This is a genomic window from Pseudomonas protegens (genome assembly GCF_013407925.2).
In the GTDB taxonomy this organism is placed as follows: domain Bacteria; phylum Pseudomonadota; class Gammaproteobacteria; order Pseudomonadales; family Pseudomonadaceae; genus Aquipseudomonas; species Aquipseudomonas fluorescens_AP.
This window is the reverse complement of record NZ_CP060201.1, coordinates 900,490-1,010,964: the sequence shown is the minus strand read 5'-3', so window position 1 is coordinate 1,010,964 and position 110,475 is coordinate 900,490. Positions and strand designations below refer to the sequence as shown.

At 61.7% G+C, this 110,475-nt stretch carries 114 protein-coding genes, 5 tRNA genes and 6 pseudogenes (2 of these 125 cut by a window edge); 80 read left to right on the top strand and 45 right to left on the bottom strand.

Translation table 11 applies throughout. The features are described 5' to 3' along the window. The 12 genes from truA to GGI48_RS04665 all read left to right on the top strand — a co-directional run. On the top strand, positions 1-663 hold the 3' portion of the coding sequence (truA, locus tag GGI48_RS04720; RefSeq protein WP_016967995.1) for a tRNA pseudouridine(38-40) synthase TruA. It extends 162 nt beyond the left edge of the window; only the last 663 of its 825 coding nucleotides appear in the window; its start codon lies beyond the left edge, outside the window; the stop codon is at positions 661-663. 63 nt (positions 664-726) lie between these two features. Further along, the gene (locus GGI48_RS04715) at positions 727-1,359 is read left to right on the top strand and encodes a phosphoribosylanthranilate isomerase (protein ID WP_179597252.1); all 633 of its coding nucleotides are present in this window, start codon (positions 727-729) and stop codon (positions 1,357-1,359) included. A 259-nt stretch (positions 1,360-1,618) separates the two neighbouring features. Next, the gene (accD, locus tag GGI48_RS04710; RefSeq protein WP_016967999.1) at positions 1,619-2,539 is read left to right on the top strand and encodes an acetyl-CoA carboxylase, carboxyltransferase subunit beta; all 921 of its coding nucleotides are present in this window, start codon (positions 1,619-1,621) and stop codon (positions 2,537-2,539) included. Next, on the top strand, positions 2,536-3,843 hold the full coding sequence (gene folC, locus GGI48_RS04705; RefSeq protein WP_047303119.1) for a bifunctional tetrahydrofolate synthase/dihydrofolate synthase: 1,308 nt from the start codon (positions 2,536-2,538) through the stop codon (positions 3,841-3,843). Before accD ends, folC begins: the two co-directional genes overlap by 4 nt. Next, positions 3,827-4,477, top strand: a complete 651-nt coding sequence (locus tag GGI48_RS04700; protein WP_179597250.1) for an SPOR domain-containing protein — start codon at positions 3,827-3,829, stop codon at positions 4,475-4,477. Before folC ends, GGI48_RS04700 begins: the two co-directional genes overlap by 17 nt. 98 nt (positions 4,478-4,575) lie before the next feature. Further along, entirely contained in the window at positions 4,576-5,133 is a 558-nt protein-coding gene (locus GGI48_RS04695) for a CvpA family protein (protein WP_016968003.1), read from the top strand. 41 nt (positions 5,134-5,174) lie between these two features. Next, a complete protein-coding gene (purF, locus tag GGI48_RS04690) occupies positions 5,175-6,680 on the top strand; it encodes an amidophosphoribosyltransferase (protein ID WP_016968004.1) in 1,506 nt (501 codons plus the stop codon). 36 nt (positions 6,681-6,716) lie between these two features. After that, a complete protein-coding gene (locus tag GGI48_RS04685) occupies positions 6,717-7,928 on the top strand; it encodes an O-succinylhomoserine sulfhydrylase (RefSeq protein WP_016968005.1) in 1,212 nt (403 codons plus the stop codon). Beyond that, on the top strand, positions 7,925-8,698 hold the full coding sequence (locus tag GGI48_RS04680) for an SDR family oxidoreductase (RefSeq protein ID WP_016968006.1): 774 nt from the start codon (positions 7,925-7,927) through the stop codon (positions 8,696-8,698). The genes GGI48_RS04685 and GGI48_RS04680 overlap by 4 nt, the downstream gene beginning before the upstream one ends. Before the next feature lie 166 nt (positions 8,699-8,864). Continuing rightward, positions 8,865-8,940 (top strand) — tRNA-Val (locus GGI48_RS04675). A gap of 58 nt (positions 8,941-8,998) precedes the next feature. Continuing rightward, positions 8,999-9,075 (top strand) — tRNA-Asp (locus tag GGI48_RS04670). A 101-nt stretch (positions 9,076-9,176) separates the two neighbouring features. Beyond that, positions 9,177-9,253 (top strand) — tRNA-Asp (locus GGI48_RS04665). Between the two features lie 196 nt (positions 9,254-9,449). On the opposite strand, the gene GGI48_RS04660 is transcribed toward GGI48_RS04665, so the two are convergent. Continuing rightward, entirely contained in the window at positions 9,450-10,733 is a 1,284-nt protein-coding gene (locus GGI48_RS04660; protein ID WP_016968008.1) for an NAD(P)/FAD-dependent oxidoreductase, read from the bottom strand. A 187-nt stretch (positions 10,734-10,920) separates the two neighbouring features. On the opposite strand from GGI48_RS04660, the gene GGI48_RS04655 reads away from it, so the two are divergent. After that, positions 10,921-10,997 (top strand) — tRNA-Val (locus GGI48_RS04655). A 597-nt stretch (positions 10,998-11,594) separates the two neighbouring features. On the opposite strand, the gene prfH is transcribed toward GGI48_RS04655, so the two are convergent. Together prfH and GGI48_RS04645 are read right to left on the bottom strand one after the other, a co-directional pair. Continuing rightward, on the bottom strand, positions 11,595-12,212 hold the full coding sequence (gene prfH / locus GGI48_RS04650; RefSeq protein WP_179597248.1) for a peptide chain release factor H: 618 nt from the start codon (positions 12,210-12,212) through the stop codon (positions 11,595-11,597). Beyond that, a complete protein-coding gene (locus GGI48_RS04645) occupies positions 12,212-13,345 on the bottom strand; it encodes an RNA ligase RtcB family protein (protein WP_179597246.1) in 1,134 nt (377 codons plus the stop codon). Before GGI48_RS04645 ends, prfH begins: the two co-directional genes overlap by 1 nt. Before the next feature lie 399 nt (positions 13,346-13,744). On the opposite strand from GGI48_RS04645, the gene GGI48_RS04640 reads away from it, so the two are divergent. From GGI48_RS04640 to GGI48_RS04625, 4 genes are all read left to right on the top strand, one after another. After that, the gene (locus tag GGI48_RS04640; protein WP_179597245.1) at positions 13,745-14,095 is read left to right on the top strand and encodes a hypothetical protein; all 351 of its coding nucleotides are present in this window, start codon (positions 13,745-13,747) and stop codon (positions 14,093-14,095) included. Between the two features lie 325 nt (positions 14,096-14,420). Further along, a complete protein-coding gene (locus GGI48_RS04635; protein ID WP_047303128.1) occupies positions 14,421-15,050 on the top strand; it encodes a lytic polysaccharide monooxygenase auxiliary activity family 9 protein in 630 nt (209 codons plus the stop codon). A 45-nt stretch (positions 15,051-15,095) separates the two neighbouring features. Further along, a complete protein-coding gene (locus tag GGI48_RS04630) occupies positions 15,096-16,562 on the top strand; it encodes a glycosyl hydrolase family 18 protein (protein ID WP_179597243.1) in 1,467 nt (488 codons plus the stop codon). 261 nt (positions 16,563-16,823) lie between these two features. Then, entirely contained in the window at positions 16,824-17,264 is a 441-nt protein-coding gene (locus GGI48_RS04625; RefSeq protein ID WP_179597241.1) for a VOC family protein, read from the top strand. 239 nt (positions 17,265-17,503) lie between these two features. On the opposite strand, the gene csrA is transcribed toward GGI48_RS04625, so the two are convergent. Next, positions 17,504-17,698 carry a carbon storage regulator CsrA gene (gene csrA, locus GGI48_RS04620; protein ID WP_007920550.1) on the bottom strand — a complete coding sequence of 65 codons (195 nt, stop codon included), beginning with the start codon at positions 17,696-17,698 and terminating at the stop codon, positions 17,504-17,506. A 264-nt stretch (positions 17,699-17,962) separates the two neighbouring features. Between csrA and GGI48_RS04615 the strand changes: the two genes are divergently transcribed. Next, a complete protein-coding gene (locus GGI48_RS04615; protein WP_016963689.1) occupies positions 17,963-18,319 on the top strand; it encodes a hypothetical protein in 357 nt (118 codons plus the stop codon). Between the two features lie 51 nt (positions 18,320-18,370). Here GGI48_RS04615 and GGI48_RS04610 read toward each other — a convergent pair whose 3' ends face one another. From GGI48_RS04610 to GGI48_RS04600, 3 genes are all read right to left on the bottom strand, one after another. After that, positions 18,371-19,060: an endonuclease gene (locus GGI48_RS04610; RefSeq protein ID WP_016963688.1), complete on the bottom strand. Its 690-nt coding sequence runs from the start codon at positions 19,058-19,060 to the stop codon at positions 18,371-18,373. A gap of 4 nt (positions 19,061-19,064) precedes the next feature. Beyond that, positions 19,065-19,334, bottom strand: coding sequence for a DUF1654 domain-containing protein (locus GGI48_RS04605; RefSeq protein ID WP_020372522.1), 270 nt, complete (start codon positions 19,332-19,334; stop codon positions 19,065-19,067). Between the two features lie 193 nt (positions 19,335-19,527). After that, positions 19,528-20,616, bottom strand: coding sequence for an asparaginase (locus GGI48_RS04600; protein WP_047303134.1), 1,089 nt, complete (start codon positions 20,614-20,616; stop codon positions 19,528-19,530). A 338-nt stretch (positions 20,617-20,954) separates the two neighbouring features. On the opposite strand from GGI48_RS04600, the gene GGI48_RS04595 reads away from it, so the two are divergent. The 8 genes from GGI48_RS04595 to GGI48_RS04560 all read left to right on the top strand — a co-directional run bounded on the left by GGI48_RS04595 (position 20,955) and on the right by GGI48_RS04560 (position 28,650). After that, complete coding sequence (locus GGI48_RS04595; RefSeq protein WP_047303136.1) at positions 20,955-21,407, top strand: hypothetical protein; 453 nt, start codon at positions 20,955-20,957, stop codon at positions 21,405-21,407. Positions 21,408-21,679: 272 nt separating this feature from the next. After that, complete coding sequence (locus tag GGI48_RS04590) at positions 21,680-22,636, top strand: sugar ABC transporter substrate-binding protein (protein ID WP_047303138.1); 957 nt, start codon at positions 21,680-21,682, stop codon at positions 22,634-22,636. 57 nt (positions 22,637-22,693) lie between these two features. Beyond that, entirely contained in the window at positions 22,694-24,247 is a 1,554-nt protein-coding gene (locus GGI48_RS04585) for a sugar ABC transporter ATP-binding protein (protein ID WP_016963683.1), read from the top strand. Next, positions 24,244-25,221 carry an ABC transporter permease gene (locus GGI48_RS04580; protein WP_016963682.1) on the top strand — a complete coding sequence of 326 codons (978 nt, stop codon included), beginning with the start codon at positions 24,244-24,246 and terminating at the stop codon, positions 25,219-25,221. The genes GGI48_RS04585 and GGI48_RS04580 overlap by 4 nt, the downstream gene beginning before the upstream one ends. Positions 25,222-25,224: 3 nt before the next feature. Next, complete coding sequence (locus tag GGI48_RS04575) at positions 25,225-26,247, top strand: LacI family DNA-binding transcriptional regulator (protein WP_179597239.1); 1,023 nt, start codon at positions 25,225-25,227, stop codon at positions 26,245-26,247. A 24-nt stretch (positions 26,248-26,271) separates the two neighbouring features. After that, a complete protein-coding gene (rbsK, locus tag GGI48_RS04570) occupies positions 26,272-27,189 on the top strand; it encodes a ribokinase (protein ID WP_179597237.1) in 918 nt (305 codons plus the stop codon). After that, on the top strand, positions 27,186-27,590 hold the full coding sequence (gene rbsD, locus GGI48_RS04565) for a D-ribose pyranase (RefSeq protein ID WP_179597235.1): 405 nt from the start codon (positions 27,186-27,188) through the stop codon (positions 27,588-27,590). Before rbsK ends, rbsD begins: the two co-directional genes overlap by 4 nt. A 31-nt stretch (positions 27,591-27,621) precedes the next feature. Further along, positions 27,622-28,650: a nucleoside hydrolase gene (locus GGI48_RS04560; RefSeq protein ID WP_047303143.1), complete on the top strand. Its 1,029-nt coding sequence runs from the start codon at positions 27,622-27,624 to the stop codon at positions 28,648-28,650. 34 nt (positions 28,651-28,684) lie between these two features. Here the strand turns inward: GGI48_RS04560 and GGI48_RS04555 are convergent, their stop codons facing one another. Then, entirely contained in the window at positions 28,685-28,897 is a 213-nt protein-coding gene (locus tag GGI48_RS04555; RefSeq protein ID WP_016963678.1) for a hypothetical protein, read from the bottom strand. A gap of 164 nt (positions 28,898-29,061) precedes the next feature. On the opposite strand from GGI48_RS04555, the gene GGI48_RS04550 reads away from it, so the two are divergent. Both GGI48_RS04550 and GGI48_RS04545 read left to right on the top strand, forming a co-directional pair. Then, positions 29,062-29,367 carry a hypothetical protein gene (locus GGI48_RS04550; protein WP_042940719.1) on the top strand — a complete coding sequence of 102 codons (306 nt, stop codon included), beginning with the start codon at positions 29,062-29,064 and terminating at the stop codon, positions 29,365-29,367. A gap of 162 nt (positions 29,368-29,529) precedes the next feature. Further along, positions 29,530-29,841, top strand: coding sequence for an I78 family peptidase inhibitor (locus GGI48_RS04545; RefSeq protein WP_047303145.1), 312 nt, complete (start codon positions 29,530-29,532; stop codon positions 29,839-29,841). Positions 29,842-29,907: 66 nt separating this feature from the next. On the opposite strand, the gene GGI48_RS04540 is transcribed toward GGI48_RS04545, so the two are convergent. Then, positions 29,908-30,120, bottom strand: a complete 213-nt coding sequence (locus tag GGI48_RS04540; RefSeq protein WP_003179963.1) for a cold-shock protein — start codon at positions 30,118-30,120, stop codon at positions 29,908-29,910. Positions 30,121-30,412: 292 nt separating this feature from the next. Then, positions 30,413-30,712, bottom strand: a complete 300-nt coding sequence (locus GGI48_RS04535; protein ID WP_047303147.1) for a hypothetical protein — start codon at positions 30,710-30,712, stop codon at positions 30,413-30,415. A 385-nt stretch (positions 30,713-31,097) separates the two neighbouring features. On the opposite strand from GGI48_RS04535, the gene thrS reads away from it, so the two are divergent. The 9 genes from thrS (at position 31,098) to GGI48_RS04490 (ending at position 38,562) form a co-directional block, all read left to right on the top strand. Continuing rightward, positions 31,098-33,020, top strand: a complete 1,923-nt coding sequence (gene thrS, locus GGI48_RS04530; protein ID WP_016963674.1) for a threonine--tRNA ligase — start codon at positions 31,098-31,100, stop codon at positions 33,018-33,020. After that, the gene (infC, locus tag GGI48_RS04525; protein WP_169893379.1) at positions 33,020-33,571 is read left to right on the top strand and encodes a translation initiation factor IF-3; all 552 of its coding nucleotides are present in this window, start codon (positions 33,020-33,022) and stop codon (positions 33,569-33,571) included. Before thrS ends, infC begins: the two co-directional genes overlap by 1 nt. A gap of 60 nt (positions 33,572-33,631) precedes the next feature. Further along, positions 33,632-33,826: a 50S ribosomal protein L35 gene (gene rpmI, locus GGI48_RS04520; protein ID WP_002553160.1), complete on the top strand. Its 195-nt coding sequence runs from the start codon at positions 33,632-33,634 to the stop codon at positions 33,824-33,826. A 30-nt stretch (positions 33,827-33,856) separates the two neighbouring features. Further along, on the top strand, positions 33,857-34,213 hold the full coding sequence (gene rplT, locus GGI48_RS04515) for a 50S ribosomal protein L20 (protein ID WP_016963673.1): 357 nt from the start codon (positions 33,857-33,859) through the stop codon (positions 34,211-34,213). A gap of 110 nt (positions 34,214-34,323) precedes the next feature. Continuing rightward, positions 34,324-35,340 (top strand): phenylalanine--tRNA ligase subunit alpha, encoded by a 1,017-nt coding sequence (gene pheS, locus GGI48_RS04510; protein ID WP_011060419.1) that lies wholly within the window; start codon positions 34,324-34,326, stop codon positions 35,338-35,340. Positions 35,341-35,375: 35 nt separating this feature from the next. Continuing rightward, on the top strand, positions 35,376-37,754 hold the full coding sequence (pheT, locus tag GGI48_RS04505) for a phenylalanine--tRNA ligase subunit beta (RefSeq protein WP_179597233.1): 2,379 nt from the start codon (positions 35,376-35,378) through the stop codon (positions 37,752-37,754). Between the two features lie 3 nt (positions 37,755-37,757). Continuing rightward, the gene (gene ihfA, locus GGI48_RS04500) at positions 37,758-38,060 is read left to right on the top strand and encodes an integration host factor subunit alpha (RefSeq protein WP_002553164.1); all 303 of its coding nucleotides are present in this window, start codon (positions 37,758-37,760) and stop codon (positions 38,058-38,060) included. Beyond that, positions 38,041-38,397 (top strand): MerR family transcriptional regulator, encoded by a 357-nt coding sequence (locus GGI48_RS04495; RefSeq protein WP_007920509.1) that lies wholly within the window; start codon positions 38,041-38,043, stop codon positions 38,395-38,397. Before ihfA ends, GGI48_RS04495 begins: the two co-directional genes overlap by 20 nt. A gap of 88 nt (positions 38,398-38,485) precedes the next feature. Then, positions 38,486-38,562, top strand: a tRNA-Pro gene (locus GGI48_RS04490). 111 nt (positions 38,563-38,673) lie between these two features. Here GGI48_RS04490 and GGI48_RS04485 read toward each other — a convergent pair. Continuing rightward, positions 38,674-39,285 (bottom strand): annotated as a pseudogene (locus tag GGI48_RS04485) (tyrosine-type recombinase/integrase); the annotation flags it as partial. A 23-nt stretch (positions 39,286-39,308) separates the two neighbouring features. On the opposite strand from GGI48_RS04485, the gene GGI48_RS04480 reads away from it, so the two are divergent. From GGI48_RS04480 to GGI48_RS04455, 6 genes and pseudogenes are all read left to right on the top strand, one after another. Beyond that, positions 39,309-39,554, top strand: coding sequence for a hypothetical protein (locus GGI48_RS04480; protein ID WP_260620624.1), 246 nt, complete (start codon positions 39,309-39,311; stop codon positions 39,552-39,554). 607 nt (positions 39,555-40,161) lie between these two features. Next, positions 40,162-40,803, top strand: coding sequence for a hypothetical protein (locus tag GGI48_RS04475; protein ID WP_179597231.1), 642 nt, complete (start codon positions 40,162-40,164; stop codon positions 40,801-40,803). 131 nt (positions 40,804-40,934) lie between these two features. Then, positions 40,935-41,294: a hypothetical protein gene (locus tag GGI48_RS04470; RefSeq protein ID WP_179597229.1), complete on the top strand. Its 360-nt coding sequence runs from the start codon at positions 40,935-40,937 to the stop codon at positions 41,292-41,294. Positions 41,295-41,707: 413 nt separating this feature from the next. Next, positions 41,708-42,083, top strand: a pseudogene (locus GGI48_RS31395) (DUF2280 domain-containing protein); the annotation flags it as partial. A gap of 275 nt (positions 42,084-42,358) precedes the next feature. Then, complete coding sequence (locus GGI48_RS04460) at positions 42,359-42,892, top strand: hypothetical protein (RefSeq protein ID WP_179597227.1); 534 nt, start codon at positions 42,359-42,361, stop codon at positions 42,890-42,892. Between the two features lie 158 nt (positions 42,893-43,050). After that, positions 43,051-43,713, top strand: coding sequence for a DUF2625 family protein (locus GGI48_RS04455; RefSeq protein WP_179597225.1), 663 nt, complete (start codon positions 43,051-43,053; stop codon positions 43,711-43,713). A gap of 113 nt (positions 43,714-43,826) precedes the next feature. Here GGI48_RS04455 and GGI48_RS04450 read toward each other — a convergent pair whose 3' ends face one another. Beyond that, positions 43,827-44,744 (bottom strand): LysR family transcriptional regulator, encoded by a 918-nt coding sequence (locus tag GGI48_RS04450; RefSeq protein ID WP_047305119.1) that lies wholly within the window; start codon positions 44,742-44,744, stop codon positions 43,827-43,829. 95 nt (positions 44,745-44,839) lie between these two features. On the opposite strand from GGI48_RS04450, the gene GGI48_RS04445 reads away from it, so the two are divergent. The 10 genes from GGI48_RS04445 to GGI48_RS04400 all read left to right on the top strand — a co-directional run bounded on the left by GGI48_RS04445 (position 44,840) and on the right by GGI48_RS04400 (position 58,638). Continuing rightward, a complete protein-coding gene (locus GGI48_RS04445) occupies positions 44,840-46,030 on the top strand; it encodes an MFS transporter (protein WP_179597223.1) in 1,191 nt (396 codons plus the stop codon). 33 nt (positions 46,031-46,063) lie between these two features. Then, positions 46,064-46,888, top strand: a complete 825-nt coding sequence (locus tag GGI48_RS04440) for a hypothetical protein (RefSeq protein ID WP_042942058.1) — start codon at positions 46,064-46,066, stop codon at positions 46,886-46,888. Between the two features lie 101 nt (positions 46,889-46,989). Then, positions 46,990-48,225: an MFS transporter gene (locus tag GGI48_RS04435; protein WP_179597221.1), complete on the top strand. Its 1,236-nt coding sequence runs from the start codon at positions 46,990-46,992 to the stop codon at positions 48,223-48,225. Between the two features lie 259 nt (positions 48,226-48,484). Further along, on the top strand, positions 48,485-49,714 hold the full coding sequence (locus GGI48_RS04430; protein ID WP_179597219.1) for a pyridoxal phosphate-dependent aminotransferase: 1,230 nt from the start codon (positions 48,485-48,487) through the stop codon (positions 49,712-49,714). A gap of 120 nt (positions 49,715-49,834) precedes the next feature. Continuing rightward, positions 49,835-50,665 (top strand): hypothetical protein, encoded by an 831-nt coding sequence (locus GGI48_RS04425; RefSeq protein WP_179597217.1) that lies wholly within the window; start codon positions 49,835-49,837, stop codon positions 50,663-50,665. Between the two features lie 87 nt (positions 50,666-50,752). Continuing rightward, positions 50,753-52,138: a class II fumarate hydratase gene (gene fumC, locus GGI48_RS04420; RefSeq protein WP_103740600.1), complete on the top strand. Its 1,386-nt coding sequence runs from the start codon at positions 50,753-50,755 to the stop codon at positions 52,136-52,138. 57 nt (positions 52,139-52,195) lie between these two features. Continuing rightward, entirely contained in the window at positions 52,196-53,086 is an 891-nt protein-coding gene (gene aepX / locus GGI48_RS04415) for a phosphoenolpyruvate mutase (protein WP_016963777.1), read from the top strand. A 484-nt stretch (positions 53,087-53,570) separates the two neighbouring features. Continuing rightward, positions 53,571-54,182, top strand: coding sequence for a TetR/AcrR family transcriptional regulator (locus GGI48_RS04410; protein WP_047305113.1), 612 nt, complete (start codon positions 53,571-53,573; stop codon positions 54,180-54,182). A gap of 125 nt (positions 54,183-54,307) precedes the next feature. Then, positions 54,308-55,534, top strand: coding sequence for an efflux RND transporter periplasmic adaptor subunit (locus GGI48_RS04405; protein ID WP_179597215.1), 1,227 nt, complete (start codon positions 54,308-54,310; stop codon positions 55,532-55,534). Continuing rightward, positions 55,531-58,638 (top strand): efflux RND transporter permease subunit, encoded by a 3,108-nt coding sequence (locus GGI48_RS04400; RefSeq protein WP_179597213.1) that lies wholly within the window; start codon positions 55,531-55,533, stop codon positions 58,636-58,638. The genes GGI48_RS04405 and GGI48_RS04400 overlap by 4 nt, the downstream gene beginning before the upstream one ends. A gap of 63 nt (positions 58,639-58,701) precedes the next feature. Here the strand turns inward: GGI48_RS04400 and GGI48_RS04395 are convergent, their stop codons facing one another. The 9 genes from GGI48_RS04395 to GGI48_RS04355 all read right to left on the bottom strand — a co-directional run bounded on the left by GGI48_RS04395 (position 58,702) and on the right by GGI48_RS04355 (position 66,830). Continuing rightward, entirely contained in the window at positions 58,702-58,869 is a 168-nt protein-coding gene (locus GGI48_RS04395) for a hypothetical protein (protein ID WP_179597212.1), read from the bottom strand. 44 nt (positions 58,870-58,913) lie between these two features. Then, the gene (locus GGI48_RS04390) at positions 58,914-59,714 is read right to left on the bottom strand and encodes a helix-turn-helix transcriptional regulator (protein ID WP_047305111.1); all 801 of its coding nucleotides are present in this window, start codon (positions 59,712-59,714) and stop codon (positions 58,914-58,916) included. Between the two features lie 540 nt (positions 59,715-60,254). After that, positions 60,255-61,043, bottom strand: a complete 789-nt coding sequence (locus GGI48_RS04385; protein ID WP_047305110.1) for a helix-turn-helix transcriptional regulator — start codon at positions 61,041-61,043, stop codon at positions 60,255-60,257. A 224-nt stretch (positions 61,044-61,267) separates the two neighbouring features. After that, positions 61,268-61,681 (bottom strand): VOC family protein, encoded by a 414-nt coding sequence (locus tag GGI48_RS04380; protein WP_179597210.1) that lies wholly within the window; start codon positions 61,679-61,681, stop codon positions 61,268-61,270. Positions 61,682-61,848: 167 nt separating this feature from the next. After that, positions 61,849-63,315 carry a GDL motif peptide-associated radical SAM/SPASM maturase gene (locus tag GGI48_RS04375; protein WP_179597208.1) on the bottom strand — a complete coding sequence of 489 codons (1,467 nt, stop codon included), beginning with the start codon at positions 63,313-63,315 and terminating at the stop codon, positions 61,849-61,851. 135 nt (positions 63,316-63,450) lie between these two features. After that, complete coding sequence (locus tag GGI48_RS04370; protein ID WP_016967604.1) at positions 63,451-64,056, bottom strand: DUF1842 domain-containing protein; 606 nt, start codon at positions 64,054-64,056, stop codon at positions 63,451-63,453. A gap of 52 nt (positions 64,057-64,108) precedes the next feature. After that, positions 64,109-64,744, bottom strand: a complete 636-nt coding sequence (locus tag GGI48_RS04365) for a DUF1842 domain-containing protein (protein ID WP_179597206.1) — start codon at positions 64,742-64,744, stop codon at positions 64,109-64,111. Between the two features lie 36 nt (positions 64,745-64,780). Continuing rightward, positions 64,781-64,969, bottom strand: a complete 189-nt coding sequence (locus tag GGI48_RS04360; RefSeq protein WP_047305105.1) for a DUF1843 domain-containing protein — start codon at positions 64,967-64,969, stop codon at positions 64,781-64,783. A gap of 1,240 nt (positions 64,970-66,209) precedes the next feature. Further along, positions 66,210-66,830, bottom strand: coding sequence for an HAD family hydrolase (locus GGI48_RS04355; protein WP_179597204.1), 621 nt, complete (start codon positions 66,828-66,830; stop codon positions 66,210-66,212). A gap of 226 nt (positions 66,831-67,056) precedes the next feature. Between GGI48_RS04355 and GGI48_RS04350 the strand changes: the two genes are divergently transcribed. Continuing rightward, positions 67,057-67,242 carry a hypothetical protein gene (locus GGI48_RS04350; RefSeq protein WP_016967251.1) on the top strand — a complete coding sequence of 62 codons (186 nt, stop codon included), beginning with the start codon at positions 67,057-67,059 and terminating at the stop codon, positions 67,240-67,242. A 62-nt stretch (positions 67,243-67,304) separates the two neighbouring features. On the opposite strand, the gene GGI48_RS04345 is transcribed toward GGI48_RS04350, so the two are convergent. From GGI48_RS04345 to GGI48_RS04320, 6 genes are all read right to left on the bottom strand, one after another. Beyond that, positions 67,305-67,919 carry a hypothetical protein gene (locus GGI48_RS04345; RefSeq protein WP_179597202.1) on the bottom strand — a complete coding sequence of 205 codons (615 nt, stop codon included), beginning with the start codon at positions 67,917-67,919 and terminating at the stop codon, positions 67,305-67,307. 45 nt (positions 67,920-67,964) lie between these two features. Next, on the bottom strand, positions 67,965-68,570 hold the full coding sequence (locus GGI48_RS04340) for a hypothetical protein (RefSeq protein WP_179597200.1): 606 nt from the start codon (positions 68,568-68,570) through the stop codon (positions 67,965-67,967). A gap of 62 nt (positions 68,571-68,632) precedes the next feature. Further along, positions 68,633-69,109, bottom strand: coding sequence for a hypothetical protein (locus GGI48_RS04335; RefSeq protein ID WP_179597198.1), 477 nt, complete (start codon positions 69,107-69,109; stop codon positions 68,633-68,635). 60 nt (positions 69,110-69,169) lie between these two features. Beyond that, the gene (locus GGI48_RS04330) at positions 69,170-69,583 is read right to left on the bottom strand and encodes an LIC_13387 family protein (protein ID WP_179597196.1); all 414 of its coding nucleotides are present in this window, start codon (positions 69,581-69,583) and stop codon (positions 69,170-69,172) included. 140 nt (positions 69,584-69,723) lie between these two features. Further along, the gene (locus GGI48_RS04325) at positions 69,724-71,496 is read right to left on the bottom strand and encodes an acyl-CoA dehydrogenase C-terminal domain-containing protein (protein WP_179597194.1); all 1,773 of its coding nucleotides are present in this window, start codon (positions 71,494-71,496) and stop codon (positions 69,724-69,726) included. A 196-nt stretch (positions 71,497-71,692) separates the two neighbouring features. Continuing rightward, the gene (locus GGI48_RS04320; RefSeq protein ID WP_179597192.1) at positions 71,693-73,315 is read right to left on the bottom strand and encodes an acyl-CoA synthetase; all 1,623 of its coding nucleotides are present in this window, start codon (positions 73,313-73,315) and stop codon (positions 71,693-71,695) included. A 180-nt stretch (positions 73,316-73,495) separates the two neighbouring features. Here GGI48_RS04320 and GGI48_RS04315 point away from each other — a divergent pair, with 180 nt between their 5' ends. Together GGI48_RS04315 and GGI48_RS04310 are read left to right on the top strand one after the other, a co-directional pair. Further along, positions 73,496-75,385: a PAS domain S-box protein gene (locus GGI48_RS04315; protein ID WP_179597190.1), complete on the top strand. Its 1,890-nt coding sequence runs from the start codon at positions 73,496-73,498 to the stop codon at positions 75,383-75,385. Continuing rightward, positions 75,382-76,017: a response regulator transcription factor gene (locus GGI48_RS04310; protein WP_179597188.1), complete on the top strand. Its 636-nt coding sequence runs from the start codon at positions 75,382-75,384 to the stop codon at positions 76,015-76,017. The genes GGI48_RS04315 and GGI48_RS04310 overlap by 4 nt, the downstream gene beginning before the upstream one ends. Positions 76,018-76,020: 3 nt before the next feature. On the opposite strand, the gene GGI48_RS04305 is transcribed toward GGI48_RS04310, so the two are convergent. Together GGI48_RS04305 and GGI48_RS04300 are read right to left on the bottom strand one after the other, a co-directional pair. Further along, positions 76,021-76,617 (bottom strand): TetR/AcrR family transcriptional regulator, encoded by a 597-nt coding sequence (locus GGI48_RS04305; RefSeq protein WP_179597186.1) that lies wholly within the window; start codon positions 76,615-76,617, stop codon positions 76,021-76,023. Next, positions 76,610-77,461, bottom strand: coding sequence for a 3-hydroxybutyryl-CoA dehydrogenase (locus GGI48_RS04300; protein WP_047303216.1), 852 nt, complete (start codon positions 77,459-77,461; stop codon positions 76,610-76,612). Before GGI48_RS04300 ends, GGI48_RS04305 begins: the two co-directional genes overlap by 8 nt. A 171-nt stretch (positions 77,462-77,632) precedes the next feature. On the opposite strand from GGI48_RS04300, the gene GGI48_RS04295 reads away from it, so the two are divergent. Next, a complete protein-coding gene (locus GGI48_RS04295) occupies positions 77,633-78,646 on the top strand; it encodes an AraC family transcriptional regulator (protein ID WP_179597184.1) in 1,014 nt (337 codons plus the stop codon). Positions 78,647-78,944: 298 nt separating this feature from the next. On the opposite strand, the gene GGI48_RS04290 is transcribed toward GGI48_RS04295, so the two are convergent. Then, positions 78,945-80,816 (bottom strand): sigma-54-dependent Fis family transcriptional regulator, encoded by a 1,872-nt coding sequence (locus GGI48_RS04290; RefSeq protein WP_179597182.1) that lies wholly within the window; start codon positions 80,814-80,816, stop codon positions 78,945-78,947. A 341-nt stretch (positions 80,817-81,157) separates the two neighbouring features. Between GGI48_RS04290 and GGI48_RS04285 the strand changes: the two are divergent. The 8 genes and pseudogenes from GGI48_RS04285 (at position 81,158) to GGI48_RS04250 (ending at position 88,578) form a co-directional block, all read left to right on the top strand. Next, positions 81,158-82,233: pseudogene (locus GGI48_RS04285) on the top strand (ATP-NAD kinase family protein). 2 nt (positions 82,234-82,235) lie between these two features. Further along, a complete protein-coding gene (locus GGI48_RS04280; protein WP_179597178.1) occupies positions 82,236-83,213 on the top strand; it encodes a thiamine pyrophosphate-dependent dehydrogenase E1 component subunit alpha in 978 nt (325 codons plus the stop codon). A 30-nt stretch (positions 83,214-83,243) separates the two neighbouring features. Continuing rightward, positions 83,244-84,257 carry an alpha-ketoacid dehydrogenase subunit beta gene (locus tag GGI48_RS04275; protein ID WP_016962931.1) on the top strand — a complete coding sequence of 338 codons (1,014 nt, stop codon included), beginning with the start codon at positions 83,244-83,246 and terminating at the stop codon, positions 84,255-84,257. Further along, complete coding sequence (locus tag GGI48_RS04270) at positions 84,257-85,369, top strand: acetoin dehydrogenase dihydrolipoyllysine-residue acetyltransferase subunit (protein ID WP_179597176.1); 1,113 nt, start codon at positions 84,257-84,259, stop codon at positions 85,367-85,369. The genes GGI48_RS04275 and GGI48_RS04270 overlap by 1 nt, the downstream gene beginning before the upstream one ends. A gap of 88 nt (positions 85,370-85,457) precedes the next feature. Next, the gene (locus GGI48_RS04265; protein WP_260620669.1) at positions 85,458-86,531 is read left to right on the top strand and encodes a 2,3-butanediol dehydrogenase; all 1,074 of its coding nucleotides are present in this window, start codon (positions 85,458-85,460) and stop codon (positions 86,529-86,531) included. 143 nt (positions 86,532-86,674) lie between these two features. Next, entirely contained in the window at positions 86,675-87,400 is a 726-nt protein-coding gene (locus GGI48_RS04260) for a hypothetical protein (RefSeq protein ID WP_179601924.1), read from the top strand. A gap of 633 nt (positions 87,401-88,033) precedes the next feature. Continuing rightward, complete coding sequence (locus GGI48_RS04255; protein WP_260620623.1) at positions 88,034-88,180, top strand: hypothetical protein; 147 nt, start codon at positions 88,034-88,036, stop codon at positions 88,178-88,180. A 29-nt stretch (positions 88,181-88,209) separates the two neighbouring features. After that, on the top strand, positions 88,210-88,578 hold the full coding sequence (locus GGI48_RS04250) for a hypothetical protein (RefSeq protein WP_179596121.1): 369 nt from the start codon (positions 88,210-88,212) through the stop codon (positions 88,576-88,578). A gap of 22 nt (positions 88,579-88,600) precedes the next feature. On the opposite strand, the gene GGI48_RS04245 is transcribed toward GGI48_RS04250, so the two are convergent. From GGI48_RS04245 to GGI48_RS04230, 4 genes are all read right to left on the bottom strand, one after another. Beyond that, positions 88,601-88,957, bottom strand: coding sequence for a DUF6572 domain-containing protein (locus tag GGI48_RS04245; RefSeq protein ID WP_179597172.1), 357 nt, complete (start codon positions 88,955-88,957; stop codon positions 88,601-88,603). A 38-nt stretch (positions 88,958-88,995) separates the two neighbouring features. Then, on the bottom strand, positions 88,996-89,499 hold the full coding sequence (locus tag GGI48_RS04240) for an SPOR domain-containing protein (RefSeq protein WP_179597170.1): 504 nt from the start codon (positions 89,497-89,499) through the stop codon (positions 88,996-88,998). A 112-nt stretch (positions 89,500-89,611) separates the two neighbouring features. After that, positions 89,612-89,791, bottom strand: a complete 180-nt coding sequence (locus GGI48_RS04235) for a hypothetical protein (protein WP_179597168.1) — start codon at positions 89,789-89,791, stop codon at positions 89,612-89,614. A gap of 48 nt (positions 89,792-89,839) precedes the next feature. Further along, positions 89,840-90,196, bottom strand: a complete 357-nt coding sequence (locus GGI48_RS04230) for a DUF6572 domain-containing protein (protein ID WP_179597166.1) — start codon at positions 90,194-90,196, stop codon at positions 89,840-89,842. Positions 90,197-90,707: 511 nt separating this feature from the next. Between GGI48_RS04230 and GGI48_RS31390 the strand changes: the two are divergent. Then, positions 90,708-91,430: pseudogene (locus GGI48_RS31390) on the top strand (MCP four helix bundle domain-containing protein); the annotation flags it as partial. A gap of 39 nt (positions 91,431-91,469) precedes the next feature. Further along, entirely contained in the window at positions 91,470-92,333 is an 864-nt protein-coding gene (locus tag GGI48_RS31385) for a methyl-accepting chemotaxis protein (protein ID WP_409565394.1), read from the top strand. 901 nt (positions 92,334-93,234) lie between these two features. Here GGI48_RS31385 and GGI48_RS04220 read toward each other — a convergent pair. Both GGI48_RS04220 and GGI48_RS04215 read right to left on the bottom strand, forming a co-directional pair. After that, complete coding sequence (locus GGI48_RS04220; protein WP_179597162.1) at positions 93,235-93,693, bottom strand: hypothetical protein; 459 nt, start codon at positions 93,691-93,693, stop codon at positions 93,235-93,237. 32 nt (positions 93,694-93,725) lie between these two features. Continuing rightward, a complete protein-coding gene (locus tag GGI48_RS04215; RefSeq protein WP_102880282.1) occupies positions 93,726-94,094 on the bottom strand; it encodes an antibiotic biosynthesis monooxygenase family protein in 369 nt (122 codons plus the stop codon). Between the two features lie 132 nt (positions 94,095-94,226). On the opposite strand from GGI48_RS04215, the gene GGI48_RS04210 reads away from it, so the two are divergent. From GGI48_RS04210 to GGI48_RS04200, 3 genes and pseudogenes are all read left to right on the top strand, one after another. Further along, entirely contained in the window at positions 94,227-94,655 is a 429-nt protein-coding gene (locus GGI48_RS04210; RefSeq protein ID WP_218872811.1) for a MarR family winged helix-turn-helix transcriptional regulator, read from the top strand. A gap of 192 nt (positions 94,656-94,847) precedes the next feature. After that, the gene (locus GGI48_RS04205; protein WP_179597158.1) at positions 94,848-95,279 is read left to right on the top strand and encodes a hypothetical protein; all 432 of its coding nucleotides are present in this window, start codon (positions 94,848-94,850) and stop codon (positions 95,277-95,279) included. 53 nt (positions 95,280-95,332) lie between these two features. Further along, positions 95,333-95,455: pseudogene (locus GGI48_RS04200) on the top strand (PAAR domain-containing protein); the annotation flags it as partial. Between the two features lie 573 nt (positions 95,456-96,028). On the opposite strand, the gene GGI48_RS04195 reads toward GGI48_RS04200, so the two are convergent. From GGI48_RS04195 to GGI48_RS04185, 3 genes are read right to left on the bottom strand one after another with little or no spacing between them, the layout of a single operon-like run. Then, the gene (locus tag GGI48_RS04195; RefSeq protein WP_179597156.1) at positions 96,029-96,460 is read right to left on the bottom strand and encodes a carboxymuconolactone decarboxylase family protein; all 432 of its coding nucleotides are present in this window, start codon (positions 96,458-96,460) and stop codon (positions 96,029-96,031) included. 27 nt (positions 96,461-96,487) lie between these two features. Further along, positions 96,488-97,108 (bottom strand): FMN-dependent NADH-azoreductase, encoded by a 621-nt coding sequence (locus GGI48_RS04190; protein ID WP_179597154.1) that lies wholly within the window; start codon positions 97,106-97,108, stop codon positions 96,488-96,490. Further along, on the bottom strand, positions 97,105-97,551 hold the full coding sequence (locus tag GGI48_RS04185; RefSeq protein WP_179597152.1) for a GNAT family N-acetyltransferase: 447 nt from the start codon (positions 97,549-97,551) through the stop codon (positions 97,105-97,107). The genes GGI48_RS04190 and GGI48_RS04185 overlap by 4 nt, the downstream gene beginning before the upstream one ends. 87 nt (positions 97,552-97,638) lie before the next feature. On the opposite strand from GGI48_RS04185, the gene GGI48_RS04180 reads away from it, so the two are divergent. Further along, complete coding sequence (locus tag GGI48_RS04180) at positions 97,639-99,042, top strand: PLP-dependent aminotransferase family protein (RefSeq protein WP_179597150.1); 1,404 nt, start codon at positions 97,639-97,641, stop codon at positions 99,040-99,042. Positions 99,043-99,199: 157 nt separating this feature from the next. Here the strand turns inward: GGI48_RS04180 and GGI48_RS04175 are convergent, their stop codons facing one another. The 6 genes from GGI48_RS04175 to GGI48_RS31100 all read right to left on the bottom strand — a co-directional run bounded on the left by GGI48_RS04175 (position 99,200) and on the right by GGI48_RS31100 (position 101,801). After that, positions 99,200-99,601, bottom strand: coding sequence for a type II toxin-antitoxin system HicB family antitoxin (locus GGI48_RS04175; RefSeq protein WP_179597148.1), 402 nt, complete (start codon positions 99,599-99,601; stop codon positions 99,200-99,202). A gap of 35 nt (positions 99,602-99,636) precedes the next feature. Continuing rightward, positions 99,637-99,819 carry a type II toxin-antitoxin system HicA family toxin gene (locus GGI48_RS04170; protein WP_041120604.1) on the bottom strand — a complete coding sequence of 61 codons (183 nt, stop codon included), beginning with the start codon at positions 99,817-99,819 and terminating at the stop codon, positions 99,637-99,639. 592 nt (positions 99,820-100,411) lie between these two features. Next, the gene (locus GGI48_RS04165) at positions 100,412-100,606 is read right to left on the bottom strand and encodes a hypothetical protein (protein ID WP_409565393.1); all 195 of its coding nucleotides are present in this window, start codon (positions 100,604-100,606) and stop codon (positions 100,412-100,414) included. A gap of 97 nt (positions 100,607-100,703) precedes the next feature. Then, positions 100,704-101,222, bottom strand: a complete 519-nt coding sequence (locus tag GGI48_RS04160; RefSeq protein ID WP_179597146.1) for a hypothetical protein — start codon at positions 101,220-101,222, stop codon at positions 100,704-100,706. 153 nt (positions 101,223-101,375) lie between these two features. Next, complete coding sequence (locus GGI48_RS31105; RefSeq protein ID WP_260620621.1) at positions 101,376-101,525, bottom strand: hypothetical protein; 150 nt, start codon at positions 101,523-101,525, stop codon at positions 101,376-101,378. Positions 101,526-101,606: 81 nt separating this feature from the next. Further along, entirely contained in the window at positions 101,607-101,801 is a 195-nt protein-coding gene (locus GGI48_RS31100; RefSeq protein WP_260620620.1) for a hypothetical protein, read from the bottom strand. Between the two features lie 209 nt (positions 101,802-102,010). On the opposite strand from GGI48_RS31100, the pseudogene GGI48_RS31380 reads away from it, so the two are divergent. The 9 genes and pseudogenes from GGI48_RS31380 to GGI48_RS04115 form a co-directional block, all read left to right on the top strand. Then, positions 102,011-102,188: pseudogene (locus GGI48_RS31380) on the top strand (IS3 family transposase); the annotation flags it as partial. 297 nt (positions 102,189-102,485) lie between these two features. Continuing rightward, on the top strand, positions 102,486-103,004 hold the full coding sequence (locus tag GGI48_RS04150) for a sugar O-acetyltransferase (RefSeq protein WP_080966932.1): 519 nt from the start codon (positions 102,486-102,488) through the stop codon (positions 103,002-103,004). A 20-nt stretch (positions 103,005-103,024) separates the two neighbouring features. Further along, positions 103,025-104,263, top strand: coding sequence for an aminotransferase class III-fold pyridoxal phosphate-dependent enzyme (locus tag GGI48_RS04145; protein ID WP_179597144.1), 1,239 nt, complete (start codon positions 103,025-103,027; stop codon positions 104,261-104,263). Then, entirely contained in the window at positions 104,241-106,028 is a 1,788-nt protein-coding gene (locus GGI48_RS04140) for a 1-deoxy-D-xylulose-5-phosphate synthase N-terminal domain-containing protein (RefSeq protein ID WP_218872812.1), read from the top strand. The genes GGI48_RS04145 and GGI48_RS04140 overlap by 23 nt, the downstream gene beginning before the upstream one ends. Positions 106,029-106,124: 96 nt before the next feature. Beyond that, positions 106,125-106,970, top strand: coding sequence for an SDR family NAD(P)-dependent oxidoreductase (locus GGI48_RS04135; RefSeq protein ID WP_123392730.1), 846 nt, complete (start codon positions 106,125-106,127; stop codon positions 106,968-106,970). Further along, positions 106,963-107,586: a DUF1349 domain-containing protein gene (locus tag GGI48_RS04130; RefSeq protein WP_179597142.1), complete on the top strand. Its 624-nt coding sequence runs from the start codon at positions 106,963-106,965 to the stop codon at positions 107,584-107,586. Before GGI48_RS04135 ends, GGI48_RS04130 begins: the two co-directional genes overlap by 8 nt. Before the next feature lie 6 nt (positions 107,587-107,592). After that, positions 107,593-108,378, top strand: coding sequence for an HAD-IIB family hydrolase (locus GGI48_RS04125; protein WP_179597141.1), 786 nt, complete (start codon positions 107,593-107,595; stop codon positions 108,376-108,378). 18 nt (positions 108,379-108,396) lie between these two features. Then, a complete protein-coding gene (locus tag GGI48_RS04120) occupies positions 108,397-109,422 on the top strand; it encodes a methyltransferase (RefSeq protein ID WP_179597140.1) in 1,026 nt (341 codons plus the stop codon). 109 nt (positions 109,423-109,531) lie between these two features. Further along, positions 109,532-110,475 carry the 5' portion of an MFS transporter gene (locus GGI48_RS04115; protein ID WP_260620619.1) on the top strand. Its footprint extends 247 nt past the window's final position, so only the first 944 of its 1,191 coding nucleotides appear in the window; it begins with the start codon at positions 109,532-109,534; its stop codon lies beyond the right edge, outside the window.

Genomic DNA, 110,475 nt, shown 5'->3' with positions numbered 1-110,475 from the left:
GGGCGCACTGATGCCGGTGTGCATGCCTGTGGTCAGGTGGTGCATTTCGACACCCAGGCCGTGCGTTCGATGAAGGCGTGGGTCATGGGGGCCAATATCAACCTGCCCCATGACATCAGCGTCAGTTGGGCCCAGGAAATGCCCGCGCATTTCCATGCGCGGTTCAAGGCCATCGCCCGGCGCTATCGCTATGTGATCTACAACGACCAGATCCGTCCGGCCCATCTCAATGAAGAAGTCACCTGGAATCACCGGCCCCTGGACACCGAGCGCATGGCCCAGGCCGCGCAGTTCCTGCTGGGTACCCATGATTTCAGCGCCTTTCGGGCCGGGCAGTGCCAGGCCAAGTCGCCGATCAAGGAGATTCATCACCTGCGGGTGACCCGGCACGGCAAGATGATCGTCCTGGATATTCGTGCCAGTGCCTTCCTGCATCACATGGTGCGCAACATTGCCGGGGTCTTGATGACCATTGGCGCCGGCGAGCGCCCGGTGGAGTGGGCGCGGGAAGTGCTGGAGAGTCGGGTTCGTCGCGCGGGCGGGGTCACTGCTCATCCTTTTGGCCTGTACCTGGTTCAGGTCGAGTACAAGGACGAGTTTGCGCTGCCGGAGCGCTATATCGGGCCACATTTCCTCACCGGTTGGCCTGAACTTGACGGCTGACGCCCGGAAAAGCATTTGCTACCATCCGGAACTTTCCGAATTTGCCCCCGAGGTTCACACGACATGTCAGCTGTTCGCAGCAAGATTTGCGGGATTACCCGCATAGAAGACGCGTTGGCGGCCGTGGCGGCGGGGGCCGACGCTATCGGTCTGGTGTTCTATGCCAAAAGTCCGCGGGCCGTGTCTGTGCAGCAGGCGCGGGCGATCATTGCCGCCTTGCCGCCGTTCGTGACCACGGTCGGGCTGTTCGTCAATGCCAGTCGCTGCGAGCTGGGGGAGATCCTCGATGCGGTGCCGCTGGATCTGCTGCAGTTTCACGGCGATGAGTCGGCGGCTGATTGCGATGGCTATCACCGTCCCTATATCAAGGCGCTGCGAGTCAAGGCTGGAGATGATATTGCCGCGGCCTGCCGGGCATACCCGCACGCCAGTGGGATTTTGCTGGACACCTATGTCGAGGGCGTGCCGGGGGGAACTGGCGAGGCTTTTGACTGGTCCCTGGTTCCGCGGGAAGTGAGCAAGCCGATCATCCTGGCTGGCGGCCTCAATGCAGAGAATGTTGCCCAGGCCATTGCCCAGGTTCGTCCTTATGCGGTGGATGTCAGTGGCGGAGTCGAGCAGGGCAAGGGCATCAAGGATCCGGCCAAGATTCAGGCATTTATGCAGGCCGTGCGTCGCAGCAGTGGGTCGATGTGACGGCTGGCAGTCTGCCGCCGTCCATAACACCACTGTACAAAACAGGCAGGCGTCGCCTTAAGGCGGTGCCGGAATCGAGTGGCAACCGCTCTATCGCGGGTTGTCGGGATGGCTGAGGAACGTTTCGTTGCAGGCAGGTCGAGCCCGGTGCTGACCGCGGTAGCGAAGTGAACATCGCCGCACACATGAATTTAGCTCAAGGGCATACGCGGGGTTGCGAACCAGAGCGTTCGGGCCGCCGGTACTGGAGAAAGAAAGCATGAGCAACTGGTTAGTAGACAAACTGATCCCTTCGATCATGCGTTCCGAGGTGAAGAAAAGCTCGGTGCCTGAAGGTCTGTGGCACAAGTGCCCGTCCTGCGAGGCGGTGCTTTATCGTCCGGAGCTGGAAAAGACCCTGGATGTTTGCCCCAAGTGCAACCACCACATGCGTATCGGTGCACGTGCGCGCATCGACATCTTCCTGGACGCCGAGGGTCGTGCCGAACTGGGCGCCGATCTGGAGCCGGTGGACCGCCTGAAGTTCCGCGACGGCAAGAAGTACAAGGATCGTCTGACTGCGGCACAGAAGCAGACCGGCGAGAAGGACGCGCTGATTTCCATGAGCGGTACCCTGCTGGGCATGCCGGTGGTGGTCTCGGCCTTTGAGTTCTCCTTCATGGGCGGTTCCATGGGCGCGATCGTCGGCGAGCGTTTCGTGCGTGCGGCCAACTACGCCCTGGAAAACCGTTGCCCGATGATCTGCTTCTCCGCCTCCGGTGGTGCGCGGATGCAGGAAGCGCTGATTTCCCTGATGCAGATGGCCAAGACTTCCGCGGTGCTGGCGCGCCTGCGTGAAGAGGGCATTCCCTTCGTCTCCGTGCTGACCGATCCGGTCTACGGTGGTGTTTCCGCCAGCCTGGCGATGCTGGGTGACGTGATCGTCGCCGAGCCTAAGGCCCTGGTAGGTTTCGCCGGTCCGCGAGTGATCGAACAGACCGTGCGTGAAAAACTGCCGGAAGGCTTTCAGCGCAGTGAGTTCCTGCTGGAGCACGGGGCGATCGACATGATCATCGCCCGTCAGGAACTGCGTCCGCGTCTGGGTAACCTGCTGGCGCAACTGATGGGTCTGCCGACGCCGGAATTCGTCGCGGCTCCCGTGGAGCCGATGGTGGTGCCACCGGCTCCAGCCAACCTATGATCCAGCGCACCCTGGGCGAATGGCTCGCCTACCTTGAGCAGTTGCATCCCTCGGCCATCGATATGGGCTTGGCGCGCTCGCAGCAGGTAGCGTCGCGGATGGGGCTGGGCAAGCCGGCGCCTCGGGTGATCACGGTGACCGGAACCAACGGCAAGGGCTCGACCTGTGCCTTTGTCGCCTCCCTGCTGCGAGCCCAGGGCTTGCAGGTGGGGGTCTACAGCTCGCCGCACCTGCTGCGTTACAACGAGCGGGTGCAGGTCAATGGTCTCGAAGCTACTGACGAGCAGTTGTGCGAAGCCTTTGCTGCAGTAGAGGCGGGGCGCGGTGAAGTTTCCCTGACCTATTTCGAGATGGGCACCCTGGCGGCCTTCTGGCTGTTCCAGCAGGCGGCGCTGGATGCTGTGGTGCTGGAGGTCGGTCTGGGTGGTCGTCTGGATACGGTCAACCTGGTGGATGCCGACCTGGCGCTGGTCACCAGCATCGGAGTCGATCATATCGAGTACCTCGGCGATTCCCGTGAATCCGTGGCCTTCGAAAAGGCCGGGATTTTCCGTCCGGGCGCTCCGGCGCTGTGTGGCGACCTGAATCCGCCGCAGCCGCTGCTGGATAAGGCGCGGGAGCTGGGTTGTCCGTTTTTCCTTCGGGGGCGGGATTTCGATCTGGCGCTGACCGAAGAGCATTGGCAGTGGCGTGGTCTGGATGCCCAGGGCAATCAGGTCGAGCTGCGGGATCTGCCGTTGCTTGATCTGCCCATGGAGAACGCGGCGCTGGCCTTGCAGGCTTATCTGCTTACCGGGTTGCCCTGGCAGCCTGATCAGATGGGCGCAGCATTGCAGCAGACCCGAGTCACCGGGCGCCTGGATCGTCGGCAGGTGGAATGGCAGGGCAAGCGCCTGAACCTGCTCCTGGATGTGGGGCACAACCCCCATGCCGCGCAGTATCTGGCCGAGCGCCTGGCACGTCGACCGCTGAGCGGTCGGCGCCTGGCGGTATTTGGCCTGCTGGCGGACAAGGATCTGCCGGGGGTGGTGGGGTGTCTGCAGTCTTCGGTCCAGAGCTGGGCCGTGGCGCCGCTGGATTCGCCCAGGGCGCGCCCGGTGCAGGATCTGCAGGCCGCACTGGAGAACCTTGGCGCTTCGGTAGCGTCCTACGCCAGTATTGCTGCGGCATTGGAAGCGCAATGCGAGCAAGCGACCGCGGATGATGAAATTCTGCTGTTCGGATCTTTTTATTGTGTCGCCGAGGCGCTCGAGTGGCTCGCCCGGCGCTCCACGGAGGAAGCTGCACATGGCAATGCTGGATAACGTCTACAAGCAGCGAATGGTTGGAGCACTGGTGCTGGTGGCCTTGGCGGTGATCTTTCTGCCGATGCTGTTCTCGCGCGAGGATGAGCAGCGCCACGTAACGGTTGAAGCACCACCTGTGCCGCAAGCCTCGGCCATGCCGCAGGTTCAGGTTGAGCCTGTGGTGGTGCCCGAGCCCAAGGTGTTGCCTCAGGAACCGGTGCCTGTCGAGCAGCCAGTGGTGCAGCAGGTTGCGCCTTCGATGCCGATTGCCCCGAGTGTGCCGGTGGTTGCCCCGGCGCCTGCGGCGAGCAAGCCGGCGCCAAAACCCGCGCCCGTGCCGGCTCCAGCCCCGGCCCAGCCGATTGCCGCTGCCAAGCCTGACACCAGTCAGAGCCGAATCGATGCCAATGGCCTGTCGATCAGTTGGTCGGTGCAGCTGGCCAGTCTGTCGAGCCGTGAAGGTGCGGAAAACCTGCAGAAAACCCTGCGCAGTCAAGGCTATAACGCTTATATCCGTTCCGCTGATGGCAAGAACCGGGTCTTCGTCGGGCCGCTGATCGAGCGTGCCGAGGCCGACCGTCTGCGTGACCTGCTGGGGCGTCAGCACAACCTCAAGGGGTTTGTGGTGCGCTTTCAGCCAGAGCGTGGTTGAAGCTATCTGGCTGATTTCAAAAGCACAGTGAATCGCAGCTTACCGACAGCCAAGCGCTCTGTTAAAATGCGCCGCCTTATCCGTCTGTAGGCTGCACTGTGCCATTTACCTGGGTTGACTGGGCGATCGTTGCAATAATCGCCATCTCCGCTTTGATCAGCTTGAGCCGCGGTTTCGTCAAAGAAGCCTTGTCGTTGCTTACCTGGATCATCGCAGGAGTCGTCGCCTGGATGTTTGGTGGCTCACTGTCCGAGTACCTCGGCGGTTATATCGAAACTCCCTCGGCTCGCGTGATCGCGGGCTGCGCAATCATGTTTGTCGCCACCTTGCTGGTGGGGGCAATGGTCAACTATCTCATCGGCGAATTGATTCGCGTCACCGGCCTCTCCGGGACCGATCGATTCCTCGGCATGGCCTTCGGCGCGGCGCGTGGCGCGCTGCTGGTGGTCGTGGCGGTCGGGCTCTTGAGCCTGGGGCCGGTACAGCAGGATTCCTGGTGGCAGCAGTCGCGGCTGGTGCCACAATTTCTATTGGTTGCAGACTGGTCCAAGAACCTCATCCTGGGGTGGAGCAGTCAGTGGCTGGCCAGCGGTATCAGCGTACCCGCTGAAATACCGTTCAAGGAGCACCTCTTACCGGCCAAAACGCCTCAGTAAGATGGGTTCAGTTCAGTTTCATTAAGTAGGGGTTGCGTCGCATGTGTGGCATCGTCGGTATCGTCGGTAAGTCGAACGTCAATCAGGCGCTGTATGACGCGCTAACCGTCCTCCAGCACCGCGGCCAGGACGCTGCCGGTATCGTGACCAGCCATGATGGCCGGTTATTCCTGCGCAAGGACAATGGCCTGGTGCGTGATGTGTTCCAGCAACGGCACATGCAGCGCCTGGTGGGGCACATGGGTATCGGTCATGTGCGTTATCCAACCGCAGGCAGCTCGACTTCTGCCGAGGCTCAGCCGTTCTACGTCAACTCGCCGTATGGCATCACCCTGGCGCACAACGGCAACCTGACCAATGTTGAACAGTTGGCCAAGGAGATCTACGAGTCCGACCTGCGCCACGTCAACACCAACTCCGACTCCGAAGTGCTGCTCAACGTGTTCGCTCACGAGCTGGCCCAGCGCGGCAAGCTGCAGCCGACCGAGGAAGACGTGTTTGCCGCAGTGACTGATGTGCACAACCGCTGTGTCGGTGGTTATGCGGTGGTGGCCATGATCACCGGTTACGGTATCGTCGGTTTCCGCGACCCTCACGGCATCCGTCCGATCGTTTTCGGCCAGCGTCATACCGACGAAGGCGTGGAATACATGATCGCCTCGGAAAGCGTTTCCCTGGATGTATTGGGCTTTACCCTGATTCGCGACCTGGCTCCGGGCGAGGCGGTCTACATCACTGAAGAGGGCAAGCTTTACACCCGTCAGTGCGCGACCAACCCGCAGCTCACTCCGTGCATCTTCGAACACGTCTACCTGGCTCGCCCGGATTCGATCATCGACGGCGTTTCGGTGTACAAGGCGCGCCTGCGCATGGGCGAGAAGCTGGCCGAGAAGATCCTGCGCGAGCGTCCGGAGCACGATATCGACGTGGTGATTCCGATTCCGGATACCAGCCGTACCGCGGCGCTGGAGCTGGCCAACCACTTGGGGGTCAAGTTCCGCGAAGGTTTCGTCAAGAACCGCTACATCGGCCGTACCTTCATCATGCCGGGCCAGGCAGCGCGGAAAAAATCCGTGCGCCAGAAGCTCAATGCCATCGAGCTGGAATTCCGCGGCAAGAACGTGATGCTGGTGGACGACTCCATCGTTCGCGGCACCACCTGCAAGCAGATCATCCAGATGGCCCGTGAAGCCGGTGCGAAGAACGTCTACTTCTGCTCCGCGGCGCCGGCGGTTCGTTACCCGAACGTCTATGGCATCGACATGCCAAGTGCCCACGAGTTGATTGCTCACAATCGTTCGACCCAGGACGTGGCTGACCTGATCGGTGCCGACTGGCTGATCTATCAGGACCTGCCGGACCTGATCGAGGCGGTCGGTGGCGGCAAGATCAAGATCGAGAGCTTCGACTGCGCGGTGTTCGACGGCAAGTACGTCACCGGCGACGTCGACGAGGCCTATCTGAACAAGATCGAGAACGCTCGCAACGATGCCTCCAAGGCCAAGACCCAGGCGGTCAGCGCCATCATCGATCTGTACAACAACTGATCCAGAGCATTTAAGAAGACATTAGGAGTAGGCGGCATGAGTCAGGATTGGGATGCCGGTCGGCTGGACAGCGACCTTGAAGGCGTAGCGTTCGATACCCTGGCGGTGCGCGCCGGTCAGCACCGCTCGCCGGAAGGCGAGCACGGTGATCCGATGTTCTTCACCTCCAGCTATGTGTTCCGTACAGCGGCTGACGCGGCTGCACGCTTCGCTGGCGAAGTGCCAGGCAACGTCTATTCGCGTTACACCAACCCCACGGTGCGCTCGTTCGAAGAGCGTATCGCGGCGCTGGAGGGCGCTGAGCAGGCGGTCGCCACGGCCACCGGCATGGCGGCGATTCTCTCGGTGGTCATGAGTCTGTGCAGTGCTGGCGATCACGTGCTGGTGTCGCGCAGCGTGTTTGGCTCGACCATTAGCCTGTTCGAGAAGTACTTCAAGCGTTTTGGCGTTGAAGTCGATTACGTGCCCCTGGCGGATCTGTCTGGCTGGGATGCGGCGATCAAGAGCAACACCAAGCTGCTGTTCGTCGAATCTCCCTCCAATCCGCTGGCCGAACTGGTGGATATCGCCGCCTTGGCTGAGCTGGCGCATGCCAAGGGCGCGATGCTGGTGGTCGACAACTGCTTCTGCACCCCGGCTTTGCAGCAACCCTTGAAGCTGGGCGCGGACGTGGTGGTGCATTCGGCCACCAAGTTCATCGACGGCCAGGGTCGTTGCATGGGCGGCGTGGTAGCCGGACGCAGCGAACAGATGAAAGAAGTGGTGGGCTTTCTGCGCACTGCCGGGCCGACCCTGAGTCCGTTCAACGCCTGGATCTTCCTCAAGGGGCTGGAAACCCTGAGCCTGCGGATGCGTGCTCACTGTGCCAATGCCCTGGCTCTGGCGCAGTGGCTTGAGCAGCAGGACGGTGTCGAGAAGGTGCACTACGCCGGTCTTGCCAGCCACCCGCAACACGAGCTGGCCAAGCGTCAGCAGCGTGGTTTCGGCGCGGTGGTGAGCTTCGAGGTCAAGGGCGGCAAAGAGGGCGCCTGGCGCTTTATCGATGCCACTCGCCTGATTTCGATCACGGCCAACCTGGGTGATAGCAAAACCACCATTACCCATCCGAGCACCACGTCCCACGGGCGCCTGGCGCCACAGGAGCGTGAAGCGGCCGGCATTCGCGACAGTCTGATCCGCATTGCGGTGGGCCTTGAGGATGTGGCTGACCTGCAGGCCGACCTGGCTCGTGGGTTGGCAGCCTTGTGATCGAGTTGTCCACGCCTCAGGGTGGCAACGGACGTGTCGCGCTGGTCACGGGTGCGGCACGGGGCATTGGCCTGGGTATCGCTGCCTGGCTGATCAGCGAAGGCTGGCAGGTGGTGCTGACCGACGTGGATCGGGAGCGTGGCTCCAAGGTGTCCAGGGTGTTGGGCGAGAATGCCTGGTTCATCACCATGGACGTGGCGGACGAGGAGCAGGTGGCGCAGGGCGTGGCCGAGGTGCTGGGGCAGTTCGGGCGCCTGGACGCGCTGGTGTGCAACGCGGCGGTGGCTGATCCGCACAACATCACTCTGGAAAGCCTGGATCTGGCTTACTGGAATCGGGTGCTGGCGGTGAATCTCGGTGGGCCCATGCTGCTGGCCAAGCATTGCGCGCCTTATCTGCGCGCCCATGGCGGTTCCATCGTCAATCTGGCGTCAACCCGGGCTCGGCAATCGGAACCTGACAGCGAAGCCTATGCGGCGAGCAAGGGCGGTCTGTTGGCCCTGACCCATGCCCTGGCCATCAGTCTCGGGCCGGAGATCCGGGTCAATGCCGTGAGTCCTGGCTGGATCGATGCGCGTGATCCGGCGGTGCGGCGTGCCGAGCCTTTATCCGATGCCGATCATGCCCAGCATCCTGCGGGCCGGGTGGGGACGGTTGAGGATGTGGCGTCGATGGTGGCCTGGCTGCTGTCGCGCAATTCGGGTTTTGTCACTGGCCAGGAGTTCGTGGTGGACGGTGGCATGACCAAGAAAATGATTTATCAGGCGTAAGGCCGCACCTGGCTTTAAGCGGCCAGTGAGCAGTATGGCTGTGCGCCAGTGGCTTTTTTCGTGCGGCTGGCCATTGGGCCATTCCGCGGCTTTTGAAAAAAACTTCAAGCCTGCTATTGACTTAGCTTCGTTACCTGCGTAAATTTCGCGGCCTCAGCGAAGCAAAGGGTGATTAGCTCAGCCGGGAGAGCATCTGCCTTACAAGCAGAGGGTCGGCGGTTCGATCCCGTCATCACCCACCATTCCTGAGTGTCTTTCGCAAGAAAGACGGAAGCTTCCAAAGAAGCCTCCAACCGACGCGCAGCGGTAGTTCAGTCGGTTAGAATACCGGCCTGTCACGCCGGGGGTCGCGGGTTCGAGTCCCGTCCGCTGCGCCATATTTTCCAGATCAGGCTTGCCTGGTTTGCGATCGAAAAGCATCGAAGCTCTTCTTTCAGACGATTTAAACGATTCACATGGACGCAAGTCCAAGCGATACGCAGCGGTAGTTCAGTCGGTTAGAATACCGGCCTGTCACGCCGGGGGTCGCGGGTTCGAGTCCCGTCCGCTGCGCCATATCAGCCTCAAGGACCACTGAACGCCTTGAAGCAACGAAGCAAGCTACTGGCTTGATTCGCATCGATAGCAAAAGCCCTGGTCGAAAGACCGGGGTTTTTTGTTTTCGGAATTTGCCTTTTTGCAGTAGCTGTTGCTTGAGCATAAAAAACCGCCTATTCGGCGGTTTTTTTGTACCTGCGAAAAACTCGGACTATCAGAAGCCAAGCTTGTCACGAAGGCTGTAGTACCAGGCGCCCAGGGCGGTGAATGGCGTGCGCAGCAACTGGCCGCCAGGGAAGGGGTAGTGGGGCAGGTCGGCGAAGGCGTCAAAGCGCTCTGCCTGGCCGCGCAAGGCCTCGGCCAGGACTTTGCCGGCCAGATGGGTGTAGGTCACGCCGTGGCCGCTGCAGCCCTGGGAGTAGTAGATGTTGTCCCCCAGGCGGCCCACCTGTGGCAGGCGCGACAGGGTCAGTAGGAAGTTGCCGGTCCAGGCGTAGTCGATCTTGACGTTTTTCAGTTGCGGGAATGCCTTGAGCATCTTCGGTCGGATGATCGCCTCGATGTTGGCCGGGTCGCGAGCGCCGTAGACCACGCCGCCGCCGAAAATCAGGCGCTTGTCGCCGCTGAGGCGGTAGTAGTCCAGCAGGTAGTTGCAGTCTTCGACACAGTAGTCCTGAGGGAGCAGGCTGGCTGCCAGCTCGTCGCCCAGGGGTTCGGTAGTGATCACCTGAGTGCCGCAAGGCATGGACTTGGCGGCCAGTTCCGGGATCAGATTGCCCAGGTAGGCGTTGCCGGCGACGATGACGAACTTGGCGCGGACTTTACCTTGTGGGGTATGTATAACGGGATTGGCTCCGCGCTCGATGCGTACTGCCGGGGATTGTTCGTAGATAGTGCCGCCCAGGGATTCCACGGCCGCCGCTTCGCCCAGTGCCAGGTTCAGCGGGTGGATGTGGCCGCCGCTCATGTCGAGCATGCCGCCCTTGTATTGATCACAGGCCACGACTTCGCGAATCCGTCGCTCGTCCAGCAGTTCCAGCTGGGTGTGGCCGTAGCGCTCCCACAGGCGTTTCTGCGACTCAAGGTGGCCCATCTGCTTGCTGGTCAGCGCCGCGAAGACGCCGCCGTCTTTCAGGTCGCACTGGATCTGGTACTTGGCTACCCGCTCGCGAATGATCCGGCCGCCCTCGAAGGCCATTTGTCCCAGCAGCTGTGCTTGCTTGGGGCCGACGCTGCGCTCGATCACGTCGATGTCACGGCTATAGCTGTTGACGATCTGTCCGCCATTGCGTCCGGATGCGCCAAAGCCGACCTTGGCAGCTTCCAGTACCGTTACGCGAAAGCCGTTTTCCAATAGAAACAGGGCGCTGGACAGGCCGGTATAACCCGCACCGATCACGCAGATATCGGTTTCCACTTCGCCTTGCAGCAGCGGGCGTTCCGGGGCTGCATTGGCGGATGCGGCGTAATAGGACTGTGGGTAGGGAATGTGCGCCATCCTGCGACCTCATGTGTTTAATATATTTTACGAGTGCGCCGATGCTACCTGAGTTGGAAAAGCGCTACCAGATACAAGGAAAAACTTCTTCCAGGCGCCGAAATTAAAAAATTCGCATATTCATAGGCTTAGCTGCAAAAAAGGTGTTGACACCCCTTTGGAATTCCGTAGAATGCCGCCTCACAGCAGGCACGTAGCTCAGTTGGTTAGAGCACCACCTTGACATGGTGGGGGTCGTTGGTTCGAGTCCAATCGCGCCTACCAAACAAAATCCGCTCTGCTGGGCGGTCTGAAAGGGGTTCACCGAGAGGTGAACCCCTTTTTTGTTTTGCGCGTTTTCATGTCGTTGCAAAACCCGTTCAGGGCCTCGGTGCACTCTTTGTCATCCTCTATGTCGCTGCTGATCACGAAGGCTGCTTGAGTGTGCAGCTTGGGTTGTGGAAGAAGCGTCTGGGCGTTCGGCAGAACACCTGCCAATCCTCAAGTGGCGGCTCGGCATTGTCGCTGGCTGCTCGTCGCAGCAGTTCCGCCTGTGCATTCCGAGAGGCCTTTCCATGCTGCGCCCGTCTTGGCGTTTGTGGATTGTCCTGTGGGTTGATCCGCTCGTTTCTATGCCGTTGATTATCGACCACTTTCTGCGCCGCTCTCGCAGCGATGGAGCTTGGGTTGCCGATACTCCCGTTGACCCTTGCCTTCAAAGATTCTGCTGCTTGTCGTTCGCGCTGTTGTGAGCGCCCGTCCTTGGGCGCGTCGGTTGCTGGGCAGGTTGAAGATCTTTTACGTGCGCTCTGGTCTTTTCAAGGCTGTGCTCCTCGCTTCCTGGGCGGGGAGTCGTGAAGTACGACTCCCGGAGAAGGATGATCAGTTCTGCGCGATGAACCCCTCGCCGTTGAAGCTGCGCACCGGGTTGCCGCGCTCCACGCTGTGGTGGCCGTCGCGGCGTTGCAGGCGCAGCGCCTCTGCGGATTGCTGTTGCCGATCTGCCAGGCGTTGCTGGATCAGCAGGCGCGCAACGCGCTTGTTGTCGTGCTGGCTGCGCTCTGACTGCACTTTCACGCTGATGCCACTGGCCAGGTGCGTGGCGCGCACCGCGGAATCCGTGGTGTTCACGTGTTGCCCGCCCGGGCCTGATGCGCGCATGGCTTCGAAGCGGATCGCGCCGTCCATGCTGTCCTCTGGAGCCTTGAACAGTTGACCGGCGAAATACCAGTTCTTGCGTTTGTATCCGGGGCGATAGGGGCTCTTGCAGGTCCAGAGCAGGGTGCCGGTCCAGCGTTCGGCCAGTGCCGCAGCCTGTTCGCCATCAAGGCTGACCAATACCGATCTGTGGGTACCCCGGCCCTGGCCGGCTACCTGCTCGACGAGGCTGGCACGCACGCTGTGTGCCTCGGCTTCGCGATACAGGAGTTGCAGGGCCTTGGTCACCGCCAGTTCGCACTCGGCGGGTCCCTGGGCGGAAGACAGTTGTAACAGCAGCATCAGCAGCACCCCCGGCGTTTGTAGGTCAGTACCGGCTTGAGCCGCGCGATGATCTGCACCAGGCCGGCATCCCTCAGGCTGCCGACCACGCTGTCGATGCTCTTGTAGGCTTCGGGCGCTTCCTCGTACATCAATCCGCGGTCTTCGCAGATCACCCGGCTGCCCAGTTGAGTGCGCTTGAGCTGGTCGAAGCTGAAGCGCGCAGCCAGCCTGCCTTTGCAATCGCTGCGCAGCCATTTGCGCCCGGCGCCGTGGGCCAGGGAGTAGAGGCTGGCAGTTGCCGGTATGGGGTGTACCAGATAGCTGTAGTCGCCCCGGGAGCCCGGGATGACCACCGGACCCTGGTCCGACGGTGTAGCGCCCTTGCGATGCAGCCAGCCCGTAATACCGTCGATATTCGCTGGTGATACCAGGTTGTGGTTGATGTCCAGAATCGAGCGTCCCTTGGCCCGCAGGTTGTGCAGCAGGCGTTCGGCGATCAATCGTCGGTTGGCCTCGGCGAAACGCAGGGCCGCGTCGTGCTCTTGCAAGTACTGAGCGCCGGCGGCGCTGGCCATGGCCAGGCCGTTGTGACCGTGCTGGTCCACATGACGCCGCAGGATGGCTTCTCCCAGGCCCCGGGAGCCGCTGTGCACCAGCAGCAACAAGGCTTTGGGATTCAGCTCCAGGGCCTGCACGGCGCTGGCGTCGTACACCTGGTCGAGCTGTTGCAGCTCGGCAAAGTGATTGCCGCCACCGATGGTGCCCAGTGAGTGTTCATGGCCGTTGACGGGCAGTCCCAGCTGCGCTCGCTCTTCATCCCACTGTTCATCCAGAGGGAGATCGATGTTGCCGATTTTTTTCTCCAGCTTGTCGAGGTTGAGGCGGCTGCTGGAAAGATCGGTTTGCCACAGCGTCATGCCGCAGCCGATGTCGTTGCCCACCAGGGCCGGGTAGGCCATTTCAGTGGAAAAGAATGCTGCTCCCACCGGGTAGCCTCGGCCTGGGTGCAGGTCCGGCATGCCGACCACCTGGCGCATGCCGGGCAGTTGGGCGGTGGTTTGCAGTTGCTGGAGCGCTTTATCTTCGATCCAGGTGGTGTCTGAGGCGATCAGCGAGACGCCGTTCGACAAATGACGGATGCAAGTGTCCATGTCCAATTCCTGATTGGAAAAAAATAGTCAGGTAGTGGCAGGACGAAGCGGGATTAAGCGAAGGCGCTAACGGGTAGCGGATACAGCGTTTAAACCAGGCACGTCCTGCAAGGGGTGATCAGCTGTTGCATGGTGGATCTCCTTGGCAAAAGTGTGGGAAGGGGCGCGAAGGTTAAACCTTCAACTGAGCCATGACAATGGGGAGTCCTGAATAAACAACGCCTGTCCTTGTAGCCAAGGCCCGTAAAACCATGGCCTTGGGGCGCAAGGTGGGCGCTACGGGCCCTGGCTGAGGGTTGGTCAGGGCGGCGTTGCTTGGCAGGAGGTTTTTTCTTCCGGTGGACGCCTTTTTTCTGCCGCCTGAGCGATACTCTCGCGTTTTATGGACGAGGTGGCAGCATGCGGGTGTTGATGGCGGTGATGGTTGCGGTTTTGTTGGCCGGTTGTGCGGGTTCCACCATGGACGACGCTCGGGCCAGAACGCCCAACAAGACCCTGAGTTCGGCCAAGGCAGATCAGCTGGTGGCGCAGTGCGTACAGTTCGCCTGGCAGGATGAAGCGGTTTTCGGTGTTGACGCTGCGGCATATCTGCAGCCAGGCAAGGGCGGTGGCTATACGGTGTATACCCGCTCCGCCGAATCCTTCGTGGACATCAAGGTCGAGGCTTCCGGGACCACCATTCACTACTACGCGGTCGAGGACAGCGCCGTTTCCAAGCGCCGCCTGGCGGCGTTGGCTACCTGTCTATAAGCAACGGATGGCTTCAGGCTTTTTTCAGGACAAACCCGGCTATGGCCGGGTTTTTTTCTGCCGGGCGTTTTTTCGGTGTTAGTTGGGCTGCTGGGCTTTTTCATAAAGTGAAAGAGCAAATTTTGCTGTAGCAAAGCGTGTAATACATTGACTCTTCAAGTTGTCAGTTCAAATCGGGAAGTCCAGGGTTTAATGGGGCTGGCGCCAACTTTTGCAAATTGTCCCGGGTGGTTAGTTTGTGGGCGTATGAAAAAATCGATAAAAGTGCGCTAAGTTAAAGGTGCTCAACGAGGAGCGAACTTAATTAGTCAATGGAGTGAATGATATGAATAAGCCACAAGCTCAACTTAAACATGGTCGCATTGTGTCGCCTTCCAGCCGCGGTTCGGTTGCGGTGGAACTGGGTCTGCTGGGGACCTGGCAGGTGAATGAGATGGAAGGCGGGAAAAACTTCCCGTCCCTGGTCGCCGGTCCCTTCCCGAAACCCTACGACAGCGATGTGGCAAGCGTCGTACCACCCGCAGACGGTCATATTCTCAGCGGCGGCAAGGTTGATGAGCGCGACTGCATCAACTTCACCAACGAGGAGATGTCGAAGAAACTCAACCGTGCTTTCAACTGGCCGCAGCTCAGTGTCGATCCGGGTCAGGTGTTTCGCGTGCAGTGGGAATACACCGCGCCTCACGTCACCCGTGGTTACAGCTGGTTCATCACCAAAGATGGCTGGGACCCGAAGCAGCGTATCAGCCGCGCTCAACTCGAGCCCCAGGCTTTTTATCAGGACTTTTATACTGAAGTTCCTTTCGACAAGTTTGGATCGGTGCTCAAAGCCAAGACCCACCATGAAGTAGTACTGCCGAAAAACAAGAAAGGCCATCATGTTGTGGTACTGGTGTGGATCGTTGCCAATACGGGCAACGGGTTCTATCAGGCGTTCGATCTGGACTTCAAGTAAGTTACAGGCTTACAGCATTGTTTATCCGTTCTGAAGGATTAGAGCATGAATAAAATCGACTTTACCTCGATCAAGAGTCAGCCCGCGGATGCCGCATCTCTGATGCCGAGCATTGCCGGCAAGAAGATCCTCATGGGCTTCTGGCACAACTGGGCCGCCGGCCCTGCCGATGGTTATCAACGGGGGCAGTTCGCCAATCTCAATCTGCTGGATGTGCCCAAGGAATATAACGTGGTGGCGGTGGCCTTCATGAAGGGGCACGGCATTCCGACGTTCAAGCCTTATAACCTGTCGGATGAAGAGTTCCGGCGTCAGGTCGGCGTGCTCAACAGCCAGGGGCGGGCGGTGTTGATCTCCCTGGGCGGCGCCGATGCGCATATCGAATTGCACAAGGGCAACGAGCAGCCATTGGCCAGCGAGATCATTCGCCTGGTCGAGACTTATGGTTTCGATGGCCTGGATATCGATCTGGAGCAGAGCGCCATCGACTTTGCCGACAACAAGAGCGTGTTGCCGGCCGCGCTGAAGCTGGTGAAGGATCATTACGCCGGCCAGGGCAAGCACTTCATCATCAGCATGGCGCCCGAGTTTCCGTACCTGAGCCGCGATGGCAAGTACGTGGCGTACCTGCAGGCCCTGGAGGGCTACTACGACTTTATCGCGCCGCAGTATTACAACCAGGGCGGTGATGGGCTCTGGGTGCCGGAGGCCAATGGCGGGCACGGGGCGTGGATTGCCCAGAACAACGACGCCATGAAGGAGGACTTTCTGTTCTACCTGACCGACAGCCTGGCCTCGGGTACGCGTGGCTACACTCGGATTGCCGCGGACAAGCTGGTGATCGGTTTGCCGAGCAACGTCGATGCGGCAGCCACCGGTTATGTCATCGAACCTGCGGCGTTGAACAACGCGTTCAAACGCCTGCAGGAGAGTGGCCACGCCATCAAGGGCTTGATGACCTGGTCGGTGAATTGGGATGCCGGGGTCAATCGGCACGGCGTGCATTACGACTGGGAGTTCCGCAACCGTTATGCGCCGTTGATCCATGGCGACGGCGGCGAGCCGCAGAGGCCTGGGGCGCCGGGCAATCTGCTGGTGCAGGGGACCACTCGCAACAGTGTCAGTTTGAGTTGGGGCACATCCGGCGGCCTGCGCCCGGTGGAGTTCTACACCCTGTACCGCGATGGCAATGCGGTGGGCAAGACAGCGACTGCGGCCTATGAGGACAAGGGCCTGAATGCGGATACCCAGTACGCCTACTTTGTCACGGCCACTGACACTCAGGGCCGGGAATCCTTGCCCAGTCGCAGCCTCAGTGTCAGGACCGCAGGAGGGGCGGTCGATCCGAGCTTTCCCGAGTGGCGCACCAGTCAGCGCTACATGAGGGAGGAGGGCGTGACTTATGAAGGCAATCGCTATCTCTGCCTTCAGGAGCACACCTCCAACCCGGGTTGGACGCCTTCCGTGGCGTTCACGCTGTGGAGCAAGGTGCTGCTGGAGCGTCATGCCTGAGGTCTAGAGGTCAGTGCCCGAGGGCATGAACGGGCGGCCCGCGCGGATGTTGTCGATCCGAATGCGGGCCGCTTTTTGCGTTTTTCCGCCTCAATGTGGATTGCTTTGTTTGTTGGTAACGCGCCTGCGCGGACGCTGATGCGGGTCAGCGCCGCCCGCGTGAGCCCTGGTTCAGTTGTAATCGTTGGTAAGCGATGCTGCTTTCGGGCTTGGCTTAGTAGTAGGCTCGCGGCTCGATTGCATGAGCAAGGAAAGCCCTCGATGTTTCAAATGAATAATCTGGTTCCGGAACTGCTGGTCACCCATCTGCAGCGCAGCCTGTCTTTTTATCGCGATACCCTGGGTTTCAAGGTGGAGTATCAGCGTCCCGAGCACTTCTTTGCCTTTCTTTCATTCAACGGCGGGCAATTGATGCTGGAACAGGATGATCAGCAGGAGTCGGAGTGGCGGGTAGGTCCCTTGCAGGCCCCCTTTGGCCGCGGCATGAACCTGTCCATCGAGTGCCCGGATATTCGCCAGCTGGCGGCGGCGCTGAAGCAGGCCGGTATCGCCTTGCGCAGGGACATCCAGGAGTGCTGGTATCGCCATGATGAGTCGCTGCATGGCGAGTTGAACCTGCTGGTGCAGGATCCTGATGGCTACCTGCTGCGGTTTACCCAGGACTTGGGGTTCAAGCCGGTGGAACCGTCAGCAGACGCCTGACCGCCGTGCCCGGGCGCGACGCCGGCATTGCTGCGGCGCCGCATGCCGGGAGGCAGCGGTAGGATGGGTTGCCAGAAAGGGGCGTTAGTCAGTGGTTGGTGAAAGTCCGGTGCGCGGGAATCTGCTGTGGCCGCTATCCGCTGAGGACAGGCGGGGATTCTGTGGGAGAAGCTCGGGATGAACAAGGCACGCGCCGCACCAGCCTTGGGTTGCAGGCGAGGAGCGGGTGCTCATTGAGTTCAAGGGGTTTCGCGCTTGTCCGGGGCAGTGAGTCCGGCCTGGATGCGTTGATAGATTTCTTCACGGTGTACCGCGACATCTTTGGGCGCGTTGATTCCGATGCGGACCTGTTGGCCGCTGACGCCGAGGATGGTGATCGTAATGTCGTCACCGATGTTTATGCTTTCACCGACTTTGCGGGTGAGTATCAGCATGATCTTCTCCTTGATAGCTTTGTAGGGCACCAGATTCAAACAGTGCAGAGGTCGGTCTTAGGTATAGATTAGTGCGAAGTTCCACTGAGTGGGTGCCTCTTTCTGACGCGCAGACGATCTATTAATTCCCAAGGCGCAACTATACATAGGCAATAAATATCATTCTTCCTGTTTCGGCCTGATTTTGTGACGAGGTCTCTCGTGGCTGGAGTGCTAAAATCGCCGCCTCAGACTTTCTAGGGGTGGGTTGTGCGCACAGTAGCGATGATGATGGCGGTGTTGGCATTGGCCGGATGCGGCGAAGGCAAGCGGGTCGAAGCGAACAAGACTGCGGCGGCGGCCACGCAGGTCCAGGCGGTTCAGGCCTCCAGCGCGCCACAGTGGGATGTGCTGGTGGGCAGTGAGTTGCCTCAGGCGGTCAGCGATCTGACCGGCTGGCTGATCGAGCACGGGATCATTTCCAATGTGGTGACCGTGGAGGGCAAGCGCCTGGTGGTGGTCGGTCCGTTTGCGTCCCAGGCCGAAGCCGAGGCCAAGAAGAATGAAGTGATCGAAAAGCTGGTCAAGGCCAAGAAGCGCGATATCGACGTCACGGTCATCGAGCATCAGGCCGCGCAATAAACCTGTTGGCACAGGATCCAGGATCGCCCGCGTTCAGCGGGCGATCTGCTTTCAGCCACAGGCCTTGAGGTTGACCGCGCCGACGAATTCATTGCCGCGCCCCATCACGCAGGCCACGCTCTGATTGCGTTGGCGTTCCCAGTCTTGCACCGGGTAGGTCTTGTTCCAGGCTTCAAACAGTTGGCGATCCTGCTTCGACAGGCGCAGGCCGTACTGCTTGCTCATGTAGAAGTAGGTGCGGGCGATCATGCCGCGAATCGACGGTCGTGGCATGACCTTCTTGGCCTTGAAGTCGACCTGGGTCAGGCATGAACCGTACTGGCCCGATTGCTCCGGCAGCCAGCCGAAACTGAAGTTGCTGCGGTCGCCATTCACTTCGCCAATGCTCGGTACCAGGTTGTGCAGGTCGGCTTCGGCGCGCTGATAGACCGCATCGGTGCGGGTGCAGTTCTTGCGTCCGCCTTGCTGCCAGCACTGACGCTGATGGCCGATCTGCCAGGCCGGCACTATGTGTTCCCACTCGATGCGTTCGGCGCGCTTGGCGTTCTTGCGCGGCACATAGCCGCAGGCCGCCAGGTTCACCCGATTGCCGGTGTACTTGCAGCCACAATAGAACTCGGTGGATTGGGGGGCATAGAGCTTCCAGGCGACCTTCTTGGCTTCGCTGAAGGTGCGGGGCGCGTCGGCTTGGGCGGTACAGGCGAGAAACAGCAACAGCAGGGCAAAACAACGAACACTCATTGACTCAGTCTTCCTTCGGCACAACCCAGAAAATCTGCACGCCGCCATCGTCGCGATAGGCGAGGGTGACGTTGTCGTTTTCGGCGATTTCTTCCAGCAGGCGCTCCCACTCGTCCTGAGGTTCGTCGGCGAGGCGGAAGATCAGCGCGGCCTTGGCTTTCTGTGCGGTGGGGGAGTTGATGATTTTCTGGATGCGTACACCCAGGCGTTCGTAGGAGCTGAGGGGTGTTTGAGCGTTGGCCACGGAACATTCCTTAATAAGCTGTACGTGCATACAGTATTTAACTGTAAGACATTTCGCAACTGCTTAAAATTCAAGAAGTTCCTCTGACAACGTTTTATGCATTTGTCTCACGAGGTGAGCAGATATTTTTGCTGGGGGGAGGGGAGGTGGTATCGGCGCCACTCGCCCGGGCGGGCGAGTGGTTGCAAGCCCGCTCGACCGAGGCCGGTCGAGCGGGGTTCTGTCAGTATTCCCAGAACATGCGTTGCAGTTCCTTGCTGTCCTGAGTCTTGGTCAGGGCGACCATGGCCAGGATGCGGGCTTTCTGCGGGTTCAGGTCATGAGCCACGACCCAGTCGTACTTGTCGTCAGGCTGTTCGGCGTTGCGCAGAACGAAACCACCGGCATTGACGTGGGAAGAACGAATGATCTGCACGCCGTTCTTGCGCAGTTCCTGCAGGGCCGGAACCACACGGGAAGACACCGAACCGTTACCAGTGCCGGCGTGGATGATGGCTTTGGCGCCGCCCTGGGCCAGGGCTTTGTAGGCGGTGTCGCTGACGTTGCCGTAGCCGTAGGCGATTTCTACGTCAGGCAGGCTCTTGATGTTCTTGATGTCGAATTCCGAATCCATGGTGTGGCGCTTGGCCGGCAGGCGGAACCAGTAGGATTTGCCTTCCACCACCATGCCCAGCGGGCCCCATGGGCTCTTGAAGGCTTCGGTCTTGATGTTGATCATTTTGCTGACATCGCGACCGGACTGGATTTCGTCGTTCATGGTCACCAGTACGCCTTTGCCGCGGGCGTTCTTGCTGCCGGCGACGGCGACGGCGTTGTACAGGTTGAGCATGCCGTCGGCCGACATGGCGGTGCCTGGACGCATGGAGCCGACCACTACGATTGGCTTGTCAGTCTTTTCCACCAGGTTGAGGAAGTAGGCGGTTTCTTCCAGGGTGTCGGTGCCGTGGGTGATGACGATGCCATCAACGTCCTTGCTGTCGGCCAGTTCGGCAACGCGGCGACCCAGTTGAAGCAGGTTTTCGTTGGTGATGCTTTCCGAGGCGATCTGCATGACCTGTTCGCCACGCACGTTGGCCAGCTGGTTCAGCTCCGGAATGCCGGCGATCAGTTGTTCGATGCCGACCTTGGCCGCCTGATAGGTGGCGCTGTTGGCCGCGCTGGCGCCGGCACCGGCGATAGTGCCGCCGGTGGCGAGGACCACGACGTTGGCGAGTTTCTGCTGGGTTTCAGCTTCTTTGGCCTGCAGGGCGGCAGGCAGAAGCAGGAGGAGGGCCAAAGCGCCCGGGGCGAAGGATTTGAAGGCAGATTTCATTATTTTTTCTCTAGTAGTGAGACGGTGCTGATGCAGGTTCATCTAGAAACACCTCGGCGGCAGATCTGTTTGCGCCGGGGCAGCGAGGGTTGAGCAGGATCTGTACCAGCGCTACCTTGATCGGATAAGTATTTTAAGTTACTGATTTATATCAATTTTATTTCTGTTCATGAGCGTGGTGAGTCAGGTGGCGTCCGGGTTTCCGAACATTTGCGCAGTGCTGTGTTCGGCAATCCGAAAGTGCTCGCCGCCAGTCCTGAAGCGACTTCTTGCGCATTTATTAAAGAATGTTCTGCGGCGGTCGATGATCCTTCTAGGATTTTTCACCAGGAGTTCCCATGTCACTTTCAGTCGGATTTCCAGGGGCAGGAGCCATTCTGATCAATGGCAAGTCGCCCGCAACCATCGATGCATTGAGCAACGCCACCGCCGAGCAGGCGTCTAGCGCGCTGGGCACCGACGAGTCGGGCACTTTGCGGGTCGGTTCCAGCAAGCAGGCCGAACAGTCTGAAAGCGAAGGCTCAAGCGAAGACAACCACAGCATCGTGGTCAAGATGCTGCTCAAGCGCATGCAGGAGCTGCAGCAGCAACTTCGCGAGCAGCAACAGCAACTGGCTGCAGCCCAGGCCGCCAACTACCCAACCCCCGAGGCCAAGCAGACGGCAGTCATGGCCATTCAAGGGCAGGTCGCCGCTACCAACGGTGCCCTGGCAGAGGTCTCGGGCAAACTGGTACAGGAGTTGGCCAAGGAGTCCTCCTCCTCCGGTGGCCTGGTGAACACCACCGCCTGAATCGTCAGCCTGCCCGGGAGCATTTTCCGGGCAGGTTTTTCTCCACGTGGCCGGTTGCGGATGGCTGCCCACGCTCTCTGATCGCACTTTGAACAGCGTTGACAAACTCTGGCGAGGTTCGCATAGTTCGTTTTACGCAAACGTTTGCGCGAGTCTCGGGGAACGATGATCGTCTATCTTTCCGAGGCACGGCCCCGGCCAGTGTCACTGGAAACCTGGCGGCCCCGCCGTGCGAACGCTGCTCACAATAATCATAAGATCGGAGTGAACCCATGAAGCTGCCCTTTGCTGGACGTCTACTCGCTGTCGCCGTTCTGGCCGCTGCATCCGCTGCCCTTCCTCTCTCTTCGGCTCTGGCCGACACCCCGCAGAAACCCAAGGTCGCCCTGGTCATGAAATCCCTGGCCAACGAGTTCTTCCTGACCATGGAGGACGGGGCCAAGGCCTATCAGAAAGAGCACTCCGGCGATTTCGATCTGGTGTCCAACGGCATCAAGGACGAAACCGATACCGCCAACCAGATCCGCATCGTCGAGCAGATGATCGTCTCCAAGGTCAATGCCCTGGTGATTGCCCCTGCCGACTCCAAGGCCATGGTGCCGGTGATCAAGAAAGCGGTGGATGCCGGGATCACGGTGATCAACATCGATAACCAGCTCGATCCCGCTGTGTTGAAGAGCAAGAACATCAGCGTGCCTTTCGTCGGGCCCGACAACCGCAAGGGCGCACGCCTGGTGGGCGAGTACCTGGCCAAGCAGCTCAAGGCCGGGGATGAAGTCGGGATCATCGAAGGGGTTTCCACCACCACCAACGCGCAACAGCGCACAGCCGGCTTCAAGGACGCAATGGATGCCGCGCAGATCAAGGTGGTGTCGCTGCAATCGGGCGACTGGGAGATCGACGCCGGTAACCGCGTTGCCTCGGCCATGCTCAGCGAGTACCCGAATCTCAAGGCATTGCTGGCCGGCAACGACAGCATGGCGGTAGGGGCGGTGTCCGCTGTCCGTGCCGCCGGCAAGGCGGGCAAGGTCCAGGTAGTGGGCTACGACAACATCAACGCCATCAAGCCGATGCTCAAGGATGGCCGGGTCCTGGCCACTGCCGATCAGTTCGCCGCCAAGCAGGCGGTGTTCGGTATCGAAACGGCGCTGAAGATACTCAAGGGCGAGAAGGTCGACAGCGGTGCCAATGGCGTGATCGAAACTCCGGTTGAGCTGGTCACCAAGTAGTCGTTGCGACGGCACAACGGCGCTCACCCGCCAGGGTGAGCGCATGGAGAGTTTCCTATGTCTGTTTCCGCTGCGAACGCTGTCCTTTCGGTCAGCGGTATTGGCAAAACCTATGCACAACCGGTATTGACCGGCATCGACCTGACGCTGCTGCGCGGGGAGGTGCTGGCCCTGACCGGAGAAAACGGCGCCGGCAAGAGCACCCTGTCGAAGATCATCGGCGGTCTGGTCAGTCCCACCACCGGGCACATGCAGTTCAACGGGCAGGACTATCGCCCCGCTAGCCGCACCCAGGCCGAGGACCTGGGGATCCGCATGGTCATGCAGGAGCTCAACCTGCTGCCGACCCTGTCGGTGGCCGAAAACCTGTTTCTCGACAACCTGCCCAGCAATGGTGGCTGGATCAGCCGCAAGCAGCTGCGCAAGGCGGCGATCGAGGCCATGGCCCAGGTCGGCCTGGACGCCATCGATCCCGACACCCTGGTGGGTGAGTTGGGCATCGGTCACCAGCAAATGGTGGAGATTGCGCGCAACCTGATCGGCGATTGCCATGTGCTGATTCTTGATGAGCCCACGGCCATGCTCACCGCTCGCGAAGTGGAGATGCTGTTCGAGCAGATCACCCGCCTGCAGGCTCGGGGCGTATCCATCATCTACATCTCCCATCGCCTGGAAGAGCTGGCCCGGGTCGCCCAGCGCATTGCCGTATTGCGTGACGGTTGCCTGGTTTGTGTCGAACCCATGGCCAACTACAACAGTGAGCAGCTGGTGAACCTGATGGTGGGGCGCGAGCTGGGCGAGCATATCGATCTGGGCGAACGCAAGATCGGCGCTCCGGCGCTGACCGTGAGCAACCTTTGCCGTTCGGACAAGGTCCGTGATGTGTCGTTTGCGGTGCGCAGTGGCGAGATCTTCGGGATTTCCGGGCTGATCGGGGCAGGGCGTACCGAGCTGCTGCGGCTGATCTTCGGCGCCGACCTCGCCGACAGCGGCAGCATTGCCCTGGGTACGCCGGCGCGGCCAGTGAGCATTCGCTCGCCGGTGGATGCGGTGGCCAACGGCATTGCCCTGATTACCGAGGATCGCAAGGGCGAGGGCCTGCTGCTGACCCAGTCGATCAGCGCCAACATCGCCCTGGGCAACATGCCGGCGATTTCCCGCCGCGGCCTGGTCAATGGCCAGGGCGAGGAGCAACTGGCTCGGCGGCAGATCGACGCCATGCGCATCCGCAGTTCCAGCCCGGCGCAACGGGTCAGTGAATTGTCCGGTGGCAACCAGCAGAAGGTGGTGATCGGCCGCTGGCTGGAGCGCGACTGTTCGGTGCTGCTGTTCGATGAGCCGACTCGCGGCATCGATGTCGGGGCCAAGTTCGATATCTACGCGCTGCTGGGCCAGTTGACTCGCCAGGGCAAGGCGCTGGTGGTGGTGTCCAGCGACTTGCGCGAGTTGATGCTGATCTGCGACCGCATCGGCGTGCTGTCTGCCGGGCGCCTGATCGACACCTTCGAACGTGACAGCTGGACCCAGGACGAATTGCTTGCCGCCGCTTTTGCCGGCTATCAGAAACCAGATGCGCTGCTCGATGAAGCGGCGCCCAGGAACGCACCATGAATACTGCACCTGCAAGCGGCAAGCGAGGCGGCCATTACTACGGCCTCGGCACTTACCTGGGGCTGGCGGGGGCCTTGTTGGGGATGATCGTTCTGTTCTCCCTGCTCAGCAGCCACTTCCTTTCCTATGACACGTTCAGCACCCTGGCCAACCAGATACCCGACCTGATGGTGCTGGCGGTGGGCATGACCTTTGTGCTGATCATCGGCGGCATCGATTTGTCCGTCGGCTCGGTGCTGGCCCTGGCCGCCTCGACGGTCAGTGTGGCGATCCTCGGCTGGGGCTGGAGCGTGCTGCCTGCGGCGTTGCTGGGCATGGCGTGTGCGGCGCTGGCGGGAACCGTCACCGGCTCGATCACCGTGGCCTGGCGCATTCCGTCGTTCATCGTTTCCCTGGGTGTGCTGGAAATGGCCCGGGGCGTGGCTTACCAGATGACCGGCTCGCGCACCGCCTACATCGGTGACGCCTTTGCCTGGCTGTCGAATCCGATAGCCTTCGGCATTTCGCCGTCGTTTATCATTGCCCTGCTGATTATCTTTCTGGCCCAGGCGGTGCTGACGCGCACCGTGTTCGGCCGCTACCTGATCGGCATCGGTACCAACGAAGAGGCAGTGCGGCTGGCGGGCATCAACCCCAAGCCCTACAAGATCCTGGTGTTCAGCCTGATGGGATTGTTGGCGGGCATCGCGGCACTGTTTCAGATTTCTCGCCTGGAAGCGGCGGATCCGAATGCGGGCTCCGGTCTGGAGTTGCAGGTCATCGCCGCGGTGGTGATTGGCGGCACCAGCCTGATGGGCGGACGCGGCTCGGTGATCAGCACCTTCTTCGGCGTCTTGATTATCTCCGTGCTGGCTGCGGGCCTGGCGCAAATCGGCGCATCCGAACCGACCAAGCGCATCATCACCGGTGCGGTCATCGTGATTGCCGTGGTGCTGGACACCTATCGCAGCCAGCGCGCCAATCGGCGGGTTTGATTCATGGCAACAATCAAGGATGTGGCGGCGCTGGCGGGGATTTCCTACACCACGGTGTCCCATGTACTGAACAAGACGCGCCCGGTCAGTGAAGAGGTGCGGGTCAAGGTCGAGGCGGCGATCAAGCACCTGGACTACGTGCCCAGTGCGGTGGCCCGCTCCCTCAAGGCCAAGACCACGGCGACCATCGGCCTGTTGGTGCCCAACAGCCTCAACCCGTACTTCGCCGAGCTGGCGCGCGGGATCGAGGACTACTGCGAGCGCAACGGTTACTGCGTGATTCTCTGCAACTCCGACGACAACCCGGAGAAGCAGCGCAACTACTTGCGGGTGTTGCTGGAAAAACGCATCGACGGCTTGATCGTGACCTCCGCTGGAGGCGACAGCGGCCTGGCCCAGGGCCTGGCCGGGGTGCGCACGCCGATGGTGATCGTCGACCGCGGGCTGGATGGAGTGGATGCCGATCTGGTGCGCATCGACCACCAATACGGTGCCTACCTGGCGACCCGGCACCTGCTGGAGCTGGGGCATCGTGACATAGCCTGCATTGGGGGGTCGGCCCAGACCAGCGTGGCGCAGTTGCGTCTGGCGGGCTTTCATCAGGCGTTGCGCGAAGCGGGGGTTGCGGTGCCGGCTTCGCGCCTTCTGGAAAGTGATTTCAGCAGCACCGGGGGGTATCTGGCGGCGGCGCAGTTGCTCGATGGCCCGAACCGGCCCAGCGCGATCTTCGCCGGCAACGACATGATGGGCATCGGCGTGCTGCGGGCGGCCGCGGAGCGCAATATCCGCGTGCCCGGCCAGCTCTCGGTGATTGGCTTCGACGACATTCTCATGAGTCGTTATGTGTACCCGGCGCTGACCACGGTCGGCCAGTCGATCCTGCAGTTGGGCGAGACCGCGGCAGAGTTGCTGCTGCGCCGGATCGCCTCGCGCGAGTTGCCGGTCGACCAGCGCATCGTGACGCCGAATATTGTCTTGCGGGAATCGACGGCGCCGCTGGGCGGCGCCTTTGCCGAATACCGCTGAACCCAAATGATTGAGTATCGATGTATGCCAGCAAAAGTAGTGGTAGTGGGAAGCCTCAATATGGACCTGGTTACCCGGGCCGAGCGCCTGCCCCGTGGGGGCGAGACGCTGATTGGCAAGTCCTTCGCCACGGTGTCCGGTGGCAAGGGAGCCAATCAGGCGGTGGCTGCAGCCCGGCTCGGGGCGCAGGTGTCGATGGTTGGCTGTGTCGGCGATGACGCCTATGGCGAGCAATTGCGTGGCGCCTTGCTCGCCGAGCAGATCGATTGCCAGGCCGTCAGCGTGGTCGAGGGCTCCAGCGGCGTGGCCCTGATCGTGGTGGATGACAGCAGCCAGAACGCCATTGTCATTGTCGCTGGCGGCAATGGTCTGCTCAGTCCCGAGAAGGTCGCAGGATTCGATCAGGTGCTGCAGGAGGCCGAGGTGATCATCTGTCAGTTGGAAGTGCCCATGGCGACGGTGGGCTACACCCTCAAGCGCGGGCGCGAGCTGGGCAAGACAGTGATTCTCAATCCGGCGCCGGCCAGCGCGCCGCTTCCGGGCCAGTGGTATGGCTCGATCGATTACCTGATTCCCAATGAAAGCGAGGCTTCGGCGCTCAGTGGCGTGACCGTGGACTCCCTGGAGAGCGCCGAGGCGGCGGCCGGTCGCTTGATCGCCGCCGGCGCCGGCAAGGTCATCATTACCTTGGGAGCGCAAGGCTTGCTGTTTGCCGATGGCCGCAGCTGCGAGTATTTCCCGGCACCCAAGGTCAAGGCCGTCGACACCACGGCGGCGGGGGACACCTTTGTCGGTGGTTTTGCCGCGGCGCTGGCTGCCGGCAAGAGCGAGGTCGAAGCGATTCGCTTTGGTCAGGCCGCCGCGGCGCTGTCGGTGACCCGGGCTGGCGCACAATCTTCCATTCCCACGCTGTCCGACGTTCAGGCGTTTGTTCCCTCATGAAAAAGACCCCCTTGCTCAACATTGCCCTGTCACGCTTGATCGCCTCCCTGGGGCACGGCGACATCGTGGTCATCGGTGATGCCGGTTTGCCGGTGCCTGCGGGCGTCGAGTTGATCGACCTGGCCCTGACCCACGGCGTTCCCGATTTTCTCGGCACGCTGAAGGTGCTGCTCAGTGAGATGCAGGTGGAGAGCCATGTGCTGGCCGAGGAGATTCTGCTCAAGCGGCCGCCGCCTCTGTCGGGGCTCGATGAGCTGAACCTCAGTGGCCAACTGGGAGCGCGCAAACTGCTCAGTCACGAGGATTTCAAGGTGCTCTGTCGACAGGCCCGGGCGGTGGTCCGCACCGGAGAGTGCCAGCCCTATTGCAACATCGCCCTGGTTGCCGGGGTGACCTTCTAGGCCTTTTCATACCCTGCACAAGGAGTGCGCCATGCACCGCTATGCTCAGCTATTCAATCACTGGTTCCGGAGTCTGCTGCTTTTGTCTCTGCTCACTGCTACCGGCGCTCAGGCGGCGGAAAAAATCGATCTGATCATCGATACCGATCCGGGGGCCGACGATGTGGTGGCCCTGCTGTTCGCCCTGGCTTCGCCCGAAGAGCTGCACATTCGTGCCTTGACCACGGTGGCGGGCAACGTGCGCCTGGACAAGACCTCGCGCAATGCCCGACTGGCTCGAGAGTGGGCGGGGCGTGAGGAGGTGCCGGTCTATGCAGGGGCGCCCAAGCCACTGCTGCGCACGCCGATCTACGCCGAGAACATCCACGGCAAGGAGGGTATCTCCGGGGTGACCGTGCATGAGCCCAAGGCGCCTCTGGCCCAGGGCAATGCGGTCAACTACCTGATCGATACCCTGCGCGCAGCCAAGCCCCACAGCATCACCATCGCCATGCTCGGTCCGCAGACCAACCTGGCGCTGGCGCTGGTCCAGGCTCCGGATATCACCCAGGGCATCAAGGAAGTGGTGGTCATGGGCGGTGCGCATTTCAATGGCGGCAACATCACGCCGGTGGCCGAGTTCAACCTGTTCGCCGACCCCCAGGCCGCGGAAGTGGTGCTCAAGAGCGGCGTCAAGTTGACCTACTTGCCCTTGGATGTGACTCACAAGGTGCTGACCAGTGATGCTCGGCTGCAGAAGATCGCGGCCTTGAACAACCATGCCAGCAAAGTGGTGGGGGATATCCTCAACGAGTACGTCAAGGGTGACATGGAGCACTACGGGATTCCTGGTGGTCCGGTGCATGACGCGACGGTGATCGCTTATCTGCTTAAGCCCGAGCTGTTCACCGGGCGCCAGGCCAACATGGTCATCGACAGTCGTGAAGGGCCGACTTTTGGTCAGACCATTGTCGATTGGTACGACGGCCTGAAGCAGGAAAAGAACGTGTTCTGGGTTGAGAATGGCGATGCTCAGGGCTTCTTCGATTTGCTCACCGAGCGTCTGGCCCGACTCAAGTAAGCCGTGCCCCCGCAGGCTTCCTGTCTGCGGGGTTCTATTCTCGCTCCGGGTCCTGGGCGCCCAGGTGGTCGGTCGGGTACTTCTCCAATACCTGCTCGATGAAGGCCCGGGCGGACTGGGTTCCCAGTTCCTTGACCAGCAGATCGATGCCAATGATTGCCAACTCTTCCGGGCTTCCTGGGCTGTAGGAGCACTGCCCCTGGGGCCATTTGGCTTTGATGTCGGCGTCAATACTCACGGTAGCCATGAAGGTCTCACGAATTCGGATAAGGCGGGCCTCAGGCCAGGGCCTGGGCAGGTGTTTGCTACGGCGCAGAGTTAACCATGTTGCCGGGCATTTGGCACTGCGACTTAGGCATCAGGCAGGTGCTGTGCGACACTGGCGCTTTTCCTGCGCTCAAGGAAGCCACTGTGCAAATCGATTTGAACCAGCCTGATGCCCTGACCCTGGAGGCGGTGCGTCAGCTTCTGGCTTCGGCCAGTGACAGCGTGCATACCCAGTTGCGTGTCACCAAGGGCGGAATGGCTTACATCTCTTCGGGGGTAGTGGGCGGTGCCGAGATCGAGGGCCTGTTGTTTCGCTTGGAAACCTGGGCGGCGGGGTCCGGTTACGTCGGCAACGTGGCGGCCAGCGATGAGGTGTGGGTGATGCAGATCTTCAATGCACTCAAGCAGAACTGGCCGAAGCCGGCGTTTGACTATATCGACATCTATTGAATGCCGTTCATATTCAGTGACGATTGTCCTGTGAAAGTGGGGCGATGGCTGAGGCAGACTTGTCCGCCAGCCGTGGGGCAGGGCAAAAGGCCATGTGTTTTTGAAACCAAACGCAAAATCGACTGTCGCACGATCTCTGCTTAATTTTGAAAAGGAGGCTTCATGCCTTGGAAGCTCGCTTCATTCGGAACCTTGTTGGCCGCCGTCGTCCTCAGTGGCTGCAGCACCGCCGGGTCGACAAAGGAACCTGTGGCCTCTGAGTCCGGGCACACGCGTTGTGAAGCATCGGCTGCCGAATTCGCCATCGGTAAGAAAGCTTCTCCAGAGCTGCTGGAGCAGGCTCGCAGTCGTTCTGGGGCGCAATATGCGCGCTTCCTCAAGCCTAACGACATGATCACCCTGGAATACCGCTCCGACCGCTTGAACCTCAACACGGATGCCGGCCTGGTGGTGACTCGGGTCAATTGCGGCTGAGTAGGTTTTCACCCGCCCACAAAAAACCCCGTCACATGTACGGGGTTTTTTTAGCTCGCTGAGAAATTACTCAGGACGAACTTGTGCAGCTTGCATACCCTTTTGGCCTTTCTCAGCCACGAAGGAAACGGTTTGGCCTTCTTTCAGGCTCTTGAAACCGTCGCTTTCAATAGCTTTGAAGTGTACGAACAGGTCGTCACCGCCACCTTGAGGAGTGATGAAGCCGAAGCCTTTTTCATCGTTGAACCATTTTACGGTGCCGGTTTGGCGATTAGACATGGTGTATCTCCAAGAAACATATATTTTCAGTAGTACTGTGCTGCTCAGGCCAACTGGGCACACCGAGCTATCATAGTCGAAATGTTCGACTTGGGAGCCCCCCGTAGGAGTTCTTTGCCTGGTGTGCCGCTGTATTTTGCTCTCCGAGTTGGCTGCAGGCCGCGGTTTAAGCGGCTTTTGCGGAAAACAAATGGTGATAAAAAACCCCGTAAAAGCTTTGTAAATTGTGAAAAAAGCCGCGTTTCAAACTCGTTTAATAGACTGGACACGGCCTGTTCCCGGCGCGGGCTAGTTATTTGACCACTCGGCAAGCAGCGATGGCATCCAGTGCTCGGGTTCTGAGTTCTGCGCTGGGTTGCTTGGTTTTGCTCATCAGTTCCTTGATTTCCTCGGTGGTGAATTTTTCATTCAGCTTGTCTGCCCCGCAGGCGCAGTGCTTCTCTGCACTTTTGGCATCGATGTTTTGGCTGGCTGCGGCGGTGCAGTCCTTCATGTAGTCGGCGCGAGTTCCGGCAGGCCAGGCAGCCTGTGCGCTCAACGGCAGAAGCAGGGCAAGCGGGGCGGCGAGGGCGAGCAGTTGGGTGAGGCGCATGGGACGGGTTCTCCTGAGGTCGATGACTAGGACGACGATTCTCGATGTATTCGAGGCTCGACGTACATCGCAAGTTCACTTTCTTCCAACAAAAGGCAGGAAAGTGGATGGCGTGAAATATGCTGCGCGATGCTGGGAATTATCTGTGCTAGCATGCCCGGCTTGGGTGTTTTCAAGCTTTGGGTATCTCACTTCCCTCGCAGTCTATGCCTCATTAATTTTTGATGTGAACCCCAGTCACTCTGGTTCGGTTTCCTGGTTGGCCGCAAGGCTCTTGCCACTGTGAGGCAGGCGTTTGTTATAGAACGGCTGGACTGAATCGCGTACTGGCTCATCCCAACCCACGTGACCTTTGGTAGGGGTCACCACTAGGAGAGGAGGCGCCATGCCCACTATTACTCTTCCCGACGGCAGTCAACGTTCATTCGATCATCCGGTTTCCGTAGCCGAGGTCGCCGCATCCATTGGTGCCGGCCTGGCCAAGGCCACCTTGGCCGGCAAGGTCAACGGCAAGCTCGTCGATGCCTGTGATGTGATCGACGGCGATGCAACCCTGCAAATCATCACGCCAAAGGACGAAGAGGGGCTGGAGATCATTCGCCACTCTTGCGCTCACTTGGTGGGGCATGCCGTCAAGCAGCTGTATCCGAGTGCCAAGATGGTCATCGGCCCGGTCATCGATGAAGGCTTCTATTACGACATCGCTTACGAACGGCCTTTCACTCCTGAGGACATGGCTGCCATCGAGCAGCGCATGCAGCAGTTGATCGAGAAAGACTACGACGTGATCAAGAAGGTTACGCCGCGAGCTGAAGTCATCGAAGTGTTCAAGTCCCGCGGCGAAGACTACAAATTGCGCCTGGTGGAGGACATGCCAAATGAACAGGCAATGGGCCTCTACTATCACGAAGAATATGTCGACATGTGCCGCGGTCCGCACGTGCCGAATACGCGATTCCTGAAGTCCTTCAAGCTGACCAAGCTTTCGGGCGCCTACTGGCGTGGTGATGCCAAGAACGAGCAGTTGCAGCGGGTCTACGGTACTGCCTGGGCGGATAAGAAGCAGCTCGCCGCCTATATCCAGCGTATCGAAGAGGCCGAGAAGCGCGATCATCGCAAGATCGGCAAGCGTCTGGGCCTGTTCCATACCCAGGAAGAAGCGCCGGGCATGGTATTCTGGCACCCCAATGGCTGGACCCTGTACCAAGTGCTTGAGCAGTACATGCGCAAGGTGCAGCGCGAAAACGGTTACCTGGAAATCAAGACGCCACAAGTGGTCGATCGCAGTCTTTGGGAGAAGTCCGGGCACTGGGCCAACTATTCCGAGAACATGTTCACCACCGAGTCGGAAAGCCGCGACTACGCGATCAAGCCAATGAACTGCCCGTGCCACGTACAGGTGTTCAACCAGGGGCTCAAGAGCTACCGCGAACTGCCGATGCGCCTGGCCGAATTCGGAGCTTGCCACCGTAACGAGCCGTCAGGTGCGTTGCACGGCATCATGCGCGTGCGGGGCTTCACTCAGGACGATGCACACATATTCTGTACCGAAGATCAGATGCAGGCCGAGTCTGCTGCTTTCATCAAGCTGACCATGGATGTCTATGCCGACTTCGGCTTTAAAGACATCGAGATGAAGCTTTCCACTCGCCCTGAAAAGCGCGTGGGTTCCGATGATTTGTGGGATCGCGCGGAAAATGCTTTGGCTGCCGCTTTGGACAGTGCCGGGTTGCCGTACGATCTGCAGCCGGGTGAGGGGGCGTTCTACGGTCCGAAGATCGAATTTTCGTTGAAGGATTGCCTGGGGCGTGTCTGGCAGTGCGGCACCTTGCAGCTTGACTTCAACCTGCCTATTCGTTTGGGCGCTGAATACGTTTCCGAAGACAATAGCCGCAAGCATCCGGTGATGTTGCACCGGGCTATCCTCGGTTCCTTTGAGCGGTTTGTCGGGATTCTGATCGAGCATTACGAGGGTGCATTCCCCGCGTGGTTGGCTCCGACTCAGGCCGTGGTGATGAATATCACTGATAAACAGGCAGATTTTGCCCTCGAAGTGGAAAAAACACTCAATCAAAGCGGATTTCGTGCCAAGTCCGACTTGAGAAATGAAAAGATCGGCTTTAAAATCCGCGAGCATACTTTGCTCAAGGTTCCCTATCTCTTGGTTATTGGAGATCGGGAGGTCGAGATGCAGACTGTCGCTGTGCGTACCCGTGAAGGTGAAGACCTGGGCTCGATGCCTGTGGACCAATTCTCGGCGTTCCTCGCACAAGCGGTTTCCCGGCGTGGTCGCCAAGATTCGGAGTAATTATTATTAAGCGTGATATGAGACAAGATAAACGAGCTGCACCGAAAGCCCCGATCAACGAGAATATCTCGGCACGCGAGGTTCGGTTAATTGGCGCTGACGGCGAGCAGATTGGCATCGTCTCGATTGATGAAGCGCTTCGTATAGCTGAAGAAGCCAAGCTGGATCTGGTGGAAATTTCCGCCGACGCAGTCCCGCCTGTTTGCCGGGTGATGGATTACGGCAAATCGATCTTCGAGAAGAAGAAGCAGATTGCCGCTGCGAAGAAGAACCAGAAGCAGATTCAGGTTAAAGAAATCAAGTTTCGTCCAGGGACGGAGGAAGGGGATTACCAGGTAAAACTGCGCAACCTGGTACGTTTCCTGAGTGACGGGGACAGGGCCAAGGTATCCTTGCGATTCCGCGGCCGTGAGATGGCCCACCAGGAGCTGGGGATGGAACTCCTCAAGCGGGTTGAAGCTGACCTGCAAGAGTACGGTTCGGTCGAACAGCATCCTAAGATGGAAGGACGCCAGCTGATCATGGTCATCGCCCCGAAAAAGAAGAAGTAATCAACAGGGCACGGCAGGCCTTCTGATTATGTTTATCAACTGAATGCGGAGTATCCGAACATGCCAAAGATGAAAACCAAAAGTGGTGCTGCTAAGCGGTTTCTGAAAACTGCTAACGGTATCAAGCACAAGCACGCTTTCAAGAGCCACATCCTGACCAAAATGTCGACCAAGCGTAAGCGTCAACTGCGCGGTAGCAGCTTGCTGCATCCGTCTGACGTGGCAAAAGTCGAGCGCATGCTGCGCCTTCGTTAATTTTTGGATCAAGAATAGAGGAAGTAACTCATGGCTCGTGTAAAGCGTGGCGTCATTGCCCGTAAACGTCACAAAAAAATTCTGAAACTTGCTAAAGGCTACTACGGCGCACGCTCGCGCGTATTCCGTGTTGCCAAGCAAGCGGTAATCAAGGCAGGCCAATACGCCTACCGTGACCGTCGTCAGAAAAAACGTCAGTTCCGCGCTCTGTGGATCGCTCGTATCAACGCTGGTGCTCGTACCAACGGTCTGTCTTACAGCCGTTTGATCGCTGGCCTGAAAAAGGCGTCCATCGAGATCGACCGTAAGGTTCTGGCTGATCTGGCAGTGAACGAAAAAGCGGCGTTTGCTGCGATTGTCGAGAAAGCTAAAGCCACCTTGGCTTAAGTACCCCCGACAGTCATCCGGGCTCACCTATCGTGGGCTCTGGTGTTAAACGTCATAAATAGGGGAAGAGCCTTCAAGCTCTTCCCCTATTTTGTATCTGGAGTCTGTACATGGAAAACCTGGATGCGCTGGTTTCTCAAGCACTTGAGGCCGTGCAACACGCTGAAGACATCAATGCCCTGGAACAGATCCGGGTTCACTTCCTTGGCAAGAAGGGCGAGCTGACTCAGGTGATGAAGACCCTGGGCAATCTCCCGGCCGAAGAGCGCCCGCAAGTCGGTGCGCTGATCAACGTGGCCAAGGAGCGTGTGACAGAGGTTCTCAATGCGCGCAAAGCCGCTTTCGAGGAGGCGGAACTCAGCGCCAAGCTCGCAGCCGAATGCATTGACGTAACCCTGCCGGGCCGTGGCCAGACCTCCGGTGGTCTGCACCCGATTACGCGGACCCTGGAACGTATCGAGCAGTTCTTCACCCATATCGGCTATGGCATTGCCGAAGGCCCTGAGGTCGAAGACGACTATCACAACTTTGAGGCGCTCAACATCCCCGGTCATCACCCGGCCCGGTCGATGCATGACACCTTCTATTTCAATGCAAACATGTTGTTGCGCACCCATACCTCGCCGGTACAGGTCCGCACCATGGAATCGCAGCAGCCGCCGATTCGCATCGTCTGCCCGGGCCGTGTGTATCGTAGCGACTCCGATATCACCCACTCACCAATGTTCCACCAGGTCGAAGGCCTGCTGGTCGACCGCGATATCAACTTCGCCGACCTGAAAGGCACCATTGAAGAGTTCTTGCGGGTGTTCTTTGAAAAAGAACTGGCCGTGCGTTTCCGTCCCTCTTACTTCCCGTTCACCGAGCCTTCCGCCGAAGTTGATATGGAATGTGTGATGTGCAGCGGTAAAGGTTGCCGGGTCTGCAAGCAGACTGGCTGGCTGGAGGTGATGGGTTGCGGCATGGTTCACCCGAACGTGCTGCGTATGTCCGGGATCGACCCGGAAGAGTTCCAGGGCTTTGCCTTCGGCATGGGCGCTGAGCGCCTGGCCATGCTGCGTTACGGTGTCAATGACTTGCGCCTGTTCTTCGACAACGACTTGCGGTTCCTTGCGCAATTTCGCTAGTCGCGCGTCCGTAACGAATCTATTAGGAGAGCAGGATGAAATTCAGTGAACAATGGTTGCGTGGCTGGGTTAGCCCGCAAGTAAGTCGCGACGAGTTGGTTGCTCGTCTGTCGATGGCCGGTCTTGAGGTTGATAGCGTAACGCCAGCCGCCGGTGATTTCAGTGGGGTAGTGGTGGGCGAGGTGTTGAGCACCGAGCAGCACCCTGATGCCGACAAGCTGCGTGTGTGCCAGGTCAGCAATGGCGCGGAAACCTTCCAGGTGGTCTGTGGCGCACCCAACGTGCGTCCGGGTCTGAAGGTCCCATTTGCGATGATTGGCGCCGAGCTGCCGGGCGACTTCAAGATCAAGAAAGCCAAGCTGCGTGGCGTTGAATCCAACGGAATGTTGTGTTCGCAGGCAGAACTGCAGATCGGCGAAGGCAATGACGGCCTGATGGAGTTGCCGGCTGATGCTCCGGTGGGGGACGACATTCGTGCCTACCTGAATCTTGACGATGCCAGTATCGAGGTCGATCTGACGCCAAACCGTGGTGATTGCCTGTCCCTGGCCGGCTTGGCCCGTGAGGTCGGCGCGCTTTACGCGGCGAAAGTCCAGCGTCCGGAAGTTAAGGCAGTGGCTGCCACCCATGACGAAGTTCGTCCTGTGGAAGTCCTGGCTCCAGTCGCCTGTCCACGCTACCTGGGCCGGGTCATTCGTAACGTCGATCTTTCCAAGCCGACCCCGCTGTGGATGGTCGAGCGTCTGCGTCGCGCCGATGTGCGCAGCATCGATGCAGCGGTGGATATCACCAACTATGTGATGCTCGAGCTGGGTCAGCCGCTGCATGCCTTTGATCTCGCGGAGATTAACGGTGGCATTCGTGTGCGCATGGCGGAAGAGGGCGAGAAGCTGGTTCTTCTCGACGGTCAGGAAGTGACACTGCGTAGCGACACCTTGGTGATCGCTGACCATACCCGTGCCCTGGCAATTGCCGGTGTGATGGGTGGCGAGCACAGTGGCGTCACCGCCAACACGCGTGATGTATTCCTGGAAAGCGCGTTCTTCGATCAGATCGCGGTTGCCGGTAAGGCCCGTTCCTATGGCCTGCACACTGATGCGTCCCATCGCTATGAGCGCGGTGTGGATTGGCAGCTGGCTCGCGAAGCTATGGAGCGTGCGACCGGTTTGTTGCTGGAGATCACCGGCGGTGACGCTGGCCCGATCATTGAAACAGTCAGTGAGCAGCACTTGCCGTCTGTAGCGCCTGTCACGTTGCGCGCTGAACGCATTGCCCAGATGTTGGGCATGGAAATGGACGGCTCTGAAGTCGAGCGTCTGCTCACCGGACTGGGTCTGGCAGTGACTGCCGATGGAGCAGGGCAATGGCGTGTTGAAGTGCCGAGCCATCGTTTCGATATCAGTCTTGAAGTCGATTTGATCGAAGAGTTGGCGCGTCTCTATGGTTACAACCGTCTGCCGGTTCGCTATCCGCAGGCTCGCCTGGCGCCTCAGGCGAAGGCCGAAGCGCAAGGTGATCTGCCCGCATTGCGGCGTCTGTTGGTTGCTCGTGGCTATCAGGAAGCAATCACTTACAGTTTCATCGATCCAAAACTCTTTGAGCTGTTCAGTCCAGGTGCCGAACCGCTACTGCTGGCCAACCCTATTTCAGCCGACATGGCAGCCATGCGTTCTTCCTTGTGGCCGGGGCTGGTCAAGGCGCTTCAGTACAACCTGAACCGTCAACAGGATCGTGTCCGCTTGTTTGAAAGTGGCTTGCGTTTCGTCGGCCAGTTGGAAGGGTTGAAGCAGCAGCCAATGCTGGCGGGCGTCGTTTGTGGCAGTCGCTTGCCTGAAGGGTGGGCGCAAGGTCGCGATGTCGTGGACTTCTTTGACGTCAAGGCGGATGTTGAGGCCGTGTTGGGGATTGCTGGGGCTCTGGATACATTCACTTTCGTTCCGGGCAAGCATCCTGCGCTGCATCCTGGTCAGACTGCGCGTATCGAGCGCGATGGTCGCGAGATCGGCTATTTGGGAGCGATTCACCCTGAGTTGGCAAAGACCCTAGGGCTGGACCGTCCGGTTTATGTGTTCGAACTGGTTCTGAGCGAAGTGGCTCAGGGGCGTTTGCCGAAGTTCCATGAGTTGTCACGCTTCCCAGAGGTGCGTCGAGATCTGGCGTTGCTGGCAGATCGTGATGTTGCGGCAAGCGCTGTTCTGGACGTAATCCGTGAAAATGCAGGTGAGTGGCTGACAGACCTCAGGCTATTTGACGTGTACCAGGGTAAAGGCATTGATCCGCATAGAAAAAGCCTTGCCGTCGGCTTGACCTGGCAGCATCCATCGCGCACTCTTAATGACGATGAGGTGAACTCCACGACGCAAAATATCCTCACCTCGCTCGAACAAAGGTTGAACGCCACGTTAAGGAAGTGACGTATGGGGGCTCTGACGAAAGCTGAAATGGCCGAACGTCTCTACGAAGAGCTAGGCCTGAATAAACGCGAGGCCAAGGAATTGGTCGAGCTGTTCTTTGAAGAAATCAGGCATGCTCTCGAAGATAACGAACAGGTCAAATTGTCCGGTTTCGGTAACTTCGACCTTCGGGATAAACGCCAGCGTCCTGGCCGCAACCCTAAAACGGGTGAAGAAATCCCGATCACGGCTCGCCGTGTGGTCACCTTTCGTCCAGGGCAGAAGTTGAAGGCCCGAGTTGAGGCATATGCTGGAACCAAGTCATAACGACGAGCTCCCGGTGATTCCGGGTAAACGCTACTTCACTATTGGTGAAGTCAGTGAGCTCTGTGCGGTCAAGCCGCATGTGCTGCGTTATTGGGAGCAGGAGTTTCCTCAGCTCAACCCTGTCAAGCGCCGCGGAAATCGCCGGTATTATCAGCGCCAGGATGTGCTGATGATCCGGCAGATCCGCGCGCTGCTCTATGATCAGGGGTTCACCATCGGTGGCGCACGTCTGCGCCTTTCCGGTGATGAGGCCAAAGACGACACCACCCAGTACAAGCAACTGATCCGTCAGATGATTTCTGAGCTGGAAGATGTGCTTGTGGTGCTCAAGAAGTAATTCTCTGTTTTAAATACTTCCACTTTTCAAAAGCTTGCGGTATATTCCTCAACGTTTCCTGAGAAGTGAAACAGGTTTCACGCCTAGTCGGGGCGTAGCGCAGTCCGGTAGCGCACTAGCATGGGGTGCTAGGGGTCGAGTGTTCGAATCACTCCGTCCCGACCATATTTTCTGATGAAAATCAGACACTTAAGCCGATCTTTTGATCGGCTTTTTTGTGCCTGCGCAAAACTAACCGGTAATTTCGCTGATATTTAGGTCTGGAATTGCTTCTGACTAGACAATTTCGGCATGGTCTTTCTGGTAGTTTTTGGTCATGGTCTCGCTGGCGTGGCCGGCGATCTTCTGACCATCCTTTCCGGCTTTCTGATAGAGGTGTAGTGACAGCGCCCGCACTTCGTGGAAGCCCGGCATTTCCTCCTCTTTCCATCCCTTGTGACAATCCGCCGCTTCCCGGGCTTCTTTGAAGGCTCGCGTCAGATATCGTTCTTCGACCTGTGTCCAGTGGTCTTTCGTCTGCGCCTGTTTCTGCTTCTTGCGGTCTGGCCGGCGATGGATTAGGTAAGGCGAGACGATGTCATCCCGGCACCGGCTGATAACGGCCTGTAGCTCTTCGGTCACCTTGAACCGAATCCATGCCGCATCGCTGGCCTTGGCCGTCTTCTGTTGCACCACATACAAATAACCTTCCCGAACACCATCGAATCGCATGTTCAAGATGTCCGTCCGGCGTTGCGCGGTGATCAGCGCGAGGTCGATCGCGTTCTGCAGCCAGAACGGCGACTTCTCCCGGATGGCTTTCAGGCCTTCGACGGTGTGCCGCTTGCGTTGCTTCTTCTCGATTCGGTTGATGGTGCTGGCTGCTGGGTTGTCCGGGCACAGGCCTTTACCTGTACCACCCAGCGATGAACATGCGCGACCTGCTGAGCGCAGTGCTGCTGATTACCGCCGAGGTCGCGTTGCCAGACCTGACATCGGTCAAGCGTGTGAAGGCTCAATACTTGGTAACCCTGGCCCTTCAGTTCTACAAGGGGGAGGCTCACGGTGCTGCGGAGTGGGGGCCGGCCCGAGTCGCCGCGGAGATGAAAGAGTTCTTCGGGGTCACGATCGATCCGAAGAGCTGGACGCGTGATTGGCTGGGATTGTGGGAGTCCTGACAGAACTGATCAAGGAAGTGGATATTCAGGCTCAGAAACCTGTATGGCAGATGATCTGCGCGGGAACTGACAAAAAGGCAGCATAATAATATTGATATGACAGGCTTTTACGCGTACTTTTCTCGCGGTGCACAAGTAACGCGAAACGCACACAAAATCCTGAACCCGGCCACTGCGCCGGTTTTTTATTGCTTCGATTTCACCTGTAGCCAGGACAGTCCTCGGGAATGCCTGGACGTCGATAGCCGGATAGTACGACGTACCGAATCAACACCAGCAGCCCACGCATTCTGCTCCATCAATGCTACAGGGCGGCGCGAGACTGGAGTTGCGAGATCGATGCGCTGAGGTGTCGACGCCGGGAATTTTATCGAAAGAATGAGATTTATAGGGATGAAACGTATCTCGCAAAATACTGGTTGAATAGACAGTATTTTGCTGAGATAGTCATTCCACTCCTCGAGCACATAGGATGCGAGTATCAGCTTGATGAAGGTGCTGATCTGCATGTGACCGAGTGAAGGCTTTGAGCCTCGAGCTATCGCCCTTGAGCGACATGAAAGCGGAATCATCCGCGACAAATCATTCGACTCAATAGGCAATCCAAATGAAAAAGACTATCAGTGTTTCCCTGCTCGGTTTGTTGGCGCTTTTTGGTGCCAGCATGAGTGCCTTTGCTGACACAGCAATGTCTTGGAACTTGGCAAGGGATGTAATTCTGGCAAAGGAGAGTACCCCACAAGGTTCTCCTTGGTCGTTTATGCAGAACTCGTCTGGTGTGAACAAGGCCGAAAACTACGTCCCACTGCCGTACTTCAAAGCCGACTCATGTAACAACCTCCCGGCTACATGCTGGATGGATCAAGTATCTGGGGCACACGTGTCGGTTCACCTGAAACCTTACACCTACACGGCAAACGGCAGCTTTACCATTGCAGCTGGTGACGTGGCATTTCACCCGGGCCAGAACAGCCAGACCGTCATCCGTTGGACCAGTCCTGTGGTGGGCGAGGTCAACATTCTCGGGCGAGTAAGCAGTATTCACAGTAGTTGCGGTGATGGCGTTGCCTGGTCTTTGAATCAGGGGGACACGGTTCTTCAGTCTGGTAGCTTGGGCAGAGGTAACGGTGCTGTCTTTTCGGCCAGCAAAGTACCTGTCACCAAAGGTTCTGCTCTCTACGTGGTCCTCGACAAGAAGGCCAACTACGTCTGCGACACCAGCACCATCGACATGCTCATTACCAAGTAAAAGATGGTGCTCAGCTGTATCGGGCCTTAGTGGCCTGCTTGTTGAAAGCCAAGAGCTTCGAACACATCGCCTCTGAGCGACATGAAAGCGGAATCCTCCGTGAACAATCATTCGACTCAAAGGTGTTAAAAATGAGCGCAGTAAAAATTGGTAAACACTTCGGCAATTTGTTCCCGAAGGGGGTTGTACAGATCGTCTCGCCAGCCGAGAACGTGAACGGTCTGACCATTCAGACAGCTTCCATCGATCCAACCAGTGGGTACGTCAATCTGTATGCCTCGGAGACAGCGCCTACCATTACCGGTGATGCTAGTACTCGCTGCATTTTCAATGGCAATGGTCCGGCTGTCGCGAACAGCCATTCCCAGGTCCTCCTCCCGGCTCCACTGTTCGTACCTGCTGGTATGGGGCTATGGGTGACCGCTGGTTCCTGGCTCCCAGGTACTACCGCGACTGGATCTCTGGCCATTACCTGGGACCTGGTTGCATAAAGGCTATCTGTAGCCACTGACCCGGCCATGTGCCGGGTCTTCTATCTAGTGATTTTAATCTTTGGGCTTCGCCCAAACCGGAAAAAGCCTTTTTGATTAAGCCCACGGAGTCGAGCGCACGGAGTTTCTGTACCGCCTGCTCGACAGGCTTGATACGTGGTTGACCGCGGGATTGGTTGGCGCGTTCGCCGCGAGTTGGTGGCACCGTGACGACTTGGTGGACCGAAAGGCCTGGGCCGTCTTCATCTTCTCGGGTGCTGTCTGCGCCCATGACCTGACTGGACTGGTAAGCGCTTATCCGCCTGGCTCTAGCACCAGAGGTATGGGAACGGCTTCAGGCCGAGATCCTTACCGACACTGGCAGCATCCACAACGAAGACCACGCCCACCTACTGGATGCAGGCATCCGTGTCATGTGGGCATCGAGGACCGCATAGTCCTGGGGCAGGCCGAGCAGGTAGCGTTTCGGGTCGGTGGATGGCAAAAGGCCCGGATGGGGCAACAGATGTGTGATTGGTTCGGTGATGTGCCGGCCTTCATCATCCCCCGCCAGCAGATTGAATCGCATGACCCGACGAAGATGTCCGGGAAAGGGCTCTCGGCTAAGTGGAAGCAGCTGTTCGAGGAGACCCGCAAGCGCTTTCGAGAGGACACGGCGCCAACCGCGCACTTCGCCTCCGCGGCCCGGCCAGGATGGCCGAAAAGGCCGAGAGCATGCGCAACCTGGCCCTGACTGCCCAGCTTTATGAGCAGGCCACCAAGGAGTGCGGGGATATGTACGTCAACCGGGCCCGCAAGGAAGAGCCGGACGACGAGCCGCTGATCCCGACCCGCATCCAGGTCGATGTGGTGGATGTGAGGAAGCAGCTGATGCCTGCTTTGAAGATGCGCTACGATCTGCGCCCCATTGGCAAGAGATCAAAAGGAATGATCGGCCGTTTATGCGCAAAGTTCAGAATCCAGTACGTGCCCTGTGAAACGCGTACTGACGTTTGCTGCTGGGTGGAACAGCCAGCCCCGCAGTCCCTGGATTTCCGTGGTCTGTAAATGATGGAGAGTGATCAGTGTTAACGACGTTGTGGGTCTTGCGCCATTGGGAAAATTGGGAGTCCTTAGCCATTCTCCTTGTTCCGTTCCAGCTCTATGTCTTGTGCTTCATGTCGATCTCAATGTTGATCCTGCGTTTTCGTGGGCGTATTCCATTGTTTGTCGCCTACGCCTCGATGCTTGTGATTGCGGGTTGGCCTTCTGCAAACGTTCTATGGGCAACGTTGCCTTATGCGCATGACTACGAGGACTATCGGGAGAATCTGCGACAGGTGAGGGAACAAGAGCGCCAGCAGCAAACACTCGCGTTTAACGATGTCGACAAGCAACTCGTCCGCTGGGTGGGCGGGATGGCTGTGTTTGAGGCCATCAAGATCATGATGGCGACGGTGCCTAACTGGATTGAAGCCCAGGAGCAGCGCAAGAGCGCCAGGCAGTTGCAGGAGCAAGCGCCTGTGCAATCACCAAAATCTCCAGAGGCTGTCGGCTTAGAACCCGCGGCGGCTGCTGCAAAAGCGCCTGAAAAAGTTTCAGGCACTTTGCGGCAGTGATGAAAGGCATTCTAGAAAGGCCCCCCATGGCTGCCGGCTCAAGACAACTGGCAGCGCGGTACAGGACGCCGGTGACGCGCTGAGCCCCCATCGATATGACCCGCTCCGCACTGACGACCAGGTGGATATAATCCGTTCCTTTTTCCAGGGAACGGTCGATGAGAAGCTTGCAAGATCTGATAAACAGCGGCGATTCGGCGTTGCCTTTGATCATGAGCCTGCTGGAAGAAACCCGTCGCAACTATCAGCTACTGCCCCCATCCAGCGACAACGCCAGGTTGCTGTCCGCGCTGCAAGTCACGACTCACTCAACCTTGGGAGCGATGGCTTACGAAACCGGTGGGTTGCTCATCGACCACGGCTGGTTGCGGGTGCTGGGGTCGGGGCATCGGCACTTGTCGCGCAATCTTGTCGATTGGAATGACGGCCGCGTCCAGGGGGCCTTGCTGGTGGCTGATGACGCCGCAGGAGGGTTCTTTGCCATCAACGGTGGCGGTCTGGGCTCTGATGTGGGGGCGATGTACTACTGGGCGCCCGATACGCTGCTGTGGGAGCCGTTGGACATCGGCTACAGCGACTTTCTCGCCTGGGCCTTGAGCGACCAGCTGGCCGTTTTCTACCAGGACCTTCGCTGGGATGACTGGCACCTTGATGTCCAGGCACTGAGTGCCGATCAGTGTTTTTCCTTCTACCCGTTTCTCTGGACCCAGGAGGGCTCGGTCCAGCACAGCCACCGCGCGATGATCGAGGTCGGAGAACTCTGGGCCATGCACCTGGACCTGGCTCGCACACTCGACGGTGAAGCCTCGCTGCCCGGCTGACTCGCCCGCAGCAGCCAGTAGCGGCCCGCTGGCCTGTGGCGTATTGGCCGGCGCCCAGCACCAGTCATTCGGCCGAGAGGCTGAAGAGGCGCCCGGGGCTCGGCGCGTCCGGACTAGCGTGCGGCCGTCTCCGGCTGCGCCTGCAGCAGTTCATCGAGCACCCCCATAAAGGCTTCCACCAGTTGGCTGCGCCCCTGCCTGCGGGTCAGTACCAGCAGTTGCGCGGTGGCGCCGGGGTCCGTCAGCGGGCGGTAGGTCACGCCCTTTTTCGCCAGGGTCTGGGTGCAGCGCGGCACCAGGGCAATGCCCTGGCCGGCCGCCACCAGGGCGATGATCGAGGTGATCTGCCGACCACTGGGGCCGGGGCGCAGGGGCAGGCTGTTGCGCCGGTAGAGTTGTTCGATCGCTTCGTTGAGCCCCGAGCCGTAGTCGGCGGGAAACAGAATCAACGGATGCTCGCTGAGCTCGGCCAGGGTCACCTGATCCTGGGCGGCCAGGGGGCTGTCGCTGGAGATGGCCGCCACCAGGGGTTCGTCTCCCAGGGACAGGGCCTGGATTTCGCTCTGTTCGCAGGGCGGCCGCATCCGGCCCATGCCGATATCGATCCGCCCGTCGACAATCTGCGACCACTGGCTGACCGACGCGCCTTCGACTAGGGTCAGTTGCACGTCCGGGAAACGCTGGGCGAAGGCCTGGATCGCCTGGCTGAACAGGTCCGACAGGGCGATGGAGCTGGCGTAGCCCAGGGCCAGCTGTCCGGCGCAACCCTTGGCCAGCTTGCCGGCCATGACCTGGGTCAGGTCCACCTGCTCCAGCACCGCCCGGGCATAAGGCAGGAAGTGCCGGCCCTGGGCGGTAAGGCTGACGGTGCGGCTGGTGCGATCGAACAGGCGAAACCCGAGCTCGGCTTCCAGTGCCGAAATCTGCCGCGTCAGCGGGGGCTGCGCAAGGTGCAGGCGCAAGGCGGCGCGGCCAAAGTGCAGCTCTTCGGCGACGGTCAAAAAGTAACGCAATCTGCGTAGATCGAGCATCCGGTTCCCTGGGTATTGATCGGTCGTAAATCGGTATTGGTCTTGGATCGGCGGCGTATTTTATAAAGGCCTTTCGTCAGAAAACGAGAGGTTTCATGAACGCGCGCCAGCATTGTGCTCGCATTGCCCTGTTTTTGTGTGGCTGTGCGGCTTTTCTCAACCTGTATGCAACCCAGGGCATTCTCCAGGAGTTCTCCCAGAGTTTTGCCGTGAGCATCAGGGACGCTGGCTGGAGCATCACCGTGACCACCCTGGCGGTGGCCATCACCGCGCCCTTCGTCAGTCGTTTCACCGGTCGCTTCCAGCAGCGCTCGGTGATTGTCCTGGCGTCCCTGTTGCTGGCGCTGCCGGCGTTGCTCGCGGCCTGTGCCGGCAGCTTTGCCCAGTTGCTGGTCTGGCGCTTCATCGAAGGCATGCTGATTCCGGTGGTGTTCGCCACCAGCGTGGCCTACATCGGTGATCGCTGGAGTGGCGGCACCGTCACCGAAGTCACCAGCCTGTATGTGGCCGGCACCGTGCTGGGCGGGTTCGCCGGACGTTTTGTCACCGGCTTCATGACCGAATACGTCGGCTGGCGCGAGGCCTTCGCCCTGTTGGCGGGCCTGAGCCTGCTGATCGGCTTGGCCATTCACTTGCTGCTGCCGGCCAATCCGCCGCCGGTGGCCAGAAGCCGGCCGAGCCGCCTGGGCGCCCTGCGCGAACTGTGCAGCCGGCCGCTGCTGGCGGCTTACGGCGTGGGCTTTTGCGTACTGTTCTCGCAAGTGGCCACCTTCACCTACGCCGGGCTGTACCTCAGCCTGCCGCCGTTCGACCTGGGCGCCGCAGCCCTGGGGGCGATCTACAGCGTATTCCTCCTGGCGCTGGTGGTGATCCCCATCGCCGGCCGCCTGAGCAAGTCCCGGCCCCAGGCCGAGCTGCTGATCGCCGCGGCCCTGCTCGGGGTCAGCGGTTCGGTCCTGACCCTGTTGCCCTCGCTATGGCTGATCGTGCTGGGCCTGGCCCTGAGCTCCACCGGGGTGTTCCTGGCCCAGGCCGCGGCCAACTCCTTTACCACCGCCACCGCTCGCCACAACAAGGCCGGCGCGGTGGGGCTGTACCTGACGTTCTATTACCTGGGAGGCAGTTTCGGCGCCGTGATCCCGGCCTTGCTCTGGAGTCACTGGGGCTGGCAGGGCTGCGTGGCGTTGATCGTGGTCTTCCAGCTGCTGTCGCTGTTGATCGCCTGGGGCGGCTGGAAGCCCCTCAAACCCGAAACGCCGGCCGCCAGTCGGCCGCAACCCGCTTGATTCATCATCCAACAAGGAATACGTGAGGTGACCATGAATAACGTACTGACCCGGCAGAGCCAGTTGCTGAAGATCGTCGAACCTGTGTTGAACGACATGCCGGCCAGTGTCTTGAAGCATGCGCTGTTCGAAGCCTTCTGGAGCGAGGAAAACGCTCTGGTGGACATCGAGAATGCCTTCGAGAAGCTCACCTCGCGCCGCCACGCGCCTGCGGTGTTGCGCAAGTTCTTCGCCAGCTGGTCGAAGACCAACAACTCCGCCACCAGCGTCTCCGGCCTGGCCAACCGCATCACCTTGCTGGCCCGTTCCGAGCAGGGCTCGGCCGCCGCCGAGGGCCTCTATCGGGCCTGCGGCAGCCTGCAGCGGATCACCGACGAAGACCTGGGCGCCCTGGGCAACACCTTGCACTCGGACCTGTTCTACAACATGGCCACGCCGATCTGCGGTGACGATCAGTGGCTGCTCAAGGAAAACTGCCTGCCTTCGGCGCAGGCGTTCAAGGACTGGACCGACTTTCGCCGCCTGCGCGACCGTGACCTGCTGCAAGGCCTGCTGACCACCCTGGTCCACGAGGTCTACACCCACGGTGAAGTGGAGTACATCCACCCGCTGTACAAGCAGTGGTTCGTCCGCGACATGGGCGTGCCGGCGGAAAAGGCCCGGACCACCGTGGCCTGGGTCACCGTGCACACCGGCGGCACCGAGAGCAACCACTTCGCCCATGCCGTGGCGGCGGTCAACGAGTTCGTCGAGGCCATGCAGGTGCAGGTCGACCCGCAGGCCGCGCGGGACATCTTCGCCGAATACCTGCAGCGCAAGGCGCGGGTGATGCGCGACTGCGCCCAAGCACTGCGCTGAGGGTCGCCGGCCCGGCCCCGCAAGCGGGGCTTGTGGCCGGCACCGGCTTGCCTATCCTGTGACTGATCCGCTTCCTTTCCCCCCTCGCAGCCTGGCCGACGATGAATGATCTGAAACACAGCGCCTCCCTGGAGGCCGCGCCGATGAGCGATGCCAGCGTGCGTCGTCGCTCCCTGTTCGCCGGTTGCAGCGCCCATGCGGTGCATGACGGCCTGACGGACGTGATCTACGTGCTGCTGCCGATCTGGCAGGCGCAGTTCGCCATGAGCTACGCCCAGATCGGCCTGCTGCGCGGGGTCTATTCCGGAATGATGGCCGGCTTCCAACTGCTGGCCAGTCGCGCCGCCCGGCGCTGGGGACGCGAGCGCCTGCTGGTGGGCGGCACCGCCCTGGCCGGGCTGGCCTACCTGCTGGCGGGGCAGGCCGGCGGCTTGGGCGTTTTGCTCCTGGCCCTGCTGCTCGGCGGCCTGGGGGCCAGTACCCAGCACCCGCTGGCGTCCTCCCTGATCACCGATACCCATGAAGCCGGCGGCGGGGTCAAGGAGGCCCTGTCCCAGTACAACTTCGCCGGGGATATCGGCAAGACCCTGGTCCCGGGCCTGGTGGGCCTGTTGCTGACGCTGATCAGCTGGCGCGCCAGCGTCACCCTGATCGGCCTTCTGGGACTGGCCGCCGCGCTGCTGCTGTGGTGGCTGATTCCCTCCCGGGCGATCACCACGGCCATCAGCGAGAAAGCGCCGAAGACGGCCAAGGGCCAGGGCTCGGCCAGCGGGATGCGCGCGCTGATCCTCACCGGCACCCTGGACAGCGCGGTGCGCATGGGCTTTCTGACCTTCCTGCCGTTCCTGCTCAAGGCCAAGGGCGCCGGCACCGCCGGTATCGGCCTGGCCCTGACCCTGCTGTTCGTCGGTGGCGCCTTTGGCAAGCTGTTGTGCGGCTACCTCGGCGCGCGCATCGGCATGATGAAAACCGTGTGGATCACCGAGTTCACCACCGCCAGCCTGATCGTGCTGGCGGTGTTCCTGCCCTATGCCGGCTTGATGGTGATGCTGCCGCTGCTGGGCCTGGCCCTGAACGGCACGTCCTCGGTGCTGTATGGCGCGGTGCCGGACCTGGCCGGTGCCGGCAAGCGCGAGCAGGCGTTCTCGCTGTTCTACACCGGCACCATCGGCGGCGGGGCCCTGGCTCCGGTGCTGTTCGGCAGCCTGGGTGACGTCACCGGGATTCCCCTGGCGGTGATGGCCCTGTCCGCCACGCTGCTGCTGACCCTGCCCCTGTCCTGGTACGTGCAGCGGGGCATGGACGCCGACGCGAGGTCCGTCTCCGACTGCGCCTGAAGACCGCTGTCGAGCCAGAAACCATCAGGCCCGGGGCTGTTCTGCCCGGGCCTGATGCATTCTGCGCGCGGCCAGCGGCACCTTCAGATAGTTCTTACTTTTCCAGTATCAATCACGACGCAAACGGTATTGGCCGGTGTTTGCGACTGTCATCAGAATGTAAGAAGACCTGGCTGGGGGCCTTGGCCAGGTGGGCTGCGCAGGGTGTTTTCCCGACTCCGGGGCGCCTTGCTTCCAGATCGTTTTCGCAGGTAACAACATGAATAACAGCGAAGCCACTGCAAGCCGATTGTCGTTGTCCAACCGTGCCCTGGGCCTCAGTGCGCCGGGCACGTCCAGCATGCGTAGCAAAGCCAACGCCCTGAAGGAAAGCGGGGTCAAGGTGATCAATTTCGCCGCCGGTGAACTGTCCTTCGATGCCTGCCAGGACATGCGCGCCGGGGCCATCGAAGCCATTGAAAGCGCGCGCAACCGCTACACCCCGCCGATTGGCCTGCCGGCCCTGCGGGAGAAGCTCGCCCAGCGGGTCAGCCAGCGCACCGGCGTGAACTTTGCCGCCAATGAAGTGGCGGTGACCGCCGGGGCCAAGCAGGCCCTGTACAACGCCTGCATGGTGCTGCTCAACCCCGGCGACGAGGTAATAGTGCCGAGCCCCTACTGGGAAACCTTTCCCACCCAGATCCGTCTGGCGGGCGCCACCCCGGTACTGGTGCCGACCCGCGACGACGACTACCGGCTGACCCTGGAAGCGGTGCAGGGTGCGCTGAGCGAACGCACGCGGATGATCGTCATCAACACCCCGAACAACCCAACCGGCACCGTCTACCAACGGCAGCAACTGCTGGCGATCGCCCAGCTGGCCTTCGAGCGCGGGCTGTGGGTGATGTTCGACGAGTGCTATCGCGGCCTGGTGCGCGAACCCCACCAGCACCACAACATCCTGGCGCTGTTCCCGGCGCTCAAGGCCCAGACCGTGCTGATCGATTCCTTCTCCAAGAGCCAGGCGGTGACCGGCTGGCGGATCGGCTACGCCTGTGCCCCGGCGCCGGTGATCGCGGCCATGCACAACCTGCAGGGCCACACCACCTCCAACCCCAGCAGCCTGTCGCAGTACGCCGCGCTCAATACCCTGAACGCCGACTCGGCGCAGTTCGCCGCCCAGGTCAATCCGTTCCTGCAGCGGCAACTGCACGCCGCGCGCACCTACCTGGATCGCCTGGAAGGCATCCGCTATGCGCCGCCGGAAGGGGCGTTCTACCTGTACATCGACATCGCTTCGCGCCTGGGCGGCTACTACCGCGGCCAGCCGATCCGCGACGTCGACCACCTCGCCGACCTGCTGCTGACCGAGGCGCACATTGCCGTGGTCCCCGGGTCCGGTTGTGGCGACCCCCACTGCATCCGCATTTCCTACGCCGTCGAGTACCAGGAACTGATCGAAGGCCTGAGCCGCTTCGCCCAGTTCATGTCGGCGATCGTCATGGATTGAGCGCTGCCGTCACCCGCATCTGCCGCTGCGTTGTCCTGGTTTCCGAGCCCGTCCAGAGGCCCGGGGCGGCGACGCCTGGCTTGTTGTCCGTGAACCCAAGAGTCAATACAGGAGAGAAACATGGAGAGTTCCCGCGAGGCGTTCATCGGCTATGTGCATCAGGCACTGGTGGATGTCGAGGATCGGAATCTGCAGGAGGCCCTGCTCAGCGGTTTTGAAAACCACCCCGGCCTGCTGGACGGTTACTGCCTGACCTACCAGCGCATGACCTCCCGTCGCTGGTCCGAAGATTCGCTGTGCACCTTTTTCTGCGGCTGGCGCAGCCCCGACGGCGCGGCCCATGCAGTGTCCAGCATCATCGTGCGGCTGCTGCAGGAGTCCGCGGACCTGCCCGGCGAGGACAACCAGCTCAAGCTGCTGGCGGCCGCCCGGCATTGCGGCGAGATCATCGTCGAAGACGTCGGCTTGGGTGAAATGCACGGCCATCCCCACCATTCCAAGCTCTATCACCGCATGGCCTCGGCCATCTGCGGCTCGGACAACTGGCGCCTGCAGGACAAGTACCTGAACCCCATCACCAAGGAGTTCTCCACCTGGGTCGGGGCGAAGCGCCCGCTGGCGCCGAACCTGGTGGAAGCCCTGGAGATGATGGCCCTGACCGAGCTGTTCAACACCGGCGAATACAACCTCATGACCCCGCTGTGGAAGCACTGGCTGCGCGAGTCCTGCGGGTATCCGGCGGGGGAGGCCAACCGCATCGCCGGCTTCCTCAGCGTGCACTGCGGCGCCGTCGAGGCCCGGCATTTCCGCCACGCCACCGAGGCCCTGCGCCTCTATACCCAGGCCACCGGCCAGCAGATCGACTACCGGCGCATCGCCGCGCTGTCCGACGAGTACGTGGTGCGGGCCTGCGCGCACCTGGAAAAAATGGCCTCCGTCCTCAAGGAGTAGGACGCCCGTGCACCACGCCGGGCAGGGCGCCTGCCCGGCAACCCCGACCTGATTGCGCTTTGCGCCCACCACTGGAGCACCTTGAACATGCGTCATGAATCCGACTCGATGGGGACCATCGCCGTACCGTCCAACCGCTATTGGGGCGCTCAGACCGAGCGTTCCATCCACAACTTCCCCATCGGCCGTTCGCGCTTCCAGTGGGGCGCGCCGATGATCCGCTCCCTGGGCCTGCTGAAGAAGGCCGCGGCCCTGGCCAACCTCAAGCTCGGCGAACTGCCGGAAGCCATCGCCCTGCCGATCGTCAAGGCCGCGGACGAAGTCATCAGCGGGCAACTGGACGAGCACTTCCCGCTGGTGGTGTTCCAGACCGGCTCCGGCACCCAGTCCAACATGAACGCCAACGAAGTGATCGCCAACCGGGCGATCGAGATGCTCGGCGGCGAGCTGGGCAGCAAGAAACCCATCCACCCCAATGACCACGTCAACCGTGGGCAGTCGTCCAACGACACCTTTCCCACGGCCATGTACATGGTGGTGGTCAGCGAGATCCACGAAACCCTGCTGCCGGGCGTGTCGCTGCTGCGCGACACCCTGGCCGACAAGGCCGAGCAGTTTCGCGACGTGGTCAAGGTCGGTCGCACCCACCTGCAGGACGCCACGCCGATCACCCTCGGCCAGGAGATCGGCGGCTGGGTCGAGCAGATCGACTACGCGCTGATGGCCATCCAACAGAACATGAGCGGCCTCTACGACCTGGCCATCGGCGGCACGGCGGTGGGCACCGGGCTCAACTCCCATCCGCAGTTCGGCGACGAGTGCGCCAAGGTCATCGCCGAGCTCACCGGCTACCCGTTCAAGTCCTGCAGCAACAAGTTCTTCGCGCTCTCGGCCCATGACGCGCTGGTCAACACCTCGGCGGCGATCCGCACCCTGGCCATGGCCCTGATGAAGATCGCCAACGACGTGCGCTGGCTGGCCAGCGGCCCGCGCTGCGGCATCGGCGAGATCGACATCCCCGAGAACGAGCCGGGCTCCTCGATCATGCCGGGCAAGGTCAACCCGACCCAGTGCGAGGCCCTGACCATGGTCTGCACCCAGGTCTTCGGCAACGACGCCTGCGTGGCCTTCGCCGGCAGCCAGGGCAACTTCCAGCTCAACGTCTACAAGCCGGTGATGGTGCACAACGTGCTGGAAAGCATCACCTTGCTGGCCGAATCCTGCCGCGCCTTCAACGACCACTGCGCGCTGGGCATCGAGCCGAACCGGGCGCGGATCGAGGCCAACATCGAGAAGAACCTGATGCTGGTGACCGCGCTCAACCGGCACATCGGCTACGACAAGGCGGCCATCATCGCCAAGACCGCCCACCATCAGGGCAAGTCCCTGCGGGAAGTGGCGCAACAGCTGGGCTACGTCTCGGCCGCGGATTTCGACCGTTACGTGGTGGCCCTCGACATGACCCACCCCTGAGGCGGCCCGGCCGCCGCGACCCCGCAGTTCTCCAACCACAAGAGGCGTGTGAATCCCATGCAGGACGCTGATATTCGCCGAACCAACCTCAGCCAGTTGCTGCGCCGCAAGCGCTGTCTGCGGGTGCTTGAAGCCCACAGCCCGATCTCGGCGCTGCTGGCCCAACAGTCCCGACTGGAGCGCGGGGCCGGGCCCAGCCTGAGCTACGACGCCATCTGGTCCAGCTCGCTTACCGACTCGACCCACAAGGGCCTGCCGGACATCGAGATCCTCTCGCCGAGCAACCGCTTGCACGGCATTCGCGAGATCTTCGATGTCTGTTCGCTGCCGATGATTTTCGACGGCGACACCGGCGGCAAGGCCGAGCATTTCGCGATCCACGTGAAGATGCTCGATCGGGCCGGGGTGTCGGCGGTGGTCATCGAAGACAAGTGCGGGCTGAAGAAAAACTCGCTGTTCGGCAACGCCGTGAACCAGCTTCAGGACTCCATCGAGGAGTTCTGCGACAAGATTCGCGTTGGCTGCAGCAGTCGCAGCCACGAGGACCTGCTGATCATCGCCCGCTGTGAAAGCCTGATCCTCGACAAGGGCATGGACGACGCCATCGAGCGCTGCCTGGCCTATGTGGCGGCCGGCGCCGACGGGATCATGATCCACAGCCGGAAAAAGGACGGCCTGGAGATCCTCGAGTTCGCCAAGCTGTTCCGCCGCCATTGCCCGCGGGTGCCGCTGATCTGCGTACCCACCAGCTATGCCCACCTGAGTTTCGACGAGCTGGAAGGGGCCGGCTTCAACGCGGTGATCTACGCCAACCACATGTTGCGCAGTGCCTACATGGCCATGCGCGACGTGGCGGTGGGCATCCTCGAACACGGCCGGACCCTGGAGGTGGAACCCCGTTGCCTGGGCATCGACGAGATTCTCGATCTGGTGCCGGGCACCCGTTAACCACGGCGTTCTTGGAAATGGCCTGTTTTGTCTTGGTGGGGTAGAGGATTCAGGCTGTTGAGGAATAAGAATTTTCTTACATACGCCGCTCGGACCGATGCCTAGAATGGCCCCCGTTCGCCCGGCCAGGTATCACAGTGAACCGCAACATGGCGGTGCCTGGTCAGGGCGGGCTGCAACATCGCGGCACCCGCCCGCCCGGCCTCGTTGTACTGCCTACTGCCACTGGCTGGCCGGGTTGGCTCCTATCCCCTCCGGCATCCGCCACGCTTCCCCCCCCGTACCTTCCCTTATGCATTCCTGCACTATTTTTCACACAGATTTACAGCTCTTGGAAAACCCTCGCGCTAGCCTGTGATCGCGGCATGTACCGGCACCGGGGCGCTTTGACGGCTTCGCACAGTGACCGGACTGCGGCTCAATACTAGATCGATCAGTCAGTCGATGAATCGCGCCGGCAAGGCCTGTGGCGCCAGGGTGGGCAATGAGAACGGTAGACCCCAGCAAGATGCACGCGCGGCGCCAGCAGATCCTCGGCGCGGCGCTGACCTGCTTCGCCCAGTACGGCTTCCACGGCACCCGGACCGCGCAGATCTGCGCGGCCGCCGGCATGAGCCCGGGCAACCTGTTCCATTACTTTCCGAGCAAGGCGGCGATCATCGCGGCGATCGCCGAGGAAGACTGCCAGGCCATGGCGCGCCTGTTCGCCCAGTGGGGCGCCGCCGAGGACGCCCTGGACGCGGTCGAGCACATCGCCCTGGCGATGATGCAGGCCTGCAGCGATCCGTTGCACGCGCGGATCAGTATCGAGGTGGCGGCCGAGGCCAGCCGCAATCCGCAGATGGGGGCGTTGTTCGCCGCCAACGAAGCGCGGGTCAAGGCCGATCTGGCGGCCTTGCTCCGGCGTGGCATGGCCGCCGGCCAGATCGACCCGCAGCTGGACCCGGACATGGCCGCGGTGTGGCTGCTGGCGCTGACCGAAGGCGCCATCGCCCGGGTGGTGATGGACGCGGATTTCCAGGCCCGGGCCCACCAGCCGCTGCTGCGTTTGATCATTCGCCGCTTCCTGCGTCCCCAGCAGCCCGAACCCGGCTGACAGCCACCTTGCAGCGGCCCTGACGGCCGTTGCCCAGCTTGCTTAATGGCGTCTCGGGCCGGTTTCAGGTCACGGGGCAGCGTGCCCGTGTTCCGGGCGCAAATGAATCCTTGAGTACCCGACACATGCAGCCGATCGATCCATCTCCCGAACCATGTCGCAACCGGCGCTTGCGGCGCCTGGCCAAACACACCCCCAGGCTGTTGCTGGTGGCGCTGCTGACCCTGGTGGGCACGCTGCTGGCCCTGTGGTTGCCGCAGACCCAGTTGCCGGCCAGCCGCAGCCAGGAACAGCCCCCGGCACTGAAAGTCAGCAGCGTGCAGGTCCGTACCGGCAGCGTCGGGCAGCGCATCTTCATCAGCGGCACCCTAGTGCCCCAGGAAGAGATTGCCGTCGGCACCGCCCTGCAGGATCAGCGCCTGGCTTCGATCCTGGTGGAGGAGGGCGACCGGGTCAGCGCCGGGCAGGTCCTCGCCGAGCTGGAAACCACCACCCTGGATGCCCAGGTGCACCAGGCCGAGGCCGCGCTGGAGCGGGCGACGGCGTTGATTCGCCAGCAGCAGGCGTTGAGCGTCGAGGCCCGGAGCAGCCATCAGCGCCTGGAACAACTGGGCGGCATCGGTGCCGCCAGCGCTCAGCAAGTCGATCAGCAACGGGCCCAGGCCCGCGCCACCCAGGCCGCCCTGGCGGCGGCCCGGGCCGAGCAGGCCCAGGCCCGGGCGCAACTGGCGGACGCCCGGGCGCAACGCCAGAAAGCCACGCTGCGCGCCCCGGTGGCCGGCGTGGTGTCCGAACGGCATGCCCGGGTCGGCGCCCTCAGCGGCTCCGAGCCGTTGTTCCGGCTGATCCGCGACAACCGCCTGGAGCTGGATGGCGAGGTCACCGAAAGCGCCTTGCGCGCCTTGCAGGTCGGCACCCGGGTGGCGGTCCAGGTGACGGGGCTGTCCACCCCGGTGGAAGGCCAGGTGCGCCTGCTGGCGGCGAAAGTCGACCCCACAAGCCGTCGCGGTCGGGTGCGCATCACCCTGGCCGCCGAGCCCGAGCTGCGCGCCGGCAGCTTTGCCACCAGCAGCCTGGAACTGCCGGCCCAGGGCCCTGAACGGCCTAACCAGAGCCTGGTGCTGCCGCAGCGCGCCCTGACCTTTACCAGTGACGAACAGGCCTCGGTGGTGGTGCTGGACCAGGAGGGCAGGGCCAGTCTGCGGCAGATCCGCGTTGGCCGGCGTGACGGCATCCAGGTGCAGGTTCTGTCCGGGCTGGTGGAGGGCGAGCGGGTGGTGGCCCGGGCCTCGGCCTTCGTGCGTGACGGCGACCAGGTCCGGCCGGCCGACGACGAGGAGCTGGAACCATGAGCCTGCGCCTTTCCTCCTGGGCGATCCGCCGGCCGATTCCGACCCTGGTGCTGTTCCTGGTGCTCAGCGTGGGCGGCTGGCTGTCCTTCCTGCAACTGCCGATCAACGCCAACCCGCGGGTCGAGTTCCCGGTGATCACCGTGCTGGTGTCCCAGGTCGGCGCGGCGCCCACCGAGCTTGAACACTCGGTGACCCTGCGGGTCGAACGCGCGGTGTCCGGCCTGGCTGGCATCCGTCATATCACCTCCACGGTGGCCGACGGGATCTCGGTGACCACCGTGGAGTTCCAGCTCGGTGTCGATCCCGGGCGCGCCGCCAACGACATCCGCGACGCCATCGCACTGATCCGCGCCGACCTGCCGCAGACCATCGAGGAACCGATGATCACCCGCATTGACGTCGAGGGCGGGGCGATCCTCAACTACGCGGTGAAGGGCAGCGCGCGAAGCCTGGTGGAGCTCTCCTGGTTCGTCGACGACCAGCTCAGCCGCGAACTGCTGGTGGTGCCCGGGGTACAGAAGGTGCAGCGCCTGGGCGGGGTCGAGCGCGAGGTCAAGGTCGAACTCATGGCCGAGCGCCTGCAAGCCCTGGGCATCACCGCCGAGCAGGTCAACGGCCAACTGGTGCAGAGCAATATCAACGTGCCCGGCGGGCGCACCCGGCTGGGTCACAACGAACAGTCGATCCGCACCCTGGGCAGCGCGCTGACGGTGCAGGCCCTGAGCCAGACCCCGATTGCCCTGGGCGAGGGGCGCTGGGCGCGCCTGGGGGACCTGGCCCGGGTGCATGACGGCGCCAGCCAGGCCCGTTCCCAGGCGCGCCTGGACGGCGAGGAAGTGGTGGGGTTCGCGGTGTTTCGCGCCAAGGGCTCCAGCGACACCCGGGTGGCGGCCGGCGTCGAAGCGGTTATCCAGCGCCTGCAGCAACAGTACCCGGACCTGGAGATCCGTCAGGTCTGGTCCTCGGTGGACTACACCCTGGCCAGTTACGACGCGGCGATCATGACCCTGGTCGAAGGCGCGCTGCTGACCGTCCTGGTGGTCCTGGTGTTCCTCAGAAGCTGGCGCGCGACCCTGGTGGCGGCCATCGCCCTGCCGCTGTCGATCCTGCCGACCTTCGCCGTCATGGCCGGGTTCGGCTATTCGCTGAACAGCATCACCCTGCTGGCCCTGACCCTGGTGATCGGCATCCTGGTGGACGATGCCATCGTCGAGATCGAGAACATCGAACGGCATCTGGACCAGGGCAAGCGCCCCTATCAGGCGGCCATCGATGCCAGCGACGCCATCGGCTTTGCCGTGGTGGCGATCACCGCGACCCTGGTCGCGGTGTTCCTGCCGGTGAGTTTCATCGGTGGCTTTATCGGCCAGTACTTCACCCCGTTCGGCATCACCGTTTCGGCGGCGGTGCTGGCGTCGCTGCTGGTGGCGCGCCTGGTCACGCCGCTGATGGCCGCCTACCTGCTCAAGCCCAAGGCCGCGGGCGCTGGCCACGGGCAATCGCCGGTGGCCCCCGGTGGCCTGCTGGGAGGCTACCTGAAGCTGCTGGAGTGGGCGCTGCGGCACCGGCGCCAGAGCCTGGGCCTGGCCGGGCTGTTCCTGGTCGGCTCGTTCGCCCTGGTGCCGCTCTTGCCGTCCGGATTCATGCCGGTGAATGACCTCAGCTTGTCGCGCATCGACGTCGCCCTGCCGCCCGGCACGCCCTTGGCGCGGACCGGCAAGGTGCTGGCCGACATGGCCCGGCAGATTCGCCAGCGGCCCGAGGTGCGCTCGGTGTTCGTCACCGCCGGCGGCGAGGATGCCTCCGGGGCCACGGACGTGGCCACCGGTCAACTGCTGGTGCGCTTGCTCCCGGCGGACCAGCGCGAGCTCAGCCAGAAGGCCTTCGAGCAGTCCTTGCGGCCGCTGCTCAACGGTTTCGCCGACCTGCGCTACGCCTTTCGTGGCGAAACCGCGGCGCGGGACATCTCGATCATCCTGGTGGGGCCCGACGGGCCGGCACTGAGCCGCGCCGCCCATGCCGTGCAACGCGACATGCGGGCGCTGCCGGGCATCGCCAACGTCCAGGTCAACGAACCGCTGCCGCGTCCGGAACTGCTGATCCAGCCGCGGCTGGACGAAGCGGCCCGGGCCGGGGTCAGTGCCCAGGCCATCGGCAGCGTGGCGCGGATCGCCACCGTGGGCGAAATCAACGCCAGTTCGGCGCGTTTCAATTTCCCTGATCGCCAGGTGCCGATCCGCGTACTGTTGCCGGCCATCGAGCAGGGCGACCTGAATGCCCTGGGCAACCTCGGCGTCAGCACCGACCGGGGCACGGTGCTGCCCCTCAGCGCCGTGGCCGATATCGGCTATGGCAGCGGGCCGGCGCGGATCGAGCGCTTCTCACGCTTGCGTCGGGTGTCGGTGGATGCCGATCTGGCCGGGATCACCCTGGGCGCGGCCCTGGAAGCCATCGGCCAGTTGCCGGCGCTGCAGCAGCTGCCGGACGGCGTGCGCAGCGTCGAGTACGGCGATGCCGAATACATGAATGAAATGTTCGACAAGTTCGGCGTGGCCATGGGGCTGGGCATCATGATGGTGTTCGCCGTGCTGGTGCTGCTGTTCCGCGACTTCCTGCAACCCTTGACCATCCTCACCGCGCTGCCGTTGTCCGTCGGCGGGGCGATTGGCGGCCTGTTGCTGTATGGCGCGGCCATCGACATGCCGGTGGTCATCGGCCTGTTGATGCTGATGGGCATCGTCACCAAGAACTCGATCCTGATGGTGGAGTTCACCCTAGAGAAGCGTCGCCTCGGCATGCCCCGGCACCAGGCCCTGATCCAGTCGGGGGCCGAGCGGGCCCGGCCGATCATCATGACCACCATCGCCATGGTCGCGGGCATGGTCCCGGCGTTGCTCAGCAGTGGCGCCGACGCCGGGTTCCGCGCGCCGATGGCGGTGGCGGTGATCGGCGGGTTGATCACCTCGACCCTGCTGAGCCTGGTGCTGGTGCCGGTGGTCTTCAGCTGCATGGACGACCTCAGGCAATGGCTGGCGCCGCGCCTGGCGCGCCTGACCTCGGTCACCGCGCAGGACCGCGCGCAAGCGCAGCCACAAAAGCCATGAGGCGCGCTCTGCGGCAATCGGCCCGACGGCAACCCGGTGGGCAGCGAAGCGCCCACCAGCAGGTCAGGTTGTTCGGGGCCTGGGCACCTGGCGCTGGTAGTGGGCCAGGCTGGCACGGGCGCTGTCGACGCTGGTGCGGACCTGGGTCACGTCCAGCGCCGACACCTTGCCGGCGCTGCCATTGCGCATGCTCTGTTGGTCCGCCGCCAGGGTCCGTGGGGAGCTACGCATTGATCAGCTTCGTGACAGCAGATCCTGATGCGGACGGGGCGACTTCAGGCGCCGACCATCCACTTGGCCAATCCGTGACGACCGCTAACCCCGAGCTTGGCGGCGGCGCGCTTGAGATAGGTTTCCACGGAGCTGTTCTTGACGCTCAGGCGCTGAGCCATTTCCGGCACGGTGCCGCCAGTGAGCAGCCCCAGGCACACCTCTTTTTCCCGGGCCGAGAGGCTGATGTCGCCCAGCGACAGACGCTCGTCGAACTCCCGTTGCAACGGGTTCTGCTGCGCCGCAGTGACGGGCCTGGGACTCCAGCTGGACAGGTTCTTCAGGGCCTGTTGCCGGTGCAGTTGAGCGTGGCGCTCCAGCAGCGGCAGCAGGGTTTGCGACAGGCTCTTGAGGAACGACAGCTCGGAGAGGGAAAAGCCGCCCTGCTCGGCGTCGCGGTAGAGGCCGATGACACAGCGGCGATTGGCTTTGCGCGAGACCAGATGGCATTGATGCGCGGTGGTGCGGGAGTGGCCACTGCGGGCCTGGGCATTCATTTGAATCAGCAGCGAGTCGTCCATTTCCAGCATCTTGTGCAGCAGCGGGTCATGACGTCGCGGCGGCTCCGGCAGCGGCAGATCCTTCTGCAGCCCGGCGCGCCCCAAGAGGGTAATGGACAGGGAACTGGCCTGGTGCTCGTCCAGGGTCCATTCACTGAGCACCAACTGGCCCGCCGGCACCCGCTTGTCCACCAGTTGCAGCATCTCGCTGGCGAACTGTGGGTGGCCGGTGTGGGAAATCAATTGTCCCAGTTCGAAGTAGAAGTGCGGCATTTCCATGTTCGCAATACTGCTGGTCAGACTCATATCCTTAATCATCCTTGATCGAGACAAATCGCTGATCTAAGCGCGCTTGCCACGCTGTGCGTGGCAGATTCCCGATGAGCCTGAACCGCTCTTCGGAACTGAATTTAAGCCTATGGCTTTGCCCGGCGTCTGTAAGGGGAAACGGGGACAGGCAAGCCATGCCAGAGCCTTGTCCAGGCATTGCGCCAAGCCTCTGTAACAACCCTTTGGCGCCAGCCGGTGGGGTTTTCGGCGGGTTCGCGCGGGCCCGGGTGGCTCGTCCGGGGCAAGGGTGCGAAGACCCGCGCCAGGCCATGAGCGTCGTCGACGGATAGCCAATTTCCTACAGCTGAATCAGCCGATCCGCAAGGCTGTGCCAGGGCGACTCGCCGCTGTATACCATCGGTGGCGATGCGGTGCTCAAGCGGCCGTTCCGGCCCGGGCTGATGCCGCGCGCCTGGAGCCGATCGAAGCGTTGGCCCGGGACTGATCCGCGCCCGGACAACCCCGCCGGCGCTGGGGCCAGCGGGGTCGGGTCAGCGGGTCAGGACCGGTGTCGGATCAGGCCGGTGCACCATCGTTGCTGCCCGGCGCGTCTTCCTGGGGCGAGTACATCCAGCGCAGCAGCGAGTGGCGGCCACTGATCCCGAGCTTGATGGCGGCGCGCTTGAGGTAGCTCTCCACGGTATTGACCTTGAGCTTGAGCTGCTCGGCCAGCTGCGGCGCGGTACGCCCGGCCAGCAGCCCGACACAGACCTCCAGCTCGCGGTTGGACAGGTGCAGCCCGGACTGCTCCAGGCGCTCGGCAAAACGCAGGCGCAGGGTCGTCAGGCCCTCGATGGCGGCACCGTTCTGCTCGGCACTGTCGCCGTGTGGCTGCAGGGCGCTGATGTGCTTTTCCACCATGGGCAGCAGCAGCGGCGAGATGTCCTCCAGCAACAGCCGCTCCTGGGGGGAGAAGCTCTGGGCCTGGCTGCTGCGGTACACCGAGAGCACGTAGTGGTACGAGTCCTTGCGGCCGGTCAGGTGCAGTTGCGCCGGATTCAGGTTGCCGCGTTGGCGATGCAGCAGTTGGCCCTGGACCGGCTGCTCGGGCTGCTCGGGAAAAGCGGCGCACAGCAGCGGATCGTTACTGGCATGAACGTCGCCGCACAGCGGATGGCGGGTCTGCATCAGGGGCTTGCCGGGTCTGCCGGCGCCCGCCTGCGGGTCGGCCCGCAGTTGGGTGATATGGGTGGCGTCTACAGCCAGTTGGGTGAGTATCAGGTCGTGCAGCATGCGCGGAAAACTGCGGCTTCCGGTGCTGGCGATGACCTTGCCAATGTGTGGAAACAGTATTTGTGAGTTCATCATTTCATCCATGAATGAGGAGGTGTGGAAGGGCTGCCTTATAGCAACGAGTTTGGATGGCGGTTGATTTAGCTCCTGTTTACGCTGAGCGACGAAGGGTCGCCTCGTATCCTAGTACAGGGTGCTGATGGCTGTTTGATGAAGTGCGCAAAATCTTTCACAGCTGGCGCGGCGGTGGGTGCCGCAGGGCACGGCACCCGAGGAGTGGGACGCAGTGGGCCGGGCTATTGGCGCTTCTCGCAGTTGACCATCCATGGCACGCCAAAACGGTCTACCAGCATGCCGAAGCGCTCGGCCCAGAAGGTGGCTTCCAGCGGCATCTGCACCTTGCCTTCCTCGGCCAAGGCGGCGAACACCCGTTCGGCTTCGGCGGCGGTGTCGATATTCAGCGAGATCGAGCAGCCGTGGATGCCCAGATAGGGCAGCTCCGGCGTGGTGTCCGAGCCCATCAGCACCTGATCGCCGACGCTCAGGCGGGTGTGCATGATGCGTTCGTGACAGTCGGCACTGATGTGCTCGCGAGCCGGGCTTTCGCCGAAGGTCATCATCATTTCCAGGGTGCCGTTCAGGCATTTCGCATAGAAGGTGAAGGCGGCCTTGCAGTCGCCGTTGAACACCAGGTAGGGATTTATTCTCATGTTGTGCTCCAGTCGCAGGGGGCGCGCGGGCTTGTGGACGAACTTCCTTAGCAAAGCCCTTATCCGCCTGGTCCGGAGGTTTTTTATAGATGGTTTTTCCATGCTTGCCCGGGCCGCTATAACCGTCGCCGCGCCTGGAGCGGGCGCGGCGGCGGGACTGGCGGCGATTACAGGCGCGGCTGCTCCGGCGGCAGGCCCAGCAACTGGTGCAGGGTGTTGATCAGGGCCTGCTGGCGCAGCCGGTCCTCCTGGTGCCGGGCTTCGGCGGCGGCGACATCGGCGTGGCAGTGCGGGCAGGTGGTCTCGACGGCGTGGATGTACTCCAGGCAATTGCGACACAGGGCCAGGCGCGGCGGGATGCGGCCTTCGGCGGGGGAGGCCTGGCCCTGGTTGACCCAGGCCAGCTTGATCACCTGGCCGCTGTCGCTGACGCTGGCCACGGCTTCGCCGGTGTCGATGCGCTCGGTGATCAGGTCGAAGCGGCCCACGGAGAAGGACGCCGGGCCCGCATCCTCAAGCTTGACGATGCGCTCGCGCAGGCCTTTTTTCTGCAGGTCCAGGGCCCGGTAGTGGCAATAGGGGTTGTTGCCCGGCTTGCCCAGCAGCGAGTGCGAGGTCCAGGTGCAGCCGCCGCGGCAGACGTCGTTGTAGTAGCAGCTGCGGCAATAGCCCCACAGGTCGTCCACCGAGCGCAGGCGGCCAAAATGAATGCCTTCGCTGTAGTGCCAGATGTCGTGCAGGCTCATGTTGCGCACGTTGCCGCCGGAGAACCCGACGGTGGCCAGGGACGGGCAGCCCTTGACCGTGCCGTCGGCCTCCAGGGCCAGCACCGTCTGCCCGGCGGCGCAGCCGGTCCAGTGCACCCGGTCGTCGCCGAAGCCGCGCCACATGTGTTCGTAGGGGCCGTAGTAGCCGATGTTGTTGCCGATGTTCATCAGCAGGCCGCGCTCGTTGCCTTCGCGGTACAGGCGCGCCAGCAGCGGCATGACCTCCAGCAATTGATAGGGCTGCATCAGCAGTTCCGGGTGATCCACGGCGTTGCCCATGGCCACCGTCAGCTGGATCTGCCAGTGCTTGGCGCCGGCGTCGATGATCAGGTCCATCAGGGCCGGCAGGTCGGGCAGGGTGGCGGCGCCGATCTGCGTGTTGACGCTGATCTTGAGCCCGGCCTGCCTGGCCCGGCGCAGGGTGTCCAGGGCCTTGTCGAACGAGCCCGGCACATTGCGCACCGCGTCGTGCAGCGGCGCCAGGCCGTCCAGGGACACGCCGACGCCATCGAGCCCGGCGTCCACCGCGGCCTGCATCTTGGCCGGGGTCAGGTTGCGTCCGCCGGTCTGGATCGCCACGTACATGCCGTGGTCGTGGATGGCCTGGATCAGTCGCGTCCAGTCCTTGCGCAAATAGGCTTCGCCACCGATCAGGGTGATTTCCCGGGTGCCCAGCGCGGCCAGTGAATCGATCACCGCCAGGCACTCCTCGGTGCTCAGTTCACCGGGACGCCGATGCCCGGCGCGGGAGCCGCAGTGCAGGCACTTGAGGTCGCAGGCGAGGGTGATTTCCCAGACCACGTGCACCGGCACATAGCGCTTGAGGTCGTTTTCGCTGAGGTAGCGGGCGGGGAGACGGTCTGACATGAAAGATCCTTGCGCACCCAGCGGTGCGCGGCAGCAACCCATCGAAACAGGCGCGCCTTCCGTGGGCGGTGATGGCGCGATCGGTTTGGCCCAAGTCGGGGCCGCCCGCTGACGGCCGGCCCCGCTGGCCTGGACTCAGCGGCGCTCCAGGCGGCTGATTTCCGCCTGCAACTGCTGCACCGCCTGGCTCAGGTTTTCACTGTTGGCCAGTTGCTGCTCGCCCTGGGCCACCAGCGCCTTGAGCCGCGCCAGGTCGCCGCTGGTCTGGGCCTCCTGCAGCGCCACCGCGTACAGCGGGTGGGGATGCATAGACGGCTGGCCGGCCTGGACTGCGCGTTCGCCGGGCTTCTGCTCCACCGGTGCCTGGCTCACGGCGGCGTGTTGCACCACATGCCAATGACCCTGGTACTGGTACTTGTAGCTGGCGAAGCCGCTGGCCCAGTCGAGGCCGAGAATGCCCTGCAGATGAAACGTCTCGGCGATCTGGCTGGTCGGGCCGCTGGGGTTGCCGGCCAGGCTGAGGATGATGTGGCCCTCGCTGGACGGATCGAGCTTGACCTGGGAGTAGTCGCCCCACACGTCCGCGCGGAACTGCAACGGTGGCGAGGTGCTCTGGGTGATCCGGGCCACGCCGCTGACCCTTTTCTGCGGGGTGTTGACCAGCAGGTCGAGGGTCAGCACCGGCGCTCCGATCACGGGATTGGCGACGATGATGCGGGTATGGAACAGTCCGATTGTCATGCTGCAACTCCTTATCTGGATAGAAGGCATCAGGTTCGATGGAGGGCCTTGATCAGCGGCGTTCCTGCTTCTTGATCTCGGCCTTGGCTGCGTCCAGCGCGGTGCGGATCAGCGGCAGCTGCTCCAGTTGCTGGGTGGCCACCCGATGCAGGCTCTTCATCTGGGCCAGATCGCCGCTGGCGATGGCGCCGTGGATCGGCCCGCCGTACAGCGCGGCGCTGGTGCTGTTCACGGCGCTGTAATGGCCCTGGTGCTCTGGTGTCGACAGGGTGCTGGACTGCACCGTCTCCTGCAGATGGGCCGGCACCTGATTGACCGAAACCCAGTCATGGCCGTTGAAGTACTGGTAGTTGGCGATGCCTTCCTTCCAGTTGTCGCCGACCACCAGGTGCAGCTTGAAGGTGATGATGGCGTTGGAGCCGGGGCCGCCCTGATTGCCCTGGGCGGTGATGAGGATCTTGCTGGTGCTGGGGTGCATGACCGTGAGGTAGGTGTACTGACCCCAGACATCGCTGTGCAGGTCCAGGGGCGAGTTGACCGCCTGGGTGATGGTCGAACCGCCGCGCACACTGTGGTCGGGGGTGTAGACCAGCAGGTTGAGAATCAGACTGGGCGCCCCGGGCTTATCGGTGCCGATGCGATAGCTCAGGGGGAACAGACCTTCGGCGTGGGAATTGGAACCGGACATATGCTTTGCCTCCATTCAATGACGGGGAAACAGCGATCAGTGCTGCTCCAGCCGGGCGACTTCCTTGGCCAGCTGTTCGTAGGCGTTTTTCAGATCCTTGGGCTCGCCGCCCTTCGGATCGCGCTTGGCCAGCAGGGCTTTCATCTGGGGGAGCTGGCCTTCGGCGATGGCCGACTGGATCGCGACGCCGTAGGGGACAACCGTGTGTTGCGAGGTGGGGCTCATGGTGTGTGCCTTCCGTGGGGGTTAGGGGGGGCTGCGGTACTTGGCAGCTTTTGCAGTTAAGCAGCGCGGGGGGAATTGGCGGGGTAATGGCACATTGATTTTGTGGGTTTCCGACAGGTGGATTCACGGGGGTAAGGGGTTGATTTTGTGGAAATTCCAAAGGGCGATATGCAGGGGGGAGGTGATTGCGGATGGCGATAGAGGGGGGCTGGTGGTTTCGCTTTTGCAGCGGTGGGTGGGGGACATGTCCGTTGCTGCGGTCACGGTGGCTTGGGGGGTCGATCTTGCGGTGAGTGGGGCGGGGTACATATCCGTTGCGGCGGGTGCGGTTGCTTTGGGGGTCGATCTTGCGGCGAGTGGGATGGGGTACATATCCGTTGCTGTGGGTGCGGTGGCTTAGGGGGGCGCTCTTACGGCGAGTGGGATGGAGTACATATCCGTTGCTGCGGTCACGGCCACTTAGGGTTTCGCCCTTACGGCGAGTCACTTTTACCAAACGCCGTAAAAGTAACCAAAAGGGCTTGCCCCTCCATACGGCCCCTCGCTGGGGCTCGGGGTGCCCGAGCTCCGGCATTGCTCCGGGGGCCCGCCGCCAACCGGCCATCCATGGCCGGGTGGCGGCTAGCTCGGCATCCATGCCGAGCTGCCCCCTACGCAACGCCTGCGCTCGGCCTGCTGGGAAGGGGCCTGAAGATCAAGAGCAAAAGCCAAGCGCGTTTTACGCGCTATCTGTAGGAGCCGGCTTGCCGGCGAAGGGGCCCGTGAGACATGCAGCGCCTGAGCTGGCGCTTTCGCTGGCAAGCCAGCTCCTACATGGGGGCGGTACACACCGCGCCATCTTCAGGTCGGCCGCAAGGCCGCCGTCAGATTTTGCCTTTGCCTTTGCCTTTGCCTTTGCCTTTGCCTTTGCCTTTGCCTTTGCTTTTGATCTTCCTGCCCCTTTAGACACGATGGCCGAACGCAGGCATTGAGCCGTGGGTAACCCGGCAGGACGCCGGGTTAGCCGCACTGGGCCAGGGATGGCCCATTGCGGCGGCCCACGGATCAATGCCGGAGTGAGGGCATGCCGAGCCTAGGCGAGGCACCGAGTGGAGGGGCAGAAGCGTTTTGCTCACTTTTGCGCTCTTCAAAAGTGAGTCGCTGTAAGAGCGAAACCGCCAGCGGCCGTGACCGCAGCAACGGATATGTACACATCCCACCGCAACAACGGATACGCACACTCCACCCCCCCAAAAAAACCTCAAACCACCCCCAACTCCCTCAACTGCCGCCGCGTTTCCCCACCGGCCACATGATGAATCGCCCGCCACCCCAACGCCCTGGCCGCGACGATATTCGGTGCATGGTCATCAATGAACACCAACTCCTCAGGCGCCACCCCCGGCACATGCACACGAATGCGCCCCAGGGCCGTGTGATAGATCTCGGCATCCGGCTTGATCTGCCGCTCCTGCCCCGACACCACGATGTCGCGAAACCTCTGCAAAAACGGGTAGTGCTCCCAGGCATAGGGAAAGGTTTCCTGGGACCAGTTGGTCAACCCGAACAGCGGCACCTGCGCCCGGTGCAGGTCCTCCAGCAGGGCCACGCCGTCCTCCAGTGGCCCCTTGAGCATTTCCGGCCAGCGCCCGTAATAGGCCTCGATCAGCGGCGCATGTTCCGGGTGCTCGGCCACCAGGCTGCGGGTGGCTTCGGCCAGGGGCCGGCCGGCGTCTTGCAGGGTGTTCCAGGCCTGGGTGCAGACGCTGTCGAGGAACCACTGGCGACGTTCATCGTCGGGGATCAGCTGGCGGTACAGGTGGTGCGGGCTCCAGTCGAACAGCACGCCACCAAAATCGAAAACCACGGCACGAATCGTCATGAACACTTCCTTTTCTGCGGTTGTGGGCCAGGCGCCATCCTGCGACGCGAAGCAGTGCATTGCAATTTGCCCCTGGCCACTGGCGCCAGCGTTCGCGGGCCTACGACCCCTGGTCAAGCTGAAACAGTGACCCCGGCGCGCCGACACGCGGCAGTCGCCGCGCGGGTTGGCGGGTGTAAGGTAAATCCCCCAAGCCCCAGGCACGCGGAGAACAAGGGAGGTGTCCATGAGTACGCCGCTGCTGAACAAGCTGCAGCTCAACGGCTATCAGGTATTGAGCGTCAACCACGGCCCCTGGAAGGTCTGTACGGCCGGTGACCGGCTCGCCACTTTCGGCACCCGGGAAGAGGCCATGGCTTTCGCCGCCGCCTTGCCGGTGCGCAAGGTGTCACCGGCCACCAAGCAGCGATAGCCCCCTCGACACTAAAAAGCCCCGAACGGTTCGGGGCTTTTTAGTGTCGGGCAAGCGCCGGGTCAGTCGACAATCACTGGCTCGTTCGGATCATCACTCAGGCATACGGTCAATTGCTCCCCGGCCTTGTTGAACGCGCAGCGGGGCAGGGATTGCTGTTTGATGAAGCTCAGCGGCGGGAGGATGAAGATGGCCGCCAGGATCAGCGCCCAGAAGGTCCGCAGAAACAGCACATCGGCGCTTTGCGCGGCAGGCCGTGGGGCCAGGCGTCGACGCCAGTACAGGTACAGGCCGCTGACGACGAACAGGCAGGCGATACCCATCATGTAGTCCAGCTCCCAGGCCTGGGGGCTGAACGCACGGCTGCCATCTTCATCATCCGGGTAGGTGAGCCGCCACCACACCCCCAGCAGCAACGGCACCAGCCCGGCCAGCAGCCACGCCATGCGCGCGCCGGGCATCCGGGTCAGCAGGGCCAGGACCAGGCCGATCAGGCACAGCACCCAGGCAAACAGGTACAGCTGAAAACCCATGGCGCCGCCGAACAGCGTGCCGCTGACATCCCGCGGTTGCATCATTTGCACGTCGCACAGCAGCATCACCGACAGCGGGATGGCGACGACGATCCAGCACAGGGGGCGGTACAGCCACAACCACAGGGTAAACAGGCGAGACATGGGCACACTCATCAAGGTCGAGAAAACAAAGAGGCCAGGGGGCGATCAGTCGACAATCACCCGGGTGCCAGGACCCAGGCATACGCTCAACTGATTGCCGGCCCGGTCGAAGGCACAGTAGGGCAGGGGCTTGCGGGTGATGGCCAGCAGCGGCGGGAGGATGAAGGTCGTTGCCAGCACCAGGGCCCACAGGGTGCGCAGCAACAGCCCATTGCGAGTGGCGGGTGGACGCGGCTGGAGCCGCTGCTGACGCAACAGGTGGACGCCGCCGCAGACCAGGGCAAAGCCGAAGACCATCACATAGTCCAGCTCCCGCGGCTGGATGCTGAAGATCAGGTTGCCGTCGAAATCATCCGGGTAGTTGATCCGCCACCACAGGCCCAGCAGCCCTTGCACCAGCCCGGCGACGATCAGGGCCAGGCGCGCGCCGGGTACCCGGGTCAGCAGGGCCAGCAGCAGCCCCAGGACGCTGAGGGCCCAGCCGCCCAGGTACATCACAAAGCCCATGGAACCGCCGAACAGAGTGCCGCCGACCTCCCGGGGCACGATCAGGTGCAGGTTGCAACGGATCATGCTGGCCGTGGGCGCGGCGACGGCGATCCAGCACAGCGGCAGGTAGAGCCAGGAACAGAGGGTGTACAGACGGGACATGAAGGGACTCGATTGGGCAGCGGGTATCCGGTCCGGCGCCACGGGGCGCCGGGCCGGCAGGTTCAGCGTTGGTTGCGTTTCATCGCAAAGGCGATCCGGTTCTGCAGGTCGACCGAGTGGCGGTACTCACTGGCCCGGCTCAGCAGTTTCGGGCGCAGGGCCAGCAGGGCAAAGGCCAGTGCCGGAACCAGATAGATCAGCAGCAGCGCGGCATGGGCCAGGGTGTCGCCGCTGTACAGGCGGTCGATGATGCCGAACAGCTGCAGGCCCACTTCCAGGCAGCAGAGCACGCCAAAGGCCACGATGTACTGCGGTTTCAGCTTGATCAGGTTGATGATCAGCAGCAGTACGCCGCCGAGGATCAGCATCGAACTGACTTGCAACAGCAGCGGCTCATCGGCGAACACCCTTCGCGTTAGCTGGCTCAGAGGGCCGCCGATGCCGATCAGGGCCCAGATCGCCATCAGATAGATGTACCAGGGGCGTTTGCCGGGTTGACGCAGGGCGGCGGCACCGTCGTTGGGGGTTTGACGTTCCATGTGAACTCCGGAATTTATTCAGGTCGGGCAGGGCTGGGGCGCTGGGGCAACGGGTACCCGTCAGCTGCAAAGCAGCGTAGTGCCTGCGGCGAACAGCGCCAGGGCGAGGCTGATGCCCACCAGGGGAATACGAAACCAGTAACGGATCGCCAGCAGCCACAGGCTGGCGAGAAACCCCAGGCCGATCAGCAGCAGGCCGGGGGCCTCCAGCAGCAGGGCCGGGTGCAGCCAGGCCAGGTAGCCATAGACCAGGCCGAACAGCATCGCCCCCAGGCTATGGCTGGCGTTGAAGCCGACCCAGGCGCGCCACAGGCTGGTCTGGCGGGTGATCATCGGCGACACCTGGCGCATGCGTTCGGCCAGGGCCGGGTCACGGGGCTGGAATTTGTCGCTGGCGAAGGTGTAGGTCAGGTGCAGGGTGCCGAGCAGCAGCACGATGGCTGAGCTGGCGATGATCAGGGCGGGGGCCAACACGTTTCTTCCTTGGGCGGTGTCCGGGTGCGAAGTATGCCGGGCCGCCTGGGGTTTTGCATCCGTGGGGTGTTGCCTGAGCTTGGAGCTTGGAGCTTGGAGCTTGGAGTCGGGGCAGGGCGGCCGGCGCCCTGCCCGGGCACTCAGAACTGCTCGGCGTCGAGGCCGAACAAGGAGGAGCTGCCAGCGCGGATGCTCTGCTCCAGGCTGAGAATGCGCGGCAGCATGCGGCTGAAGTAGAAGCGCGCGGTGGCCAGTTTGGCACCGTAGAAACCGTCGTCTTCGGAACGCTTGTGCTCGGCCACCTGGGCCATGCGCGCCCACAGGTAGGCGTAGGCCACGTAGCCGAACAGCTGCAGGTATTCGACGCAGGCGCTGCCCACCGCGTTGGGGTTCTGTGCCGCCTGTTCGCGCAGCCAATCGCTGAGGTCTTCCAGGCGCTGCACCGCGTCCAGCAGCTCGGCGGCGTAGGCGGCGCCGGGCAGGTAGGCGTAGTCGCGGATCTCGCCGGTGAACAGGCGCAGGGCCACGCCGCCGTTGCCCACCACCTTGCGCCCCAACAGATCCAGGGCCTGGATGCCGTTGGTGCCTTCGTAGATCTGCGCGATGCGCACATCGCGCACCAGTTGCTCCTGGCCCCATTCGCGAATGTAGCCGTGGCCGCCGAAGACCTGCTGGCCCAGCACGCAGCTGTCCAGCCCGGTGTCGGTGAAGAACGCCTTGGCCACCGGGGTCAGCAGCGCCACCAGGGCTTCGGCGTTGTGCCGCTCATGGGGCTGGTCGGCGAACTTGGCCAGGTCCAGCTGCTGGCCGACGTAGCTGGCAAACGCCCGGCCGCCTTCGGTCATGGCCTTCATGCTCAGCAGCATGCGCCGCACATCGGGGTGGACAATGATCGGGTCGGCGATCTTGTCCTTGGCCACCGGACCGGCCGGGGAGCGGCTCTGGATCCGTTCGCGGGCATAGGTGCGGGCGTTCTGGTAGGAGTTCTCGGCGCAGCCGATACCCTGGATGCCGATCGACAGGCGCTCGTAGTTCATCATGGTGAACATTGCCGCCAGGCCCTTGTTGGCCTCGCCGATCAGCCAGCCGCTGGCGCCGTCGAAGTTCAGCACGCAGGTGGCCGAGGCCTTGATGCCCATCTTGTGCTCGATGGAACCACAGCTCACCGCGTTGGCCGCGCCCAGGTTGCCGTTGGCGTCGACATGGATCTTCGGCACCAGGAACAGCGAGATGCCCTTGGGCCCGGCCGGGGCGTCCGGCAGCTTGGCCAGCACCAGGTGGATGATGTTCTCGGTCAGGTCCTGCTCGCCGCCGGTGATGAAGATCTTGCTGCCACTGATGCGGTAGCTGCCGTCGGCCTGGGGTTCGGCGCGGGTGCGGATGATCCCCAGGTCGGTGCCGGCGTGGGCCTCGGTCAGGCACATGGAACCGGCCCAGCGGCCTTCGTACATCGGCGGCAGGTACAGCTGTTTCAGCGCTTCGCTGGCGTGGGCGTCGATGGCCAGGCAGGCCCCGGAACTCAGGGCCGAATACAGGGCGAAACTGGAGTTGGCGGCGTAGAGCATCTCTTCGAACTGCACCGCGAGCATCTTCGGCATGCCCATGCCGCCGTAGGCCGGGTTGCCGCTCAGGCCGACCCAGCCACCCTGGATATAGGTGCTGTAGGCCTCCTTGAAACCGGCCGGGGTGCGTACCTGCCCGGCGTGCCAGCTGGCGCCTTCCTCGTCGCCGCTGCGGTTGAGCGGGGCGATCAGGTTGCCGGTGACCTTGGCCGCTTCTTCAAGAATGGCGTCGGCGGTGTCGGCGTCCACGGTATCGGCCAGGGCCGGCAGACGGGCCCAGAGCTTGGGTGCGTTGAACACTTCATGCAGGACAAAGCGCATATCGCGCAGCGGAGCGTTGAATTCGGGCATTGCAGGAACCTCGGGCAAAAGGGGAGGTTGAGCGGCCATGGCCGCATGAATCACTAACGAAAATCCCACCATCTTGTAGGAGCCGGCTTGCCGGCGAAGAGGCCCGCGAGCCATGCATCGCCCTGGCCGACGCCTTCGCTGGCAAGCGGAGCGCCGCCCGGCCAGCTCCTACAAGGGCTGGGTCGGTGTATTCAGGCTAGAGGTTTTTCGCCAGGTCGCGCAGGACGAACTTCTGGATCTTGCCGGTGGAGGTCTTGGGCAGCGTGCTGAAGACCACGGTGCGCGGCACCTTGAAGCCCGCCAGGTGTTTGCGGCAGAAGGCGATGATCTCGGCTTCGCCCACGTCCTGGTGATCGGCCTTGAGGGTGATGAAGGCGCAGGGTGTCTCGCCCCATTTTTCGTCGGGCCGGGCCACCACCGCCGCTTCCAGCACCCCCGGGTGGCGATAGAGCACGCCTTCCAGTTCGATGGTGGAGATGTTCTCGCCGCCGGAAATGATGATGTCCTTGAGCCGGTCGCGGATCTCGATATAGCCGTCCGGGTGGGTCACCCCCAGGTCGCCGGTATGGAACCAGCCGCCCTCGAAGGCTTCGGCGGTGGCGCTGGGGTTCTTCAGGTAGCCCTTCATCACGGTATTGCCGCGCATGAAGATCTCGCCGATGGTCTGGCCGTCCCGGGGCGTCGGTTCAAGGGTTTTCGGGTCGGCCACCATCAGCCCTTCCAGGGTCGGGTAGCGCACCCCCTGGCGTGACTTGATCTGCGCTCGCTGCTCCAGGGGCAGCTCGTCCCAGGCCGCGTGCCAGGCACACAGGGTCACCGGGCCGTAGACCTCGGTCAGGCCGTAGACGTGGGTGACCTTGATACCCATCTGCTCCACGGCGCCGATCACCTTGGCCGGTGGCGCGGCCCCGGCGACCATGGCGTTGACCGGGTGGTCGATGGCCGCCTTGGCCGATTCCGGCATGTTCACCAGGGCATTGAGCACGATGGGCGCGCCGCACAGGTGGGTGACCTGATGCTCGCGGATCAGGTTGAGGATCTTCTGCGGGTCGACCCGGCGCAGGAACACATGCACCCCGCCCAGGGCGGTGACGATCCACGGGTAGCACCAGCCGTTGCAATGGAACATCGGCAGGGTCCAGAGGTACACCGGGTGGTTGCCCATGGCCCAGATCATCTGGTTGCCCAGGGAATTGAGGTAGGCGCCGCGGTGGTGATAGACCACGCCCTTGGGGTTGCCGGTGGTGCCCGAGGTGTAGTTCAGGGCGATGGCCTGCCATTCGTCTTCTGGCCACTGCCAGGGATACTCCGGGTCGCCCTCGGCGAGAAACGCCTCGTAGTCCAGGTCGCTGACCGCCTGGCCTTCGCCGTATTCCGGATCGTCGACATCGATCACCAGCGGCGGGTGGTCGAGCATGGCCACGGCGGCGTGGATCACCTCGTGGAACTCGCGGTCGGCGATCAGCACCTTGGCTTCGCCGTGGGCCAGCATGAAGGCGATGGCCTCGGCGTCCAGGCGCACGTTGAGGGCATTGAGCACGGCGCCGATCATCGGCACGCCAAAATGCGCTTCGAGCATCGCCGGGATGTTCGGCAGCATCACCGCCACCGTGTCGTTCTGGCCGATGCCGCGCCCGGCCAGGGCCGAAGCCAGGCGCCGGCAACGGCTGTAGGTCTGGGCCCAGGTGCGGCGGATCGAACCGTGGATCACCGCCGGATACTCGGGGTAAACCGCAGCGGTGCGCTCGATGAAGCTCAAGGGGGAGAGGGCGATATGGTTGACGGCAGACGGCGCGAGGCCTTGCTCGTAGATGGACATGGTTCGGGTACCCGGTGGCTGATTATTAGCTCTATTGGCCGAGGCTTTTTGCAGGCGCTCGGTGACTTATCCGGGGTCTTTTATATACTGTTTGTCGATTGATATGGAAGTACTACCTGAGTTGTATAGTAGTTGTACTATATTAAATATCCGCTGTTGCCACCCACAGGTTGATCGACCATGCCCACCTCCACCCACCTGAGCCGCTGGTTGCTGCTACAGCGCGCAGGCCAGTTGCCGGACTCGCCCTGGCTGGGCCACGACCCGCAGCCGAGCCTGCTGCTGGACGCCCAGGCGCAGCCACTGGACCTCAACCCGGCGCTGCGCCAGTGGCTGGACGATGCGGCCACTGACGATCTCGCGGCGCTGCTGCCGGTCAACCACCCGGCCCTGGTACGGGCCTGCCTGGAGCAGCAGCGCGCCATCGAACAGGTGGAGGCCCAGTGGGGCGAACGCATCCTGCTCTGGAGCTTTATCCCCGATCCGCATCGCCAGCGGGTGCTGGCCCGCTGCCAGGAGGCCACTGCCCGGGTCCAGGCCGAGCGCGAGTCGGCACGGGCCCGGCGCCTGTACCGGCTGATCACCGAAAACACCACCGACCTGATTTCCCGGCACACCCCGGACGGCACCTTCCTCGACGCCTCGCCAGCTTCCTGGACCCTTTTGGGCTACTGGCCCGAACAACTGCGCGGCCTGCTGGCCCGCAGCCTGTTCCACAGCCAGGACCTGGCCGGGCTGATGCAGCGCACCCAGGACGCCCTGGAGCAGGACGGCTACCACACCATGACCTACCGCATCCGCCATCGCGACGGTCATTACCTGTGGTTCGAAACCGCCTGCCGCGGCATCCGTGACACCTACACCGGCACCGTGGTGGAAGTGGTGGCGGTGTCCCGGGACATCACCGCCCGGGTCCAGGCCGAAGAGAACAAGCGGCGCCTGGCGGAAGTGGTGGAGGCCAACCCCGACCCGGTGCTGTTTATCCAGCCCGGCGGCGCGGTGACCTACCTCAACCCGGCGGCGCGGCGCACCCTGGATCTTGCCGCCGGGCAGGCGATGCCGGCGCTGGCGGCGATCCTCAGCCAGGAAGTGCTGCAGAGCCTGCAACAGGAAGGCTGGAGCTGTGCCGAGCGCAGCGGCCGCTGGAGCATCGAGACGCGCCTGCAACCCCCGGCCGGCGGCGCCTCGGTGCCGGTGTCGCTGATGCTCCTGGCCCATCGCGCAGCGAGCGGCGAGCGCTTCTACTCCCTGGTGGCCCACGACCAGAGCGAGCGCGAACTGCGCGAGGCCCAGCAGCGCCATCACCAGGACGAACTGGCCCATAGTGCGCGGCTGGTGACCCTGGGCGAACTGGCCTCGGGCATCGCCCACGAGATCAACCAGCCGCTGGCCGCAGTGGTCAATTACGCCAATGCCAGCCAGCGCTACTTGCAGGCCCTGGACACTCAGCCCGAGGCCGCCCGCAAGGTCGCTCAGGGCCTGGAGCGGATCGCCGAACAGGCGACCCACGCCGCCGAAGTGATCAAGCGCCTGCGGGCCTTCTTGCGCAAGGGCGGGCGCCGGGTGCAGGCCCTGGACCTCGCCGAAGTGGCCCGGGAAACCGTGCGCCTGTGTGCCTGGGAAGCCCAGGCCAGCCAGGTGACGATCGACTTGCAGCTGGCAGATAATCTGCCGCCGGTGTACGCCGACCGGGTGCTGCTGGAGCAGGTGCTGCTGAACCTGCTGCGCAACGCCATCGAAGCCAATCGCGAAGTGCATCCACAGCAAGGCTCGCACATTGTGCTGGGCGCCGAAGCGGCGGCCGAAGGCGGGGTGCGGATCAGCGTCAGCGACCAGGGCCCCGGCGTGTCCGCCGAACAGTTGCCCCAGCTGTTCACCCCGTTCTACACCAGCAAGGCCAACGGCCTGGGGCTTGGATTGTCCATGAGCCGCAGCATCGTCGAAGGCTTTGGTGGCGACTTGCAGGCTCAGCTTCAGGAGCGTGGCTTGACGATGTGCTGCCGGTTGCCGGCCACGGCCCCGGCCGATCCCGATTCAGCTTCCCACCCGACAACAGGAGCAAGGCAATGACAAGCGAGGCGCAGCAGTTGGTGTATGTGGTCGACGACGACCCGGGCATGCTCGACTCCACCGTCTGGCTTCTGGAATCGGTGGGGCTCAAGGCCGTGCCCTTCACCAGCGGTCGCGAGTTTCTCGAACACTGTGACCCGAGCCTCAATGCCTGCGTACTGCTGGATGTGCGCATGCCCGGCATGGGCGGCCTGAATGTCCAGGAGGAGCTGCGCCTGCGCGATATCCACCTGCCGCTGATCTTTGTCAGCGGCCACGCCGACGTGCCGATTGTGGTCCGCGCGTTCAAGGCCGGTGCGGTGGACTTCATCGAAAAGCCCTACAACGAACAGCTGCTGCTGGACAGCGTGCAGCAGGCCCTGAGCCGCGCCGATAGCCATCAGACCCAGAGCGCCGGGCAGGCCCGGGTGCAAGGTTTGCTGGAGAGCCTGACGCCACGGGAGAAGGACGTGCTGCTGCCGCTGGTGCAGGGCTACACCAACCGCGAGATTGCCGAGCAGTTGGGGGTCAGCATCAAGACCATCGACCTGTACCGCTCACGGGTGATGAAGCGCATGCAGGCCGAGCACCTGCCGCAGCTGGTGGGCATGGCGATTGCCGCCGGGCTGGTGGACCCGCTGCACCTGCGCTGAGGCTCAGGCCACCGCGCTGTGCAGCGGCGTGCCTCCCAGCAGGCGCTCGATGGCGCCGCTGAGCAGGTTTTCCAGCAGGGCTTCGCGTTCACGCTCGGCCAGCGCTTGCTCGCTGAACCAGCTGGGGGCGCTGTTCAGCAGGTTGGCCAGGGCATGGGCGGCGGCGCGCTGGGCCTCTGGGCCAAGGCCGGGCGGGGTGCCCAGCAGTTGCAGCAACTGTTGCTCGTAACGCTCGCGCAATTGCCCGACCCGCAACTGCTGGTCGGGATTGAGGCAGCCGCTGTCGCGCTCCACCAGACGAAAATGCCGCGGCAATTCCCGGTGCAGCTTCAAGTGGGCGCGGATCAGCGCCGGCAGGCAGTCGCCCTGTAGCTTGCGTCGCTGCAGGCGCTTGAGGGTGCTGTGCAGCTCATCGAAGAACTCTTCGATCAGGTCCAGCAGCAGGTGCTGCTTGCTCGGGTAATGGTGGTACAGCGAGCCCGGGGTCAGCCCCAGATGGCTCGCCAGCTCACGCATGCCGACCTGGCCGAAGCCCTTGCTGGCGAACAGCTCCAGGGCCTTGTCGCGGCTTTCGGCAAAACGTGAGCAGCGCTCAGCCATAGGTATGGAAACCCCGACCGGTCTTGCGCCCCAGGTAGCCGGCGGCAACCATTTCCTTGAGCAGCGGCGCGGGGCGGTACTTGCTGTCGTTGAAGCCGTCGTAGAAGGCTTCAAGGATCGCCAGCAGGGTGTCCAGGCCGATCAGGTCGGCCAGGGCCAGCGGGCCGATGGGCTGGTTGCAGCCCAGGCGCATGCCGGCGTCGATGTCCTCGGCGCTGGCCAGGCCTTCCTGGAACACCAGGATCGCCTCGTTGATCATCGGCACCAGGATGCGGTTGACCACAAAACCCGGGCGGTTGCCGGCGGTGATCGCGGTCTTGCCCAGGCGCTCGGCCATGTGCATGGCCAGGGCGTGGGTCGCGTCGCTGGTCTGCAGGCCGCGGATCACCTCGATCAGGCCCATCACCGGCACCGGGTTGAAAAAATGCAGGCCGATAAAGCGCTCCGGCGCGCTGACGCTGGCGGCCAATTGGGTGATCGACAGCGACGAGGTGTTGGAGGCAATCACGCACTCGGCGCTGACCTGGGCGGCGATCTGCTGCAGCACCTTGAGCTTGAGGTCGAGGTTCTCGGTGGCGGCTTCGATCACCAGTTGCGCGTCCTTGAGCACGCTGTAATCGGTACTGATGCGGATCTTGTCCAGAGCGGCGCGCTTGTCGTCTTCACTCAAGGTGCCCTTGCTCACCTGGCGGTCGAGGTTCTTGCCGATGGTGGCCAGGGCCTTGTCCAGGGCGCCCTGGGCGATGTCCAGCAGGGTCACGTCAAAGCCCGCCTGGGCGCAGACCTGGGCGATGCCGTTGCCCATGGTGCCGGCGCCGATCACCCCGATATTCGCAAGATTCATCTTCAGCTCTTCCTTTGTTCATGGCCTTCGCGGAGCATGGCGCGGTTGCCTTGCCCTGCGGGTTATCCAGCGCGAGTCTAGAGCCGCACACGGTGCCCGGCCTATGCCGAAAGCGGTCAAGGGTGCTGGCGTTTTTTGCCATAGGTCCAGCTACGGGAGCACAGCCTCTACATGCGTGAAACGGATTCGGTCGCGGTCTACTTTGTCCGGGTGATGACCCACGCCCTGCGCCAGCAGCCGGCGCGGCTGGCGGCGGTACTGAGCGAGGCCGGCATCGACCCGGCGTTGCTCGACCAGCCCCGGGCGCGGGTGCCCGGCAGCGCCTTTGCCGCCCTGTGGCTGATCCAGATCCGCGAGTTGCAGGACGAATTCTTCCAGCTCGACTCCCGCGGCATGCCGCCGGGGGCTTTCGCCCTGATCTGCCGCGGACTGATCCAGGAGCCCAACCTGGAAAAGGCCCTGCGCCAGTGCCTGAACAACTTTGGCCTGTTTTTACGGGACGTCGGCGCCCACCTCAGCGTGCGCGGCAAGCGCGCGGTGATCAGCCTTGAAAGCCACTGCGCCGACCCGCTGCGCTGCCACTACGCCGAAGAAACCCTGCTGGTGCTGATCATCAGCCTGTTGTGCTGGCTCGGCGGGCGGCGAATCCCCATCGACCGCGCCGATTTTCGTCATTCACGCCTGAGCCTCAGCGATGATCCGCTGCTGTGGGGCAGCAACCTTAGCTGGAACGCCGGGCGCACCGAGATCGAATTCGCCAGCCGTTTCTTGCGCCTGCCGGTGGTCCAGGACCTGGCCTCGCTCAAGGTGTTCCTGCGCAGCGCGCCGCAATGGCTGGTGATCCGTTTTCGCAACCAACACGGCCTGACCACCCAGGTGCACCAACGCCTGCGGGGCAGCCACTACAGCCAATGGCCGACCCTGGAAGCCTTCGCCCGCGAAGTGCAGATGAGCGCCAGCACCCTGCGCCGGCGCCTGGAGCGCGAAGGCGGCTCGTACCAGGAGATCAAGGACGAAGTCCGCCGCGGCGTCGCCGTCGAGCTGTTGCGCCGCACCAGCGTCAGCATCAGCGAGATTGCCGAACTCACCGGCTTCCAGGAGCCCAGCGCCTTCCACCGCGCCTTCAAGAAATGGACCGGCGAAAGCCCCGGTCGCTACCGCGCCCGCCTCAACCTACCCCTGTAGCCGCTGCCGCAGGCTGCGCAGGAGACGCGAGGCCTGCTAAGGCGCTGAAGATTCGGCGGGAGACCGCCAAGCAAGGCCCTGCGGGCCTTTGCGCAGCTTCGCGGGCTCAGCAGCGGCTACACAGAGCGCAGGGATCGCAGGGCCGCTTCCTGTAGCCGCTGCCGCAGGCTGCGAACGGCTCCGAAGGAGACGCGGGGATTTTGAAGGCGCTGAAGATTCGGCGGGAGATCGCCAGGCAAGGCCCTGCGGGCCTTTGCGCAGCTTCGCGGGCTCAGCAGCGGCTACAGGGGTTATCCATTTAGGGTTGGAGGCTGCGGCCGGGCATCTGGATGCCGTGCTGCTGCACGCGGCGGTAGAGGGTGGCGCGGGAGATGCCCAGGGCCTTGGCCGCCGCCACGGGTTTCCAGCGGTGGCGCACCAGGGCGTCCAGCAGGGCCTGGCGCTCGGGGCTGGTGGCGGTTTCCAGGGCGGGCAGGGCGCCTTCGGCCTCGGCGCCGCGCAGTTGTTCGGGCAAGTCATGCAGTTGGATCAGCGGCCCTTCGCACACCGCGCAGGCGTAGCGCAGCACATGGCGCAATTGCCGCACATTGCCCGGCCAGCGGTAGCCCAGCAGGCATTCCAATGCCGCATTGCCCAGTTGCACCGGCGCGCCGCAGCGCTTGGATTCTTCTTCGACAATCCGGGTGATCAGTGCCAGCCGGTCGCTGCGTTCGCGCAGCGGCGGCAGCTGAAAACGCGCGCCGCCGAGGCGGAAATACAGGTCTTCGCGAAAGCTGCCTTCGGCCACCAGCGCTTCCAGGTCGCGGTGGGTGGCGCAGATCACCTGGATATCCACCGCCTTGCGCTGCGCGGCCCCCAGCGGCGCCACTTCACCCTCGGCCAGCACCCGCAGCAGGCGGGTCTGCAAGGCCAGGGGCATGTCGCCGATTTCATCGAGGAACAGGGTGCCGCCATCGGCCTGTTGCAGCAGGCCCTGCATGCCCTTGCTCGACGCTCCGGTAAAGGCCCCGGCGACGTAGCCGAACAGCTCGCTCTCGATCAGGTTCTCGGGAATCGCCGCGCAGTTCACCGCGACAAAGGGCCGGTCCCGGCGCTGGCTGGCCTGGTGCAGCTGGCGGGCGAAGACTTCCTTGCCGGAACCGGTTTCGCCCTGGATCAGCACCGGCAGGTGGCGGTCCTTGACCCGCACCGCCAGGCGCAGGCTCTGTTCCACTCGCGGGTCCAGCGGTTCGCCGGCCAGGCTCAGGCGCGGGCGCTGTGCCGGGCGCTTTGGCGCTTGCAGGCGGCCGTGGAGGTTGTCGGAAAGGGGGCACAGGGCTTCGTCGCGGGCGCGCTGCAACAGCTGCGGGTCGAACACCTGGGTGATGTGCTGCGGCAAGCGGCCATAGCGGCGCAGCAGGTAATGGCGCGCCGCCGGGTTGAGCGCGCGCAGGCAGCCGTCGTCGTCCCAGGCCAGCAGGTAATCCGGCTGGCTGTCGACATAACCCGGGCTGGCATGGGCCCGCAGCACCCAGTAGCCCTGGGCGCTGTTCATGAAGAATGCCTGTTCGATCTCTCGCGCGCTCTGCACCACCATCTGCCGGATCAGGTGCTGGGAACGGCGGTCATCCGGGGAGCGCACCGCCGACACGTCCAGTACCCCCAGCAGCTCGCCCTGGGGATCGAACACCGGGGCGGCGGAGCAGGTCAGGCCGATGAAGGCGGCACGAAAGTGGTCGCGCTTGTGCACGGTGATCGGGGTGCGCGCGGTGAGCACCGCGGCCACGCCGCAGGTGCCTTCTTCACCCTCCGACCAGCAGGTGCCCAGGTACAGCCCGGCCTTGCGGCAGTCGTTGCGCAGGGTGGATTCCACCCGGTAATCGATGGTCTGGCCCTGGGCGTCGGTGAGCAGCACGCAGTAGTCGGCGTCGCGCACCCGGCCATGCAGGCGCGCCACTTCTTCGCTGGCGATGCGCAGGAACAGCTCGGAACGCTCGCGGCATTCCTTGAGCACGTTTTCGGACAGGATGCGCGGCCCTTGCAGCGAGCCGGGGTCCAGCTGGTGCTGCTCCATGGAGCGCCGCCAGGAATCGAGGATCAGGCTCGGCACCGGCGCCTGGGGCAGGTGCGCGGCGTTTTTCAGGACCCGGCTGACGCAGTCCACATGGGCTTTGGAATGTGCGGAAAGCATGGAGGCCTCCGGTTGCAGCTTCTTATCGTTGTCGGCGCATTAAGCGCCGATCCGCGGCCCTCGACAAGCACCGGGCGGCGCCGTGGGGGCGCTGAGACGCAACGTCTCAGGATCTCGCCAAAGCCCCGTGCAGGCTGACATGCGACGTCTCACGGAAGGCTGGCTTCAAGGCGCCGCGGAAAACCTGTCAGCCGCTCTGGGACAGCCTTCTGCGGAGGTTTTCCGACAACTGGCACCGGCCTTGCTCTGGCTCTGTTCAACCAGCGTCGACTGGCCCATCGAAGAATAAGAACGAGGTGCCCGATGTTTTCTCCTGCCTGTGCTCCGCCCGCGGTGAGCCCATGAGCCGCCGCCCCCTGACCGTCGGCATCATCGCCAACCCGGCCTCGGGCCGTGATGTGCGCCGCCTCACCGCCAACGCCGGGCTGTTCTCCAGCACCGACAAGGTCTCGGTGATCCAGCGTCTGCTGGCGGCCTTCGGCGCCACCGGCATCACCCAGGTGCTGATGCCCACCGACATGACCGGCATCGCCGCCGCGGTGCAGAAGAACGGCCGTAGCCGCCAGGCTCGGGAGCAGCACTGGCCGGTGCTGGAATTTCTCGACCTGACCCTGCGCCAGAGCGTCGAGGACACCCGCCAGGCGGCGCGCTGGATGGCCGAGCGCGAGGTGTCGCTGATCGCCGTGCTCGGGGGCGACGGCACCCACAAGGCGGTGGCCGCCGAGGTCGGCGATATCCCGCTGCTGACCCTGTCCACCGGCACCAACAACGCCTTTCCGGAGCTGCGCGAAGCCACCAGCGCCGGGCTGGCCGGCGGGCTCTACGCCAGCGGCCGGGTGCCCGCCGAGATTGCCCTGCGGCGCAACAAGCGCCTGCTGGTGCGCGAACCGTCCAGGGGCCTGTGCGAAGTGGCCCTGGTGGATGTGGCGGTGTCGCCCCTGGCCTTTGTCGGCGCCCGGGCCATCAGCCGCGCCAGCGATCTGGCCCAGGTCTTCGTGACCTTCGCCGAACCGCAGTCCATCGGTATTTCCGCGCTCTGCGGGCTGTGGCTGCCGGTCACCCGCCAGGAGCCCCACGGCGCCTGGATGCGCCTGGACCGGCAATCCCCCGAGGCGCTGCTGGTGCCCCTGGCCCCCGGCCTGTTGCAAGGCTGCGGAGTGCTGGACGCCGGTTACCTGCAACCCGACGTGCCCCAGCCGCTGTGCCTGAACGCCGGCACCCTGGCCCTGGATGGCGAGCGCGAGATCGAGTTCAACCCCCACGACCGGCCCACGGTCACCCTGGATGCCGGCGGCCCGCTGAGCATCGACGTCAACGCGGTCCTGGAACACGCGGCGCGCCAGCGCCTGCTGGCCATCGACCGCGATCACCGGCAACACCCCGTGAACCTTCAGTCCGAAGACACCCTGGAGAATAAAAATGTCGACACCCCTGACCACTGACCAGTTGCTCCACGCCTACCGGGTGATGCGCACCATCCGCGCATTCGAAGAACGCCTGCACGTGGAATTCGCCACCGGCGAGATCCCCGGTTTCGTCCACCTCTACGCCGGGGAAGAAGCCTCGGCCGCCGGGGTCATGGCCCACCTGCGCGACGACGACTGCATCGCCTCCAACCACCGCGGCCACGGCCATTGCATCGCCAAGGGCGTGGACGTCTACGGGATGATGGCGGAGATCTACGGCAAGAAGACCGGGGTCTGCCAGGGCAAGGGCGGCTCCATGCACATCGCCGATTTCGAGAAGGGCATGCTCGGCGCCAACGGCATCGTCGGTGCCGGCGCGCCGCTGGTGGTGGGCGCGGCCCTGGCCGCCCGGCTGCAAGGCACCGACGGCGTGTCGGTGGTGTTCTTCGGCGACGGCGGCTCCAACGAAGGCGCGGTGTTCGAGGCCATGAACATGGCCTCGGTGTGGAACCTGCCGTGCCTGTTCATCGCCGAGAACAACGGCTACGCCGAGGCCACGGCCTCCAACTGGTCGGTGGCCTGCGACCACATCGCCGACCGCGCCGCCGGCTTCGGCATGCCCGGGGTGACGGTGGACGGTTTCGATTTCTTCGCCGTGCACGAAGCTGCCGGCGCCGCCGTGGAGCGCGCCCGGGCCGGGGAGGGGCCGTCGCTGATCGAGGTCAAGCTGACCCGCTACTACGGCCACTTCGAGGGCGACGCCCAGACCTACCGCGCCCCCGACGAGGTCAAGCATTACCGCGAGCACAACGACTGCCTGATGCAGTTCCGCGAGCGCACCACCCGTTCCGGCCTGGTGCAGGCCAGCCAGCTGGAGCAGATCGATGCGGAGGTGGAAGCGCTGATCGAAGACGCGGTGCGCAAGGCCAAGACCGACCCCAAGCCGAGCCCCGCCGACCTGCTCAGCGACGTCTACGTCGCTTACCCATAACGCCCCACAGAACAACAAGAGACCACCATCATGGCGAGAAAAATCAGTTACCAGCAGGCCATCAACGAAGCCCTGGCCCAGGAAATGCGCCGCGACCCCAGCGTGTTCATCATGGGTGAAGACGTGGCGGGCGGCGCCGGCGCCCCCGGCGACAACGACGCCTGGGGCGGCGTGCTCGGGGTGACCAAAGGCCTCTACCATCAATTCCCCGGGCGGGTGCTGGACACTCCGCTGTCGGAGATCGGCTACGTCGGTGCCGCGGTCGGCGCCGCCACCCGTGGCGTGCGTCCGGTGTGCGAGCTGATGTTCGTCGACTTCGCCGGCTGCTGCCTGGACCAGATCCTCAATCAGGCGGCGAAGTTTCGCTACATGTTCGGCGGCAAGGCCCAGACTCCGCTGGTGATCCGCACCATGGTCGGCGCCGGCCTGCGCGCCGCGGCCCAGCACTCGCAGATGCTCACCTCGCTGTGGACCCACATCCCCGGGCTGAAAGTGGTCTGCCCGTCGTCGCCCTACGACGCCAAGGGTCTGCTGATCCAGGCGATCCGCGACAACGACCCGGTGATCTTCTGCGAGCACAAAATGCTCTACAGCCTGCAGGGCGAAGTGCCGGAAGAGTCCTACGCGATTCCCTTCGGCGAGGCCAACTTCCTGCGCGATGGCAAGGACGTGACCCTGGTGTCCTACGGGCGCACGGTGAACACCGCCCTGGACGCGGCCCGTGCCCTGGCCGGGCGCGGCATCGACTGCGAAGTCATCGACCTGCGCACCACCAGCCCGCTGGATGAAGACAGCATCCTGGAGAGCGTGGAAAAGACCGGGCGCCTGGTGGTGATCGACGAAGCCAACCCGCGCTGCTCCATGGCCACCGACATCTCGGCCCTGGTGGCGCAGAAAGCCTTTGCCTCCCTCAAGGCACCGATTGAAATGGTCACCGCGCCCCACACCCCAGTGCCGTTCTCCGATGCCCTGGAAGACCTGTACATCCCCGACGCGGCGAAGATCGAAAAAGCCGTGCTCACTGTGATCGAGTGGAGCCGCTGATGAGCCAGATCCATACCCTGACCATGCCCAAGTGGGGCCTGTCGATGACCGAGGGCCGGGTCGATGCCTGGCTCAAGGAAGAAGGCCAGAGCATCAGCAAGGGCGATGAAGTGCTGGACGTGGAGACCGACAAGATCTCCAGCAGCGTCGAGGCGCCGTTCTCCGGCATCCTGCGCCGGCAGATCGCCCGCCAGGACGAGACCCTGGCGGTGGGCGCGCTGCTGGGCATCGTGGTCGAAGGCGAGGCCAGCGACGCCGAGATCGACGCGGTGATCGAGCAGTTCCAGGCCAGCTTCGTGCCCGGCGACAGCGCCGACGAAGACCGCGGCCCGGCGCCGCAGAAGGTCGAGCTGGGCGGCCGGCTGATCCGCTACTTCGAGCGTGGCGAAGGCGGCACGCCGCTGCTACTGGTGCACGGCTTTGGCGGCGACCTCAACAACTGGCTGTTCAACCACGAAGCCCTGGCCGCCGGGCGCCGGGTGATCGCCCTCGACCTGCCGGGCCACGGCGAATCGACCAAGGCCCTGCAACGGGGCGACCTCGACGAGTTGAGCGAGGTATTGCTGGCGCTGCTGGATCACCTGGAGATTCCCGTGGCACATCTGGTGGGCCATTCCATGGGCGGCGCGGTGTCCCTCAACAGCGCGCGGCTGGCGCCGGGCCGCGTGCGCTCGCTGACCCTGATCGGCAGTGCCGGGCTGGGCGCTGAGATCAACGGCGACTACCTGCAAGGCTTTGTCGAGGCCAGCAACCGCAATGCGCTGAAGCCGCAACTGGTGCAGCTGTTCTCCAACGCCGAGCTGGTGAACCGGCAGATGCTCGACGACATGCTCAAGTACAAGCGCCTGGAAGGGGTGCAGGCGGCCCTCGGGCAACTGGCCGGCAAGCTGTTCGCCGATGGTCGCCAGCAGGCCGACCTGCGCCCGGTGGTGCAGGACGGCCCGCAGCCGGTGCTGGTGATCTGGGGCAGCGACGACCGGATCATTCCGGTGAGCCACAGCGCCGATCTCAAGGCGCAGATCGAGGTGCTGCCGGGGCAGGGGCACATGCTGCAGATGGAAGCGGCGGAGCAGGTCAACCGCCTGATCCTCGACTTTATCCAACAGCACTGAGGTGTTCTGCGGCGGCCAGGGGGCCGTCGCAGCTCTACAAGAATAAGGAGAAGCCAAGATGAGTGTTTCCCTCAAGCCTGTTCCCAGCATGCGTGCCGCGGTCTGGCACGGCCGCCACGATATCCGCGTCGAAGACGTACCACTGCCCGACGCGCCGCCTGCCGGCTGGGTGCAGATCCGCGTTGACTGGTGCGGGATCTGCGGTTCCGACCTGCACGAATATGTGGCCGGGCCGGTGTTCATTCCGGTGGACGCGCCGCACCCGCTGACCGGGATCAAGGGCCAGTGCATCCTCGGCCACGAGTTCTGCGGCGAAATCGTCGCCCTGGGCGAAGGGGTCCAGGGTTTCAGCGTTGGCCAGCCGGTGGCCGCCGACGCCTGCCAGCACTGCGGCACCTGCTATTACTGCACCCACGGCCTGTACAACATCTGCGAAAACCTGGCCTTTACCGGGCTGATGAACAACGGCGCCTTCGCTGAATTGGTCAACGTGCCGGCCAACCTGCTGTACGCCTTGCCGGCCAACTTTCCCGCCGAGGCCGGGGCCTTGATCGAGCCGTTGGCGGTGGGCATGCACGCGGTGAAAAAGGCCGGCAGCCTGCTGGGGCAGAACGTGGTGGTGGTCGGCGCCGGCACCATCGGCCTGTGCACCATCATGTGCGCCAAGGCCGCCGGCGCGGCTCAGGTGATCGCCCTGGAAATGTCCGGCGAGCGCAAGGCCAAGGCCCTGGAGGTGGGCGCGACCCACGTGCTCGATCCCAAGGAGTGCGACGCCCTGGCCGAGGTCAAGCGCCTCACCGGCGGGCTGGGCGCCGATGTCAGCTTCGAGTGCATCGGCAACAAGCACACCGCCAAGCTGGCCATCGACCTGATCCGCAAGGCCGGCAAATGTGTGCTGGTGGGAATCTTCGAAGAGCCCAGCGAGTTCAACTTCTTCGAACTGGTGGCTACCGAGAAACAGGTGCTCGGGGCCCTGGCCTACAACGGTGAATTCGCCGATGTGATCGCCTTTATCGCCGATGGCCGGCTGGACATTGCGCCCCTGGTGACCGGGCGCATCCAGCTGGAAGAGATCGTCGGCCAGGGCTTTGAGGAGCTGGTCAACAACAAGGAGCACAACGTCAAGATCATCGTGTCCCCCGGTCAGTTGCGACGCTCTTAAGGGGCGCTCTTTGGCGATGGCCGCCAGCGGCCATCGCACTTTTTTACAGTTTTGCGTTCTATCACCAGGCCTGGCCGCGCCGATCCCCGCCGCAGCCCGTGAATGTCGACCCGGTGCCGATGGCCTACGCTCCCTCTTCTTGCATGATGCAAAACCGCTTTCAGCGCCTGCTTCTGGCAGGGCTGCTGATGCTCAGCGCCACTGCCTGCACCCAGCAGCAAGGCCGCGATCTGGCCAAACAGTTTCGTGAAGGCAAGCCTGACGAATTCTTCCAGACCAGCGTCGATCGCATGGCCACCATCGGCATGCGCGACAACCTGCAGAGCCTGTACCTGCTGATGGGCAAGCTCTACCTGCGCAATCCCAGCCAGTGGCGCAAGTCGGGTTTCCCTGATGGCACCACGGCCCAGCGCGAGATCCGTAACGCCATCGAAAAACGCCAGCCACTGCCGGCCCTGGGAGATCGCCGCGACCTGGCGGCCTTGAGTTATTCCTTGAGCCCGGAGTTTGAGGGGGATCGGGTCGGTGCCTTTATCTATGCCATTGGCAGCATGCTGGTGACCGCCCATGGCGGGCGGACCGAGTTCTACATGACCGATAGCATCGATCCGCAGTTCATCAGTAATGCGGCGCGCAATATTGAAAAGGCCACCTGGCTGTTGAGCCAGCGCCAGGATGCCAATGGGGTGCTGTTGCTGTTTTCCAACGAGATTTCCGAGGAGGGCAGCAATCTGAGTTTTGCCGTGGAGTTTGGGAAGATTGTGGCGCGGTTGGATTTGCTGACGCAGATTCTGGATGAGCGCTATCGGCGGGTGGGGTTCAATTATGCGCAGAGTTTGTTGTTGATGAATTTTTTGCCGGTGCAGTAGCCAGAGCACAGGCCTCATTTTTTGTGGTGAGGGAGCTTGTTCCCGCTTGGGTGCGTAGCGGCCGTAAAACCTGAGGGCGCGGTGTTATGGGGGGATATCCGTTGCTGCGGGTGCGGCCGCTTATGGTTCCGCTCTTACAGCGGCTCACTTTTGAAAAGCGCAAAAGTAAGCAAAACGCTCTGCCCCTCCACTCGGTGCCTCGCCTAGGCTCGGCATGCCCGAACTCCGGCATTGATCCGTGGGCCGCCGCCACAGGCCATCAATGGCCTGGGGCGGCTAACCCGGCATCCCTGCCGGGTTACCCACGGCTCAATGCCTGCGTTCGGCCATCGTGGTTGAAGGGGCGTTCAGATCAAGATCAAAATCAAGAGCGCGACGGCGGCCTGCCGGCCGGCCTGAAGCTAAGGGGTGCGTTTGTGTAGGAGCTGGCTTGCCAGCGAAGGCGCCCGCCCAGGCGCTGTATGACTTACGGGCCCCTTCGCCGGCAAGCCGGCTCCTACAGAGGTGTGCGGTGGTTGGGCCTCCGTAGGAGCTGGCCTGCCAGCGAAGGCGTCAGTCCAGGCGCTGCATGAGTTTGTCCGCCAGTCCGATACGGTGGCCTTTGCCAGCGCCATCAGTGGCGAGGGGCGGGGGATGGATGGGCTGGTATCGGTGCCGCTGTCCAACCCGCGCTTGGGCGATCGGGACATTCAGGTGCTGACCATGCCCAAGCGGGTGCTGCCGGAAAGCCTGGCGTTCTTTATCGACACCTTGATTGCGCGGTTGCAGAAAGAGGGCTGAGGGAGCCTGCTGACTGTGGAGCAGGCCGTTTGCGCCGCTCGTGGTTAACGGCGGTGCCGATCAACCTCTTCTACGCGGCTATCGACCAAGCCTTGCCTGTGGCCCCGATTAAACAACTACCTAGGAATGGAGGCATTCAATCGTTGAAAACGCTGAAAAAATTTACCGTGCATGGCACCGCTGTGGGCAGCGACAGGCGCATTCAACTGGACGAGATTTCGATTCTCGCCGAGCCGGACACGCTCAGGGCGCTGGGTGAGTTCCTGATCAAGGCTTCAGCCGACATGGCGGCCAATGGCCTGGAGCATGTGCATCTGCAAGACGTGATCGAGCACTTCTCGCACCAGGACCATGTGGATGTGATTGCCCTCAACCGGGCTGTGATCAAGCCTGCCTGAGGCAGCGCCGTGCCCGGCCCGGCTACATGTTGCGAATCCTCTCGTCGGCCCTGAGCTCGAACTTAAAGCCAATGCCCACGTCATTCAGGGTTTCGGTCACGCGGGCCATGAAGTACTCGGCCTGCGCGGGCAGTTCATACAAGCCTACGACCTGGATGATCGGGTACTTGCCATAGGCGCCGGGAATCTCGGTGTAGATCTGGCCACCTTCGATGAAGGCGATGTAGCTGTTGATTTTCTCTTGCAGCAAGAGCAGGTGTTCGCCTTGTTCCGCCTTGTTGCCCCATTCGAGGTGGTCGGTCATCACCAGCAACAGGCTGTCGGGCGGGTCTTTGGGAATTGCCCAGAAATCGATGACTTTTGGATTGGTGATGGACACGTCTGATCCTTAACGAGGTCGGCTTGCAAGCATTTCATTTACCGGGTCACTGAGCGCCAGGTCACCAGTCCATCCAGGCCATGCTCGGACTTCAGGTAGTTGAGTGTGTTCTGTGCCTCGGCCTTTTCTTCGAACGGGCCGGCAAAAAGGTGCGGTGGCTCATCGAGAATGGTGGGGATGTCGATTAGCCCCATCTGTGCAGCCAGGCGTTCAAACTCTTCATCGGTTTGAGCGCTGATGCGCGCTACCCAACCGCTGCGATCCCTCAAGGCGATAGGCTCCACTTCGGCGCCGCAGCGCTTGCATCGTGAGGCGCTGGTGTTGATGTCCTGGGTGCAGGCAGGACAAGGGCGCAGATCCTCATGCACCAGCGCATCAACGCCAGTCTTTGCCAGCCGTGGCATCAACCACACGGCAAGCAGGGCGACGCCAGGAAAGAACAGCCCGATTGCAAACCATCTTGGACCCGAGCGCCCACGTGTGCTGGCAGCGTAAGCGGTCATTGCCGTGAGCATGAGCCAGAGGGGGAGCGAGACGCCCATTGCAACTCCTTGTGTTGAGGTGTGAGTAATGCTCCCGCTGAACGGGGGCTGCAAAATATCCGTTCTTTGGCTGCGACACCATCCGTCGAGCGCAAAGGCAGGCGCCTGCCCCTCACTTCAGGAAAAAGTCTTCGTTGATCGAATCCAGTAGCAGTGACTTGACGATCTGCAGTGCGTTTTCGTGTTTGCCGCCCACGCGCATACCGATCTCAAGCTCGTAGGAAGGCATGGGCGCAGGGCAGGGGAAGGTTGGCCGTAGCGCCTTCAGCGCGCAGGCGCTGGGTACGGCCATGGAGGTGTTCCTGCACGCTGCTCAATCGGGGAGCGCGCAGGGGGCGAGCTACAGGCTGGGAGCCTCTTCGTTCACTTTCAGCTCGAAATCGAAGCCAATGCCGCGCTCGTTGAGGATTTCGGTAATGCGTTTGAAAAACCAATCGACTTGCTCTGGCAGCTCGTGCAAACCCAGTACCCGGACAATCAGGTGCTTGCCGCGGGCATCGGGAATTTCGCTGTAGATCTCTTCACTTTCGATAAAGGTGATGTAGGTGTTGATCTTCTCTTGCAGCAGGAGCAGGTGTTCGCTGTGTGCCGCTTCGTCACCCCATTCGAGGGGGTCGACCATGATCAACAGCAGGCTGTCGGGCGCGGATTTGGGGATGGCCCAGATATCGATGACTTGTGGATTGGTGATGGACATGGCTGATCCTTCAGAAGGTTGAGGGCGGCATTGTATGCCGTAGCGGCTGATTTCTTCAGTGGGCAGTCGGTGGTCTGGCGCGGGGGCGAAGCCAGGGTGGGTTTGCCGGGTGCTGCCGTGTTCAGGCGCAACCTGATCGAGCGGCGGCGAGCGGTTTTCAACAGCGGTCGGATCGACGGCAGTGACAAAATGCCATCATCTGCTATGGCTTGTTAGGCCCCCCGTGGATAGATGCCGAACTCCAGGTGCCATTGCCCGGAAGAATCGAGACGGCGCGGGCCGCGTTATTCGACTTAACTGATGCTCACCCGCCAAGGGGGACATGGGCGCAGGAGGACGGAGTGGGGCCTGCGATCCCGACAGGCCTGGATTGACCCGAGTGAGTATCGACGTTGCCGTGCCGGGTGGGCCGCTAACCCAGTCGTCGGCTTGTTTGCAGCTCTCTGACACTCAGTCGATAGCGTGGAATGACAGCAGGGAAGTACCGACCATTCTATTAGAGAGATAAAAAATGAACGTCAGGACAATGAATCTTGCACCAAGGTCTGCCGCCTTTTTCTCGCTCATTGTCCTGGTGGTGTTCGCCCTGGGCATGGTCGCGGTGCTGCAAATGGGCAAGCTGCGAGACTCCGAGCAGGATGTCGAAACCAACTGGATGGCCAGCATCCGCGAGATCGGCAAGATGAAGACCGGCATCTTGCGCCTGCGCCTGGAAAGCATCCGCATTACCGTGACCACCGACGAACAACAGCGCCAGACCCGCATCGCCTCGTTGAGCGGTTATCGAAGCGCCCTGCAGAACACCATCAGCCAGTACGTCCCCTTGATCACCGGGCCGGCGGAGCGTGAGCTGTACCAGGCGGTGGCGACCGATGTGCAGGCCTACTTCAAGCTGGTGGACGAGCTGGAACCGCTGCTGCGCAGCGGTGACAACGCCGCGGCCATCACCTTGATCAACACCCGCATCAGCCCCATGACCAACGCCATGCAAGAGAAGATGGACAAGCTCTCGGACTTCAATGACGAGGGCGCCAGGCAGGCGGGGATCACCGCCTCGTCGGTGTACAGCAGCGGCCTGACGCTGGTGCTGGTGTTGATGGGGGTGACGGTGGTGCTCACCGTGGTGTTGGCGGCGGTGCTGACCCGCAGCATCACCGCGCCCATCAGTGACGCCCTGGCCGTGGCCGAACGTATTGCCGGCAGCGACCTGTCCCGGGAGATCGGCGTCAGTGGCCGCGATGAAGCCGGCCGCCTGCTGGCCGCCCTGGCGCAGATGCAGACCAACCTGCGGGAAACCATCGCTCACATCGCCGATTCCTCCACCCAGCTGGCCTCGGCTTCCGAAGAGATGACTGCGGTGACCGAAGATGCCAGCCGCGGACTGGTACGGCAGAACGATGAAGTCAGCCAGGCAGCCACCGCAGTGACCGAAATGAGCGCCGCGGTGGATGAAGTGGCACGCAATGCCGAAGCCGCCGCTCAGTCGTCCCGCGAGTCCATGGAGTTCACCCGTTCCGGCATCGAGAACGTGGCCCAGACCCTCAAAGCCATCGAAGGCCTGGCCGGCAACGTGGCCAGCACTGGCGAACAGGTCAAGGCCCTGTCCAGCCGGGCCCAGGACATCAGCAAAGTGGTGGAAGTGATTCGCGCGATTGCCGAACAGACCAACCTGCTGGCCCTCAACGCCGCCATCGAAGCCGCCCGCGCTGGCGAGCAGGGCCGGGGTTTTGCGGTGGTGGCTGATGAAGTTCGGGCCCTGGCTCACCGCACCCAGCAGTCGACCCAGGAAATCGAGCAGATGATCACCGCGATCCAGGCCGATTCGACCCAGGCGGTGAGTGCGATGAACGTCAGCGCGGAGATGGCCACCAGCTCGATTTCGGTGGCGCAGAACGCCGATGTGTCGCTCAAGCAGATTGCCCAGGCGATCACCCAGATCAATGAGCGCAACCTGTTGATTGCCACCGCCTCGGAGGAGCAGGCGCAGGTGGCGCGTGAGGCGGATCAGAACCTGACGAGTATTCGTGAACTTTCGATCCAGAGTTCGGCGGGGGCCAGCCAGACGGCCAGTGCTTGTGGGGAGATGGCCAATCTGGCGATTGAGCTGAATCGGTTGGTGGCGCGGTTCAAGGTTTGAGGGTGGCTTTTTGCCCTGCGGTGGTTTGGTTCCTCTGTGGGGGCTGGCTGGTCAGCGAAGCTCGCCAACGATGAGGCGCAGGCACCTTCTTACTGCGTGCACTTGGGGGCGGGTGGGGGACATATCCGTTGCTGCGGGTGTGGCTAGTTACGGTTCCGCTCTTACAGCGGTGGGCGGTGTACATATCCGTTGCTGCGGTCACGGCTGCTTATGGTTTCGCTCTTACAGCGACTCACTTTTGAAAATCCGGAATGCCGGCCCAGACAAAAGTAAGCAAAACGCTCCTGCCCCTCCACTCGGTGCCTCGCTGGGGCTCGGCATGCCCGAACTCCGGCATTGATCCGTGGGCCGCCGCCACCGGCCATCCCTGGCCGGGTGGCGGCTAACCCGGCATCCCTGCCGGGTTACCCACGGCTCAATGCCTGCGTTCGGCCATCGTGGTTAACGGGGCGTTCAGATCAAGATCAAGATCAAAATCTGACGGCGGCCTGCCGGCCGGCCTGAAGATGGAGCGGTGTGTAGCGCCACCCGTGTAGGAGCTGGCTTGCCAGCGAAGGCGTCGGCCCAGGCGCTGCAGGTCTTGCGGGCCTCTTCGCCGGCAAGCCGGCTCCTACAGAGATGTGCGGTGGTTGGGTCACCGTAGGAGCTGGCTTGCCAGCGAAGGCGTCGGCCCAGGCGACGCATGACTTACGGGCCTCTTCGCCGGCAAGCCGGCTCCTACAGAGATGTGCGGTGGTTGGGTCACCGTAGGAGCTGGCTTGCCAGCGAAGGCGTCCGCCCAGGCGACGCATGACTTACGGGCCTCTTCGCCGGCAAGCCGGCTCCTACAGCGAGATGTGGTGGTTGGGCCTCCGTAGGAGCTGGCTTGCCAGCGAAGGCGTCGGCCCAGGCCACGCATGGCTTACCGGCCCTGAGGCATGGCCCTCTGCAACCGACCGCTAAGCCGCAAGCCATCACGTACGTTCAATCCCATCAATGTGAGGTTGGTGGCTCCGGCGATCAGTTCGATGACCTGCACCAGGTAAAAACCCGTGTCGAAGTTGCCAGCCGACGCCCACCGGTTGAGTGCAATGGCGCAGGGCACGAGCACCAACAGGCCATTGGCGGCAATGAAGGGCATGCGTTTTTTCTTCGAGGCGATCAGGCGTCCCTGTCGTGCCCGGCTCAGACCCATGCCGCTGGCTCCCGCCACTGCCATCGCCGGGATCAGCACCCAGAGCCCAGGGCTCACGATCAGTTGCTTGAGCTGAGCGATCGCATGTCGGGTGCCCATGCTTTCCACCAGCAGGGTCGAGACAAAGAACGTGGCGATGCACAGCAGGGCCAGCAGGCTGGCAGTGAGGTGGAGTCGTTTGAGCATGGGGCGCTTTCCGTCAGTCAATGGGGCTGTGTTCAAGCCGTGCAGATGTTCGGCACGGCTACCTTGGTGAACAGATGGGGCATGGCCAGGGCGCTTGAGGGGTAACGGCCCAGGGCGTTGGCGAAGTCCGGGTGATTGAAGGCTTCGCGAAAGCGCTCCACCGACTCCCATACGGCGTAGTTCAGGAACATGCAGCTGCCACCGATGGCCTGGTGGAGCTGCGTGGAAATGTAACCGGCCCGCTGTTTCATCCAGTTGGCATCCAGCTCCCAGGCACGCAGAAGCTCGGGTATATCGTCCTCGTCGACGCTGAACAGGTTGACCAGCACCACCGGTGACTCGCTGCACTGGAGTTGCTGATGGATGGGGACTACAGGATCAAGCGGGCGAATGGACAACATGGCGGTCTCCAGTATGTAAACATGATGACAATGTGGTGCGATGGATAAAAACTAGCTCGATTGACATCATGGTGTCAATGTGGAAAAGTCCGCGGCATGAAAAAACCAAACCACACCCCCGCTGGACGCGCCATGACCGATCTGGTCCTCGAGCTCTTTCGAGCCAGTGCGCGGATGCTCACCGCAGGCGATCGCCTGGTGGCTGAGATAGGCCTCACCAGTGCCCGCTGGCAGCTCCTTGGCACGATCGTCGCTGCCGATCGGGCGCAGCCCGTCTCGTGGATTGCCCGCGACATGGGCGCGAATCGGCAGAACGTTCAGCGGATCGTCAACGATCTGGTGAAGGATGGCCTGCTGGAATTTCAGCCGAACCCTCACCATCGCCGGGCGCAACTGGTGGTGCTGACGGAGGCTGGAAAGGCGGCATTCGATCAGGCATTGAAGCTTCAAGCGCCCTGGATCAACGAGCTTGCCCAGGGGCTGGAAGTCGATGAGATCCAGACTACCCACCGCGTGCTGAACCAACTGCGCAACCGGCTAGAGCAAGACCAGGGCGAATGAGCCGGCCGGCCTGGAGACGACTAACTCCTTACGGGGGCTCGGCCACAGGATGTCGGCATCCCCGATGATGATCGGGCCAACATCACTGCCAGCGTTTCAGGACCTGGGCCCTTTATCGAGGGAATGACCTGTTCCCCATAACGCGGCCTGTCCACCCTGCAGCGATTTTTTGCACAGTTTTAAGGTTGATGTATGAATGCATTTGATTTTAAGACATTTAATGTGGGTTCCATTGTTCGAACAGCTGATAGTTGCGCTGCGCTCAAACACCAGATCGGATTCTTGATCCAGGTTCTGGAGGCGTTGGATATCAAGTTCTCTGACTGCGAGCAGGACCCTTTGCTTCTGGCGAAAGCCTATGTTGCCGGGGACATCCCCATTGAACAGTGCAAGGCGCAGGCTTCGGTCTGGTGGGCGAAAATCGACGAAAAAGGCGCCGTGCGAGCGTTTCAGGATCGGGACGTCTTGATGGCCCGGCTGGCCATTTGCTTATTGTCGAATGATGAGGACGATATCTCTGTTTTGGGAGATAACCTGTCGTGGTTTTTTGAGGTGTTGGGTTTCTTGAATGTGGAGCCGATGAAGCCCATTGAGATGATGAAAGAGTACTTTGAATTCAAATGAAATTTGATTCGCGGCCGACTCGCCATTAGGGCTCCAGCCTAAAGAGTCACAACATGAAAGACGCCATTCGTTTTGCTGACGCCACCCGCCATTCTGGCGTGGTACTCGAAGCGTTTTCCCAAGCCGAACTCAATGGCAAGCCGATTGCGGGCATCGGCCACAAGGCCGGTTGCCCACGGTTCAATACCATCCCCTGTAGGCGCAGGCTTGCCAGCGAAGCTCGCCAACGATGAGGCGCAGGCACCTTCTTACTGCGTGCAATTGGGGGCGGGTGGGGGATATATCCGTTGTTGCGGGTGTGGCCACTGGCGGTTCCGCTCTTACAGCGGCTCACTTTTGAAGATCCGGAATGCCGGCCCAGACAAAAGTAAGCAAAACGCTCTGCCCCTCCACTCGGTGCCTCGCCTAGGCTCGGCATGCCCGAACGAAGGCATTGATCCGTGGGCCGCCGCCACCGGCCATCCCTGGCCGGGTGGCGGCTAACCCGGCATCTCTGCCGGGTTACCCACGGCTCAATGCCTGCGTTCAGCCATCGTGGTTAAGGGGGCAGGAAGATCAAAAGCCAAAGCCAAAGCAAAGCCAGATCAAAGGCCAAAGCCAAGCCAAGCGCGTTTTATGCGCTTGTTGGGTTCAATGGCGTTCTGGACTCTTGCTCGGTTCGCCACTGGATCACTTCCAGCACCGCGCAACCCTCCCGGGTGACTCGCTGAGCGGTTCATGCCGTTACCGAATCGACGGTGACCTCGCTCTTAGAGCTTCATGCCCACTGCCAGTCGGTTAAAGGCATTCATCAAGGACACGGCCAATGTCAGGTCGGAAATTTCAACCTCGCTAAAGTGCGCTTTCAGTGGTTCGTACAGCTCGTCCGGCGCGCCCTTGTCGTGGACGTAGGTGAGTGTCTCGGTCCAGGCCAGGGCCGCGCGCTCGCGTTCGCTGAACAGTTCGCTGACGCGCCAGCCGGCGAGGCAATCCAGCTTTTCCTGGGCGACTCCACATTCACGCAGGGTCTGCGAGTGCTTGCCCAGGCAGAACGAGCAGCCGTTGATCTGCGACACGCGCAAAAACACCAGTTCCACCAGGGGCAAGCCCAGGGGGCTGGCGACCAGGGCGCTGTTGGTGGCGAGCAGGCCTTGATAGGCGGCCGGCGACAAAGTGGCAAAGGGCAGTCTGAGTTGGCTCATGGTGAAACTCCGATAGGGAAAAAGTGATCAGGCACAAACGAGAGGGTTGAACAGGGGCTGCAAGGACAGTGCGCTGCGGGCCTCGTCGAGGGTTGCACGCACGGCCTCGTCACCGAACACCAACCCTTGCAGATAAGTGAACTGCAGGTCGAACAGGCCGAGGGTGTTCAGCACCTGGCGCAGGTAAGGCGTCAGAAAGTCCGGTTGGCGTGCCCGTTCGCCCTGGTGAAAGCCGCCGGAACTCACCAGCACATGCACCGGGCGGTCCTTGAGCAGGCCGACCTTGCCCTCCGGGCCGGAGCTGAAGGTGCGGTGAATGCGCAGCACGTAGTCGATCCACAGCTTGAGCGCGGCCGGCAGGGTGAAATTGTGCATGGGCGTGGCAATGAGCAGGGCATCGCTGCGCTCCAACTCGCCGATCAGCCCCTCGGACACCTCGAACAGTGGCGCGTCGAAGGGCGTGGGGGTGGTCAGGGCGTGGGCGTAGTCCATGCCCAGTGGCGGCAACGGATTGGCCCCCAGATCGCGCTCGACCAGTTCCAGGTGCGGAAAGCGTTGGCGCAGGGAACTCACCAGTTCCAGTGCCAACTGGTTGCCATGGGAAACCTGCCCACGGGGGCTGGCGTTGATCAGCAGCAGGTTGTTCATGCCGGCTCCCCACCCTGAAGTCGTTGAGTGAAATGCATGCCCCGGGCCAGCAGCCCCTGGCGGAAATAGAAGCGCTGGGCCAGGGGCATATGCAGGCCGGTATCCAGCACCAGGTGATCGCATTGACGCTGCACGGCCTCATCACGCACGGCGCTCAGCAGCCGCGCACCCAATCCGCTGCGCTGAAGGTCGGGGCTCACGACCAGGTCATCGACGTAGATGAAGCGCCCGTAGAGCAGGTTTTCCAGCTCGCGGTAGCCCGCCAGGCCGACGATGCTCTCGGCGTCCCACGCGGCGAGCAAGCGGTAGCCCTGTTCGGCCTGCCGGGCCCATTGGGCGACATAGGCCGCCGGGCTGGTGAGGTGGGGGCGCAAGACACGCATCAAGTCGAAACTGGCCGCCAGGGCCGCTTCGCTTTCGAGGTGTTGAAGGGTGTAGGGCATGTGCGTCATCCGCTGCAAAGAGATGACCCACTTTAGGAGGTCAATGGCTTAAGCTACAGGGCCAAAAAATGCATAAATGACTAGGCCATGATCCTTCCTTTCGAATTGGACCGCAGCCAGACGGCGCCGATCTATCGCCAGCTTTACCAGCGGTTTCGCGAGTCTATCGCCGATGGCCGCCTGCGTCCGGGGGACCGAGTGCCGGCGGTGCGCGCCCTGGCGGCGGAACTCAACCTGGCGCGGGGCACCGTGGAAGCGGCCTACCAGTTGCTCATAGGCGAGGGCTACCTGACTGCTCGCGGGGCCGCCGGGACCATTGTCACCCCGCAACTGGCGCCGATTTGCGCGCCCATGCAGCGCGCCCCAGTGGCTCCCGCGACCCACCAAGCCACCCATGCCGGCACCTCGCCCCTGGCCCTGCAAATGGGCCTGCCAGCGCTGGACGCCTTTCCGCGCAAACTCTGGACCCGCCTGGCGGGCCGGCAACTGCGCCAGGCGGGTGTCGAAGGCCTGGTCTACCCGGACGCGCGCGGCTACGCCCCGCTGCGGGCGGCCATTGCCTCCTACCTGGGGATTTCCCGGGGCATCAGCTGCCACCCGGAACAGATTTTCGTCTGCGCCGGCTACCGCGCCTGCCTCGACCTGATCAGCCACACGCTGATGGGCCCGGGCGCCACCTGCTGGCTGGAGGAGCCCGGCTACTTCATGGCCAGGAACGCCCTGCTGGAAGCCGGCGCACAGTTGGTGCCGGTGCCCGTGGACGATCAGGGCCTGGACGTCGCCCAAGGCATCGCCCGCGCCCCAGAGGCCGGCTTTGCCGTGGTCACCCCGACCCACCAGAGCCCGCTGGGGATGTCGCTGTCCCTGCCGCGGCGCCTGGCCCTGTTGGACTGGGCCAACCGCCAAGGCAGCTGGATCATCGAGGACGACTACGACAGCGAATACCGCTACCAGGGCAAGCCCTTGCCGGCCCTCAAGAGCCTCGACCAGCAGGGCCGCGTGCTCTACACCGGCACCTTCAGCAAAGTCCTGTTTCCAGGCCTGCGCCTGGCCTACCTGGTGGTGCCCGCCGAACAGACCCCAGCGTTCGCTCGCCAGGCGGATCGTTTGCACAACCACTGCCCGCACCTGCTGCAGGCGACGGTCGCGGCCTTTCTCAACGAGGGGCACTTTGCCCGGCATTTGAACAAAATGCGTGGCCTGTATGCGCGTCGGCGGCAGTGGCTGGTGGAGGCGTTGCACCAGCAGGTGGGTGGGCGTTTGCAGATAGACCCGCAGGCGGGGGGCATGCATGTGGTGGCTGGGCTGGGGGAGGGGGACGATGTGCAGATTGCCCGGCGGGCTCGGGAGGTGGGGGTTGCGGTGGAGCCGTTGTCGCAGTGGTATCTGGGGGGCGGTGGGAGGCAGGGGTTGGTGATGGGGTTTACTAATGTGGTCAGTGCGGAGCAGGCGGCGAGTGTGGCGGTGCGCTTGGCTCGGGCCATTGGATGAAAGGGGGGGCTACGGCCGCTGAGGCTGGAGTCTTTCCTGTGGCAGCCCCCGCCATTTGGCAGGCCACACCCCCTGTGGCGAGGGAGCTTGCTCCCGCTGGGTTGCGCAGCAACCCCAACCGGCCTCATTCCGCTTGGCCTGCCCTCCGCAGCCGCTTTCAGCGCCCGAGCTTTTCCATCGCCGCATCGGCCAGAAAGGACGACCGACTCTTGATGTTGTGCTCGCGGACGAAGCGGTCGATCTGCTGGATGACATAACCTGGCAGGGTCACGTTGACCTTCTCGGTCTTGCCCAGGTATGGGGTGATATCGATCTCCAGCATGCCCCAGCCCATGCCCTCGAAATCGGGGTTGGCGCGGTGCTTGCGGGTGGGAGAGGGCAGGGGAATGGCGTGCCCCGCTCGGGCCAGCTCTTCGAGCATGACGTGGGCAATCTCGATGGCCGCGCTATAGGCGCTCTCGAAGCTGTCGCCCGCGGTGACAGCACCGGGGATGTCGGGAATCTGGATGCCGGTGGCGGTGTGTTCGTCGCCCCATTCGATGCAGATGGGATATTGCACGGGGATCTCCTCAATAAGTGTGAAGGTGGCGGGAGCTAGATCAGTTCAGCCAGTTTTCTGATGGCCCTGACCGTGCCCCGTGGCAGATCCTTCTTCGGGTGAGGCACCGGAACGGTGTTGGGCCTGTAAGGGTGCTTGAACAGATGATGGCTGCCAGTGACTCGCTCCAGCACCCAGCCTGCGGCTTCAAGCTCCTTGATCAACTGTCTGCTTTGCACCTCCATCTCCTTATCGGGGTGAGAGGTGCTTTATAACTCCAGGCGCATAGTAACGCAGGTTGAATTGTGTGTCTGGAGTTATGTATCGGGACATGTCGTTTAGCGAGCAGGGGGCCTGTTGTGATGGGCCTGAACGATGACGCGGGGTTACCTTCGACGCTGTACTTTGGGGGATATATCCGTTGCTGCGGTTACGGCCGCTGGCGGCTTCGTCCTTACGGCGAGGGGCTGTGTACATATCGGTTACTGCGGGTGCCGCTACTGGCGGTTTCGCTCTTACAGCGAATCCCTTTTGGCAGTCGCCCCAAAAGGAACCAAAAGGTCTTGCCCCCGCATCCGGCACCTCGCTAAGGCTCGGCGTTCCCTCTCTCCGGCATTGCTCCCGGGGGCCCGCCGCCACAGGCCATCCATGGCCTGATGGCGGCTAGCTCGGCATCCATGCCGAGCTGCCCCCTACGCAACGCCTGCGTTCGGCCTCCTGAAGGGGCAGGCAGATCAAAAGCCAAAGCAAGATCAAAGGCCAAAGCCAAAGCCGATCAACGGCTGGGGCAAAGCCAAGCGCGTTTTACGCGCTGGTTGAGTTCAATGGCGTTCAGCGCTCTTGCGCTGTTTGCCACTGAATCACCTCCAGCACCGCGCAACCTTCCCGGGTGAGCAAATGCACCCCTCGGGTGACCCGCATCAGATCGCAGTCGGCAATGTCTTTCAGGTTAAGTGTGGACAGCCTGTCCATCAGATCCCGCACCACGGTGAAACGATGGGCCGCACTGCTGGTCAGGTCGTTCAGGAAGGCTTGGGTATCGACGGCGTTAAAGCGTGAGAGTGTCTGGTCAACCCGGTCACATGCAACGCAAAAGGGTGTTTAGGTAGTGTGCAGTTTCCCACTAAAGCGCCGGAAGCCGGTCCAACGCACAATTGCGGTCGATTTTCGACGCATTGGCCATGGGGACGCGTGCGCCCGAATCGACATTGAATATGTCAATGTAACAACCGCTCAGCGCGCCCGGGTTGTCGACAATTCCTCCTTTGATTACGTAACGTGCGCCCGGCGTAAATTCGCTGACGAACGCTACGTTGCACGAGCGATTGGCGTTGGCCATGCCGCGCATTATCAGGTGCAGCGGCTTGCCGGCTTCAATCGGGAAAAAGCCTTCTGGTGTCGATACGTTCTTGTAAACGGAAACCAGTTGCCGTCCCTGTCCACCCTGCCCAGTCGCCACGGCTCTGCCGTATTTGCAACTGATGGCAGGCGCTTCGACCAAAGACACGTGGTTTCGATGATTCTCCATCGACACCAATTCGCTGCGGATAAGTGCCTGAGGCGCCCCTGCAGGCACAAGGTATTTCGGCACTGGGGCACAGCCTGCAAGCAGCAGAATTGAACACAGGTAAAGAGGTTTCATAATTTACTTATTGATGTGGGAACAGGTCGGCATCAGACACCTCCATCCAGCGAGCATTCTCGCCTAATTGAGTGTCCGGATTCATTAGACGACTACAGTCAGGGCTAAGGTGGCGTACGTGCGTCGGCCAGTATTTTCAAGCCGCACTCCGCTTCAACGTTGCCAGCAGGCCGCGAAACGCTTGCACACTTCAAAGCGCTGATCCAGATCGGCCATGCGTGCCTGATGTGCGCTCAGTGTTTCCTTCAGCAGTGCTTGCTGGGCTCGGTAGTAGTACTCCAGCATTTCATTATTGGTCGACATTGCCTTGCTACGGCCGGCCGCTTCGCTGTCGGGTAGCAGTTCCTTGATCGCAGGGGTGTCGAGCAGGCCCAGACGGTTGGTTTAGTCATCCTTGTACAACTGCAATGAACGGGCCTTGGTGCTCCTCATCTCTTTGGCGAACTGCTCCAGGTTCTGCTGATATTCAGCCCAATAGGCATCGGGCAGGCTGAAGTCGAGGCGCTGTTTGCGTTGCGCTATGGATTTGTCGAGCAGTGTTTTCTGGACCGAAGGGGAATCCTCGGTGTCGGGCTTCATTTTCGCGATGACACTCGCGTCGACGATCTGCGCGATCAGCGCTGCACGCTCCGCTGACTGCGGTTGTGCTTCGGCGGGCTTGGGGAAAATAGGTTGTGGCCGGCGCAGGCGGGCAGGCCTTTGTTGGTCAGCACGATCGGCGAACGCACAGTCTTGCCATCGATCTGGCGCAGACGGCTAAGGGTGACTTGGCAAGTGCGACCTACTTGGCGTCAGTCCGCTTCGTATCCCCTTGCGCAGCGTCATCGCGGCGAGGATCAAGAGGTGCTGGCCAAGCGTCATGCGCTGTAGCAGCAAGTCCTTTATCAACCTGCGCATCGCTGGTCAGGTGCGACGCGTAATTGGCAGCCCATCGGCGCTGTCACACTCAATCCAGAACGGAAGTAACAGGCCCTGAAAACAGTGACATGACAATACGACTGACGTAATAACAAACTTGCAAGACGCTGGTGGCGAGTGTAGAAGGTGGAAAAATTTCAGAAAGTGCCGAAGTATATTTAAAAAATAAATAGTAGATGGAGATGATGATGGCTGAAGGGAATCAGGCTATTGGGGAAGTGTGGGCGTTATTTGTTGGTGGTAGTGGCTGGCGCGGAACTAATGATCGTCTTGTTTGCCACTGTTTACTTGCCGATCAGCACGGCATGAGTGCTCTCTGTTACGCCCGTGTGTACAGGGTGGCGTATGCGTGAGTTCATGACATTCGATGCGGCGGAACCTGCTTTAGTTGCCCGCAGGCGTACCGCCCGTGCTTTGTGTTCCTCCATCAGCAATAACCCTGATGGTCGGGAGCCGCTTTATAAACTCCTGTTCGGATCAGTGGGTGAGGGGTTTGAACAGTGGGGCAATTTCTTTTGTGAGTTTGGTTCGAACATAAACATTGGTGATGGTGTTTTTATTAATGCCAATGGGGTGTTCCTCGATGCGTTTGAAATAAACATCGGGAACCGTGTGTTTATCGGGCCTCATGTCGGTATTTATACCTCTAACCATGCCAAGGATCTTGAGCAGCGGCGTCGTTATATAGAATCGGGTGCACCTGTAGTCATTGAAGATGATGTATGGATTGGCGGCGGCGCAACAATCTTGCCGGGCGTCACAGTGGGTAAAGGGTCAATTATCGGTGCGGGTGCTGTCGTGGCAAAGTCGGTTCCGCCACACAGTAAAGTGCTGGGCGCTGGTTCTCAGGTTTATCCGATCTAATTAATAGAAGGCATAAAGGGATGTTTGTCTATCAGTCACGCGTGAAAGACCAAATTGTTGGTTCTGTTAAAGATGTCAGTGTTCATGCAGAGGGTGGCATCTACACGGATGCGATTTCGGGCATGTTTAACGTACCGTTCGGGTATTCGTGCGACCCCATCAAGCAGCATATTTCCAAAACGTTGACGGATCTGCCTTTCCACCCTAAGGATCATTTCTATTCGTCCGAGCTGTTTGAAACTTCAGAGCTGCTGCTCAAACGCGCCAAGATGGAAGATGGCGGCGTGCTGTATGTCAACAGCGGCTCGGAAGCCATCGAGTCGTCGATTGCCATGGCCTTGGAGTATCACCAGCGCAAAGGCAATACGTTCAAGAAGAAAGTGATCTGCCGCAAGCACTCCTATCACGGCGCCACCTTGGGGGCCCACAGTATTACCGGCAGGAACGATTTCAAGGACCTGCGTTGCAGCGGTTACGACACTATTCGGATCAACCCGCCATTCCCTGTCGTTCACGAAGGTCAGGCGTTGGAAATGCACAGCGTGGCGGATGTGGAGAATATTATTCTTCATTATGGTGCGGAGCAGATCGCTTGCATTATTTTCGAGCCGGTCAACCATTTGAAAGGGATGCGGCAAACTCCCCGCGAGTATCTGATAGGTATTCGTGAACTGTGTGACCGTTACGATATTGTGATGATTACCGATGAAATCGTGACCGGCGCCTCTCGAACCGGAGAGTTCTTGAATACCCATCAGTTTGGGGTTTCTGCCGATATCGTCGCGCTCGGTAAAGGCATCAGCGGTGGTTATTACCCGGCATCCGCTATGGTGACATCCCATAAAATCGCCTCGGTGTTTGACAAGCCAGAGCCGTGGATCCCGTTTTCCTATTCGCATACCTATGCAAGCAACCCGGTTTCGATCGCGGCCATCAATGCGTCGATGCGCGTGCTGGAACAGATAGAGGCCGCAGGGCAGTTACAAAAACTCATTACAAAGACTCAGGCGCTGTGTCAGGAAATCGCCGGGAATGAGCGTATCGCCCGGATTGAATCCCAAGGCTTGCTGATCGGCATAACCCTGGACTCAAGCCTTGGGGAGCAGGCAGGCAAGAAATTGGGTGGGCTGTGCTTTGACAGGAAGTTGATTATCCGAGGTGAGGAAGATTGGGCTTGCCTGGCGCCCGCCTACATCATGTCAGAGGAAACGCTAAGTGACGTGTTCGAGGTGTTGAATGAATCAATTAGTCAGTTATGACCTCGAGCCAGTTGCCAGCCTATTGACGCCGTTACATGGCATTCGTCAAAGCGTGCATAAACGGAAGGCGTACCTGACGGCCGATGAGTATGTGCGTGCCAATGAGGAAGTTGAAGTCGGTATTGCCGAGGCGTCGAAGTGCCAGACGATCAACGAACTGTCGGTCGCCATCGCCAGACAATTTACGCCTTTCTACTCAGACGTCAGGGTGTGCCTGGAGCGGATTCATGAAATTGCCGGTTACGGAACCCTGGCATCTTGCCTGTCGTCACTGAACATTGCCGAAGCACTGTTTGCATTGGAGTTCTGCAATGCGGCAGGGGTGGCCAATCAGGATCTGGTAATTGGCAGGGGGCATATTGCGCCATTGTTTTATGCTTATCGTCACGTGCTCAACGGTATGCCTTTGGCTTTTTTGGCTGCGGTTCACGACAAGGTGCCGGCCGTTGTCAATAAACACTACGGTTTTGCCTACAGCATGCGGCATAGCCTTGGCGAGGGAGTGGGCATTGCGTTGGGGCGGGCCAATACCAATCGTGATGCACGTGTTATCTGTGTGGCGGGTGACGGTGAGTTGAACGAAGGGGTGTCTTTCGAGGCGATTCGCCTGATAGGCGAACTTGAGGTCAAGAACCTGACGTTGATAGTGGACAACAATGGCAGAGGGATAGACCCACTTCCCGGGAAGTTGAGGCCGGAGTATCTGGCCGCCTACTTTTCTGATGTTTATGAAGTGGATGGACACGACACCCAGGCGATCAGTGAACACATTCGCCAGGCAGAGAAGGACCATCGGTCGACCGCGATCATCTGTCATACCGAAAAAGGCGTTCACTCCTTCAAACGTGCCAGCCATCAGAGTTTGATGACGTCAACGGACGATCAGCAGAAGAATGATCTGAGGAAAGCTTCCAGTTGCAGTCGGACGGCCGACATTATCGAAGAAGTTCGGTCAGGGGCACCTGCCCATGTATTCACCGCGGATCTGGCCGCTCGGTTTGGCCTTAAGTCATTGTCCGGTTATTGCAACACCGGCCTGGCCGAGTCAGCGTTGCTGACCTGCGCGATGGGGTGCCCGGATGATGAACTGAAGTTTGTCCTGACCGATGACAAGTATTACCTCAACGCGATAGATGTACTGCACTCTGCTTTGATTGCCTGTCGTAATTTGCATGTCATTGGCGCTCGGAAGAACGGTGTGTGGGGCGGCGCTACGTACGCCTCAACCGTATTCAGCTTGCTGACGGAAGAAACCGTATACGAACTGACAGACCCTCTCGATCTGTTGGCCTGTATTCATCGGCAGAAAGCAAAGGGTGGAAACGGCCTTTACTTAATGTACGACCAGCCCATGGAAAGAGTGTGTGCCCTGAGGGAGAAGTACCGGAAGCTGTCTGAAGATATCTATATTTTTCAGCCCGAGTTTGCCGCCGGTTCATTGATAGTGTCATCGGAGTCGATGGCATACGAAGCCTTTCAGGTCGCCACGACAAAAAGATGCACACATATCCGGTTTCTGTCCGTTCGGCCGGATCTTGAGCTGGTTAAACAGATGCTGAGCCAATGTGCCGAAATCATTGTCGTAGAACATAACAGTGGTCGCTTCAACCTGGCTGAATACATTGAATCCAGTTTGCTGGTTCGAGTTCGCAAGGTTTTCGGTGATGCCTATGAGTGGCCAACAATCGAGACTTTCCAGGCAAATGTTGCACCTCAAGTACTGGGTGCATTGTTGGCTGACCCGCCGTTCGCATTAGTTAATTAGACTTCATACGTTTAAATACCGTTTCAACTATTTATTGGTTTTCTGAGCCCTGTATAGGGTTCGGCAGGCCTTCTATGGATTCAGGAGCAGTGGTTCATGACGCAGGGAAATAAAGCGCAAGGCAAGTTGTCCGGTAAAACCATGATCGTTGTGGGCGGTGCCAGAGGCATCGGCGCCGCGATAGTTGAAGTACTGGCCAAAGAAGATGTTCATGTCTACATCTTTGATACTGACCGGACACCCAATGCAATCAACCACTATCAAACTCAGGAGGTCAGTGGTTATCAGGCGGCTCGCACGCTGGCGGCGGATCTGGTGGAGCAAGGGCTTTCGGTAAAGGCCATTGCGGTCGACGCAACGTCTGAAGCCCAGGTCATAGAAGCCGTAGGTGGCGTTGTCCATGAGTCAGAGCACTTTTACGGCCTGGTCAACGCCATTGGCAGCAGCCATCTGATCAACACGGTTGAATCATCGCTGAGCGAGTTTGACGCGATCGTGCAAACCAACCTTACAGCACCTTACTTGACGTCGCGTGAGGCTGCCCGCGCACTGATCCAGAGAGGCAAGGGCGGCGCGATCCTGAACATCAGCTCCATTGCCGCAAAAGTCGCCTTTCCTGGAATATCTTCCTACTGCGCCGCGAAAGCCGGGTTGCAGGGCTTCTCTGGTGCCTTGGCGCTGGAGTTGGCCACTCACAATATCCGGGTCAACTGCGTTTGCCCCGGCATCGTCAAAACCAATATGTGGAAGTACCTGGAGAACCGCCTCATCGAGCCCAACGAGTCGCTGGATGACTTGTGGGCTCGCATGGAGGGCCTGATCCCGCTGGGTCGTACACAGATCCCGGAAAACATTGCCCGGTTCTGTCTGGCGGTGCTTGAGAACGAAGACATCACGGCTCAATCCCTGTCGGTCGATGGCGGAATGAACCTGTATGGATGACACCGTTGGCACTACACCTCTTTTGCGCGAAGACCCGAACACCGTACTGAGGATCAGTGATCGTGTGTTCGGTGCCGAGCATTGCGCGCAGCTGCGTTATGTTGCGCCGGTTCTGAAACTGCGAAGCGAACCCGGTAGCGATTCGTTCAATATTCCAGGGCTTCATACGGTGGACAGCTTGGGCACTTTGCTCACGTCGGTGACGGGAGAGTTTGCCCTTGGCGCTGACATCAAGTTATTCAGCCTGGCCAAGTTTGATGCTACAGGGCTCTTTCTACACGTCGGGCTGCACAAGCTGAAGTTCGGTGTTGAAGAGTACGGCAGCAACAAGAAGATCGTATCGGTGCATTCATCGCCCTATAGCGATGAAGTCAATGGCATCGAAGTAAACGATGAGCCTGTGCGGCTGTTCATTTCGCGAAGTGGGGATGTGTTCTCGTGTTATCTGAGTGGCTCTGAGGGTGCCGTGGTTTTTCATCGGGCGTTCTATGTGAACAACTGCCCGGATGAAGTGCGCGTCGGGTTTAGTGTGCAGTCGCCCTTTTCCGATGGAGCGGTCGGGGAGTTTTCCCGGATTGAAATATCCTCACAGTCCATGGGACTCATCAGAGAGTGAGCAGGTATGACGAGCAAAGACACCTGGTTGATAGTTTCTGATTTTGACGAGACGTTTATGCCGGTCTTGTCGTCTCGAGAGGCGGATGCCGGGATAGACAAACTGGAAAGCTGTTTGAATCAACTCAAACGCAAGCACCACCTGTTATTTGGCTGGGCCACGGGAAACAGTCAAGCGGTGGTCCTGGACAAGATGAAGAGATACCCCGAGTTTCCCTGGGACTTTGCACTGACCAGTCTGGGAACCGAGTTGTACTGGAATCACCCAGACAGTGTTCTGGAGGATGAGGGTTGGCCGTTACAAGGCGCTGGAACGTTTCAAGAGCGGGTCATGAGGCTGAGCACCCTGTTCGAGCGAGAGGGTATTGAGTTGACGTTGCAGTCGGAGGCTTTCCAGCAAAAACGCATTCGGGGTTATTACTTGAATGCCGATGGCAATGAAGCGATCGCCATCGAGCACATCCATAGACTCTGTTTGCAGGTTGGTCTTGAGGCCTCAATTACCTACGCCAGTGCCGCCGCCGACGACCCTGAGAATGTCTACGATGTCGCCATCATGCACCCGGGGTGCGGAAAGAAGCAGGGGGTCGATTTCATCGTCAAGAAACATGAGATTTCCCCCGCCAGGGTCATCTCGTTCGGGGACAGTTGCAATGACATCGAGATGTTGAAGGCCTGTTCACATGGTTACCTGGTGGGCAACGCTTCGCATGAGGCCAGGCAGGCGTTTGATCGTGTTGTTGAGGGTTTCTATTGTCATGGCATCGTTGATGGTCTTCAACGGCATTTTTGAAATGGGATATGCATCTACATGGACAGTACAGTGCACACGGAGCATCACAGTGATAAACAGATATTTGATATCTACTTCGGGTTTATCAATACCTACACCTTGTTTTTTGCGGATGAAGTAAACCTGTTTGATCTGCTTGAAGGCAAAGCGCTGAGGCTGGGTGAAATCGGCTCGGCATTGGAACTGGCACCTCGGGCCGCACAGGCGCTTGTGGCTATGTGCACCAGTCAGGGGCTGCTTGAGAAGAGTGGGGAGTGCTATGGCCTGACGTCTTTGGCGCAAGCGTTTCTGACCCGAAAGTCGGAGACCTCGTTCAGTGGGGTCCTGCAATCCGCACGCTACAAAGAAGATGCGTTCTCTTACGCATTCTTCAAAGAGTCGATGCTCAGTGGAGAGTCCGGGTTGTTCGGTGAGACTGATCTGTTTGAGAACAATGCGCAGGACCAGTTACACAGCGAAATTTTCACCAAGGCGATGCACAGTAAAAGCAAAGGACCGGCTCGGGCCTGGTCGGGTCGGATTGATCTGTCCGGGTATACCTGTCTTCTGGATGTAGGCGGTGGTTCGGGTGTTCACTCTATTTGTGCGCTGGAGAAATGGCCTGAACTGAATGCCGTGATCTTTGATCTTCCCTATGTCTGCGATATTGCCGATACCTACGTCGAGCAGTACCGGATGGCGGGGCGCATCACAACCCATAAAGGAGACATCTGGGCGTCTGAGTATCCAGCCGCCGATGTGCATCTTTACAGTGATATTTTTCATGATTGGCCGCTGGACAAGTGTCTGTTTCTGGCCAAAAAGAGTTTTGATGCACTGCCCAGCGGCGGCCATATCATTCTTCATGAGATGTTTTTTAATAAAGAAAAGACCGGCCCACATAATGTCGCGGCTTATAACGCGAACATGTTGCTTTGGACCCAGGGTCAGCAATTGTCAGAGACCGAGATAAGGGAGCTGCTGACGATTGCCGGTTTTCGCGATATTACAGTTTCCCGCACGCAATACGGTGACTGGAGCCTGGCAACCGGAATCAAGTATTAAGGTTGCTGACAACCAATGCCCTGTGAGGGCGTTTTGATTGCACAGTGTGAACTCAAGGTCCGGCGCATTCGCTCCGGACTTCACTTGTGTCTTCTTGCGGGAGATTGAAGTGATCCCAGTACGTTACCGTATTCTTTGTATTTACTCCGGCATGCTGGCGTTGACCCAGTATGAGTGGATGCGCTTTGCGCCTATCACGGATCAGGTGTCCACCCAGTACGGTATTACTTATGGGGAAGTCGGTTCATTGTCTTTGGCTGTGACGGCACTTGCATTACCGCTGGCACTTCCCAGCGGTGGCCTGATTGACCGGATATCGGTGCAAACAGCGTTGCGTATCACCGCCATTGCCATGTTGTTGGCGGCATTGATCCGGGTGTTACAACCCCATTATGAATACCTGCTTGCCGGCCAACTGTTGTTCGGGTTTGTTCAACCCTTGACCATGTCGCTGCTCGTCAAGTTGATGATCACCTGGTTTTCTGAAGATGAACATGTGCGGGTCACGACGCTGTTCAGTATGGTGATTTTCCTGGGTATAGGCTCCGCGTTCATGATTGTCCCGTTGACGGAGGAGGGGAACATCAGCAGTTCGTTGTTGATTGACGTCGCGATCCTGGGGCTGATTGCACTATTGACCTTCATTTATGTCCCGCGAGATGGCCCTCTTGTGCAAACAACGTCCGCTCCGACCAAGTCCGGCGGCCGTTTACTGGCGGAGGGTGTCGATTTATTGCGCACGGCTCCGTTCATGGCTGTTTTGCTGATGATTTTTTTAACCAACGGCTATTTCTCCGCCATTACGACATGGCTGGAGCCGATCCTGTTGCGTCAGGGGATCGATGCCCAGGTTTCAGGATTTATCGTTGTTCTGATGTTGGCCGGTGGTATCGCGGGTATGACGTTCATGCCTTTACTGGTTCGTAGCGGTGCAACCGTGGGGGGCATTCTGTCCGGGGTTTCATTGTTGGCAGGGGGAGGCACGGTACTGCTTTTCACCTCGGGTTCCCCTTGGATATTGAGTCTGGCAGGGATCGTGATCGGTGCCGCGCT

Excerpts from the sequence above, each read along its gene's own strand:
- GGI48_RS04715 (WP_179597252.1), top strand. The coding sequence starts at position 727 with ATGTCAGCTGTTCGCAGCAAGATTTGCGGGATTACCCGCATAGAAGAC.
- accD (WP_016967999.1), top strand. The coding sequence starts at position 1,619 with ATGAGCAACTGGTTAGTAGACAAACTGATCCCTTCGATCATGCGTTCC.
- folC (WP_047303119.1), top strand. The coding sequence starts at position 2,536 with ATGATCCAGCGCACCCTGGGCGAATGGCTCGCCTACCTTGAGCAGTTG.
- GGI48_RS04700 (WP_179597250.1), top strand. The coding sequence starts at position 3,827 with ATGGCAATGCTGGATAACGTCTACAAGCAGCGAATGGTTGGAGCACTG.
- purF (WP_016968004.1), top strand. The coding sequence starts at position 5,175 with ATGTGTGGCATCGTCGGTATCGTCGGTAAGTCGAACGTCAATCAGGCG.
- GGI48_RS04685 (WP_016968005.1), top strand. The coding sequence starts at position 6,717 with ATGAGTCAGGATTGGGATGCCGGTCGGCTGGACAGCGACCTTGAAGGC.
- GGI48_RS04660 (WP_016968008.1), bottom strand. The coding sequence starts at position 10,733 with ATGGCGCACATTCCCTACCCACAGTCCTATTACGCCGCATCCGCCAAT.
- prfH (WP_179597248.1), bottom strand. The coding sequence starts at position 12,212 with ATGCTGCTGTTACAACTGTCTTCCGCCCAGGGACCCGCCGAGTGCGAA.
- GGI48_RS04645 (WP_179597246.1), bottom strand. The coding sequence starts at position 13,345 with ATGGACACTTGCATCCGTCATTTGTCGAACGGCGTCTCGCTGATCGCC.
- GGI48_RS04640 (WP_179597245.1), top strand. The coding sequence starts at position 13,745 with ATGCGGGTGTTGATGGCGGTGATGGTTGCGGTTTTGTTGGCCGGTTGT.
- GGI48_RS04635 (WP_047303128.1), top strand. The coding sequence starts at position 14,421 with ATGAATAAGCCACAAGCTCAACTTAAACATGGTCGCATTGTGTCGCCT.
- GGI48_RS04630 (WP_179597243.1), top strand. The coding sequence starts at position 15,096 with ATGAATAAAATCGACTTTACCTCGATCAAGAGTCAGCCCGCGGATGCC.
- GGI48_RS04625 (WP_179597241.1), top strand. The coding sequence starts at position 16,824 with ATGTTTCAAATGAATAATCTGGTTCCGGAACTGCTGGTCACCCATCTG.
- csrA (WP_007920550.1), bottom strand. The coding sequence starts at position 17,698 with ATGCTGATACTCACCCGCAAAGTCGGTGAAAGCATAAACATCGGTGAC.
- GGI48_RS04615 (WP_016963689.1), top strand. The coding sequence starts at position 17,963 with ATGATGATGGCGGTGTTGGCATTGGCCGGATGCGGCGAAGGCAAGCGG.
- GGI48_RS04610 (WP_016963688.1), bottom strand. The coding sequence starts at position 19,060 with ATGAGTGTTCGTTGTTTTGCCCTGCTGTTGCTGTTTCTCGCCTGTACC.
- GGI48_RS04605 (WP_020372522.1), bottom strand. The coding sequence starts at position 19,334 with ATGCACGTACAGCTTATTAAGGAATGTTCCGTGGCCAACGCTCAAACA.
- GGI48_RS04600 (WP_047303134.1), bottom strand. The coding sequence starts at position 20,616 with ATGAAATCTGCCTTCAAATCCTTCGCCCCGGGCGCTTTGGCCCTCCTC.
- GGI48_RS04595 (WP_047303136.1), top strand. The coding sequence starts at position 20,955 with ATGTCACTTTCAGTCGGATTTCCAGGGGCAGGAGCCATTCTGATCAAT.
- GGI48_RS04590 (WP_047303138.1), top strand. The coding sequence starts at position 21,680 with ATGAAGCTGCCCTTTGCTGGACGTCTACTCGCTGTCGCCGTTCTGGCC.
- GGI48_RS04585 (WP_016963683.1), top strand. The coding sequence starts at position 22,694 with ATGTCTGTTTCCGCTGCGAACGCTGTCCTTTCGGTCAGCGGTATTGGC.
- GGI48_RS04580 (WP_016963682.1), top strand. The coding sequence starts at position 24,244 with ATGAATACTGCACCTGCAAGCGGCAAGCGAGGCGGCCATTACTACGGC.
- GGI48_RS04575 (WP_179597239.1), top strand. The coding sequence starts at position 25,225 with ATGGCAACAATCAAGGATGTGGCGGCGCTGGCGGGGATTTCCTACACC.
- rbsK (WP_179597237.1), top strand. The coding sequence starts at position 26,272 with ATGCCAGCAAAAGTAGTGGTAGTGGGAAGCCTCAATATGGACCTGGTT.
- rbsD (WP_179597235.1), top strand. The coding sequence starts at position 27,186 with ATGAAAAAGACCCCCTTGCTCAACATTGCCCTGTCACGCTTGATCGCC.
- GGI48_RS04560 (WP_047303143.1), top strand. The coding sequence starts at position 27,622 with ATGCACCGCTATGCTCAGCTATTCAATCACTGGTTCCGGAGTCTGCTG.
- GGI48_RS04555 (WP_016963678.1), bottom strand. The coding sequence starts at position 28,897 with ATGGCTACCGTGAGTATTGACGCCGACATCAAAGCCAAATGGCCCCAG.
- GGI48_RS04545 (WP_047303145.1), top strand. The coding sequence starts at position 29,530 with ATGCCTTGGAAGCTCGCTTCATTCGGAACCTTGTTGGCCGCCGTCGTC.
- GGI48_RS04540 (WP_003179963.1), bottom strand. The coding sequence starts at position 30,120 with ATGTCTAATCGCCAAACCGGCACCGTAAAATGGTTCAACGATGAAAAA.
- GGI48_RS04535 (WP_047303147.1), bottom strand. The coding sequence starts at position 30,712 with ATGCGCCTCACCCAACTGCTCGCCCTCGCCGCCCCGCTTGCCCTGCTT.
- thrS (WP_016963674.1), top strand. The coding sequence starts at position 31,098 with ATGCCCACTATTACTCTTCCCGACGGCAGTCAACGTTCATTCGATCAT.
- rpmI (WP_002553160.1), top strand. The coding sequence starts at position 33,632 with ATGCCAAAGATGAAAACCAAAAGTGGTGCTGCTAAGCGGTTTCTGAAA.
- rplT (WP_016963673.1), top strand. The coding sequence starts at position 33,857 with ATGGCTCGTGTAAAGCGTGGCGTCATTGCCCGTAAACGTCACAAAAAA.
- pheS (WP_011060419.1), top strand. The coding sequence starts at position 34,324 with ATGGAAAACCTGGATGCGCTGGTTTCTCAAGCACTTGAGGCCGTGCAA.
- pheT (WP_179597233.1), top strand. The coding sequence starts at position 35,376 with ATGAAATTCAGTGAACAATGGTTGCGTGGCTGGGTTAGCCCGCAAGTA.
- ihfA (WP_002553164.1), top strand. The coding sequence starts at position 37,758 with ATGGGGGCTCTGACGAAAGCTGAAATGGCCGAACGTCTCTACGAAGAG.
- GGI48_RS04495 (WP_007920509.1), top strand. The coding sequence starts at position 38,041 with ATGCTGGAACCAAGTCATAACGACGAGCTCCCGGTGATTCCGGGTAAA.
- GGI48_RS04480 (WP_260620624.1), top strand. The coding sequence starts at position 39,309 with ATGCGCGACCTGCTGAGCGCAGTGCTGCTGATTACCGCCGAGGTCGCG.
- GGI48_RS04475 (WP_179597231.1), top strand. The coding sequence starts at position 40,162 with ATGAAAAAGACTATCAGTGTTTCCCTGCTCGGTTTGTTGGCGCTTTTT.
- GGI48_RS04470 (WP_179597229.1), top strand. The coding sequence starts at position 40,935 with ATGAGCGCAGTAAAAATTGGTAAACACTTCGGCAATTTGTTCCCGAAG.
- GGI48_RS04455 (WP_179597225.1), top strand. The coding sequence starts at position 43,051 with ATGAGAAGCTTGCAAGATCTGATAAACAGCGGCGATTCGGCGTTGCCT.
- GGI48_RS04450 (WP_047305119.1), bottom strand. The coding sequence starts at position 44,744 with ATGCTCGATCTACGCAGATTGCGTTACTTTTTGACCGTCGCCGAAGAG.
- GGI48_RS04445 (WP_179597223.1), top strand. The coding sequence starts at position 44,840 with ATGAACGCGCGCCAGCATTGTGCTCGCATTGCCCTGTTTTTGTGTGGC.
- GGI48_RS04440 (WP_042942058.1), top strand. The coding sequence starts at position 46,064 with ATGAATAACGTACTGACCCGGCAGAGCCAGTTGCTGAAGATCGTCGAA.
- GGI48_RS04435 (WP_179597221.1), top strand. The coding sequence starts at position 46,990 with ATGAATGATCTGAAACACAGCGCCTCCCTGGAGGCCGCGCCGATGAGC.
- GGI48_RS04430 (WP_179597219.1), top strand. The coding sequence starts at position 48,485 with ATGAATAACAGCGAAGCCACTGCAAGCCGATTGTCGTTGTCCAACCGT.
- GGI48_RS04425 (WP_179597217.1), top strand. The coding sequence starts at position 49,835 with ATGGAGAGTTCCCGCGAGGCGTTCATCGGCTATGTGCATCAGGCACTG.
- fumC (WP_103740600.1), top strand. The coding sequence starts at position 50,753 with ATGCGTCATGAATCCGACTCGATGGGGACCATCGCCGTACCGTCCAAC.
- aepX (WP_016963777.1), top strand. The coding sequence starts at position 52,196 with ATGCAGGACGCTGATATTCGCCGAACCAACCTCAGCCAGTTGCTGCGC.
- GGI48_RS04410 (WP_047305113.1), top strand. The coding sequence starts at position 53,571 with ATGAGAACGGTAGACCCCAGCAAGATGCACGCGCGGCGCCAGCAGATC.
- GGI48_RS04405 (WP_179597215.1), top strand. The coding sequence starts at position 54,308 with ATGCAGCCGATCGATCCATCTCCCGAACCATGTCGCAACCGGCGCTTG.
- GGI48_RS04400 (WP_179597213.1), top strand. The coding sequence starts at position 55,531 with ATGAGCCTGCGCCTTTCCTCCTGGGCGATCCGCCGGCCGATTCCGACC.
- GGI48_RS04395 (WP_179597212.1), bottom strand. The coding sequence starts at position 58,869 with ATGCGTAGCTCCCCACGGACCCTGGCGGCGGACCAACAGAGCATGCGC.
- GGI48_RS04390 (WP_047305111.1), bottom strand. The coding sequence starts at position 59,714 with ATGAGTCTGACCAGCAGTATTGCGAACATGGAAATGCCGCACTTCTAC.
- GGI48_RS04385 (WP_047305110.1), bottom strand. The coding sequence starts at position 61,043 with ATGAACTCACAAATACTGTTTCCACACATTGGCAAGGTCATCGCCAGC.
- GGI48_RS04380 (WP_179597210.1), bottom strand. The coding sequence starts at position 61,681 with ATGAGAATAAATCCCTACCTGGTGTTCAACGGCGACTGCAAGGCCGCC.
- GGI48_RS04375 (WP_179597208.1), bottom strand. The coding sequence starts at position 63,315 with ATGTCAGACCGTCTCCCCGCCCGCTACCTCAGCGAAAACGACCTCAAG.
- GGI48_RS04370 (WP_016967604.1), bottom strand. The coding sequence starts at position 64,056 with ATGACAATCGGACTGTTCCATACCCGCATCATCGTCGCCAATCCCGTG.
- GGI48_RS04365 (WP_179597206.1), bottom strand. The coding sequence starts at position 64,744 with ATGTCCGGTTCCAATTCCCACGCCGAAGGTCTGTTCCCCCTGAGCTAT.
- GGI48_RS04360 (WP_047305105.1), bottom strand. The coding sequence starts at position 64,969 with ATGAGCCCCACCTCGCAACACACGGTTGTCCCCTACGGCGTCGCGATC.
- GGI48_RS04355 (WP_179597204.1), bottom strand. The coding sequence starts at position 66,830 with ATGACGATTCGTGCCGTGGTTTTCGATTTTGGTGGCGTGCTGTTCGAC.
- GGI48_RS04350 (WP_016967251.1), top strand. The coding sequence starts at position 67,057 with ATGAGTACGCCGCTGCTGAACAAGCTGCAGCTCAACGGCTATCAGGTA.
- GGI48_RS04345 (WP_179597202.1), bottom strand. The coding sequence starts at position 67,919 with ATGTCTCGCCTGTTTACCCTGTGGTTGTGGCTGTACCGCCCCCTGTGC.
- GGI48_RS04340 (WP_179597200.1), bottom strand. The coding sequence starts at position 68,570 with ATGTCCCGTCTGTACACCCTCTGTTCCTGGCTCTACCTGCCGCTGTGC.
- GGI48_RS04335 (WP_179597198.1), bottom strand. The coding sequence starts at position 69,109 with ATGGAACGTCAAACCCCCAACGACGGTGCCGCCGCCCTGCGTCAACCC.
- GGI48_RS04325 (WP_179597194.1), bottom strand. The coding sequence starts at position 71,496 with ATGCCCGAATTCAACGCTCCGCTGCGCGATATGCGCTTTGTCCTGCAT.
- GGI48_RS04320 (WP_179597192.1), bottom strand. The coding sequence starts at position 73,315 with ATGTCCATCTACGAGCAAGGCCTCGCGCCGTCTGCCGTCAACCATATC.
- GGI48_RS04315 (WP_179597190.1), top strand. The coding sequence starts at position 73,496 with ATGCCCACCTCCACCCACCTGAGCCGCTGGTTGCTGCTACAGCGCGCA.
- GGI48_RS04310 (WP_179597188.1), top strand. The coding sequence starts at position 75,382 with ATGACAAGCGAGGCGCAGCAGTTGGTGTATGTGGTCGACGACGACCCG.
- GGI48_RS04305 (WP_179597186.1), bottom strand. The coding sequence starts at position 76,617 with ATGGCTGAGCGCTGCTCACGTTTTGCCGAAAGCCGCGACAAGGCCCTG.
- GGI48_RS04300 (WP_047303216.1), bottom strand. The coding sequence starts at position 77,461 with ATGAATCTTGCGAATATCGGGGTGATCGGCGCCGGCACCATGGGCAAC.
- GGI48_RS04295 (WP_179597184.1), top strand. The coding sequence starts at position 77,633 with ATGCGTGAAACGGATTCGGTCGCGGTCTACTTTGTCCGGGTGATGACC.
- GGI48_RS04290 (WP_179597182.1), bottom strand. The coding sequence starts at position 80,816 with ATGCTTTCCGCACATTCCAAAGCCCATGTGGACTGCGTCAGCCGGGTC.
- GGI48_RS04280 (WP_179597178.1), top strand. The coding sequence starts at position 82,236 with ATGTCGACACCCCTGACCACTGACCAGTTGCTCCACGCCTACCGGGTG.
- GGI48_RS04275 (WP_016962931.1), top strand. The coding sequence starts at position 83,244 with ATGGCGAGAAAAATCAGTTACCAGCAGGCCATCAACGAAGCCCTGGCC.
- GGI48_RS04270 (WP_179597176.1), top strand. The coding sequence starts at position 84,257 with ATGAGCCAGATCCATACCCTGACCATGCCCAAGTGGGGCCTGTCGATG.
- GGI48_RS04265 (WP_260620669.1), top strand. The coding sequence starts at position 85,458 with ATGCGTGCCGCGGTCTGGCACGGCCGCCACGATATCCGCGTCGAAGAC.
- GGI48_RS04260 (WP_179601924.1), top strand. The coding sequence starts at position 86,675 with ATGATGCAAAACCGCTTTCAGCGCCTGCTTCTGGCAGGGCTGCTGATG.
- GGI48_RS04255 (WP_260620623.1), top strand. The coding sequence starts at position 88,034 with ATGGATGGGCTGGTATCGGTGCCGCTGTCCAACCCGCGCTTGGGCGAT.
- GGI48_RS04240 (WP_179597170.1), bottom strand. The coding sequence starts at position 89,499 with ATGGGCGTCTCGCTCCCCCTCTGGCTCATGCTCACGGCAATGACCGCT.
- GGI48_RS04235 (WP_179597168.1), bottom strand. The coding sequence starts at position 89,791 with ATGGCCGTACCCAGCGCCTGCGCGCTGAAGGCGCTACGGCCAACCTTC.
- GGI48_RS04230 (WP_179597166.1), bottom strand. The coding sequence starts at position 90,196 with ATGTCCATCACCAATCCACAAGTCATCGATATCTGGGCCATCCCCAAA.
- GGI48_RS31385 (WP_409565394.1), top strand. The coding sequence starts at position 91,470 with ATGCAGACCAACCTGCGGGAAACCATCGCTCACATCGCCGATTCCTCC.
- GGI48_RS04220 (WP_179597162.1), bottom strand. The coding sequence starts at position 93,693 with ATGCTCAAACGACTCCACCTCACTGCCAGCCTGCTGGCCCTGCTGTGC.
- GGI48_RS04215 (WP_102880282.1), bottom strand. The coding sequence starts at position 94,094 with ATGTTGTCCATTCGCCCGCTTGATCCTGTAGTCCCCATCCATCAGCAA.
- GGI48_RS04210 (WP_218872811.1), top strand. The coding sequence starts at position 94,227 with ATGACCGATCTGGTCCTCGAGCTCTTTCGAGCCAGTGCGCGGATGCTC.
- GGI48_RS04205 (WP_179597158.1), top strand. The coding sequence starts at position 94,848 with ATGAATGCATTTGATTTTAAGACATTTAATGTGGGTTCCATTGTTCGA.
- GGI48_RS04195 (WP_179597156.1), bottom strand. The coding sequence starts at position 96,460 with ATGAGCCAACTCAGACTGCCCTTTGCCACTTTGTCGCCGGCCGCCTAT.
- GGI48_RS04190 (WP_179597154.1), bottom strand. The coding sequence starts at position 97,108 with ATGAACAACCTGCTGCTGATCAACGCCAGCCCCCGTGGGCAGGTTTCC.
- GGI48_RS04185 (WP_179597152.1), bottom strand. The coding sequence starts at position 97,551 with ATGCCCTACACCCTTCAACACCTCGAAAGCGAAGCGGCCCTGGCGGCC.
- GGI48_RS04180 (WP_179597150.1), top strand. The coding sequence starts at position 97,639 with ATGATCCTTCCTTTCGAATTGGACCGCAGCCAGACGGCGCCGATCTAT.
- GGI48_RS04160 (WP_179597146.1), bottom strand. The coding sequence starts at position 101,222 with ATGAAACCTCTTTACCTGTGTTCAATTCTGCTGCTTGCAGGCTGTGCC.
- GGI48_RS31105 (WP_260620621.1), bottom strand. The coding sequence starts at position 101,525 with ATGTCGACCAATAATGAAATGCTGGAGTACTACTACCGAGCCCAGCAA.
- GGI48_RS31100 (WP_260620620.1), bottom strand. The coding sequence starts at position 101,801 with ATGAAGCCCGACACCGAGGATTCCCCTTCGGTCCAGAAAACACTGCTC.
- GGI48_RS04150 (WP_080966932.1), top strand. The coding sequence starts at position 102,486 with ATGCGTGAGTTCATGACATTCGATGCGGCGGAACCTGCTTTAGTTGCC.
- GGI48_RS04145 (WP_179597144.1), top strand. The coding sequence starts at position 103,025 with ATGTTTGTCTATCAGTCACGCGTGAAAGACCAAATTGTTGGTTCTGTT.
- GGI48_RS04140 (WP_218872812.1), top strand. The coding sequence starts at position 104,241 with ATGAATCAATTAGTCAGTTATGACCTCGAGCCAGTTGCCAGCCTATTG.
- GGI48_RS04135 (WP_123392730.1), top strand. The coding sequence starts at position 106,125 with ATGACGCAGGGAAATAAAGCGCAAGGCAAGTTGTCCGGTAAAACCATG.
- GGI48_RS04130 (WP_179597142.1), top strand. The coding sequence starts at position 106,963 with ATGGATGACACCGTTGGCACTACACCTCTTTTGCGCGAAGACCCGAAC.
- GGI48_RS04125 (WP_179597141.1), top strand. The coding sequence starts at position 107,593 with ATGACGAGCAAAGACACCTGGTTGATAGTTTCTGATTTTGACGAGACG.
- GGI48_RS04120 (WP_179597140.1), top strand. The coding sequence starts at position 108,397 with ATGGACAGTACAGTGCACACGGAGCATCACAGTGATAAACAGATATTT.